General features: G+C 74.0%; 100 protein-coding genes (1 of these 100 only partly in view). 33 read left to right on the top strand and 67 right to left on the bottom strand.

Going from position 1 to position 114,393, the window contains the following annotated elements:
• The 3 genes in view from OCU29_RS11050 to OCU29_RS11040 are tightly spaced (each overlapping or abutting the next) and all read left to right on the top strand, a layout consistent with a single transcriptional unit that may run on beyond the window.
• On the top strand, window positions 1–352 hold the 3' end of the coding sequence (locus OCU29_RS11050; protein ID WP_261819963.1) for a DUF2877 domain-containing protein. The gene continues 368 nt to the left of window position 1, outside the view; only the last 352 of its 720 coding nucleotides appear in the window; its start codon lies beyond the left edge, outside the window; its stop codon occupies window positions 350–352.
• A complete protein-coding gene (locus OCU29_RS11045; protein ID WP_261819962.1) occupies window positions 349–1,761 on the top strand; it encodes an FdrA family protein in 1,413 nt (470 codons plus the stop codon). Before OCU29_RS11050 ends, OCU29_RS11045 begins: the two co-directional genes overlap by 4 nt.
• On the top strand, window positions 1,758–3,164 hold the full coding sequence (locus OCU29_RS11040; protein ID WP_261819961.1) for a DUF1116 domain-containing protein: 1,407 nt from the start codon (window positions 1,758–1,760) through the stop codon (window positions 3,162–3,164). The genes OCU29_RS11045 and OCU29_RS11040 overlap by 4 nt, the downstream gene beginning before the upstream one ends.
• Here OCU29_RS11040 and OCU29_RS11035 read toward each other — a convergent pair.
• The 4 genes from OCU29_RS11035 to moeZ all read right to left on the bottom strand — a co-directional run bounded on the left by OCU29_RS11035 (window position 3,136) and on the right by moeZ (window position 6,672).
• Window positions 3,136–3,459 carry an MGMT family protein gene (locus OCU29_RS11035; RefSeq protein ID WP_179613879.1) on the bottom strand — a complete coding sequence of 108 codons (324 nt, stop codon included), beginning with the start codon at window positions 3,457–3,459 and terminating at the stop codon, window positions 3,136–3,138. The two genes, OCU29_RS11040 and OCU29_RS11035, sit on opposite strands and share 29 nt — an antisense overlap.
• A gap of 21 nt (window positions 3,460–3,480) precedes the next feature.
• Window positions 3,481–4,362, bottom strand: coding sequence for a hypothetical protein (locus OCU29_RS11030; RefSeq protein ID WP_261819960.1), 882 nt, complete (start codon window positions 4,360–4,362; stop codon window positions 3,481–3,483).
• A gap of 69 nt (window positions 4,363–4,431) precedes the next feature.
• Window positions 4,432–5,322: a hypothetical protein gene (locus OCU29_RS11025; RefSeq protein ID WP_261819959.1), complete on the bottom strand. Its 891-nt coding sequence runs from the start codon at window positions 5,320–5,322 to the stop codon at window positions 4,432–4,434.
• Between the two features lie 150 nt (window positions 5,323–5,472).
• Window positions 5,473–6,672 carry an adenylyltransferase/sulfurtransferase MoeZ gene (gene moeZ / locus OCU29_RS11020; RefSeq protein WP_261819958.1) on the bottom strand — a complete coding sequence of 400 codons (1,200 nt, stop codon included), beginning with the start codon at window positions 6,670–6,672 and terminating at the stop codon, window positions 5,473–5,475.
• A gap of 278 nt (window positions 6,673–6,950) precedes the next feature.
• Between moeZ and OCU29_RS11015 the strand changes: the two genes are divergently transcribed.
• Together OCU29_RS11015 and OCU29_RS11010 are read left to right on the top strand one after the other, a co-directional pair.
• Window positions 6,951–7,538: a TetR/AcrR family transcriptional regulator gene (locus OCU29_RS11015; protein WP_179617124.1), complete on the top strand. Its 588-nt coding sequence runs from the start codon at window positions 6,951–6,953 to the stop codon at window positions 7,536–7,538.
• 31 nt (window positions 7,539–7,569) lie between these two features.
• Window positions 7,570–7,791 carry a DUF3107 domain-containing protein gene (locus tag OCU29_RS11010; protein WP_179613883.1) on the top strand — a complete coding sequence of 74 codons (222 nt, stop codon included), beginning with the start codon at window positions 7,570–7,572 and terminating at the stop codon, window positions 7,789–7,791.
• A gap of 28 nt (window positions 7,792–7,819) precedes the next feature.
• Here the strand turns inward: OCU29_RS11010 and OCU29_RS11005 are convergent, their stop codons facing one another.
• Window positions 7,820–8,545 (bottom strand): ferritin-like fold-containing protein, encoded by a 726-nt coding sequence (locus OCU29_RS11005; RefSeq protein WP_179613884.1) that lies wholly within the window; start codon window positions 8,543–8,545, stop codon window positions 7,820–7,822.
• Between the two features lie 101 nt (window positions 8,546–8,646).
• On the opposite strand from OCU29_RS11005, the gene OCU29_RS11000 reads away from it, so the two are divergent.
• Complete coding sequence (locus tag OCU29_RS11000) at window positions 8,647–10,257, top strand: DEAD/DEAH box helicase (protein WP_179613885.1); 1,611 nt, start codon at window positions 8,647–8,649, stop codon at window positions 10,255–10,257.
• Between the two features lie 89 nt (window positions 10,258–10,346).
• Here OCU29_RS11000 and OCU29_RS10995 read toward each other — a convergent pair whose 3' ends face one another.
• Complete coding sequence (locus OCU29_RS10995) at window positions 10,347–11,111, bottom strand: ParA family protein (RefSeq protein ID WP_179613886.1); 765 nt, start codon at window positions 11,109–11,111, stop codon at window positions 10,347–10,349.
• 62 nt (window positions 11,112–11,173) lie between these two features.
• Here OCU29_RS10995 and OCU29_RS10990 point away from each other — a divergent pair, with 62 nt between their 5' ends.
• A complete protein-coding gene (locus OCU29_RS10990; RefSeq protein WP_261819957.1) occupies window positions 11,174–11,932 on the top strand; it encodes an SDR family oxidoreductase in 759 nt (252 codons plus the stop codon).
• Between the two features lies 1 nt (window position 11,933).
• Here the strand turns inward: OCU29_RS10990 and OCU29_RS10985 are convergent, their stop codons facing one another.
• Both OCU29_RS10985 and OCU29_RS10980 read right to left on the bottom strand, forming a co-directional pair.
• The gene (locus OCU29_RS10985) at window positions 11,934–12,806 is read right to left on the bottom strand and encodes a PHP domain-containing protein (RefSeq protein WP_261819956.1); all 873 of its coding nucleotides are present in this window, start codon (window positions 12,804–12,806) and stop codon (window positions 11,934–11,936) included.
• A 9-nt stretch (window positions 12,807–12,815) separates the two neighbouring features.
• On the bottom strand, window positions 12,816–13,457 hold the full coding sequence (locus OCU29_RS10980) for a DUF6758 family protein (RefSeq protein ID WP_261819955.1): 642 nt from the start codon (window positions 13,455–13,457) through the stop codon (window positions 12,816–12,818).
• 123 nt (window positions 13,458–13,580) lie between these two features.
• On the opposite strand from OCU29_RS10980, the gene OCU29_RS10975 reads away from it, so the two are divergent.
• From OCU29_RS10975 to OCU29_RS10960, 4 genes are all read left to right on the top strand, one after another.
• Window positions 13,581–14,264, top strand: a complete 684-nt coding sequence (locus OCU29_RS10975; protein ID WP_261819954.1) for an ANTAR domain-containing protein — start codon at window positions 13,581–13,583, stop codon at window positions 14,262–14,264.
• A gap of 182 nt (window positions 14,265–14,446) precedes the next feature.
• Window positions 14,447–15,448, top strand: a complete 1,002-nt coding sequence (locus tag OCU29_RS10970) for a sensor histidine kinase KdpD (RefSeq protein WP_261819953.1) — start codon at window positions 14,447–14,449, stop codon at window positions 15,446–15,448.
• Window positions 15,427–16,110: a LuxR C-terminal-related transcriptional regulator gene (locus tag OCU29_RS10965; RefSeq protein WP_261819952.1), complete on the top strand. Its 684-nt coding sequence runs from the start codon at window positions 15,427–15,429 to the stop codon at window positions 16,108–16,110. Before OCU29_RS10970 ends, OCU29_RS10965 begins: the two co-directional genes overlap by 22 nt.
• Before the next feature lie 133 nt (window positions 16,111–16,243).
• Window positions 16,244–17,644: a sugar transferase gene (locus tag OCU29_RS10960; RefSeq protein WP_261819951.1), complete on the top strand. Its 1,401-nt coding sequence runs from the start codon at window positions 16,244–16,246 to the stop codon at window positions 17,642–17,644.
• Between the two features lie 87 nt (window positions 17,645–17,731).
• On the opposite strand, the gene OCU29_RS10955 is transcribed toward OCU29_RS10960, so the two are convergent.
• On the bottom strand, window positions 17,732–18,463 hold the full coding sequence (locus OCU29_RS10955; protein ID WP_261819950.1) for a LuxR C-terminal-related transcriptional regulator: 732 nt from the start codon (window positions 18,461–18,463) through the stop codon (window positions 17,732–17,734).
• 54 nt (window positions 18,464–18,517) lie between these two features.
• A complete protein-coding gene (locus OCU29_RS10950; RefSeq protein ID WP_261819949.1) occupies window positions 18,518–19,897 on the bottom strand; it encodes a DUF4910 domain-containing protein in 1,380 nt (459 codons plus the stop codon).
• A 121-nt stretch (window positions 19,898–20,018) separates the two neighbouring features.
• Between OCU29_RS10950 and rfbG the strand changes: the two genes are divergently transcribed.
• On the top strand, window positions 20,019–21,083 hold the full coding sequence (gene rfbG, locus OCU29_RS10945) for a CDP-glucose 4,6-dehydratase (protein ID WP_261819948.1): 1,065 nt from the start codon (window positions 20,019–20,021) through the stop codon (window positions 21,081–21,083).
• 22 nt (window positions 21,084–21,105) lie between these two features.
• Here rfbG and OCU29_RS10940 read toward each other — a convergent pair whose 3' ends face one another.
• Together OCU29_RS10940 and OCU29_RS10935 are read right to left on the bottom strand one after the other, a co-directional pair.
• Window positions 21,106–22,443 (bottom strand): glutamate-1-semialdehyde 2,1-aminomutase, encoded by a 1,338-nt coding sequence (locus OCU29_RS10940; RefSeq protein ID WP_261819947.1) that lies wholly within the window; start codon window positions 22,441–22,443, stop codon window positions 21,106–21,108.
• Window positions 22,440–23,099: a PIG-L deacetylase family protein gene (locus OCU29_RS10935; protein ID WP_261819946.1), complete on the bottom strand. Its 660-nt coding sequence runs from the start codon at window positions 23,097–23,099 to the stop codon at window positions 22,440–22,442. Before OCU29_RS10935 ends, OCU29_RS10940 begins: the two co-directional genes overlap by 4 nt.
• A gap of 163 nt (window positions 23,100–23,262) precedes the next feature.
• On the opposite strand from OCU29_RS10935, the gene OCU29_RS10930 reads away from it, so the two are divergent.
• Window positions 23,263–24,846, top strand: coding sequence for a right-handed parallel beta-helix repeat-containing protein (locus tag OCU29_RS10930; protein ID WP_261819945.1), 1,584 nt, complete (start codon window positions 23,263–23,265; stop codon window positions 24,844–24,846).
• A gap of 229 nt (window positions 24,847–25,075) precedes the next feature.
• Here the strand turns inward: OCU29_RS10930 and OCU29_RS10925 are convergent, their stop codons facing one another.
• The gene (locus OCU29_RS10925) at window positions 25,076–25,894 is read right to left on the bottom strand and encodes a sugar phosphate nucleotidyltransferase (RefSeq protein ID WP_261819944.1); all 819 of its coding nucleotides are present in this window, start codon (window positions 25,892–25,894) and stop codon (window positions 25,076–25,078) included.
• A 15-nt stretch (window positions 25,895–25,909) separates the two neighbouring features.
• Window positions 25,910–27,154 (bottom strand): class I SAM-dependent methyltransferase, encoded by a 1,245-nt coding sequence (locus OCU29_RS10920; protein WP_261819943.1) that lies wholly within the window; start codon window positions 27,152–27,154, stop codon window positions 25,910–25,912.
• A 137-nt stretch (window positions 27,155–27,291) separates the two neighbouring features.
• Between OCU29_RS10920 and rfbC the strand changes: the two genes are divergently transcribed.
• Complete coding sequence (gene rfbC / locus OCU29_RS10915; RefSeq protein WP_258017065.1) at window positions 27,292–27,855, top strand: dTDP-4-dehydrorhamnose 3,5-epimerase; 564 nt, start codon at window positions 27,292–27,294, stop codon at window positions 27,853–27,855.
• Here rfbC and OCU29_RS10910 read toward each other — a convergent pair.
• The 13 genes from OCU29_RS10910 to OCU29_RS10850 are packed head-to-tail and all read right to left on the bottom strand — an operon-like array spanning window position 27,809 to window position 46,834.
• The gene (locus OCU29_RS10910) at window positions 27,809–29,023 is read right to left on the bottom strand and encodes a glycosyltransferase family 4 protein (protein ID WP_261819942.1); all 1,215 of its coding nucleotides are present in this window, start codon (window positions 29,021–29,023) and stop codon (window positions 27,809–27,811) included. The two genes, rfbC and OCU29_RS10910, sit on opposite strands and share 47 nt — an antisense overlap.
• On the bottom strand, window positions 29,013–30,344 hold the full coding sequence (locus OCU29_RS10905) for a hypothetical protein (RefSeq protein ID WP_261819941.1): 1,332 nt from the start codon (window positions 30,342–30,344) through the stop codon (window positions 29,013–29,015). Before OCU29_RS10905 ends, OCU29_RS10910 begins: the two co-directional genes overlap by 11 nt.
• Window positions 30,341–31,516 (bottom strand): polysaccharide pyruvyl transferase family protein, encoded by a 1,176-nt coding sequence (locus OCU29_RS10900; protein ID WP_261819940.1) that lies wholly within the window; start codon window positions 31,514–31,516, stop codon window positions 30,341–30,343. The genes OCU29_RS10905 and OCU29_RS10900 overlap by 4 nt, the downstream gene beginning before the upstream one ends.
• Window positions 31,513–32,472 carry a glycosyltransferase family 2 protein gene (locus tag OCU29_RS10895; RefSeq protein WP_261819939.1) on the bottom strand — a complete coding sequence of 320 codons (960 nt, stop codon included), beginning with the start codon at window positions 32,470–32,472 and terminating at the stop codon, window positions 31,513–31,515. The genes OCU29_RS10900 and OCU29_RS10895 overlap by 4 nt, the downstream gene beginning before the upstream one ends.
• 18 nt (window positions 32,473–32,490) lie before the next feature.
• Entirely contained in the window at window positions 32,491–33,750 is a 1,260-nt protein-coding gene (locus OCU29_RS10890) for a glycosyltransferase (RefSeq protein WP_261819938.1), read from the bottom strand.
• Complete coding sequence (locus OCU29_RS10885; protein WP_261819937.1) at window positions 33,747–34,955, bottom strand: hypothetical protein; 1,209 nt, start codon at window positions 34,953–34,955, stop codon at window positions 33,747–33,749. The genes OCU29_RS10890 and OCU29_RS10885 overlap by 4 nt, the downstream gene beginning before the upstream one ends.
• The gene (locus tag OCU29_RS10880) at window positions 34,952–36,544 is read right to left on the bottom strand and encodes a Wzz/FepE/Etk N-terminal domain-containing protein (protein ID WP_261819936.1); all 1,593 of its coding nucleotides are present in this window, start codon (window positions 36,542–36,544) and stop codon (window positions 34,952–34,954) included. Before OCU29_RS10880 ends, OCU29_RS10885 begins: the two co-directional genes overlap by 4 nt.
• The gene (locus tag OCU29_RS10875; protein WP_261819935.1) at window positions 36,541–38,172 is read right to left on the bottom strand and encodes a Wzz/FepE/Etk N-terminal domain-containing protein; all 1,632 of its coding nucleotides are present in this window, start codon (window positions 38,170–38,172) and stop codon (window positions 36,541–36,543) included. Before OCU29_RS10875 ends, OCU29_RS10880 begins: the two co-directional genes overlap by 4 nt.
• Window positions 38,165–40,183 (bottom strand): alginate lyase family protein, encoded by a 2,019-nt coding sequence (locus OCU29_RS10870; protein WP_179613907.1) that lies wholly within the window; start codon window positions 40,181–40,183, stop codon window positions 38,165–38,167. Before OCU29_RS10870 ends, OCU29_RS10875 begins: the two co-directional genes overlap by 8 nt.
• A complete protein-coding gene (locus OCU29_RS10865; RefSeq protein ID WP_261819934.1) occupies window positions 40,180–42,318 on the bottom strand; it encodes a bi-domain-containing oxidoreductase in 2,139 nt (712 codons plus the stop codon). The genes OCU29_RS10870 and OCU29_RS10865 overlap by 4 nt, the downstream gene beginning before the upstream one ends.
• A gap of 23 nt (window positions 42,319–42,341) precedes the next feature.
• A complete protein-coding gene (asnB, locus tag OCU29_RS10860; RefSeq protein ID WP_261819933.1) occupies window positions 42,342–44,258 on the bottom strand; it encodes an asparagine synthase (glutamine-hydrolyzing) in 1,917 nt (638 codons plus the stop codon).
• Window positions 44,259–44,261: 3 nt separating this feature from the next.
• Window positions 44,262–45,518, bottom strand: a complete 1,257-nt coding sequence (locus tag OCU29_RS10855; protein WP_261819932.1) for a glycosyltransferase family 4 protein — start codon at window positions 45,516–45,518, stop codon at window positions 44,262–44,264.
• Window positions 45,515–46,834 (bottom strand): nucleotide sugar dehydrogenase, encoded by a 1,320-nt coding sequence (locus tag OCU29_RS10850; RefSeq protein ID WP_261819931.1) that lies wholly within the window; start codon window positions 46,832–46,834, stop codon window positions 45,515–45,517. Before OCU29_RS10850 ends, OCU29_RS10855 begins: the two co-directional genes overlap by 4 nt.
• Window positions 46,835–47,231: 397 nt before the next feature.
• Between OCU29_RS10850 and OCU29_RS10845 the strand changes: the two genes are divergently transcribed.
• Window positions 47,232–47,945 carry a BTAD domain-containing putative transcriptional regulator gene (locus OCU29_RS10845; protein ID WP_179613912.1) on the top strand — a complete coding sequence of 238 codons (714 nt, stop codon included), beginning with the start codon at window positions 47,232–47,234 and terminating at the stop codon, window positions 47,943–47,945.
• A gap of 15 nt (window positions 47,946–47,960) precedes the next feature.
• Here OCU29_RS10845 and OCU29_RS10840 read toward each other — a convergent pair whose 3' ends face one another.
• Window positions 47,961–48,497 carry a MaoC family dehydratase gene (locus tag OCU29_RS10840; protein ID WP_179613913.1) on the bottom strand — a complete coding sequence of 179 codons (537 nt, stop codon included), beginning with the start codon at window positions 48,495–48,497 and terminating at the stop codon, window positions 47,961–47,963.
• A 173-nt stretch (window positions 48,498–48,670) separates the two neighbouring features.
• On the opposite strand from OCU29_RS10840, the gene OCU29_RS10835 reads away from it, so the two are divergent.
• Entirely contained in the window at window positions 48,671–49,189 is a 519-nt protein-coding gene (locus OCU29_RS10835; RefSeq protein WP_261819930.1) for a DUF6174 domain-containing protein, read from the top strand.
• Window positions 49,190–49,241: 52 nt separating this feature from the next.
• Window positions 49,242–50,300, top strand: coding sequence for a hypothetical protein (locus OCU29_RS10830; RefSeq protein ID WP_179613915.1), 1,059 nt, complete (start codon window positions 49,242–49,244; stop codon window positions 50,298–50,300).
• A 25-nt stretch (window positions 50,301–50,325) separates the two neighbouring features.
• Here the strand turns inward: OCU29_RS10830 and OCU29_RS10825 are convergent, their stop codons facing one another.
• Genes OCU29_RS10825 through OCU29_RS10800 form a run of 6 tightly spaced genes read right to left on the bottom strand, consistent with a single transcriptional unit; the run spans window position 50,326 to window position 56,937 of the window.
• Window positions 50,326–51,522, bottom strand: coding sequence for an acyl-CoA dehydrogenase family protein (locus OCU29_RS10825; protein ID WP_179613916.1), 1,197 nt, complete (start codon window positions 51,520–51,522; stop codon window positions 50,326–50,328).
• A gap of 3 nt (window positions 51,523–51,525) precedes the next feature.
• Window positions 51,526–52,899, bottom strand: a complete 1,374-nt coding sequence (locus OCU29_RS10820) for a phospholipase D-like domain-containing protein (protein ID WP_261819929.1) — start codon at window positions 52,897–52,899, stop codon at window positions 51,526–51,528.
• A 15-nt stretch (window positions 52,900–52,914) separates the two neighbouring features.
• The gene (locus OCU29_RS10815; RefSeq protein ID WP_261819928.1) at window positions 52,915–54,012 is read right to left on the bottom strand and encodes a hypothetical protein; all 1,098 of its coding nucleotides are present in this window, start codon (window positions 54,010–54,012) and stop codon (window positions 52,915–52,917) included.
• Window positions 54,009–54,242, bottom strand: a complete 234-nt coding sequence (locus OCU29_RS10810) for a DUF6752 domain-containing protein (protein WP_179613919.1) — start codon at window positions 54,240–54,242, stop codon at window positions 54,009–54,011. The genes OCU29_RS10815 and OCU29_RS10810 overlap by 4 nt, the downstream gene beginning before the upstream one ends.
• Window positions 54,239–55,813: a methyltransferase domain-containing protein gene (locus OCU29_RS10805; RefSeq protein WP_261819927.1), complete on the bottom strand. Its 1,575-nt coding sequence runs from the start codon at window positions 55,811–55,813 to the stop codon at window positions 54,239–54,241. The genes OCU29_RS10810 and OCU29_RS10805 overlap by 4 nt, the downstream gene beginning before the upstream one ends.
• A complete protein-coding gene (locus tag OCU29_RS10800; RefSeq protein ID WP_261819926.1) occupies window positions 55,810–56,937 on the bottom strand; it encodes a hypothetical protein in 1,128 nt (375 codons plus the stop codon). The genes OCU29_RS10805 and OCU29_RS10800 overlap by 4 nt, the downstream gene beginning before the upstream one ends.
• A 192-nt stretch (window positions 56,938–57,129) precedes the next feature.
• On the opposite strand from OCU29_RS10800, the gene OCU29_RS10795 reads away from it, so the two are divergent.
• Together OCU29_RS10795 and OCU29_RS10790 are read left to right on the top strand one after the other, a co-directional pair.
• On the top strand, window positions 57,130–59,001 hold the full coding sequence (locus OCU29_RS10795) for an alkaline phosphatase family protein (protein ID WP_261819925.1): 1,872 nt from the start codon (window positions 57,130–57,132) through the stop codon (window positions 58,999–59,001).
• Window positions 59,002–59,050: 49 nt separating this feature from the next.
• Window positions 59,051–60,655, top strand: a complete 1,605-nt coding sequence (locus OCU29_RS10790; RefSeq protein WP_261819924.1) for a sulfatase — start codon at window positions 59,051–59,053, stop codon at window positions 60,653–60,655.
• Between the two features lie 16 nt (window positions 60,656–60,671).
• On the opposite strand, the gene OCU29_RS10785 is transcribed toward OCU29_RS10790, so the two are convergent.
• Window positions 60,672–61,757: an endonuclease/exonuclease/phosphatase family protein gene (locus tag OCU29_RS10785; protein WP_261819923.1), complete on the bottom strand. Its 1,086-nt coding sequence runs from the start codon at window positions 61,755–61,757 to the stop codon at window positions 60,672–60,674.
• A 73-nt stretch (window positions 61,758–61,830) separates the two neighbouring features.
• Complete coding sequence (locus OCU29_RS10780; protein WP_261819922.1) at window positions 61,831–62,946, bottom strand: hypothetical protein; 1,116 nt, start codon at window positions 62,944–62,946, stop codon at window positions 61,831–61,833.
• A gap of 53 nt (window positions 62,947–62,999) precedes the next feature.
• Here OCU29_RS10780 and OCU29_RS10775 point away from each other — a divergent pair, with 53 nt between their 5' ends.
• From OCU29_RS10775 to OCU29_RS10760, 4 genes are all read left to right on the top strand, one after another.
• Window positions 63,000–64,280, top strand: coding sequence for a magnesium transporter MgtE N-terminal domain-containing protein (locus OCU29_RS10775; RefSeq protein WP_261819921.1), 1,281 nt, complete (start codon window positions 63,000–63,002; stop codon window positions 64,278–64,280).
• Window positions 64,273–64,800 carry a DUF1003 domain-containing protein gene (locus tag OCU29_RS10770; RefSeq protein ID WP_179613927.1) on the top strand — a complete coding sequence of 176 codons (528 nt, stop codon included), beginning with the start codon at window positions 64,273–64,275 and terminating at the stop codon, window positions 64,798–64,800. The genes OCU29_RS10775 and OCU29_RS10770 overlap by 8 nt, the downstream gene beginning before the upstream one ends.
• Before the next feature lie 96 nt (window positions 64,801–64,896).
• Window positions 64,897–66,060: an Mrp/NBP35 family ATP-binding protein gene (locus OCU29_RS10765; protein ID WP_261819920.1), complete on the top strand. Its 1,164-nt coding sequence runs from the start codon at window positions 64,897–64,899 to the stop codon at window positions 66,058–66,060.
• Between the two features lie 24 nt (window positions 66,061–66,084).
• Window positions 66,085–66,423 (top strand): sec-independent translocase, encoded by a 339-nt coding sequence (locus OCU29_RS10760; protein WP_179613929.1) that lies wholly within the window; start codon window positions 66,085–66,087, stop codon window positions 66,421–66,423.
• Between the two features lie 7 nt (window positions 66,424–66,430).
• Here the strand turns inward: OCU29_RS10760 and OCU29_RS10755 are convergent, their stop codons facing one another.
• Window positions 66,431–66,970, bottom strand: coding sequence for a hypothetical protein (locus OCU29_RS10755; protein ID WP_261819919.1), 540 nt, complete (start codon window positions 66,968–66,970; stop codon window positions 66,431–66,433).
• Window positions 66,971–67,082: 112 nt separating this feature from the next.
• On the opposite strand from OCU29_RS10755, the gene OCU29_RS10750 reads away from it, so the two are divergent.
• Both OCU29_RS10750 and OCU29_RS10745 read left to right on the top strand, forming a co-directional pair.
• The gene (locus OCU29_RS10750; RefSeq protein ID WP_261819918.1) at window positions 67,083–67,736 is read left to right on the top strand and encodes a hypothetical protein; all 654 of its coding nucleotides are present in this window, start codon (window positions 67,083–67,085) and stop codon (window positions 67,734–67,736) included.
• 24 nt (window positions 67,737–67,760) lie between these two features.
• Window positions 67,761–68,303 carry an Rv3235 family protein gene (locus OCU29_RS10745; RefSeq protein WP_261819917.1) on the top strand — a complete coding sequence of 181 codons (543 nt, stop codon included), beginning with the start codon at window positions 67,761–67,763 and terminating at the stop codon, window positions 68,301–68,303.
• A 24-nt stretch (window positions 68,304–68,327) separates the two neighbouring features.
• On the opposite strand, the gene secA is transcribed toward OCU29_RS10745, so the two are convergent.
• From secA to OCU29_RS10670, 15 genes are all read right to left on the bottom strand, one after another.
• Window positions 68,328–71,153: a preprotein translocase subunit SecA gene (gene secA, locus OCU29_RS10740; RefSeq protein WP_261819916.1), complete on the bottom strand. Its 2,826-nt coding sequence runs from the start codon at window positions 71,151–71,153 to the stop codon at window positions 68,328–68,330.
• A 59-nt stretch (window positions 71,154–71,212) separates the two neighbouring features.
• Window positions 71,213–72,457, bottom strand: a complete 1,245-nt coding sequence (locus OCU29_RS10735; RefSeq protein WP_261819915.1) for a winged helix-turn-helix domain-containing protein — start codon at window positions 72,455–72,457, stop codon at window positions 71,213–71,215.
• Between the two features lie 6 nt (window positions 72,458–72,463).
• Window positions 72,464–73,102, bottom strand: a complete 639-nt coding sequence (locus OCU29_RS10730) for a response regulator transcription factor (protein WP_179617131.1) — start codon at window positions 73,100–73,102, stop codon at window positions 72,464–72,466.
• Window positions 73,103–73,253: 151 nt separating this feature from the next.
• Entirely contained in the window at window positions 73,254–73,880 is a 627-nt protein-coding gene (gene hpf, locus OCU29_RS10725; protein WP_261819914.1) for a ribosome hibernation-promoting factor, HPF/YfiA family, read from the bottom strand.
• A 486-nt stretch (window positions 73,881–74,366) separates the two neighbouring features.
• Window positions 74,367–75,089 (bottom strand): ComF family protein, encoded by a 723-nt coding sequence (locus OCU29_RS10720; RefSeq protein ID WP_261819913.1) that lies wholly within the window; start codon window positions 75,087–75,089, stop codon window positions 74,367–74,369.
• Window positions 75,090–75,161: 72 nt separating this feature from the next.
• Window positions 75,162–76,892: an LpqB family beta-propeller domain-containing protein gene (locus OCU29_RS10715; protein ID WP_179613935.1), complete on the bottom strand. Its 1,731-nt coding sequence runs from the start codon at window positions 76,890–76,892 to the stop codon at window positions 75,162–75,164.
• Window positions 76,889–78,490, bottom strand: coding sequence for an MtrAB system histidine kinase MtrB (gene mtrB, locus OCU29_RS10710; protein ID WP_261819912.1), 1,602 nt, complete (start codon window positions 78,488–78,490; stop codon window positions 76,889–76,891). The genes OCU29_RS10715 and mtrB overlap by 4 nt, the downstream gene beginning before the upstream one ends.
• Window positions 78,491–78,497: 7 nt before the next feature.
• Complete coding sequence (gene mtrA / locus OCU29_RS10705; RefSeq protein WP_179613937.1) at window positions 78,498–79,211, bottom strand: MtrAB system response regulator MtrA; 714 nt, start codon at window positions 79,209–79,211, stop codon at window positions 78,498–78,500.
• Window positions 79,212–79,296: 85 nt separating this feature from the next.
• A complete protein-coding gene (gene ahcY, locus OCU29_RS10700; protein ID WP_306799019.1) occupies window positions 79,297–80,787 on the bottom strand; it encodes an adenosylhomocysteinase in 1,491 nt (496 codons plus the stop codon).
• Window positions 80,788–80,846: 59 nt separating this feature from the next.
• Window positions 80,847–81,800: a DUF808 domain-containing protein gene (locus OCU29_RS10695; RefSeq protein WP_179613938.1), complete on the bottom strand. Its 954-nt coding sequence runs from the start codon at window positions 81,798–81,800 to the stop codon at window positions 80,847–80,849.
• Between the two features lie 51 nt (window positions 81,801–81,851).
• Window positions 81,852–82,943, bottom strand: coding sequence for an acyltransferase family protein (locus OCU29_RS10690; RefSeq protein ID WP_261819911.1), 1,092 nt, complete (start codon window positions 82,941–82,943; stop codon window positions 81,852–81,854).
• Window positions 82,944–83,002: 59 nt separating this feature from the next.
• Window positions 83,003–84,031 carry an SIS domain-containing protein gene (locus OCU29_RS10685; protein WP_179613940.1) on the bottom strand — a complete coding sequence of 343 codons (1,029 nt, stop codon included), beginning with the start codon at window positions 84,029–84,031 and terminating at the stop codon, window positions 83,003–83,005.
• Window positions 84,028–84,213: a Trm112 family protein gene (locus OCU29_RS10680; RefSeq protein ID WP_179613941.1), complete on the bottom strand. Its 186-nt coding sequence runs from the start codon at window positions 84,211–84,213 to the stop codon at window positions 84,028–84,030. Before OCU29_RS10680 ends, OCU29_RS10685 begins: the two co-directional genes overlap by 4 nt.
• On the bottom strand, window positions 84,210–85,586 hold the full coding sequence (locus OCU29_RS10675) for a phosphomannomutase/phosphoglucomutase (protein ID WP_261819910.1): 1,377 nt from the start codon (window positions 85,584–85,586) through the stop codon (window positions 84,210–84,212). Before OCU29_RS10675 ends, OCU29_RS10680 begins: the two co-directional genes overlap by 4 nt.
• Before the next feature lie 10 nt (window positions 85,587–85,596).
• The gene (locus OCU29_RS10670; RefSeq protein ID WP_179613943.1) at window positions 85,597–85,956 is read right to left on the bottom strand and encodes a DUF3499 domain-containing protein; all 360 of its coding nucleotides are present in this window, start codon (window positions 85,954–85,956) and stop codon (window positions 85,597–85,599) included.
• Between the two features lie 49 nt (window positions 85,957–86,005).
• On the opposite strand from OCU29_RS10670, the gene OCU29_RS10665 reads away from it, so the two are divergent.
• Entirely contained in the window at window positions 86,006–86,443 is a 438-nt protein-coding gene (locus OCU29_RS10665; RefSeq protein WP_179613944.1) for a metallopeptidase family protein, read from the top strand.
• A 25-nt stretch (window positions 86,444–86,468) separates the two neighbouring features.
• Here the strand turns inward: OCU29_RS10665 and OCU29_RS10660 are convergent, their stop codons facing one another.
• From OCU29_RS10660 to OCU29_RS10650, 3 genes are all read right to left on the bottom strand, one after another.
• Window positions 86,469–87,872 (bottom strand): DUF5719 family protein, encoded by a 1,404-nt coding sequence (locus OCU29_RS10660; protein WP_261819909.1) that lies wholly within the window; start codon window positions 87,870–87,872, stop codon window positions 86,469–86,471.
• On the bottom strand, window positions 87,869–90,733 hold the full coding sequence (locus OCU29_RS10655; protein ID WP_261819908.1) for a glycosyltransferase family 2 protein: 2,865 nt from the start codon (window positions 90,731–90,733) through the stop codon (window positions 87,869–87,871). Before OCU29_RS10655 ends, OCU29_RS10660 begins: the two co-directional genes overlap by 4 nt.
• 101 nt (window positions 90,734–90,834) lie before the next feature.
• Window positions 90,835–91,089: a WhiB family transcriptional regulator gene (locus OCU29_RS10650; RefSeq protein WP_179613947.1), complete on the bottom strand. Its 255-nt coding sequence runs from the start codon at window positions 91,087–91,089 to the stop codon at window positions 90,835–90,837.
• Between the two features lie 167 nt (window positions 91,090–91,256).
• On the opposite strand from OCU29_RS10650, the gene cofD reads away from it, so the two are divergent.
• The 4 genes from cofD to OCU29_RS10630 all read left to right on the top strand — a co-directional run bounded on the left by cofD (window position 91,257) and on the right by OCU29_RS10630 (window position 95,786).
• On the top strand, window positions 91,257–92,270 hold the full coding sequence (gene cofD / locus OCU29_RS10645; RefSeq protein WP_179613948.1) for a 2-phospho-L-lactate transferase: 1,014 nt from the start codon (window positions 91,257–91,259) through the stop codon (window positions 92,268–92,270).
• Complete coding sequence (gene cofE, locus OCU29_RS10640; RefSeq protein ID WP_261819907.1) at window positions 92,267–93,268, top strand: coenzyme F420-0:L-glutamate ligase; 1,002 nt, start codon at window positions 92,267–92,269, stop codon at window positions 93,266–93,268. The genes cofD and cofE overlap by 4 nt, the downstream gene beginning before the upstream one ends.
• A gap of 61 nt (window positions 93,269–93,329) precedes the next feature.
• Window positions 93,330–94,076: a DUF3105 domain-containing protein gene (locus tag OCU29_RS10635; protein WP_261819906.1), complete on the top strand. Its 747-nt coding sequence runs from the start codon at window positions 93,330–93,332 to the stop codon at window positions 94,074–94,076.
• A gap of 183 nt (window positions 94,077–94,259) precedes the next feature.
• Entirely contained in the window at window positions 94,260–95,786 is a 1,527-nt protein-coding gene (locus OCU29_RS10630; protein WP_261820288.1) for a CocE/NonD family hydrolase, read from the top strand.
• Window positions 95,787–95,826: 40 nt separating this feature from the next.
• Here the strand turns inward: OCU29_RS10630 and OCU29_RS10625 are convergent, their stop codons facing one another.
• Window positions 95,827–96,909: a mannose-1-phosphate guanylyltransferase gene (locus OCU29_RS10625; RefSeq protein ID WP_179613952.1), complete on the bottom strand. Its 1,083-nt coding sequence runs from the start codon at window positions 96,907–96,909 to the stop codon at window positions 95,827–95,829.
• Between the two features lie 24 nt (window positions 96,910–96,933).
• On the opposite strand from OCU29_RS10625, the gene OCU29_RS10620 reads away from it, so the two are divergent.
• A complete protein-coding gene (locus OCU29_RS10620) occupies window positions 96,934–97,674 on the top strand; it encodes a TIGR03089 family protein (protein WP_261819905.1) in 741 nt (246 codons plus the stop codon).
• Here the strand turns inward: OCU29_RS10620 and OCU29_RS10615 are convergent.
• From OCU29_RS10615 to OCU29_RS10565, 11 genes are all read right to left on the bottom strand, one after another.
• Window positions 97,656–100,481 carry an FG-GAP-like repeat-containing protein gene (locus OCU29_RS10615; RefSeq protein WP_261819904.1) on the bottom strand — a complete coding sequence of 942 codons (2,826 nt, stop codon included), beginning with the start codon at window positions 100,479–100,481 and terminating at the stop codon, window positions 97,656–97,658. The genes OCU29_RS10620 and OCU29_RS10615 overlap by 19 nt on opposite strands.
• Window positions 100,482–100,695: 214 nt before the next feature.
• Window positions 100,696–101,475, bottom strand: coding sequence for an ABC transporter ATP-binding protein (locus OCU29_RS10610; RefSeq protein ID WP_261819903.1), 780 nt, complete (start codon window positions 101,473–101,475; stop codon window positions 100,696–100,698).
• On the bottom strand, window positions 101,472–102,368 hold the full coding sequence (locus tag OCU29_RS10605; protein ID WP_261819902.1) for an ABC transporter permease: 897 nt from the start codon (window positions 102,366–102,368) through the stop codon (window positions 101,472–101,474). Before OCU29_RS10605 ends, OCU29_RS10610 begins: the two co-directional genes overlap by 4 nt.
• Window positions 102,361–104,370: a glycosyltransferase gene (locus tag OCU29_RS10600; RefSeq protein WP_261819901.1), complete on the bottom strand. Its 2,010-nt coding sequence runs from the start codon at window positions 104,368–104,370 to the stop codon at window positions 102,361–102,363. The genes OCU29_RS10605 and OCU29_RS10600 overlap by 8 nt, the downstream gene beginning before the upstream one ends.
• A complete protein-coding gene (glf, locus tag OCU29_RS10595) occupies window positions 104,367–105,581 on the bottom strand; it encodes a UDP-galactopyranose mutase (RefSeq protein ID WP_179613957.1) in 1,215 nt (404 codons plus the stop codon). The genes OCU29_RS10600 and glf overlap by 4 nt, the downstream gene beginning before the upstream one ends.
• 6 nt (window positions 105,582–105,587) lie before the next feature.
• Window positions 105,588–106,499, bottom strand: a complete 912-nt coding sequence (locus tag OCU29_RS10590; RefSeq protein ID WP_261819900.1) for a glycosyltransferase family 2 protein — start codon at window positions 106,497–106,499, stop codon at window positions 105,588–105,590.
• The gene (locus OCU29_RS10585) at window positions 106,496–107,431 is read right to left on the bottom strand and encodes a glycosyltransferase family 2 protein (RefSeq protein ID WP_261819899.1); all 936 of its coding nucleotides are present in this window, start codon (window positions 107,429–107,431) and stop codon (window positions 106,496–106,498) included. Before OCU29_RS10585 ends, OCU29_RS10590 begins: the two co-directional genes overlap by 4 nt.
• 206 nt (window positions 107,432–107,637) lie before the next feature.
• Entirely contained in the window at window positions 107,638–108,828 is a 1,191-nt protein-coding gene (locus tag OCU29_RS10580) for an HNH endonuclease signature motif containing protein (protein WP_261819898.1), read from the bottom strand.
• A 250-nt stretch (window positions 108,829–109,078) separates the two neighbouring features.
• The gene (locus OCU29_RS10575; protein WP_261819897.1) at window positions 109,079–110,140 is read right to left on the bottom strand and encodes a 5'-3' exonuclease H3TH domain-containing protein; all 1,062 of its coding nucleotides are present in this window, start codon (window positions 110,138–110,140) and stop codon (window positions 109,079–109,081) included.
• Between the two features lie 35 nt (window positions 110,141–110,175).
• Window positions 110,176–111,672: an LCP family protein gene (locus OCU29_RS10570; protein WP_261819896.1), complete on the bottom strand. Its 1,497-nt coding sequence runs from the start codon at window positions 111,670–111,672 to the stop codon at window positions 110,176–110,178.
• Window positions 111,673–111,704: 32 nt separating this feature from the next.
• Entirely contained in the window at window positions 111,705–112,211 is a 507-nt protein-coding gene (locus OCU29_RS10565) for an acyl-CoA thioesterase (protein WP_261819895.1), read from the bottom strand.
• Between the two features lie 23 nt (window positions 112,212–112,234).
• Between OCU29_RS10565 and OCU29_RS10560 the strand changes: the two genes are divergently transcribed.
• Complete coding sequence (locus OCU29_RS10560) at window positions 112,235–113,434, top strand: LCP family protein (protein WP_261819894.1); 1,200 nt, start codon at window positions 112,235–112,237, stop codon at window positions 113,432–113,434.
• Window positions 113,431–114,315, top strand: a complete 885-nt coding sequence (locus OCU29_RS10555) for a crotonase/enoyl-CoA hydratase family protein (protein WP_261819893.1) — start codon at window positions 113,431–113,433, stop codon at window positions 114,313–114,315. Before OCU29_RS10560 ends, OCU29_RS10555 begins: the two co-directional genes overlap by 4 nt.
• Window positions 114,316–114,393 lie beyond the last annotated feature (78 nt).

Raw genomic sequence — 114,393 nt, 5'->3', positions numbered from 1 at the left:
GGGTGGCGGACTGACCCCCGAGGGCGACGACCTGCTGTGCGGCTGGCTGGCCGCCCACCGCGCCACCGCGACCCCCACCCCGCGCACCGACGCGTCCGTGCGCGCCCACCTGCACCGCACCAGCCTGCTCTCCGCGACGCTGCTCGAGGCGGCCCTGCTCGGCGAGGTCCTGCCCGAGCTGGCGGACTGGCTGCGGGCCCGCGGCGGCCCCGACGAGGCCCGCCGGGCCGCAGCGCTGACCGCGGTCGGCCACACCTCCGGCGTCGCCCTGCTGCGCGGCGCCGCCTGCGCGCTCGAGCGGCTCCCCCCGACCCTGCCCCCGACCCTGCGCCCCGAAGGAGCAGCCGCATGACCCGGCCCCCGCACCAGCACGTCGAGGTGCGCAGCGCCTACGCCGACTCCGTCGCCCTGCTCCAGGTCAGCCGCACGGTCGCGGCACTGCCCGGCGTCGCGGCCGCCCAGGTCGCGATGGCCACCCCGCTCAACCTCGACGTGCTCGCCGGGATGAGCTTCGAGGTGCCGGACGACGCCGGGCCCAACGACATGGTGGTCGCGCTGCGCCTGGTCGACGGCGACCCGACGACCCTCGAGGCCGCTGTGGCCGGGGTCGACGCCGCGCTGCGGGCGCTGCGCAGCGCCCGCCCGGCCGCCGCCGGCGCCCAGGCCCCGCCGCGCACCACCGCCTCGGCGCTGCGCGGCGCCGACCCCGGCGACCCGGTGCTGGTCTCGGTGCCCGGCGCCTCGGCCGCCGTCGAGGCCGCCGACGCGCTCGCCGCGGGCCACGACGTGATGATCTTCAGCGACAACGTGCCGCTCGAGCACGAGGTCGCGCTGAAGCGGGCCGCCGCCGAGCGGGGGCTGCTGGTGATGGGCCCCGACTGCGGCACGGCCGTGCTCGACGGGGTCGGCCTCGGCTTCGCCAACGTCACCCGCCCCGGGCCGGTGGGCGTCGTGGCGGCCTCCGGCACCGGGTGCCAGCAGCTGCTGGCGCTGCTCGACCACGCCGGCGTGGGCGTCTCGTGGGCGCTCGGCGTCGGCGGGCGCGACCTGGGCCGCGCCGTGGGCGGCCTGGCCACCCGCGAGGCCCTGCGCCGCCTCGACGCCGACCCCGGGGTCGAGCGGATCGTGCTGGTCTCCAAGCCGCCCGACGACGAGGTCGCCGCCGCCCTCGCGTCGTACGCCGCCACGCTGGGCACGCCGGTGCAGCTGGCCCTGCTGGGGCCCGGGCTCCCCGACCTCACCGCGGTCGCCGAGCAGGTGCTGGCCGACCTCGGGGTGCCGGTGCCGCAGTGGCCGGTCGCCGGCGAGGTCCACCGCGAGGTGCGCGGCGAGCTGCTCGTCGGGCTCTTCGCCGGCGGCACCCTGGCCCAGGAGACCGAGCTGCTGTGCCGGCAGGCGGGGGTGCCCCACGAGGTCGTCGACCTCGGCGACGACGAGCTGACCCACGGCCGGGCGCACCCGATGATCGACCCGACCCTGCGCCTCGAGCGGCTCGTCCGGGCCCTGGAGCACCCGCACACCGGGGTGGTGCAGGTCGACGTGGTGCTCGGCCACGGCGCCGACCCCGACCCGGCCGCCACGCTGGTGCCGGCGCTCGCCGGGGCCGCCCGTCCCGTGGTGGTGAGCCTCGTGGGCACCGCGGCCGACCCGCAGGACCTCCTGGCCCAGCGCACCGCCCTGGCCCGGGTCGCCGAGGTGCACCTGTCCAACGCCGGCGCGACGCGACGCGCGATCGGCCTGCTCACCGGAGGAGCGCGATGAGAGCCGTCACCGTCGGCGCCGACCTGCTCGGCGACGCCCTCGAGGCCCAGGCGGTGGGGGTGCAGCGGGTCGACTGGCGCCCGCCGATGCCCGGCACCGAGGACGACCTGGCCACCGTCGTCCTCGACCCGTTGCGCGCCGACGCCGACGCTCGCGCGGTGCAGGCCGTGCTCGACACCACCGCCGTCCTCGTCGACGTGCTGCCGGCCGCCGAGGCGATCGGCCTGGAGCGCGGGCAGTTCCTGCACGCCGGGCCCCCGCTGACCTGGGAGCGGGCCTCCGGTCCGATGCGCGGCGCCCTGATGGGGGCGGCGGCCCTGGAGGGCCTGGTCGACGACCCCGACGACGCCCCGGCCCTCTTCGAGTCCGGGGCCGCGACGCTCGAGCCCTGCCACCACCACGCCGCGGTCGGCCCGATGGCCGGCGTCGTGGCGCCGAGCATGTGGATGTTCGTGCTCGAGGACCCCGCGACCGGTCGCCGCACCCACTGCACCCTCAACGAGGGGCTGGGCAAGGTGCTGCGCTACGGCGCCTACTCCCCCGAGGTGCTCGCCCGGCTGCGCTGGATGGGCGACGTGCTCGGCCCGCTGCTGCAGGGCGCGGTGCGGGCGGTGCGCGACGGGCAGGGGCCGGTCGACGTCAGCGGCGTGCTGACCCAGATGCTGCAGATGGGCGACGAGGCCCACAACCGCAACCGCGCCGGCACCCTGATGCTCCTGCGCGACCTGGCCCCCGCCCTGGTGGCCGGCACCGAGCACGGCAGCAGCGCCGCGGACGTCGCCGAGGTGCTGCGCTTCGTCGGCGGCAACGACCACTTCTTCCTCAACCTCGCCATGCCCGCCTGCAAGCTCGCCCTCGACGCCGCCCGCGGCACCGAGGGCTCGGCGATGGTGGTCGCGATGGCGCGCAACGGCACCGACTTCGGCATCCAGGTCGCCGGCACCGGCGACGAGTGGTTCACCGGGCCCGCGCAGGTCGCCGACGGGCTGTTCCTCGGCGACTACGGCCCCGACGACGCCAACCCCGACATCGGCGACTCCGCCATCACCGAGACCGCCGGCATCGGCGGCTTCGCGATGGCCACCGCGCCCGCCATCGTGCGCCTGGTCGGCGGCACCGTGCCCGACGCCCTGGCCACCACCCGCCGGATGCACGAGATCACCCTGGCCGAGCACCCGCGCTGGGCGGTGCCGGTGCTCGACTTCCAGGGCACCCCGACCGGCATCGACGTGACCCGGGTGTGCCGCACCGGCGTGCTCCCCCAGATCAACACCGGCATGGCGGGCCGGGTCGCCGGCACCGGCCAGGTCGGCGCCGGGCTGGTCACCCCGCCCGCCGAGGTGTTCCCCGCCGCGCTGGCCCGGCTGGCCCGGCTCAGCCGCGAGCGGGCGAGCGGGGCATGAAGAAGGCCGTCGGCAGGTCGACCCGACCGGAGGCACGCAGCGCGGTGCCCTCGGCCAGGTAGGCCTGGCGGGCCTCGTCGTCGTGGCTCGGCGGCAACGAGCCGTCGGCGCGCACAACCCGCCACCACGCCACCGCGGCGCCGTGCCCCGCCATCACGTTGCCGACCCGGCGCGGGCCGTAGCGGCCCACGGCCTCGGCGATCGCGCCGTACGTCGTCACCCGGCCCGGCGGCACCTGCTCGACGCACGAGAGCACGTCCTCGACGTACCGGTCGGGGTCCTCGGGGTGCCGCACGCCGGCGAGCCTACCGGCGGCTCAGCCCAGCGGGAGCGCCGAGAAGGGCTCGGTGCCCGCGGCCAGGCGCAGGCCCTTGATGCCCGAGTGCCGGCGGGCGAAGTCGAGCTCGGAGGCCAGGTCGCCGACGCCGTTGCTCAGCGGCAGCGGGGCGATGGCCACCGTCGAGAGCGTGCCGAACGCGGCCCCGTCGGCGTCGAGCAGGCCCGACCCGGAGTCACCGGGCACGCCCGGGGTGAGGGTGTAGACGTCCCAGCTCCACTCGCCGAAGGCGCCGAGCGAGACGCCGAGCTTGGGCGAGAGCAGGGTGGTGGGGCGCAGGCTGGACTGGCCGTAGCTGTAGACCTGCGAGCCGGCGGGGGCGCCCTCGCTCGACAGCCCGGTCGGGCCGCCGAAGAACGGGACGCTGGGGTTCACCGCCCCGAGGAAGCGCTTCTGCACCCGCACCAGCGCGAAGTCGTTGTAGTCACAGGTGTCGGCGTCGGTGGTGCCCAGGCGCTGCATGGTCTCCCACGAGGAGTAGGCCAGCCGACCGCGGCCCACCGTGGTGCCGCCGGAGACCAGGTTGCCGCCCTGCGCGAAGCGGACCTTGGTGCCGGTGGGCAGGCTCGGGGTGTCGCAGCCGCTGGTGTCGGTGGCCTCCCCCAGCCCGGCGCAGTGCGCGGCGTAGCCGACGTAGACCCGCCCGCGCCTGTCGGTGTAGACGAAGTTGGCGGTGCACTGCGCACCGTCGGTGTACATCTGCACGCCCGGGGTGATGGTGGCCTCCGAGGCCGGGGCCCAGTCCTGGAACCGGCGGGCGGGCGCCGCCCCGGCGCTGGCGGGCAGCAGCAGCGGGGCGACCAGGAGCGCCAGCAGGGCGAGGACGACGGAGGTGCGAGCGGTCGCGGGTCGGGTGCGCATGCCCCTCCAACGAGCGATGCCCCCGCTCGGCTACGCGAGCGGGGGCATCGGTGAGAGGTCGGTGCCGGATCAGAGCAGCGGCGAGAAGGGCTCGGTGCCCAGGGCCAGCTCGAGACCGGCGATGCCGGAGTGCTGCCGGGCGAACTCGAGCTCGCGCTGCAGGTCGCCGATGTTGTTCGACAGCGGCAGCGGCGCCAGGCCGAGGGTCGACAGGGTGCCGATCGCCTCGCCGCTCTCGCTCACGAACGCCGAGCCCGAGTCGCCGGGGACACCCGGGGTCACGGTGTAGAGCGGGTGGCTCCAGCCCTCGTCGCCGGCGCTGTCACCGAGGCTGGTGCCGGTCTTGGGCGAGAGCGCCTCGAGGCCGAAGCGCAGGCTGGAGTTGCCGTAGCTGTAGACCCGGTCGCCGGCGGCGGTGCCGTCGGTGTCGATGCCGGTCGGGCCGCCCCAGAACGGGATGCTCGGGTTGACCTTGGACACGTCGGCCGCGTCCACCTTGACCAGCGCGAAGTCGTTGTAGGCGCAGGCGTTCTCGTCGGTGGTGCCGATGTCGCGCATCGTGCGCCACGAGGAGTAGGCCAGCTCGCCGCTGCCGAGCTGGGTGCCGGAGCTGATCAGGCTGCCGCCCTTGCGGAAGGTGACCTCGGTGCCCAGCGGGACCGAGTCGTTGAGGCAGCCGTTGGTGTCGGTCGCCGCCCCCATGCCGGCGCAGTGCGCGGCGTAGCCGAGGTAGACGTTGGCGGAGGCGTCGGTGAAGACGAAGTTCGAGGTGCACTGCGAGCCGTCGGTGTACATCTGCGTGCCGGGCGTGATGGTCGCCTGGTCGGCAGGTGCCCAGGTCGGCGCGGCGACGGCGGGGGCCGAGGTCGCGGCAGCGGCGCCGAGTCCGGTCGCGGCGAGCACGGCGAGGGCGCCGGTGGCGCGGCGCACGGTCGAGGCAGTGGTGCTGGCGGTCTTCATCGAGAAAGGTCCTCCCAGTAGTGGACGGTGGCCGACCCCGAGACGGGGACCACCTGGAACGCACAACGACGCACCTCCACAAGAGTTACGCCCGGGTAGTCGGAGATGACTACCCGGGCGTGACCCGATGTGACTACCTGAGCGTGGCTCTCAGTACGACGGCTGGCTGGGGTCGACCTGGTTCACCCAGGCCACCACGCCGCCGCCGACGTGCACGCTGTCGTCGAAGCCGGCGCCCTTGAGCACCGCGAGCGCCTCGGCCGAGCGCACGCCCGACTTGCAGTGCAGCACCACCTGCTTGTCCGAGGGCAGCTCGCCCAGGGCGTTGCCGTTGAGGAACTCGCCCTTGGGGATCAGCACCGAGCCGGGGATCCGGTTGATCTCGTACTCGTTGGGCTCGCGCACGTCGACCAGCACGAAGTCGCGCTCGCCCTTCTCGCGCTCGGCCAGCATCGTCTCGAGCTGGGTGACCGAGATCGTCGAGCCGGCCGCGGCGTCGGCGGCGTCCTCGGAGATCGCGCCGCAGAAGGCGTCGTAGTCGATGAGCCCGGTGACGTCGGCGTCCGGGCCGCACAGGCGGCAGGCCGGGTCCTTGCGCACCTTGAGCTTGCGCCACTCCAGCTCGAGGGCGTCGTAGATCACGAGCTTGCCGATCGCCGGGTCGCCGGCGCCGGTGAGCAGCTTGATGGCCTCGTTGACCTGGATCGAGCCGATCGAGGCGCACAGCACGCCCAGCACGCCACCCTCGGCGCAGCTGGGCACCATGCCCGGCGGCGGCGGCTCGGGGTAGAGGCAGCGGTAGCAGGGGGCGTCCTCGGCCAGCGACGGCGCGAAGACCGAGGCCTGGCCGTCGAAGCGGTAGATCGAGCCCCACACGTAGGGGATCCCGAGGAAGTACGCCGCGTCGTTGACCATGTAGCGGGTCGCGAAGTTGTCGGTGCCGTCGACGATGAGGTCGTAGCCGCGGAAGACGTCCATCACGTTGTCGTTGTCGAGGCGCTCCTCGTGCAGCACCACGTCGACGTACGGGTTGGCCTCGGCGATGGACTCCTTGGCCGAGACGGCCTTGGACTTCCCGATGTCGGACTGGGTGTGGATGATCTGGCGCTGCAGGTTCGACTCGTCGACCTCGTCGAACTCGGCGATGCCGAGGGTGCCGACGCCGGCGGCGGCCAGGTAGAGCAGGGCGGGGCTGCCGAGGCCGCCCGCCCCGATGACGAGCACCTTGGCGTTCTTCAGCCGCTTCTGACCGGTCATCCCGACGTCGGGGATGATCAGGTGCCGGCTGTAGCGGCGGACCTCGTCGACGGTCAGCTCGGCTGCCGGCTCCACGAGTGCTGGGTAGGTCACTGCTGGGCTCCTCGATCGGTTCGCGGGGTGCTGCGATGGTCTCGCTGGACGCAACAGCCTGTCATCGCGTCCTGTTCCCTCGGCGCTGTCCATCGTGCTCCCGACCCGTCCGGCACCCCGCGCCGTCCCGTCATCCGGACCGTCGCTACCGCGGGGTAGGCTCGCGCCGCACGTGCAGGACACCACCACCGCACCCCTCGAGGAGGGCAGTCGTGCCAGCTGGTCAGTACGACGTCGACGCCGGCGCCGAGGCGCCTTCCCGGCAGCGCGGGGCCCGCATGCCGCGCCGCGAGCGACGCGCCCAGCTGCTCGACTCCGCGCTCGGGGTCTTCGTGGCCTCGGGCTACCACGCCGCCGCGATGGACGACATCGCCGAGCGGGCCGGGGTCTCCAAGCCGGTGCTCTACCAGCACTTCCCCGGCAAGATGGACCTCTACCTAGCGCTGCTCGACATCGCGTGCGACCAGGTCATCGAGAACTGCCGCGCCGCGCTGGCCTCGACCCCCGACAACAAGCAGCGCGTGGCCGCGACCATCGACGCCTTCTACGACTACGTCGCCGACGACAACGGCGCCTTCCGGCTGGTCTTCGAGTCCGACCTGACCAACGAGGCGGCCGTGCGCCAGCTCGTCGACCGGGTCACCACCGAGTGCGCGGCGATGATCGCCGAGGTGATCCGCGACGACACCGGCCTGCCCGACGAGGCCTCGCGGCTGCTGGCCGTCTCCCTGGTGGGAATGGCTCAGGTCAGCGCACGGTTCTGGCTCAACGACACCGCGGGCATCGACCGCGCCGACGCCACCGCGCTCATCACGGGCCTGGCCTGGCGGGGCATCCGCGGCTACCCCAAGACCGACGAGCACTGAGATCCAGCAGCACCCAACAGGAGGAGGACCCGTGGAGGTCAAGATCGGCATCCAGCAGGCCCAGCGCGAGCTGAGCGTCGAGACCGACGAGACGGCCGAGCAGGTGCAGCAGCAGGTCGCCGCCGCCGTCGAGTCCGGTGGCGTCGTGACCCTGACCGACACCAAGGGCCGCACCGTGCTGGTGCCCGCCGCCAAGCTCGCCTACGTCGAGATCGGCACCGCGACCGTCGGGACGGTCGGCTTCCGCAGCTGAGCAGGAGGCGGACCGGGCGGGTCCGGGCTCAGGCGTCGAGCCCGAGCTCGGACATCCGCTCGGTGTGCCGCTCGGTGAGCCGGGCGAACATCCGCCCCAGCGCTGCCAGGTCCAGGCCCGGGCGGTCCACCCCGCCGGCGAGCAGCGCCGAGAGCGCCTCGCGCTCGGCGGCCACGCTCTGCGCCTGGATCAGCGCCTCCCCCATCAGCCGGCGCCCCCACAGGGCCAGCCGGCCGCCCAGGCGGTGGTCGCGCGCGATCGCCGCCCGCACCCGGTCGACCACGAAGGCGGCGTGCGGGCCCTCCTCCAGCGAGGAGAGCACCAGCTCGCGGGTGCCCGCGTCGAGGTACGCCGCGATCTCGCGGTAGAAGTCGTCGGCCAGCCCGTCGCCGACGAAGGCCTTGACCAGGCCCTCGTACCAGTCCGAGGGCGCGGTGTGCTCGTGGAACTGGTCGATGGCCGCACCGAAGGGCGCCATCGCCACGAACGGGTCGGCACCCAGCTCGCGCAGGCGCCCGTGCAGGCGCTCGACGCGCCCCAGCTCGCCGGCCGCCATCTGCGCGATGGCCACCTTGTCCTCCAGCGTGGGCGCGAGCTTGGCGTCCTCGGCCAGCCGCTCGAAGGCCGAGATCTCGCCGTACGAGAGCACGCCCAGCAGGTCGACGACCGCCTCGCGGTAGGCGGGGTCGGCGAGCGCCAGCTCGGCCTCGCGCGCCCGGGAGACGGGCGTGTCGCCGGCCTGGGATTCAGTCATGCGCGCACCCTACCGATACCCTGGGCCCATCGAGCGCTGCGCCGGTGCCGCCACGAGCGGGCACCCGGGCACGGCGCCGAGGCGGGAAACCACCCGCCAGCATGTGCGCGGCAGACGCGCCAGCGAGCTTTCCGAGTCCGCCGGGTCCGCCGCTCCGAGCCACCCGGCCCACCGCGGCTGACGACGAAAGCAGACATACCGACGTGACCACCTTCCGTGACCTGGGGGTCCTCCCCAAGATCTGTGACGCGCTCGAGCGCGCCGGCATCACCACCCCCTTCGCCATCCAGGAGATGACGCTCTCGGTCGCCCTCAGCGGCACCGACCTGATCGGCCAGGCCCGCACGGGCACCGGCAAGACCCTCGCCTTCGGCATCCCGGTCCTGCAGCGCAGCACCCCCGTCGACGACCCGGCGTACGCCGACCTGCCGCAGGGCAAGCCGCAGGCGCTGATCGTGGCCCCGACCCGCGAGCTGGCGCTGCAGGTCTCGAGCGACCTGGCCCTGGCCAGCAAGGACCTCGGGCTGCGCGTGCTGACCGTCTACGGCGGCGTGGGCTACGAGCCCCAGCTCGAGGCGCTCGAGGCCGGCGTCGACGTCGTCGTCGGCACCCCGGGACGCCTCATCGACCTGGCACACCGCAAGGTGCTCGACCTGGGCCACGTGCACGCGCTGGTGCTCGACGAGGCCGACGAGATGCTCGACCTGGGCTTCCTGCCCGACGTGGAGCGCCTGCTGAAGATGACCCCCGAGAGCCGCCAGACGATGCTGTTCTCGGCCACCATGCCCTCGGCGATCGTCGCCCTGGCGCGCACCCACATGCGCCACCCGATGAACATCCGCGCGGAGTCGTCGTACGAGAACGCGACCGTGCCGGCCACCGCGCAGTTCATCTACCAGGCCCACGACCTCGACAAGCCCGAGATCATCGGGCGCATCCTGCAGGCCCCCGACGCCGAGAAGATCATCGTCTTCACCCGCACCAAGCGGCAGAGCCAGCGCGTCGCCGACGACCTCACCGAGCGCGGCTTCGCGGCCAGCCCGCTGCACGGCGACATGGCCCAGGTGGCGCGCGAGAAGGCGCTGACCAAGTTCCGCGAGGACAAGATCCGGGTGCTGGTGGCCACCGACGTCGCCGCCCGCGGCATCGACGTGCGCGGCGTCTCGCACGTCATCAACTACACCTGCCCCGAGGACGACAAGACCTACGTGCACCGCATCGGGCGCACCGGTCGCGCCGGCGCCTCGGGCATCGCGATCACCTTCGTGGACTGGGCCGACCTGCACCGCTGGAAGATGATCAACAAGACCCTCGACCTGCCCTTCGACGAGCCGCAGGAGACCTACTCGACCTCGCCGCACCTGGCCACCGACCAGGGCATCCCCGAGGGCACCAAGGGCCGCGTCGTGCCGGAGGCACCCCGCGAGCCCCGCGCCCCGCGCGAGGGTGGCCGTGATCGTGGCCGAGAGGGCGGGGGACGCGAGGGCGGGCAGCGCGCCCCGCGCAACCGCGACCGCACCCGCAGCCGCAGCCGCGGCGGCGAGGTCGTCGCCGAGGTCTCGACCAACGCCTCCGGCGAGAAGGTCGAGAAGCCCGTGGAGGGCTCGGGCTCCGGCAGCCGCAACCGTCGCCGTCGCCGCTCGCGCGGCGGCCAGGGTGGGGGTCAGGGCAGCCAGGGCGGCCAGAGCACCGAGGCCGCACCCCAGGCCTGAGCCGACCCGGCCCATATCTCTCACTGACCCGGCCCGAACCTCCCCTCACGGGGAAGTTCGGGCCGGGTCAGTGAGATATTCGGGCCGGGTCAGCGCTGCGAGCGGGTGACCAGGTTGGCGGCCGCCTCGCGGTAGGCCTTGGCGCCCTTGCTGGTGCGGCTGGTGGCCAGGATCGAGCGGCCGGCGGCGGGCGCCTCGGCGAACTTGATCGTCTTGGGGATCGGCGGCTCGACGACCTCGAGGTCGTAGGTCTCCGAGATCGTGTCGAGCACGGTGCGCGCGTGGTTGGTGCGCCCGTCGTACAGCGTCGGCAGCACGCCCCAGACCTCCAGGCCGCGGTTGGTGAAGCGGCGCACGTCGTGGACGGTGTCGAGCAGCTGGCCCACGCCGCGGTGCGAGAGCGTCTCGCACTGCAGCGGCACCAGCACGCCGTCGGCGGCGGTGAGCGCGGCGACGGTGAGCACGCCCAGCGAGGGCGGGCAGTCCAGGAGCACCCAGTCGTAGGCGCCGTCGAGGTCCTCGATGACGCCGCGGACGACGTGCTCGCGCCCGGTGCGGGTCAGCAGGTCGGCCTCGGCGCGGGCCAGCTCGATGGTCGCCGGCAGCAGGGCGACGCCGTCGTCGGTCTCGATGATCACCTCGCTCGCGTCGACGCCGCGGGTCAGCACGTGGTGCACCGACGTCTCGAGGTCCTCGGGGTCGATGCCCAGCGAGAAGGTCAGGCAGGCCTGGGGGTCGAGGTCGACCAGCAGGACCCGGTGGCCCAGCTCGGCGAGCGCGGCGCCCAGGGAGGCCACGGACGTCGTCTTGGCGACGCCGCCCTTCTGGTTGGCGACGGCGAGTGTGGTGGTCATCGGGCCACATCATGCCCGATCCGGGCCTGCCACCGCGGGGACACACCTGTTCTACTGCTCCCATGCCCCGCGCCCTGGTCACCGGCCCCACCGCCGGCATCGGTCACAGCTTCGCCGTGCAGCTCGCCGGGCGCGGGCACGACCTGGTGCTGGTCGCCCGCGACCAGCAGCGCCTCGAGGCGGTCGCCGGCGACCTGCGCGAGCGCTGCGGGGTCGCGGTGGAGGTGCTGGTCGCCGACCTCGCCGACCGCGACCAGCTCGTGCGGGTGGAGCAGCGCCTGGCCGACCGCTCCTCCCCCGTCGACGTGCTCGTCAACAACGCGGGCTTCGGCCTCAAGGGCCGCTTCCTCGACAACGACGTGGCCGCCGAGACCGCCATGCTCGACGTGCTGGTCACCGCGGTGATGCGGCTGATGCACGCGGCGCTCGGCCCGATGGTCGAGCGCGGGCACGGGCAGGTGCTCAACGTCTCGAGCGTGGCCTCGTTCCTGCCGCGCGGCTCCTACTCCGCGGCCAAGGCCTACGTCAACAAGCTCGGCGAGTGGGCGGCCGCGGAGTACGCCCCGCACGGCGTCACCGTGACCACGCTGTGCCCCGGCTTCGTGCGCACCGAGTTCCACGAGCGGATGGACGTCGGCCAGGACTCCGCACCCGACTTCCTGTGGCTCGACGCCGACGACCTGGTGCGCACCGCACTCGCCGACTTGGAGAAGGGCAAGGTCTACTCGATCCCGAGCGCGCGCTACAAGGCGATCGCCGGCGCCGCCCGCGTGGTCCCGCGCGGGGTGCTCCAGCGCTTCCAGTCGCTGGGTCGCAAGTAGCTCAGACGACCTCGGGGACAGCCCGGCCCGAGGCCGCGGCGGCCGCGGCGGCCAGGTCGAGCAGCCGCTCGAGCTCCTCGGGTGCGGTGGTGTGGCAGCCCAGGTCGTGGTCGACCTTGCCCTCGCCGTGGTGGTCGCTGGACCCGGTGACGACCAGGTCGAGCTCGCGCGCGATCGCGCGCAGCCGCTCCCGGGCCGCGGGCGCGTGGTCCTGGTGGTCGACCTCGATGCCGGCCAGGCCGAGCCCGGCCAGCTCGGCGAAGGCCTGCGCGTCGGGGCGCTCGTCGCGGCGCCGGCCCCACGCGTGGGCCACCACCGAGACCCCGCCGGCCTCACCGACCAGCCGGATCGTCTCGCGCAGCGGGGCGGCGTAGCGGTCGACGTACCCGGGGCGCCCGGGGCTGAGGTAGCGGTCGAAGGCCTCGGTGCGGTCGCCCACCACGCCGGCGGCGACCAGGGCGTCGGCCACGTGGGGCCGGCCGCTGGCGGCGCTGTGGCCCGAGACCCGGGCCACGTCGGCCTCGCTCAGGTCGACGCCCGCACCGCGCAGCGCCTCGAGCATGCCGGGCACCCGCGAGCGTCGCCCCTCGAGGATCCGCTCGAGCTCGGCCGCGAGCGGTGGGTACGTCGCGTCGGGCAGGTAGGCCAGCAGGTGCACGCCCTGCCCCTCGTGGCGGGTGCTGATCTCCATGCCCCGCACCAGCCGCAGGCCGGTCGCGTCGGCCGCGGCCGCGGCCTCGGCCCACCCCTCGGCGCTGTCGTGGTCGGTCAGCGCCAGCACGTCGAGCCCGGCCCGCACCGCGGCGTGCACGAGCTCGGTCGGCGACTGGGTGCCGTCGCTGGCCCGCGAGTGGGTGTGGAGGTCGATGCGCACCCCTGGAGCCTAGGTCCAGCCGGGCGCCGGTCCGCTGAAGGGCAGCTCGAGCACGGCCGGTCCCACGCCCGAGACGTCGCGCAGGATCCACTCGTCGCGCAGCAGCAGCACGGCCGAGGCCGGGCGCACCACCATCCACAACCACCGTCCCTGGGCCTCGCCGACCAGCACGGACCGGTCCCACTCCCCCGGGCTGGCGCTGGTCGAGACCGTCCACAGCGACACCGGCTGGCGCTCCAGGCGCACCCGCACGTCGGCGGGGCCGTGCCCGACCTCGGGGCCGGGGTCGGTCCGGTCGCTCCCGGCGACCCGGGCCGCGAACCCGGTGCCGGGCTCCTCGGCGACCACGTGCACGTCGACGGGGCCGTCGAGGCTGCTGGTGCCGCTGACGCAGGTCATCGTGGCCACCGTGTCCTCGCCCTCCCCGACCGCCGCGAAGTCGGTGACGCCCCACCCGGGGCTCATCGGCCAGGGCAGCAGGGTGGGGAAGAGCGCCGCACGCCGCAGGTGCTCGGCGAACCCGTCGTACGATGCCTCCTCGGCGCGCCACAGCGGCGGCACCGGGCCGTGCTCGGGGCACGACCACAGCGACGACCCGTCGCCCAGCCGGGCGACCGGCGCGGGGCAGCGGGGGCAGGCGGCGCTGGGCACGGGTCCACGGTGCTCAGTCGGTGGCGCCACGTCAAGCAAGACGCTGTCGGCGACGGGGCCGATGTGCGATTCTGCAAGGCACGGCGCATCGTCCTCGATCCGCCCAGAAAATCGGGGGGCACCGTGACGAGCGACGTGGTGGGCGACCTGCTGGACGCGCTGGACGGCCCGCACAGCCTGGAGTCGGCGTGCGACGGGCTGCTCGGGAGGTCCCGGTCGATGCTGGGCGCCGACGTGGCCGGCCTGGTCGCCTGGGACGCGCGCGGGCGCGTCGAGCAGCTGGCCAGCACCGACCCGGAGGCCACGGCGGCGCTGTGCGAGCTGCGCGGCGGGCCGCTGTGCCCCCCGGCGGCCGCGCTGCCGGACGACGCGGTGCTGGCCGTCGGGGACACCTGGGCGGAGGACCGGTGGCCCGGCTGGGCCTCGCGGGTCGCCGCCCTGGGGCACCGGTCGGTGCTGCTGGTGAACCTGCCGAGCCTGTCGCACCGGCCGCTGGCCCTGCACGCGTGGGCGGCCCGCCCGCACGCCTTCGGGGACGCCGTCCCGCCGCACACCGTCGACTTCGTGCGGCTGGCCGGCCTGATGGTCGCGCAGGCCGAGCGCGTCGAGAACCTGGTCGAGGCGCTGCACTCGCGCAGCCTCATCGCCCAGGCCCAGGGGATCGTCATGGAGCGCTTCTCCGTGGGCGCGGACGAGGCGATGGCCTACCTGCGCCGGGTCTCGCAGGACCAGCAGCTGCGGGTGCGCGACCTCGCCGCGACCCTCGTCGAGGGACGCAACGTGCCCAGGCCCGCCCCACGCACCTGAGGCGGGATTTGACGCTCGTGTGACGGATTGTTGGCCGACTCGTACCAGATTGGGGTCACGGGACGGGGGAACCGATGACGAGTGCACCACAGCCACACGGGGCTGAGCAGCCACCGGCACGCGGTCGGGCCGAGGGACAGTCGGCGGCGACCGGGCCGGGGAGGACGGACGGGACGCAGGAGATGCTGCGCCCGTGCGCCGTGCTGGTCGCCGTCGGGGTCCTCGCGGTCGTGAGCGCCACCGTCGCCCTGCACGGCCTCTCCGCCGATCCCGCCACCGCGTCCGCCTGGGTGGCGGCCGCGGCGCTGCTGGCGCTGCTGGGGGCCTGGGAGCGCGCCCGCGTCTCCTGCCGCCGGGCGCAGCGCGAGCTCGAGGAGGTCAGCGTGCGCGTCGGGGAGACCGAGCGGCTGCTGGGCGAGGACGAGGACACGCTCCACGAGGCCCGCACGGCCCTGGCCGGGCTGGTGCTCAGCGACCGGCTGCTGGCCGAGCACGACGAGCTCCTCGACGAGGAGACCCGGGCCCGGCTGCTCCACCTGCGCGGGCGCGACCTCGACCGGATCCAGCACCTGCTCTCCGGCGGGCTGCGCCACGTGCCACCGCCGACCGAGGCCGACGGGGCCGACGAGCCCGACGAGACCGGCTCGGCGACGTACGAGGACGTCCCGATCGGGCCACTCGTGGCCGACGCGCTCGCCGCCGCCCAGCTGCGCGGCGAGCCCGTGCACCGCACGACGCCCGAGGGGCCGGGCGAGACGGTGCGCGCCGACCCCCACGACGTGGCCGAGGTCCTCGACATCCTGCTGCGCAACGCCGCCCGGCACGCCCCGGGGGCCCGCGTGGACGTCGAGGTGCACCGCGCCGGTGCCCGTGTGGTCGTCCGGGTCGCCGACCAGGGCCCCGGGGTGCCGCCCGGCCTGCGCGCCACCCTCTTCACCCGCGGCGCCCGCGGACCGTCCTCCCCCGGCTCGGGCCTCGGCCTGGCCATGGCCCGCCGCCTCACCGACCGCAACGACGGGGACCTGGTGCTCGAGGAGAGCACCCCCCGCGGGACCGTCTTCGCCCTCGTCCTGCCAGCCGCCGGCCCTGCCGGCACCACGCACACCACCACTGGGGAGACCACCATGACCACCACCACCGAACGGCTCGTCGCCGTCCCGTCATGCCACGCGCACTCGGCCTGACCCGCGTCGCGGTGGTCGAGGACCACCTGCTGTTCGCCGAGTCGCTGGAGGTCGCACTGACCCTCGAGGGCCACGACGTGCACCGCATCGAGGTGCCCGAGGGCACCCCGCCCGCCGGGTGGCTGCTCACCGCGCTGCTGCGGGTCCGACCGCGCGTCGTCCTGCTCGACCTCGACCTGGGCCCCGGTGGCCCGGGCACCCGCCTGATCGAGCCGCTGGTGCGCACCCGGGCGGCCGTCGTGGTGATCACCGGCGAGTCGCGCGAGGCGGTGTGGGGCGAGTGCCTGCGCCGCGGCGCCCGCGCGGTGCTCGAGAAGACCGCCTCGCTCAACACCATCTTGGCCACGATCCGCCTCATCGGCGACGGACGTCCGGTGATGAGCCGCGAGGAGCGCGAGCGCCTCATGCTCGTCTACCACCAGGAGAAGCAGGAGCTCGCCGCCGTGCGGGCCCGGCTCGACCGGCTCACCCCGCGCGAGCGCGAGGTGCTCGGCTGCCTGATGCAGGGCACGACCGTGCGCGAGATCGCCAAGTCGTCCTTCGTCTCCGAGGCGACCGTGCGCACGCAGGTCAAGTCGATCCTCGCCAAGCTCGAGGTCTGCTCGCAGCTCGCCGCCGTGGGCATGGCCCACCGGGCGCAGAGCCGCCTCGTCGCGCACTGACGCGCGCCCAACCCCGCTCCACCGGCACGACCCCCCTCACCGGGCGATACCGCATTCGCGGCATGCCAGCACCGTGAGCGGCTCCTAGATTGACAGCACGGGGCCGACAGACGGTGCGAGGTGAGGGGGGTCCATGAGCGCCTACGCCGACCAGGGCCCGCGCGTCGCCCACCGCAGCGTGGAGGGCCTCGCGCGGCCCGGCCAGCGCCGCACGCGGTGGTACTGGATGGCGGCCACCGACGGTCTCGCGGCCGTCGTGGTGGCCATCGTGCTGCTGCCGCCCGACCTGGTGCCCGGGCCTGCGCTCGCGGTCGCCTTCGGGCTCGCCTGGGTGGTGCTGCTGGGCCTGGCCCGCACCTACGACCCGGGCCCGGTGCCGCGTCGCTCCGACCTGCTGCGCATCGGGCTCTCGGGCCTGCACCTGGTCGCCCTCGGCGCCCTGCTCAGCGCACTGACCGGCATCCTGGTGCCGGTCGAGGAGCTGGTCGCCGCGGCCGGCGCGGCCAGCGCGACGAGCGGCGGGATGCGCCTGCTCTCCTCCCTGCGCCGGCCCCCACGCACCCGGGTGGTGCTGGTGGGCCACCGCCGCCAGGTCCGCCGCCTGGCCGAGGAGCTGCGCGAGAGCACCGACGTCGAGGTGGTGGGGGTCTGCGTGGCGGGCCCCAAGGGCTGCGCGGGCATCGACCTGCCGACCGCCTCGGGCTTCGCGTCGGTGCCCGACCTGGTGCGCGAGCAGCGCGGCGAGTGCGTGGTCGCGCTCCCCTGCCGCCACCTCGACGCCACCTCGCTGCGTCGCCTGGGCTGGCTGCTCGAGCGTGACCACGTCGACCTGCTCATCGGCCCCGGCCTGCACGACGTGGACTCCGGTCGCGCCGTGCTGCGCCGCACCGGCGGCCTCTCGCTGCTGCACGTGCGCCACGCCGACCTGACCGGCCCCAGGCGGGCCCTGAAGACCGCCTGGGAGCGTGGCGCCTGCGCCGTGGCGCTGGTGGTCCTCACCCCCCTGATGCTGGCCCTGATGGCGCTCGTGCGCCTCGACTCCCCCGGCCCGGCGCTCTTCCGGCAGCAGCGCGTGGGCCGCGACGGCGAGGTCTTCTCGATCCTCAAGCTGCGCACCATGCACGTCGACGCCGAGGCACGCCTCGAGGACCTGCGCGAGCACAACGAGAGCGACGGGGCGCTGTTCAAGATGCGCCAGGACCCCCGGGTCACCCGTGCCGGGCGCTGGCTGCGCCGGCTGTCGCTCGACGAGCTGCCCCAGCTGGTCAACGTGGTGCGGGGAGACATGGCCCTGGTCGGCCCGCGGCCGCCGCTGCCCGGCGAGGTGACGGCGTACGACGAGGACGCGCTGCGGCGCCTGGCCGTGCGGCCCGGCATCACCGGGCTCTGGCAGGTCTCGGGCCGCTCGGACCTGCCCTGGGCGATGACGGTGCGGCTCGACTCGCGCTACGTCGACAACTGGAGCCTGCGCCTCGACGCCTGGATCCTGGCCCGCACCGTGCGCGCCGTGCTCGGCCACCACGGCGCCTACTGACCGCGAGCCGGCGCTACTTCCTCGCCGAGTCGGCGCCAGTTCCGGGAAGTGGCGCCGACTCGGCGAGGAACTGGCGCCGGGTCGCGGTCAGGGCCGGTCGGCGGGCGGGGCCCAGCGGTCGTACAGCGCGACCGCGGCGAGCTGGGAGCTCACGCCGAGCTTGCGCAGCACCGCCTTGACCTGGCTGCGCACGGTGCCCTCGCGCACGCCGGTCAGCTCGGCGACCTCGCGCACCGACAGCCCGTCGTGCAGCAGCGCCAGCACCGAGCGCTCGCGGGGGCTCAGGGAGCTCATCCGCTGCTGCTCCTGCTCCTGCTCCTCGCGGCGGCGTCGCCACTCCTCCTCCAGCTCCTCGCGCCCCGGCCAGGCCAGGGGGCGCCCGAGGGCGAGGTCGTCGAGGATGCGCACCAGCTCGTCGAGACCGATCGAGCTCGGCACCACGGTGCTGGCGCCGGAGGCCACCAGGTCGGTCCACCGGGGGTCGGCCGGCTCCTCGACGAGCAGCAGCCACGGCAGCGCCAGGCGCGGCAGGCCGCGCACCGCCTCGCGCTGGGCATCGGTGAGGAAGTCGCCCACGACCAGCGCGGCGCCCACCCGCCAGCCGGCGAGCCGGTGGCGGGAGAAGGGTTCGACGCTGTCCTCGCCGTCGGCGTCGGTGGCGGGCGGCGAGACCATCTCGAGCCCGCGGCTCTCCAGGGCGACGCGGATGGCGTCGCCGACCAGGTGCCTGCCGGACACGAACAGGACGCGGGAACCGGTGGCCGAGCGGGCCGACGACGAGGTCGGCTCGTTGCTCTCCGGGCGGGCGGCCAGGTCCACGCAGCCCACCCCCTCCCCGCCGTCGAGCGGGTCCTCCCGACCCGTGGCCGCAGCCTAGGAAGGCGGCTGGGCCGCGCACGCGGCTCGCGCCGAAGATGCCCAATACTGGTGAGCGTCCACCGGGGCCTGCTCGCGGGCGAGCAGCCCGGCCGACTCCAGGTCGCGTGCCGCGGTGTGCAGCACCGCCACCGGCACCCCTGCGAGCGCCGCCACCTCCACCAGCGAGGTGGCCCCGTCGGAGGCCGCCAGCAGCCACAGCATCGCCATCACGGCGTCGGTGGCGTTCTTCCCCCCGGTGGTCGGGTAGAGGCCGCGGCGCCCCAGCTGCGGCTCGCCGTACGGGCTCAGGTTGCGGTAGGTGACGTCGGCCTGCAGGGCCTCGACCACCTCCAGCACCGCGTCGTACGACGCCGCCAGCTGGTCGTCGGTGACGAAGGCCAGGTCGTCGGCCGAGGTGTGGTACTCGGGGTACTCGCCGTGCGGGGTGCGCGAGATCCGTCCGACCGGCAGGTCGAAGCCCAGGGCGTTGAACTGGCGCTCGTCGTAGCCGTAGGGCGAGTAGTCGCGCACCTGCCCGCCGTGGGCGCGCACCACGAGCTCGGCCGCGCGGTCGACGGGACGGTCGGCGCGCCGGGTGCGCTTGTAGACCAGCGGCCCCGGGCCGCCCAGGCCGGTGAGCACCAGCCCGTGCCGCACCTGCGGGAGGTGCTCGCCGTTGCGGGCCAGCCAGGTGATCGAGCCGATCGTGCCCGGCGCCAGCAGCAGCCGGACCCCCAGCCTGCGCGGACGCCCGGCCAGCTCGCGCACCAGCTCGGAGGCCACGCTGAGGCCCGAGAGGTTGTCGTTGGCCAGCGAGGGGTGGCACAGGTGCGCGGTCAGCAGGATCTCGCCGGGCTCGTCGCCGGGCAGCACCACCTCGGCGTACGTCAGCGACCCGGGCCCGACCGTGGTGTCGACGACGACCTCGAAGGGGCCGAGGCGGGCCGCCTCCTCGAGGACGGCGAGGTCGCGGTGGGCCAGGCAGAAGCCCCAGGTGCGCTCGTAGTAGGTCGTGCGGTAGGGGATCCAGTCCGGCCGGTCGGGCATCGTGTGCAGGTGCGGGCGCAGCTCCTCGAGGCTCATCGAGGCGCGCACGGGCACGCTGTAGCCGACCAGGTGCAGGGTGTGGCGGGCCAGGTCGACCAGGCGCCGGCCGGTCGCGTCGGCGATCCAGGCGGCACGGGCGTTCCACTCGTCGTTGACGACCCAGTCGTGCACCCGGGTGCCGGAGGGCACCTCGTGGCGCTGCATCGCGACCCCGGGGGGCAGGTCCTCCTCGAGCACGTCGAGGGTGGCCCGCACCCCGTCGCCGGTGATGCTGCGGCACAGGGGGTAGAGGCGCTGCATGCGCGCGCGGACCCGCTGCCTGCGGCCCGCTGCCTCGTCGTCGCCCACCGCGCCACCCTCCCCGGTCACCGGCCGGGACGGGGCGCGAGCGGCCGGGGCTCCCCACAACTGGGTACGCCCGGCCCGCAGCGGCCCGGACGACCCGGTCGCGCCACTAGCCTCACCGGCCATGGACCCAGCCCACTGGAGGGACCGGGACGTGCTCGTCACCGGCCACACCGGCTTCAAGGGCGCCTGGCTCAGCCGCCTGCTGCACCGCATGGGTGCGCGGGTGCACGGCTACGCGCTGGCGACGCCCGAGCACTTCCTGCACACCCGCGCGCGCTGCGCCGAGGACCTCGCCTCCGAGCACGTCGGCGACATCCGCGACACCGCCGCCCTCACCGCCGCCCTGGAGGCCTCCGGAGCCGGGACCGTGCTGCACCTGGCCGCCCAGTCGGTGGTGCGCGAGTCCTACCGCGACCCGCGCGAGACGTTCTCCAGCAACGTCGAGGGAACCCTGTCGGTCCTGGAGGCCGTGCTGGCGGTGCCCCGGGTGCGCAGCTGCGTCGTGGTCACCACCGACAAGGTCTACCGCAACAACGAGTGGCACTGGGGCTACCGCGAGGTCGAGCCGCTCGGCGGCGACGACCCCTACAGCGCCAGCAAGGCCTGCGCCGAGCTGCTGACCCACTCCATGGTCGCCTCCTTCCCCCGCGACGGGCTGGGCGTGGCCACCGCGCGCGCCGGCAACGTGGTGGGCGGGGGTGACGCCACCCCCGACGCCCTGGTGCCCGAGCTGGTCGCACGGTTCGCGGCCGGCGAGCCGGCCCGGCTGCGGCGGCCGGACGCCGTACGGCCGTGGCAGCACGTGCTCGAGCCGCTCAGCGGCTACCTCACCGTCGCCGAGCACCTCCCCGGCCGCGCGCACGACCGCGGCTGGAACTTCGGACCGTCGTCGGCCGACACGCTCAGCGTCGCCGACGTCGCCGACCTGATGGCACGCCAGTGGGGCGGCGGGGCGAGCTGGAGCGCGACCGGCGACCCGGGCCCGCACGAGGCCGGCCTGCTCGCCCTCGACTCCACGCTGGCACGCACCGAGCTGGGCTGGCGCCCGGTGCTGCGCGCCCAGGAGGCCGTCGCCCTCACCGTCGACTGGGAGCAGTCGGTGGCCCGCGGCGAGGCGCCCCGCGAGGCCCTGGACCGCCAGGTCGAGTGCTACCTCGAGCGGCACGCCGAGACCCAGCGGCGCTGAGCCCCGGCGCCGCTCCCGCCGCTCAGCCGAGCCGGCGCGGGGCCGCGAGCGGACGCAGCGCCGGCGCCACCGGCCGTCCGTCGAGCAGGCCGTCGACGCCCCCCTGCTCCAGGGCCCGGGCGTAGACCGGCAGCGCGTGGCGCACCGCCCCGGCCGTGAGGTCGAGGTCGTCGTCGGTGTGCGCCGCCGAGACCACGAACGACTGGGCCAGCACGCCGTGGCGCAGCAGCTCCTGCAGGAACAGGGTGCGCATCGCCTGGCAGGGCCGCCCCTGGGCGTCGAGGGTGGCGAAGACCATCGAGGCGGGCCTGCCGTGCAGCACCAGGTGCTCACCCAGGCCCGCCTCGGCCACCTCCTGGCGCACCGCTGCAGCCAGGCGGCTGCCCCGCTCGACCATCTCGCCCACCACGTCGCGGCGGGCGTACTCGTCGTCGACGGCCAGGTACGCCGCCAGCCCGCCGGTCTCGGCGCCGTGCGTGGTCGAGACCAGGAAGACCCGCTCGGCGTCGGTGCGCAGGCCGCCGAGCTCCATCAGCTCGCGGCGCCCGGCCAGGGCCGCGACCGGGAAGCCGTTGCCCAGCGCCTTGCCCCAGCACGACAGGTCGGGGCGCACGCCGTACACGTCCTGCGCCCCGTGGCGCGACCAGCGCATGCCGCAGATGATCTCGTCGAAGACCAGCACGAACCCGTCGTCGTCGGCCAGGCGTCGTACGCCCTCGAGGAAGCCGGGCTCGGGCTCGGCGGTCGCGGAGCCCGGCTCCATCACCACGCAAGCGACCCGGCCCGGGTGCTCGTCGAGCAGCGCACGCAGCGAGTCGAGGTCGTTGTAGTCGAAGCCGACGGTCTCCTCGCGGTGGGCCGGGAGCACGCCGTGGGGCATCGCGGTCGAGCCGATGAACCAGTCGTCGGTGGAGAAGAAGGGCTGGGTGCGGCAGACCGCCACCAGCGGGCGGCCGGTGGCCGCGCGGGCCAGGCGCACCGCCGCGGTGGTGACGTCGGAGCCGTTCTTGGCGAACTTCACCATGTCGGCGCCGGGCACCTGCTCGAGGAAGCGCTCCGCGGCCCGCAGCTCCCAGATCGAGGGCCGGGTGAAGCTGACCCCGTCGCGCACGGCCCGGCACACCGCGTCGACCACGGGGCGGAAGCCGTGGCCCAGGGTGACCGAGCGCAGGCCCATGCCGAACTCCACGAAGACGTTGCCGTCGAGGTCCTCGACCCGGGCACCGGACCCGCGCGCGATCACCGGCGTCATCCGCTCGGGGTACTGGTCGCTGCCCCGGGCGTAGGTGTGCGCACCACCGGGCACCAGCTCGTGCAGGCGGGCCTGGGCGCGCAACGACCGGCTGAAGTCGCGGGTCACGAGGCGGCCTCCCGGGCGGGTGCCCCGAGACCGACCAGCACCTTCGCCGCGTGGAAGCCCTCGGCGTACCGGGCCCGGCACTCCACGCCGCGCAGCCGCATCAGGCCCAGGAAGGTCTCCTCGTCCCACCAGTCGCGACCGTGCTGGCTGGGGAAGCAGCTGTCCAGCACCTCGAACTTGCGCCGGGCGGTCGCCTCGTCGAGGGGCACGTAGTGGGTGGGCGGTCGCAGGTCGGCGTCCCACTTGGGGATCTCGTAGTGCAGCACCAGCGCGTCGCGCCACACCGTGCTCACCAGCTGCCCCAGCAGCCGGTGGTCCTGGTGGGCGTCGTCGGCCCGGGGCGCCAGCACCACGTGCGGGCTCCGCTCGTCGGCGAGGTCCTCGAGGGCCTGCTTGACCTCGCCCCAGTGCTCGGGGAGCCGCCCGTCGGGCAGGCCCGCGCAGGCCGGCCGGGTGCCCGGGCACAGCTGCTCCAGCGCCTTCTCCGACTCGCGCACCCGGTCGGGCGTGCCGGTGAGCACGAGCGCGTCGACCGTGGTGCCCGGGCGCTGGGCCAGGCGCAGCAGCGTCCCCCCGCACCCGATCTCGATGTCGTCGGGGTGCGCACCGAGGCACACCACCTCCAGCGCTCCTGCGCCGATGTCCAGCTCCAGCACGTCGCTCCCCCTCCCCGTCGGCCCCGCCTCGCGCACGCCGCCGTCCCCGCGATCCTGCGATCCCCGACGGCCCGACGGGACGGTCCGGGGCGTGGGTCCCCGATATGCGGTAGACCGACCGCGACCGCCCCGCCGCGCGGCGGCACCGACCTACCGTGGCCGGGTGCCCCCAGGTCTGCGACTCTCCCGCCCCGGTCTGCCGATGCTGGGCTGGGTCGGGCTCGTCCTCGTGCTGGTCGCCGCGCTGGCGGCGGTGCGCACCGCACCCGCCGGCTCCGGCGCCGACGACACCGGCCCGACCGGAGGGCCCGGAGCGGCGCCGACGGCGCGCGCCGAGGCACCGCTCGAGCCGCCGGCCCCCGTGTGCGGGTCGGACGCCCTCGACGGGCCCGCCGAGCCGCCGGACGGCGCCGTGGTCGTCGAGCCCGACGACGACCTGCCCCTGGTGGTCAGCGAGTCACCGCCGGGCACCACGTTCTGGCTGGCCCCGGGGCGCCACCGCCTCGGCGAGACGGCGTACGACTCGGTGCGCCCGCACGACGGCGACACCTTCATCGGTGCACCCGGCGCGGTCCTCGACGGCGCGGAGACCAACCTCTACGCCTTCACCGGCGCCGCCGCCGACGTCCGCGTCGCGCACCTCACCGTCGAGGGGTTCGGCGGGCGGCTCGACAACCGCAACCAGGGCGTCGTCAACCACGACAGCGCCCCGGGCTGGGTCGTCGAGCACAGCACCCTGCGCCGCAACGGCGGGGCCGGGGTGTTCCTCGGCAGCGGCGCCGTGGTGCGCCACAACTGCCTGACCGAGAACGGTCAGTACGGCTTCAGCGCCTTCTCGCCCGAGGGCCCGCGCGACGTGGTCCTGCACCACAACGAGATCAGCCACAACAACACCGCCGACTGGGAGCGCCGCATCCCGACCTGCGGGTGCACCGGCGGCGGGAAGTTCTGGGCCACCACGCAGGCGGTGATCACCGACAACTGGGTGCACCACAACACCGGCCCCGGGCTGTGGGCCGACAACAACAACACCGGCTTCACCATCGAGGGCAACCTCGTCGAGCACAACGACGCCGAGGGCCTGGTCTACGAGACCAGCTACAACGCCTCGATCGTGGCCAACACCTTCGTCGGCAACGGCACCGTCAAGGGGCCGCGCAACCCCGGCTTCCCGACACCCGCGATCTACGTCTCGGAGTCGGGCGCCGACCCGCGCGCGGGCCGGCTGCACGGCGAGGCCCTGGTGATCAGCGGCAACCGCTTCACCGACAACTGGGGCGGGGTGGCGGTCTGGGAGAACGCCGACCGGTACGCCGGCTCGCCGGCCAACCCGACCCAGGACGGCACCCTGGTCAACCCCGAGGTCGCGACCTTCGAGACCTGCGCCGACCCCGACCTGATCGGCGAGGACCCCTACTACGACGACTGCCGCTGGAAGTCCCAGCACGTCCACGTGCACGACAACCTCTTCGAGCTCGACCCCACGGCCCTGGGGCCGCAGTGCACGCCGGAGAAGATCTGCGGGGTCAACGGCGCCTTCTCCAACTTCGGCACCTATCCCCCGCACTCGCCCTTCCAGGGCACCGTCATCGAGACCGCCGTGACCCTCGAGCAGGACAACCGCTGGTGGGACAACACCTACCGCGGCCCGTGGCTCTTCATGGCCATGGAGGCCGGCACCTTCGTGACCTGGGCGCAGTGGCGCAGCGAGCCCTACCTCCAGGACGCCGGCAGCAGCACCGAGTAGCCGACCCGGCCCGAATCTCGCGCCCACCCGGCCCGAACTTCGCGCTGACCCGGCCCAGATCTCACCCCCGGTGCCGGGCACAGCTCGGTCCTCGACCTCTGCGAGGTCGAGGACCGAGCTGTGCCGGTGACCTGCTCCCGGGTCGGAGCAGGTTTGCGCCGGGTCAGCGCGAGATCTGGGCCGGGTCAGCGCGAGATCTGCGCCGGGTCGGGGGGAGGTTTGCGCCGGGTCAGAGGGCGACGGGGGTGACCGGGTGCCCGGGCTGGACGGGGCGGTCGCGCCACAGCGCCCAGGGGCTGATCCCGTGGCGGTACTTCTCCTCCAGGGCGGTGCGCTCCTTGAGGGTGTCCATGGGCGCCCAGAAGCCGTCGTAGCGCACCGCGCGCACCTTGCCGTCGCGAGCAGCGCGCACGCACCCGTCCATGACCAGGTCGTCGCCCTCCTCGAGGTAGTCGAAGATGCCCTGGCTCAGCACGAAGTAGCCGCCGTTGATGCACAGCGACATGTCGGCGACCGGCACCAGGCCGGAGACCTGGCCGGCGCCGTCGACGTCGACGACGTGGAAGGAGTCCTGGGGCTTGACCGCGAGCATCTGGGCCACGGCGTCGCTGGCCTCGAACTGGGCGACCAGCTCGTCCATCGGGGCGTCGGTCAGCACGTCGCCGTAGTTGGCCAGGAAGACGCCGTCACCCTCGAGGTGCGGGCGCACCCGGCGCAGCCGCTCACCGATGGCGGTGTCCATGCCGGTGTCGATGAAGCGGATCGTCCAGTCGCTGATGTCGGTGCCGAGCATCTCGACGTGCGCCCCGCCCTTGGTGAGCATGAAGTCGTTGGAGGCGGTCTCCTGGTAGTTCAGGAAGTAGTCCTTCACCGCCTGGGCGCCGTGCCCCAGGCACAGCACGAAGTCGGTGTGGCCGAAGTAGGCGTAGTAGCGCATCACGTGCCACAGCACCGGCCTGCTCCCGATGGGCATCATCGGCTTGGGCAGCGACTGGTTGTCGGCGCGCATGCGCATGCCGAGCCCGCCGCAGAACAGGACCACCTTCATGTCGTACTCCTCTCGTCAGGCCGGTCCGGCCTGGAAGACCTCGAGGTGCGGCAGGGCCACGACCAGCTGGCCGCCCCACTCGCGCACGTAGCCGAGCTGGGCCGTGATCTCCTTGCGGAGGTTCCACGGCATGATCACCACGTAGTCGGGGCGGGCCTCGGCCAGCGCCTCGACCGGCAGCACCGGGATGTGGGTGCCCGGCAGGAACCTGCCGTGCTTGTGCGGGTTGCGGTCGACCGCGAAGGACAGCAGGTCGGCCCGGACGCCGCAGTGGTTGAGCAGCGTGTTGCCCTTGCCGGGGGCGCCGTACGCCGCCACGGTGCGCCCGCGTCGGCGGCAGTCGATGAGGAACTCCACGAAGTCGTCGCGCACCTCGGCGACCGAGGCCGCGAAGCCGGCGTGCCCCTCGAGCGTGTGCAGCCCGGCACGGGCCTCCTCGGCCAGCACCCGGGCCACCGCCTCGGACGGGTCCGGCGCGGTCTCGGTGCGCGCCGACCAGGTGCGCAGCGACCCGCCGTGGGTGGGCAGCTCCTCGACGTCGACGACGGTGAGCCCGGCCGCGGCGAGCACCCGCTGCGTCGTCAGCAGCGAGAGGTAGGAGTAGTGCTCGTGGTAGATCGTGTCGAACTCGCGGCCCTCGACCAGGCGCAGCAGGTGCGGGATCTCGATGCTCACCCGGCCGTCGTCGGCCACCAGCTCGCGCATGCCGCGGCTGAAGTCGACGATGTCGGGCACGTGGGCGAAGACGTTGTTGGCCACGACGAGGTCGGCGCGACCGTGCACGTCGGCGATCTTGCGACCGGTCTCCTCGCCCAGGAAGAGCACCTCGGTGGGCACGCCGCGCTCCTCGGCGGCCACGGCCACGTTGGCGGCCGGCTCGATGCCCAGCGAGCGGATGCCGCGCGCGATGCTGTGCTGCAGCAGGTAGCCGTCGTTGCTGGCGACCTCGACCACGAACGAGTCGCCGTCGAGCCCGAGCCGCTCCACCGCGGTCTCCACGAACCGCTCGCAGTGGCGCACCCAGGAGTCGGAGTACGACGAGAAGTAGGCGTAGTCGCTGAAGATGTCCTCGGCCGGGATGTAGGCCGGCAGCTGGACCAGCAGGCACTCGTCGCAGACCCGCACGTGCAGCGGGTGGAAGACCTCCGCCCGGTCCAGGTCCTCCTCGGCCAGGTAGCTCTCGCACGGCGGTGACATCCCGAGGTCCACGAAGGTGGTCCTCAGGTCCGCACCGCAGAGCCGGCAGCTGCGTGGTCCCATGCTCGTCCTCCTCGTCGCTGGAGCCACCAGACTGCGGCCCCTCCGGGGGCTCGGCCGCGGCGAGCGGACCGATTACCTCAATTTCGTGAGGTCGGGCCGCGGCCCGCACGCGAGGCTCGGACCAGGAGGTGGTCGGCGTGCAGGTGACACGGTCCCGGATCGCGGGGGTGCTGGTGATGGAGTCCGAGCCGGTGCTCGACGAGCGCGGCTGGTTCGTGCGCACCTTCGACGCCGACGTGGCGCGCGAGCACGGCGTGCGCGCCGAGGACTTCGTGCAGGACAGCGTCTCGCGCTCGCACCGCGGCGTGGTGCGCGGCCTGCACGTGCGCACCGGTCGCGGCGAGGCCAAGCTGGTGCGCTGCTCGCGCGGTGCGCTGCTCGACGTGGTGGTCGACCTGCGCCCCGGCTCGCCGACGTACGGCGAGTGGGAGGGCTTCGAGCTCACCGAGGAGTCGCAGCGCTCGGTCTACATCCCGGCCGGCTGCGCCCACGGGTTCCAGTCGCTGCGCGAGCCGTCGGACACTTCCTACCGCATCGACCGCCCCCACGACCCGGCCGAGTCGCTGGCGATCGCGCACGACGACCCCGACCTGGCGGTCGCCTGGCCGCTGCCGGTCACCTGCCTGTCGGCGGGCGACCGGGCGGCCCGGCCGCTCAGCGAGGTCCGCCACCTGCTGGGGCCGGCGCTCCCCGCGCGCTGAGCGAGGCCAGGAACCCCAGCAGCCGGGGGCACACCACGTCGGCGCCGAGCACGTCCGCGGCCCGCTGCGACCCCGCCCGACCCATCCGTCGGCGGGCGTCGTCGTCGTCGAGCAGCCCGAGCAGCAGGTCGGTGGCGGTGGCGACGTCGTCGAGCGGCCAGTGCCGCCCCTCCACGCCGTCGCGCACCACCTCGGGGATGCCGCCGACCGCGCCGGCGAGCACGGGCAGGCCGGCGCGCATCGCCTCGGCCAGCACGATGCCGAACGACTCGGTCAGCGCGGTGTGGCAGTAGACGCGGTGCCGACCCAGCCAGGCGGGCACGTCGCTGCGGTGCCCGACGAGCTCCACGTCGTCCTCGACGCCCAGGGCCACGGCGCGGCGCTCGAGCTCGCGCCGCTGCGGCCCGTCGCCGACCACGGTCAGCGAGCAGGGCCGGCCGCGCCGGCGGGCCTCGGCGACGACCTCGAGCAGGTAGCCCTGGTTCTTGCGCGGCTCCAGCGACCCGACCGTGACCAGGTCGCGCAGCGGCCCCGCTGACGGGGACGGCGCCCCGGCGGGCACGGCGTTGGGCACCACCACCGAGGGCACCGCGGCCGCCGCCGGCACCCGCGCCAGGCAGTCGCGACGGGCCGCCTCGGAGACGAAGACGAGCCCGTCGAGCCGCGGCAGCACCCGGGCCTCCAGGTCGCGGATGGCGCGGAAGAGCCGTCCGCCGGGCCGGATCTCGCCCTTCCCGGCCCACTCGTCGGCCTCCGAGACGTTGAAGTGGGCCGCCATCACCACCGGCGCCCGACCGCCCGACGAAGCACCCAGCCGGTCGCGCACCTCGAGCGCCGCCAGCGCCGAGCCCGGGCACTGGGCGTAGACCACCGGCGGGACCGCGGCAGCCTCGCGCGCCGCGGCCAGGGCGGGGCCCAGCGCTGCACGCAGGAAGACGGTGTGCCAGTGCCGGTACCACCACACGCCGGCGGCCCCCGAGACGGGCTGCAGCGCCAGGCGCACCGCGAAGACGGGTCGCACGAGCGGCGACCCGGCCTCGAACGGGCTCACCACGCGCACCGGCGACCCCGCCGCCTCCAGGTGCTCGACCAGGGTGCGCACGTGGGTCTGCACCCCGCTGCCGCCCTCGCGACGCATCACCGTGGCGACCAGCACCTCAGGCGACACGGCCGTCCAGCTCCTCGGCCGGCACGAGCGCGGTGGCCGGCGGCAGCGGCAGCGCCGCGCGCGCGGCCCGGTCGAGCGCCGTCCACCACACCACGGCGCCCAGGCAGGACGCGGCGGCGGTGCCCCACACCATGCCCCCGGCGCCGGCGTACGCCGCGCCGGCGGTGCCGAGCACGGCGTACATCGTGGTCACGAGCGCCTGCATGCGCAGCGTCAGGTCGGCCCGGCCCAGGGCGCGCAGCCCGGCCGACGGGCCGACGTGCAGGCAGCCCGCCGTGGCACCGACGACCACGGCCGGCAAGAGCGCGTGCGCGTCCTGCCAGACCTCCCCGAGCAGCCGGTCGCCCAGCCCGTAGGGCAGCACCACGAAGACCAGGACACCCCACAGCAGCGCGACGGCGGCCAGCCCGCCGCTGAGGGCGCGGCACAGCCGCTCGAGCGCCGTACGACCCCGGGCGCGGGCGCGCACGGCCTCGGGCACCGCCACCTGGGAGATCCCCATCAGCAGGCTCGCCACCGGCCCGATCAGCATCTCCGCCCCGCGGACGGCGCCCAGCGCCCCGAGCCCGGCGACGGCGGCGACGACCAGGACGGTGACCTGCTGGCCCACGCCCAGCGTCATGTTCTCGCCCAGGAAGCGGGAGCCCAGGTCGCGGTGCTCGCGCCACCACCAGACCACCCGCCGGGGGTCGGGCAGGGTCCGGGCCTGCCAGGCTGCGAACAGGGCGGAGAGACCGGCACCGGCGCCGAAGGCCACGACCGCCCAGGCGATGCCGTCGAGGCCCAGGGGCGCACCCAGGGGCAGCAGCAGCACCAGCGAGACGGCCCACACCATGTCGGTGGCACAGGCAGCGCCCCCGCGTCCCGCGGCGAAGAAGGCGTAGCGGTAGCTGTCCTGGAGCGCCAGCACCGGCAGGCAGGGCGCCAGGGCGGTGAACGCCGCTCCGCCCTCGCCGCTGACCCAGCGGGTCAGCACGGCCCCGCCGGCGAGGCAGACCGCGCCGGCCACCACGCCCACGACGGTCGCCATGGCCGTGGCGGCGGCGCTCGAGGAGCGCCAGGTCCGCGGCTCGGTCCCGGTGTAGCGCACCATCAGCGGGTCGGTGGCCAGGCCGCGCGCCGCCTGCAGCACGATCGCGTAGGTCACCAGCACCAGGCCGAGCGCGCCGAGGCTCTGGGCTCCCAGCGTCGTGGCCACGAAGACACCCAGGACGAAGTTCTTGGCGCTGGAGACCCCCTGGTCGGCCACCCCCCACCCCAGGCGCCCCGCGGTGCGCAGCAGCGCGGAGCGGCGTGCGGTCAGCCCGGCCGGCCCGGTCATGCCGGGACCTCCGGGGCGGCGAGCAGGACGCGGCCGGCCACCGCGTCGAGGTGCTCCTCGAGCACCGGGCGGACCTCCTCGAGCCGGCGCACCAGCCCGGCCCGGACCGCCTGGCGCCGCGCGTGCACGTCCTCGACCTGCTCGACCAGGCGCCCCGCCTCGAGGCCACGCAGGTCGTGGCAGAGCTCCCCGACCCCCATCATGTCCATCACTGCGTGGTGCTTGGGGGCGTAGCACAGGGCCACGACCGGGGTCGCGCAGCGCAGCGCGCCCACGACGTTGTGGTAGCGGGTGGCCACCACGACCTCGACCGACCCGACCGCCTCGACCAGCTCGGCCGGGGTGGTCGGCAGCACCAGCGTGACCCGGTCCTCGCCGACCGCGGCGGCCACCTGCCTGGCCACGGGCACGTCGTCGTCGTCACCGACCAGCAGGCTCACCGCGAAGCCGCGCTCGAGCAGCAGGGTCACGACGCGACCCATCTCGACGACGTACGCCGCCGCCAGCTCGGCAGCGCGCCCGCGCTCGCCGTTGGAGCCCGACCACGCCATCACGCCGACGCCCACGCTGCGCGCCGGTGGCGCGGGCCGCTCGGGCACGGCCAGGGCCAGCACCACGTCGGGCACGACCGGGTCGCGGCTGCGCAGGCCCATGCGTCGCATCTCTTCGCGCGACTGCTCGTCGCGGAAGGAGCGGAAGCCCGCCATCCGCGCCGCCGCGACCAGGAGCCGGCGCTGGACGGGCTCGGGCACGGCCCCGGCCCCGACGGCCACGAGGGCGACCCGCGTGCGCCACAGCCGTCCGCTGAGCGTCATCACGAAGAGCGTCCAGGGCATCTGCCAGGCACGCTCGTGCAACGTCGACTCCAGGGTGCCCATGCCGGGCACGATGACGACGTCCTGGCGCCGCACCCAGGCGCTGATGCGCACGGTGTCGACGACGACCCCGACGAGCACCCGCCACGCCGCCGGGCCGTGGCCGGCCGCGTGGTGCAGGGCGACGGCGGGCACGGCGTGGCGCTCGGCGACCACCCGGGGCCCCGAGCACATCACCCCCACCCGGGCGTCGGGCCGTCGGCGGCGCACCAGGTCCAGCACCACCTCGAGGCTCGCGTCGTTGCCCAGGTTGCCCGACCCGAGCCGGCCCAGGAGACCGATCCGGGGGCCGCTCACGGGTGCGCCGCCTGGCCGGCCACCACCCGGGCCGCCAGGTCGCGACGCTGCGGCGCGACGTCGTACTCCTCGGCGGGGACGCCCGGGTCGCCGCCCCCGAGCCGGCGCGCGGCGCGCGAGGCGCCCCACTGCGCCAGGGCGCGCAGGCAGGCGCGCTTCTCGGCGGCGTCCAGCGGCGAGCGCTGCACCGCGCCGACGTAGCCGGTGACCATCTCGCCGACCAGCCGCGCGGTGGGGTGGCGCAGCCGGTCCTCGCGCCGCGGGTCGAGGGAGGCGCACCACGAGCGCACCGTCGCCTCGTCGTGGGAGAGACGGCCGCCGTGGTGGCGTCGGAAGTACAGCCAGTCGGGCACCTGCACGAAGCGGCCGTGCAGCACCAGCTCGCTGACGAACACGTGGTCGGCGCGGTAGAAGCTGTCGTGCGGACGCACCCGCCGCAGCACGTCGGCACGCACCAGGCCGTAGAAGTCGTCCGAGCGCAGGGCGCCGGGCATGTGGTCGCCGTCGAGGAGCATGCTGCGGAAGCGGCGCGAGGCCTGCCGGGAGTTGGTGAGCAGCGGGTACTCGTGGGCCTGGACCACCGTGCCGGCCTCGTCGACCGCCGCCGTCCACGAGTGCGCCAGCACCGCGTCGGGGTGCTCGGCGAGCAGCCGCACGCACTGCTCGACGAGGTCGGCGGCGTAGAGGTCGTCGGCCGAGGCCCACTTGAAGAGCTCGCCGCGCGCGCGGCGCAGCACGACGTCGTGGTTGGCCGCCGCGCCCACGTTGCGCGGCAGCCGCTCGACCCTCACCCGCGGGTCGCGGGCGGCGTACTCGTGCAGCAGCTCGTCGGTGCCGTCGTCCGAGGCGTTGCTGGAGACCACGACCTCGAGGTCCTCGTAGGTCTGCCCGAGCAGGGCGTCGAGGGACTGGGCCAGGTAGTCGGCGCCGTTGTAGACCGGCAGCCCGATGCTCACCCGTGGGGTCCTCACGACTCAGCCCTCCGTTGCGGGTGCCGGGCTGACGGCGCGGTCGGTGTGGGGACGAGGAGCATGGGACGTCCTTCCTGCGGGGTGGGCGATGGCGTAGCGGTAGACCGCGAGCAGCTGGTCGAGGTTGCGCTCGGGCGAGAACCGGCGGCGGCTGGTGGCCCGGGCGCGCGCGCCCAGGGCCAGGTGGTGCTCGGGGTCGCGGTCGGCCTGGCCGAGCACCCGTGCGAGGGCGGCGGCGCTGCCGGGCTCGAAGAGGACCCCGTCCCAGCCGTCGCGCACCAGCTCGGGGAAGGAGCCGCGGGCCGGTGCCACCGGCACCGCCCCGTGGGCCATGGCCTCGACGGCCACCAGGCCGAAGACCTCCTCCCACGCCGAGGGCACGACGGCCAGCAGCGCGCGGTCGAGCAGCTCGCCGACCGCCGCCGGCTCGAGCGTGCCGACGAACCGGACGTGGCTGCGCCGGGACGCCCACTCGCGCACGAGGTCCTCGAGCGGTCCGCCGCCGGCGATCACCAGCCGCAGCCGCGAGCCCGGGGCGCTGCGCTCGTGCTGCTCCCAGGCGGCCATCGTGAGCCGGACGCCCTTGGCCTCGTCGAGGCGGCCCAGGTGGGCCACGAGGTGCTCGCGCGGGGTGCCCGCGGCCTCCGCGCGGTCCACGAAGTTCGGCTTGACGAAGACCCGCTCCTCGGGCAGCGCCAGGCCCCTCAGGAGCTGGCGCTGCGAGTCGCTGATCAGCAGGTACGCCGACACCAGCTGCTGCCAGATCCGCCGGTTCAGCACCAGCCCGGCCGCCACCGGCACGGTCGCGACGTGGGAGGCGCGGTAGCAGCCGTGCCGCAGCGCCGGCCCGACCCGGCCGTCGGCGCACTCGTGGCACGGCGAGCCGTCGCGGTAGAAGTCGCCGCTGGCGCACAGCAGCTTGTAGTTGTGCACCGTGGCGACCGCCGGCACGCGTGCGTCGTGGCAGGCCAGCAGCACCGAGGCGCTGAGCAGCGGGAAGGTGTTGTGCACGTGCACCACGTCGGGCCGCTCGCGCTCCAGGTACGCGGCCAGGTCGCCGCGCACCGGCCCGTTGCGCACGCTGTGCAGCGGCAGCATCGCCCGGCGCCGCGCCGGCCAGTCGCCGATGTCGTCGCTGTGCCGCTCGTAGGTCTGCACGTCGTGACCGGCGTCCAGGAGCATCCGCACCTCCTGGTCCACGACCCGGTTCTCACCGCTCGGCGCGACCGAGCGGTAGCGACCGTGCACCACGACGACCTTCACGGCTGCCTCGCCCGCCAGCCGGGCACCAGCAGCGAGGCGGCGACCGTCAGGTCGAGCAGGTAGACCGACGGGGCGCCCAGCCCGGTCTCGGTGATCGAGGCGACGATGCAGTAGACGACCAGGAACAGCGCCACGGCCCGCTCGGGGCCGGGCCGGTGGACGACCGCCAGCATCAGCAGGAGCAGCAGCACCGCGGTCTGCACGCCGACACCGAGCCAGCCCTGGTCGACGTACGTGGCCACCCAGCTGCTGTCGATCGGCAGGCCGTTGAAGGACTGGTCGGAGAGGCCCCAGCCGAAGAGGTCCTCCACCCAGGGCCGCTCGAGGTCGGCGACCGCGCTCCACACGTCGGTGCGCCCGGTCAGCCTGTTGGCCTCGTCGGCCGACTGCCCGCGCAGCAGCCACACGGTGAGCGGCGAGACGAACAGGGCGGCGAGGACCGCGCCGCCGCCGCCCGCGACCACCAGGGTGCGCCGCACCCGCACGTGGCCCACGACCAGGCTCAGGGAGGCGACCAGCATCGCGACCACCACCCCGATCACGGCGGTGCGGGTGTGCGTCGCGACGAGCGGCAGCAGCGAGAGCAGCACCATCAGCCCGGCCCGCACCCCGGCCACCAGCCGGCACATCCACAGCAGCAGCGACGTGCCGAGCAGGACGGCCGCGTAGTGCGCCACCTGGGTGGGCGGGATCGGCCACAGCACCCCGGCCAGCCGGTCCTGGAAGGCGAAGGCGAGCCCCGGGGCGACCAGCGCCCCGACGTACACGGTGCCCATCACCACCGCCAGGGTGAGGCGGTGCATCCGCAGCAGGAGCATGTCGCGGCGCCCGAAGCAGGTGCTGAGCAGCCACAGGACGACCACGAAGAGCACCATCCGGCCGGCCCGGTAGGTCGCGGAGAGCAGGAACTCGGAGTAGAGGCTGGCCGCTGTGGCGCCGATCGCCAGCACCGTGAGCAGCAGCAGGAAGAGCTGCGGGCGCACCACCGCCCCGGGGTTGGCCAGCAGCGCGAGCAGCAGCGCCACCAGCACCGCGCCCTGGGTCAGCGCCGAGCCGACCAGCTGGGGCAGCGGGACGATCGTGGCGGTCTCGGCGTACGTCAGCACGTTGAGGACCAGCGCCCCCCAGGCGAAGCCGACCAGGGCCCGTTCCCGCCGGCCGCCGAGGAGGTCGGGGTCCGGCGTGCGCGCCAGCGCCGTGCTCACCGGCCCCACCGGCCCGGCAGCAGCGTGCGGCCCGAGCGGGCGCCGGCCCCGTCGGCCTCGTCGGCGTCCACCGGTGCCAGCCCCAGGCTGTCGTCGAGCGGGTCGGCGCCCACCAGCGCGGCCCCGGCGAGCTCGAGCCCCGCCGCGCGCACCAGCTCGGCCGTGGTGCGCAGGCGCTCGGCGGTCGAGCCGCCCGCGCTGGCCACGACCACCAGGCGCTCGGCGCGCACGGCCACGTGGTCGAGCCCCACCGCGGGGTCGATGTCGACCACCACGAGCACCAGGTCGGCGGCCGACTCGGCCTCCGTCACCGTCGAGGGCGCCAGCTCGGTGCCCGGGACCGGACCCACGGTGCGCAGCGGGACCCCCGAGGGCCGCAGCACCACCGGTCGGGTGCCCGGTCCGGTCCACAGTCGCGCGACCGCCCGCCCGACCCGGCCACGCTCGGTCAGGTCGACCACCAGGACCCGCCGCCCCGCCCGGGACCGGTCGACGGCCAGCGCCGCGGCGACCACGGTCGTCTCGGGAGCGTTCTGCACCGACCCGACGGCCCACCGCACCGGCCCGGCGTCGGTGGCCACGTCGGGGGCCACCATGCCGGCCAGGCAGTCGACGACCCGCTCGAGCGCGCGTCGGCGACGACCGGGGCGGATGCCGCCCCGGGGGACGTGGGCCGGGACCCGGCCCACGCTGCACCGCACGGTGGTGCCGAGCGCCAGGGCGATCTCGTCGCGCCGCCGCACGCGTTGGGACAGCAGTGCGCCGAGCAGGACCCAGCCGACCCCCACGGAGCCGCCGACCACGAGCCCCGCGGTCGTGTCGAGGGCCAGGCCGCGGGCCAGCGACCGCCCGTCCAGGGTGGTCGTGGGATCGAGCACGTGGCTCGCCCCGGCGACCGCTCCCTCGACGATGCGGGTGCGCTCGATCTCCTGCTCCAGCTCGCTGATCTGCGCGTCCACCTGGGCCCGCCGGGTCAGGACCTCGGCGGCCTCGGCCCGGCCGCGCCGCCCGCTGTCGCTGAGCACGTCGTACTGCGAGCTGAGCGTGCGGGCCTCGTTCTGCAGCGCCTCGACCCGGATGCGGTAGCGGTCGGTCCGGGCCTCGGTCTGCACCGCCATGGTCTCGTTGCGGAAGTCGAGGAAGGTCCGCGCGACCGCCTCGGTGCGGCGCTGCGCCTCGGCGGGGTCGGGTCCGTCCACCTCGAGCAGCAGCACCGTGGTCGTCTCGACCGTGACCGTGAGCGCGTCCTGGAGCTCGTCGGGCTCCAGGTCGAGCCCCAGCTCCCCCACGACCCGCTCGGCCACGGTGCGGGTGCGCAGCAGGCTGACGTCGGTGTTCATCGCCATGGACGGGTCGGCGCCGTCGGGGTGCGCCAGCAGCAGCGTCACGCTGGCGGCGCTGCGCGGTGGCAGGGCGAGCGCGATCGCCGCGCCCAGCAGCACCCCGGCCAGGGCGCACCCGGCCCACGTGCGCCAGCGGCGGCGCAGCGCGCGACGCAGGAAGTGCAGGCTCACCAGGGCCGGCGCCACCTCCTCGAGCTCGGGGTCCTCGACCGGCTCCGCGTCGCTCGACCAGGCTGACGTCCTCACAGCGCACCTCCGTCGTGTCCGTTCGAGCGGCCGGCTGCCCCGAGACGGCTGCGGCCGCGCCGCTCGGCGGGCAGCGTGCCGGTCAGGCGCACCGGCAGCTGCGGCTCGCGCAGCCGGTCGGGCTGGAGCCGGCGCCCCGTCGTCCGGTCGAGGCGGTCGGGGTCCAGCACGACCACGCCCTGCACGTCGACCCCGGCCTCGTCGACGGCGACGGCCACCCGGGCCAGGTCCGCGGCGGTCGCCGCACCGGCGCCGACGGCCACGACCCCGATGCAGCCGTGGGGCAGCTCGGGCCGCTCCGGGCGCACCCGGTCGAGCACGACCATCAGCACCCGCAGGTCCTCGGGCGAACCCTCGTGGAGCGGACGGTTGACCCACAGGTGCCCGCGCAGCTCGTGCTCGGGGTGCACGCGGGCGCAGGCCGCCCACAGCCCTGCCGCCGAGCCGTGGCCGTGGTGCGGCACCAGGCGGGTGCGCAGCCCCACGGACGCGGCGTACGTCGCGAGCTGGGGGCCCAGCGCCAGTGCGGCGGGGTCGTCGGAGAGGGTCACGACCACCACGTCGGCGCTCGTGCCGCCGGGGCCGCCAGCGCCTCCCGGGCCCCCTGGGCCCTCCGTCCCGGCGCCGTGGATCCGGGCCAGCGTCCCGGCGGGCAGCACCTGGCGCAGGACCTGGCGCAGCGACCACGCGTCGACCGGGCCGGGGACGTAGCGCCCGAGCATGGTGCGCCAGCCGGCCACGTTGCGGGCGGGGCGCGAGGAGAGGGAGGCCACCACGGTGCTGCCCAGCGCGTCGGCGATCTCGTCGCGGAAGCGCAGGCGCCGGTCGCGCCGTGCCGAGACCAGCAGCGCGAGCATCGCCAGCAGGAGCAGGGCGGCGGCTCCGGCGAGGCCGTGCAGGACCCGCTGCAGCACCAGTCCGGGGCGGGTCGCCGGCGAGGCCGCCTCGATCAGCGAGGCGGTGTCGCGGCCCACGTCGGCCGAGGCCGCCTCGGCGACCTGGTCGGCCTGCAGCACCAGCGACGCCTGCTGGGCGGTGAGCTGGGCGAGGGCCGCGGTGAGGGCCTTCTCGGCGACCGAGCCGAAGACCTCGGCGTCGCGGCGCTCGGTGGTGGCGCGGATGTCGCGGTCGACGGTGCGCAGGGTGGCGCGCAGGGTCTGCAGGCGGGTCTCGCGTCCGGAGCGGGCGGCGTCGCGCAGCCGGGCGGCGGCGCTGGAGATGTAGCGCAGCTCGGCCGCGGCAGCGGCGTCGGCCAGCTCGCGCGCCTCCTCGGGGCCGTCGGCGTGCGCGGTGAAGCGGAGCACGTCGGGGGTCGTCGCACTCACCTCGACCGCTTCCTGCACCTCGTGGAGGTCCAGCGGCGGCACGACCCGGCGGCCGGCCTGGCCGAGCACCAGGTCGCTGGTGGCCACGCGCACCTGCGTGCCGGAGTCGCGCTCGGCGGCGCCCACCCCCGACTCCGAGGACGGTGGCAGCAGGACCACGCTGGTGCTCGTCCACTGGGGCGGGCGGTACACCGCCAGCGCGACCCCCGCGACGGCGCCGACCACGAGCACCAGCAGGAGCAGCCGGAGGTGACGGCGCAGCGTGGCCCAGACCGCGCCCAGGTCGAGGTTCTGCTCAGACATGCTGCGGCCCTCCCTCGACGTCGAGGAGCAGCAGGGTGCGCAGCTGCACCCGGTGGTGCAGCTCACCGCGGCCGACCAGCGTGGTGCTGGGCCGGCGACGGCCCAGCCCCTCCGACCACCACCCCAGGGGCGGGTCCTCCTCGCCCCGGTGCCAGGTCCACTCCAGCTCGGGGGGCAGGTGCAGCAGCGCCACGACCTGCTCGTCGAGGCCCGGCCGGGTCCAGCCGAGCCGGGCCAGCGACCCGTGCAGCGCGGCCTCGACCTCGGGACCCAGGTGGTAGGACATACGGATCGCGTGGGTGCGCGAGGCGGTCAGCTCGTCGAGGACCTGCAGCGCGCCCGAGCGCCGGTCCAGGCGCACGGCGCGGTCGTGGCGCAGCGCCGGGTCGAGCCGGGCGTAGCCGGTGTGGTGCGCCGACCAGACCTGCACGTCGAGGTCACCGACCTCGACGTGGTCGACCTGGGACCGGGCGTGCTGGGTCCACAGGAAGGGCCCCCCGGGCGTCGACTGGTCGAGGCCGTCGACCTCGATGGTGTTGTGGGCGGCGGTGGAGCGGAAGTAGCCGCGCCAGCCCGGCTCCCCGTGGTAGCAGTAGGTGCCCGGGTCGGCGAGCACGTCGACCCCGTCGTGGCGCACCTCCAGCGACAGCGCGTCGGCGTGCGCGTGGGCGGCCAGCGACCCAAAGCCGTGCGGGCCGCCGTCGACGCGGCACCAGATCTCGGGCCGGACCCCCGCCGGGGTGCGCAGCAGGGCGAGCCCGGCGCCCTCGAAGACGTCGGGACGCGTCGCCGGGCGCTCCCCCGCACCGGCTGCCGCCGGGCCCAGGAGAGCCGCGACCAGCACCGAGACCACACCGCCGCGACGGCGCGGCCACCAGGGCTGGGGCCCGACGAGCGCCTGGCCGAGCCCGAGCAGCTGCTCCCACGGGTCCTCGGCGGGGTCGGCCAGCAGCAGCGCGCGGCCCTCGTCGCCGTCACCGTGGCGCGGTGGGCGCCCGCTGCGGTCCAGCAGCGCCGCGGCCGCGTCGAGGCCCGCGGTCACGAGGTCGGCGTCGGGGCCGTCCCCGGGGTGCCCGGCGGCGCGGGCCTCGACCAGCGCCAACGCTGCCAGCTCGCACACGAAGCGGTGGTAGTCGCCGGCCTGCTCACGGTTGAGCCCGTCGGCGAAGGTGTTGCTCCGCAGGTCGCGGCGCAGCTGGCGCCCGGCCTCGACCCGCCACCGCTCGCTCTCCTCGAACCACGGGAAGGCGCAGGCGGCGACCAGGCGGCCGCAGCTCTCGGCGACCGCGTGGTTGTTGGCCGAGCTCCCACGGCTGGGGAAGCTGCGCAGGTGCTCCTGGTGCCAGCGCAGCTGGGCCAGGGCGCCGTCGTCGTCCTCGAAGAGGTCGCGCACGCCCGACCACCCGTCGAGCAGCCGACGGGTCCAGGCCCACGAGACCAGCCGCAGCCCGAGCTCGATGCCGCTGGTCCAGTGCACCCCGCGCAGCACCGGGTTGGCCGCCCACCACGAGCGCAGCTGGTGGGCGGCGGCCTCGGCGTACTCGTCCTCGCCGGTGAGCCAGTAGGCGCCGGCGAGCACCGTCACGTGCTGGTGGCGCGAGAGCTCCCAGACCTGCTTGACGTCACCGGTCACCCCCGGGTCGCGGTGGTCGATGCGGAAGGCCAGGACGTCCTGGGGCGCCCGGGTGCCCGAGAAGGGGTCGAGGAACCAGTCGGGGTCGCGCAGGTCGGTGCGCTCGCGGCCCAGCACGCTCCAGCGCCCGGCCAGCAGCCGGTCGGCCGCCGAGGTGAGCGCCGCGACGTCGTGCGGGAGCACCAGCTCGACCGACGCGTCGGGCACCGGTGAGGCGAAGCGGCGCGGCTCCAGCAGCCCGGGCACGGGTGCGCCGGCCCGCTGCGGCAGCGTGTGCACCACCACGGCGCGGCGTGCCTCGTCGCCCACGCGCAGCGCGACCTCGCGGGTCGACATCCGCGTCAGCCGGCGCGCGTACCAGGACAGGGGTGTGCTCATCGTGCCGCCTCCAGCGTCGTCCGGGTGGTGGTCACCAGCGAGGCCGGGTCGATCGGCATCGGGCCGCCGGTGCGCACCGCGGTCACGAAGGCCGCGACCGCGGCGCGGTGCCCCTTGTCGGGGCCGGTGCGGGAGCGGCGCACGTCGCGGCCGCGCTCGCTCCACACCGTGGTGCGCGCGAAGTTGTCGAGCAGCGCGCTGCGCCCGCCCCCGAGCACGTCGAGGCTCTCCTTGCCGCAGCGCCGGGAGCCGCCGGTCGCGTAGGTGATCGTGCCCAGCGAGCCCCCCGCGAAGCGCAGCAGGACGCTCACGTCCTCCCCGTCGCCCGGGCGCTGGGCGCAGACGTCGACCGGGTCCTCCCCCGTCCAGGCGCTCAGCAGGTCGATGAAGTGCCCGCCCTCGCCCACGAAGCGGGAGCCCTCCGCCCGGTCGAGGTACCAGCTGCTCGCGCCCAGGCGTCCGGCGTTGACCAGGTAGCGCAGCGACACCGGCTCGCCCTCGCCGCCGAAGCGCCGCCGCAGGTCGAGGAAGGAGGGCGCGAAGCGGCGGTTGAAGCCGACCATGAGCCGCTCGTTGCCGGTGCGCGCCATCGTCTCCTCGACGCGGCCCAGCTCCTCCTCGGAGAGCGCCAGGGGCTTCTCCACGTAGACCGCCTTGCCGCTCTCGAGCGCGGCGCAGACCAGGTCGGCGTGGGTGCGGTGCCGGGTTGCGACCAGCACGGCGTCGAGGGTGTCGTCCTCGACGACGGCCTGCGCGTCGGTGCCCGCGGAGGCGAAGCCGAAGGCCCGCTGGGCGTTGATGCTCGACAGCGAGGTCGCGGTGGCCACCCGCACGAGGTCGACGTCCCCGGCGGCCGCCAGGCCCGGCAGCAGCATCGACGAGGCGTGGCTGCCGGCGCCGATGACGCCCAGGCGCACGGCCCCGCTGCGCGGGCGGACCGTGGGCCGGGTCGCGCGTCGGACCGGGCGCACCGGCGCCTCGGCGTACGCCGGGCCCTCGCCGTCGCGCGCGGGGTAGGACAGCAGGTGCCCCACGCCGGTGACCCCGCCCGAGCGCAGCTCGTCGTAGACCGCCGGCGCGTCGGTGACCGGGTGGTTGCTGGAGACGAGCCCGCTGATGTCCAGCGAGCCGTCGGCGAGCAGCGCGAGGAAGCAGGCGATGTTGCGCTCCTCGGTCCAGCGCACGTAGCCGAGCGGGTAGTCGATGCCGTCGATCTCGTAGCGGTCGTCGTAGCGCCCGGGCCCGTAGGAGCGCGAGAAGCGGACGTCGAGCTCCTTCTCGTAGTAGGCGTTCCAGGGCAGGTCGAGGCGGGTCTTGCCGATGTCGACGACGCAGGCGCGGTCGCGCGCCAGCCGGGCCGCCAGCTCGACGGGCCCGTTGCTGGTCCCGCCCGCGGCGAGGAAGACGTGGTCGGCGCCGCCGGGGGCGCCGGCGCGCAGGAGCGTCTCGAGGCGGGCCACCCCGGTGGGGTCGGGCCCGGCGCAGCCGATCGCCCCGCCCTCCTCGGCGGTGCGGCAGCGCTCCTCGAGGGTGTCGACGCCCACCACGCGCACGCCGGCGTTGACCAGCAGCCGCACCAGCAGCTGGCCGACCAGCCCCAGGCCGACCACGCACGCGGTCTCGCCGAGCTGCACCTCGGCGCGGCGCAGCGCCTGCATCGCGATCGCGCCCACGGTGGCGAACGCCGCGTGCTCGGCGAGCACCCCCTCGGGCACCCGCACGCACAGGTTGCGCGGCACCCAGTTGACCTCGGCGTGCAGCGCGAACTCGTTGCCGGCCGCGGCGACCAGGTCGCCCACCTCCAGGCCCTGCACCCCGTGGCCGACCTCGACGACCACGCCGCACAGCGAGTAGCCCAGCGGGGTCCAGCTGTCGAGGCGCTGGCGGGTCTTGCGGTAGGTCGCCACCGCCCCGTTGGCCGCCACCGCGTCGAGGACCTGGCGGACCTGGTCGGGGCGGTGGCGGGCCTTGGCCAGCAGCGACATCCGCGCCTCGGAGACCTTCATCAGCTCGGTGCCGGTCGAGATCAGCGAGTACGACGTGCGCACCAGCACGCCGCCGGGCCGGCAGGAGGGCACGGGCGCGTCGAGCACCGCGAGCTCACCGGAGCTGTAGTTCTGGGCCACGTGCCACATGCGCGTCTCCTCGTCGGGTCTTCTCATCGCGCGACACCGACCCCGGCGTCGCGGGCGTTGCGGAACCACAGCTCCAGGCTGAGCAGCTGCCACAGCTGCTGGGAGCGGTCGCGGCGTCCGCTGCGCTGGTCGTGCACCAGCGCGGTCAGGGGCCCGGGGCGCAGGAACCCGGAGCCGACCAGCTCCCCGTGCAGGAGCAGGTCGTCGATCATGGGTCGCAGGTCGTGGGTGGTCCAGGCCCGCAGCGGTGCCCCGAAGGACGCCTTGGGCCGGTCGATGACCTCGTCGGGCAGCCAGGCCCGGGCGATCCGCTTCAGCCCGGCCTTCTGCACCCGTCCGTCGATCTTGGGCACGGCCTGCGGCGCGAAGGCCGCGCGCAGCACCTCGATGTCGACGAACGGCACCCGGACCTCGGTGGAGGCGGCCATCGAGGCGCGGTCGGTGTAGGTCAGGTTCAGCCCCGGCAGGAACATCCGCGCGTCGGCCAGGCACATCCGGTCGAGGTGGTCCTCGAAGGAGGTGTCCTCGTAGGTGGCGCGGTGCTGGTCCACCAGGTCGTCGACGAGCCCGCCCAGGTCGGGGTCGAGCAGCGCCCGCAGCCCCTCCGGGTCGTGCAGGGTGTAGCTGCGGCGGAACGCCTCCTCCTCGGGCAGGCCGGCGAAGGCGACGAAGCGCTGCGCCCAGCGCACCGGTCGCACCCCCCGCCCGGCCAGCGCGACCGGCAGCCGCTCGACCGCGGGCCCCAGCACCCGCGAGCGCAGCGGCGCGGGCAGGCGGCGGTAGCGGGCGGCCAGCAGGTTGGCCAGGTGCTTGCGGTAGCCCCCGAAGAGCTCGTCGGCGCCGGTGCCCGACAGCAGCACCTCCACGCCCGCGCCGCGGGCGGCCTCGCACATCAGGAAGGTGTTGAGCGCGGCCGGGTCCCCGACCGGCTCGTCGAGCACGTCGACCATCCGCGGCAGCATCGAGACCACGTCGGGCCCGATCTCGATCTCGTGCAGCCGCACCCCCAGCTGCCGGGCGAGCCGGCGCGCGTACGCCGCGTCGTCGGGCATCGCCTCCATCCGCCGGTCCACCGCGCGGAAGCCGATCGTCCAGGCCTCCACGTCGGGGTCGTGGCGGTGCGCCAGCGCGGTGATGATGCTGGAGTCGAGCCCTCCGCTGAGGAAGGTCGCGACCGGGACGTCGGCGACCAGGTGGGCGCGCACCGAGTCCTCGACGGTGGCGGCCAGGTCGACCGGCGGGCCGGCCGCCGCCGCGGCGGCCTCCTCGGCGATGCTGCAGAAGACCCCGGTGCGCGTGCTGCCGTCGGGGCGGTGCTCCGACCAGGTGCCGGGCTCGAGCTTGCGCACGCCGCGCACCGCGTCGCACTCGGTGGGCAGCCAGTAGTAGAGCGTGGAGGCGACCATGCCGGCCGGGTCGACCCCCAGCTCGGGGCCCAGCGCCTCGACGACGGCCTTGAGCTCGGAGGCGAACACGATGCCGGCGCCCCGGCGCAGCACGAAGAGCGGCTTGATGCCGAACGGGTCGCGGGCCAGGGTCAGGCAGCCGGTGCGCTCGTCGTGCAGCGCCAGCGCGAACATCCCGCGCAGCCGGGCCAGGCCGGCGTTGCCCCAGGCCCGCCAGGCCTCCAGGACGACCTCGGTGTCCGAGGCCGTCGCGAAGCGCACCCCGTGCCCCTCGAGCTCGCGGCGCAGCTCGCGGTAGTTGTAGACCTCGCCGTTGTAGACCAGGCGGAGGCCGTCCTTGACCAGCGGCTGGTCGGAGGCCGTGACCGGGTCGATGATGGACAGGCGCCGGTGCCCCAGCACGACCGAGGTCGTGGGGTCGACCAGCTCCACGACCCCCCGCGCGTCGGGCCCGCGGTGCTCGAGCCGGTCGGTCATCGTCGTGACGAGGACCTTGCCGTCGTCCTGCTGGTAGGCGCCCGCGATCCCGCACACCGCTCAGCCCTGCGCTTCCTGCAGGTCCCGGACCCGCCCGGCCAGCTCCTCGACCACGGCGAGGTAGCCCTGCTCCTGGTGCACCCAGGCCAGCTCCTCCTCCACCCGCGCCCGTCCCGTGCGCGACATCTGCTCACGCCGCTCCGGGTCGTCGAGCAGCTCCAGGAGGGCTCGCGCGTAGTCCTCGGCCCCCGCCCCACGGGGGACGAACCGGGCCGCGTCGGCCGCCGAGACCCGCGTCTCGGGCAGGTCGAAGGCCAGCACCGGCAGGCCCAGGGCCATGTACTCCATGGTCTTGTTCATCGTCGAGACGTCGTTGAGCGGGTTGCTGGGGTCGGGCGAGAGCCCCACGTCGGCGGTGGAGAGCACCGCGAGCATGTGCTCGTCGCTGACCCGTCCGGGCATCTCGACCGCGTCCTGCAGGCCCAGCCGGTCGCGCTCGGCGACGAGCTCGGCGTGGCAGTCGCCGCCGCCCATCACCGCGAAGGCGACGTCGTCGCGCCCCCACCGGTTGACCACGACGTCGGCCGCGGCGACGACCAGGTCGACGCCGTCCTGGGGGCCCATCACCCCCAGGTAGGCCACCAGGTGCCGCCGGCCGCGGCGCAGCGCCGGGTCGGGCTCCACCGCCCGCAGCCGCTCGAGGTCGGGGCCGGTGCGCACCACCCGCACGTGCTCGGGTGCCTTGCCGCCCCGCTCGACCGCCACGGCGGCGTACGACGTGTTGGTCGAGACCACCCGGTCGGCCGTGCGGAAGGTGGCGCGCTCGAGGGCCAGCAGCCCGCGGTGGGCCAGGCGCGAGCCCTCGGGGAAGCGCGACTCGTAGAGCTCGGGGCACAGGTCGTGGTGGTCGAAGAGGAAGCGGGTGCCGTCGCGCAGGCGCAGCCAGCGCGCGAGCGGCCAGAAGATGTCGGGCGGGTTGCAGGCCTGCATGACGTCGAAGCGGCCGCCGCGCCGGGCCCGCAGCACCAGCCAGGCGGTGGCCAGGAAGGACCAGACGTACTCGGTCAGGTAGCCCAGCGCACCGCCGCCCGGCGCGTAGGGCCGGTAGGCGTGGATGCTCACGCCGTCGACGACCTGGTGCCGCCCGGTGCCGCTGCCGCGCGGGCACACGACGGTGACGTCGTGCCCGGCCCGCCGCAGCGTGCGGCACTCCAGCCACACCCGCCGGTCGAAGGGGACCGGCAGGTTCTGCACCACGACCAGCACCCGGGCCGCCCCGGGCCGGCCGGTGGCGCCGGGGGTGGTGTGCCGCGTCACCACCCGGTCCCCCGGTAGCCCGCCAGCGCCTCGACCTCGGGGCCCAGCGCCCCGTGCAGGTCGAGCACGACGGACGGGTCGGCGGCCAGCAGCGCCTCGAGCGCGGGAGCCGCGGCGCTGGAGACCAGGGCGACGTCCGCCCCGGCCAGCGCGGCCTCGGGGGTCGGCGCCAGCAGCCGGCTCAGGTGCGGCAGGCGGGAGGCGAGGTGGGCGCGGTTCTCCCCCACCAGGTCCTCGGGCACCAGCACGGGGTCGTAGATGCGCACGTCGTAGCCCTTGCCGACCAGCCGTTCGGCCAGGTCGACGCTGGGGCTCTCGCGGACGTCGTCGGTGTCGGCCTTGAAGCTCAGCCCCAGCATCCCCACCCGGCAGCGGCCGGTGGCCACGACGCGGTCGACGACCTCGCGCACCACCAGCTCGTTGCTGGTCAGGGTGGCGAACATCAGCGGCACGTCGACGTCGCTCTCGCGGGCCATGTGGTGCAGGGAGCGCAGGTCCTTGGGCAGGCAGGAGCCGCCGAAGGCGAACCCCGGGCGCAGGTAGGCCGCGGCGATGTTGAGCTTGTGGTCCTCGCAGAAGATCTCCATCACCCGGCGCGCGTCGACCCCGTAGGAGCGGAAGACCCGCGCCACCTCGTTGGCGAAGACGACCTTGGTCGCGTGGAAGGCGTTGCAGGCGTACTTCAGCGCCTCGGCCGTGCGCACGTCGACGTGGTGCGCGGGCATGTCGAGGAAGGCGAAGAGCTGCTCGAGCTGCGCACGGGTGCCGGGGTGGTCGGTGCCGACCACGAGGAACGGCGGCTCGTAGAAGTCGGCCACGCCGCAGCCCTCGCGCAGGAACTCCGGGCACATGGCGGTGCCGACCTGCCAGCCGTCGGCGGCCGCGTCGTCGAAGACGGGCGTGACGACCTGGTCGCCCGTGCCGGGCGGCACCGTCGAGCGCACGACCACCGAGAGCAGGCCGCCCTCGGGCGGCGTGGCCTCGCGCAGCGCCTCGCGCACCTCGCCGAGGGCCCGCTCGATGTGGCCCAGGTCGGTCTCGCCGTGCGCGCCGGAGGGCGTCCCGACGCAGATCAGGCACACCTCGGTCTGCTCGAGCGCCTCGGCCACCCGGGTCGTCGCCCGCAGCCGGCCCGAGGCCACGCCCGCACCGATCAGCTCGACCAGCCCCGGCTCCACGACGGGGCTGCGCCCGGCCGACAGCTGGGCCACCTTGGACCCGTCGACGTCGACGCCCACCACCTCGTGGCCGCGTGCGGCCAGTCCTGCGGCGGTGACCGCCCCGACGTACCCCAGCCCGATGACTGCTGCTCTCATGGCCCCTCCAGCACTCGCACGACGGCGTCGGGAGGTCACCACGGCGCCGGGCGACCATCGTGCGACCGCTCCGGAGGCGGCCCGCGGGGCCGACGGGCCAATACCCCGATGTTGGGTACCCCCGCCTGAGGGGGGTCCGCAGCGACGGCGACGAGCCGTCCCCTATCTGGGGGATGCGCCCTTTACACCATCAGGGGAAAGGTGAGGAGTCCTCTGAGTTGAAGATCACACCAAGAGGAGAGAGACTCGTGGAGCGGTCATACCGGTGCTGCACTCGGGACCTGCTCACGAGGCGGGTCAGCTGGGGGGAACGCGGATGAGAAGTACGCCACCTGTAGGAATCACCAGGATCCGTCTGCTCGACGACCTCTTCGTCGTCCGGGCCGACGGGACACCGGTGCACCCGTCCGACTGGCGCACGGGCAAGACGATGGACCTGCTGCGCATGCTGGCGCTGCACGTCGAGCGTCCGGTGCGGGTCGAGACCATCATCGAGCGGCTCTGGCCCGACGCCAGCCGGGAGCGCGGGCGCGGCAGCCTGCGCACCGCGGTGAGCGAGGTGCGACGGCTCCTGGGCGACAAGGACTCGGTCGTGCGCATCCACGACAGCCTGGTGCTAACCGGGGTCTGGGTCGACGTGGCCGCCTTCGAGCAGATCGCCGCACGGGTGCGGGTGATGCGCGAGCAGGGCCGGCCCAGCGAGGGGGCGATGGCGGCGCTGGATGCCCGCGACCTCTACCGCGACGACCTGCACGCCTACGACGACGACCACAGCTGGGTCCGCAGCGAGCGCGAGCGGCTGCGCCTGGTGCGCCAGGACCTGCTCACCGACGCGGCGGAGTGCGCCGTGGCCATCGGCTGCCACCGCGAGGCGGCGACGCTGGCCAAGGCGGCGCTGCACTTCGAGCCGACCTCCGAGATCGCCGTGCGCACGCTGATGACGGCGCTCTCGGGCCTCGGCGACGTGGCGCACGCGCTGCGGGTCTACGCCGACTTCCGTGCCTGCCTGGTCGACGACCTCGGTGTCGAGCCCTCCCACCAGACCCGCGGGCTGCACCTGCGGCTGCTGCGCGGGGAGAGCCCGCTCGAACCCCACCTCGAGGAGGCGTAGCGGCTCAGCCCGGGCTCATGCCTCGGCGTCGGGCCCCGGCCAGTTCTTGTCCGGCTGGGGCACCGGCCGTCCGGGCTGCTCGCCACCGCGCTGCTCGAGGTAGTTGTCCTTGGGGACCATCACCTTGCGCCGGAAGATGCACACGATCTTCCCGTCCTGGTTGTAGCCGATGGTCTCGACGTGGACCACGCCACGGTCGTCCTTGGAGGTGCTCTCCCACTTGTCGAGCACCCGCGTCTCGCCGTAGAGCGTGTCGCCGTGGAAGGTCGGGGCGACGTGGCGCAGCGACTCGATCTCGAGGTTGGCGATCGCCTTGCCGGAGATGTCGGGCACCGACATGCCGAGCAGGATCGAGTAGACGTAGTTGCCCACCACGACGTTCTTGGCGAACTGCGTGGTCTCCTCGGCGTAGTTGCTGTCGAGGTGCAGCGGGTGGTGGTTCATGGTGAGCAGGCAGAACATGTGGTCGTCGAACTCGGTGACCGTCTTGCCGGGCCAGTGCTTGTAGGTCGCGCCGACCTCGAACTCCTCGTAGCTGCGACCGAACTGCACGGCTGGCTCCTCCTGATCGGGTGGGGCCGCGGCGGTGGCCGCGGCCGGACGGGCCCATCGTGTCGGACCCGTGCCGGGACGTCAGCCCCCGGCGGGGTGGCCTTCGTCACGGCGGCGGGGTGGCGCAGGATGGGCCCGTGCAACCGCGACCGCCCCGCAGCCGTCCAACGGCCATGACCCCCGCCCGTGCCGCCCGTGCCGCCCTGCCCGTGCTCGCCCTGCTGCTCGCCGGCTGCGGCGACAGCGACCCCGGTCTCGCCGAGGACCCCGCCGCGAGCGGCTCGCCCAGCCAGGAGCCCACCTCGGAGCCCACCTCGGAGCCCACCGAGGACCCGGACGGCTTCGGGCCCACCGACTACTCCTACACACTGACCCTGACCTGCTACTGCCCCGACGCCGGGGTGCCGATCCGGGTCACGGTGGCCGACGACGAGGTCGTCTCGGCGGTGTACGCACGCAGCGGCGGGCGGGGCGGGGCCCAGGCCGGCGAGGACGTCCCGCTGGCCAGGGTCCTGACCATCGACGAGGTCATCGAGGCCGCCGACGACCCCGACGCCCACCGCGTCGAGGTGGACTGGCCCGAGGACCAGGACTACCCGTCCTCGGTCGCGATCGACCGCTCGGAGCAGGTGGTCGACGAGGAGATCGGCTACCGCCTGCGCGACGTCGAGGTGGCCGAGCCCGCCAGCTGAGCCGTCGTGCGAGGATGTCGCCGGCGGAGCGAGGTCGAGGGAGAGGCGGACGATGGCGGAGCGGGTGCTGCTGCACGTCGGACTGATGAAGTCGGGCACGACCTTCATCCAGGGACGGCTCAACGTCAACCGGGAGCGCCTGGCCGAGCAGGGGGTGCTGTTCCCGGGCCCCACCTGGGCCCGGCACGCCCGCGCGGTCTCCGACCTGATCGGCTCCAAGCACGCCGAGGACGGCGCCTGGGCCTCGCTGGCCGAGGAGCTGCGGGCCCACCCCGGCACCGCGATCGTCTCGATGGAGTACCTCGGCCCGATCTCGGCCGAGCGCATCCGCCAGGTCCGCGACGACCTCGCCGGCTCCCCCGTCGACGTGGTGGTGACGGTGCGCGACCTGGGCCGCAGCGTGCCGGCCATGTGGCAGGAGACCCTCAAGAACCGTCAGTCCTGGGGCTGGAGCGAGTACCTCGCCGCCCTGCAGGACGGCGGCGACGCCGGACGCCGCTTCTGGCGTCAGCAGGCGGCTGACCGGGTCGTGGGCCGCTGGGCCGAGGTGCTGGGCCCCGAGCACGTCACGGTGGTGACGGTGCCACCGCCCGGCGCGCCCGGGGAGCTGCTGTGGGAGCGCTTCTGCGAGGTCGCGGGCATCACCGGCTCGCAGTGGGACGAGGCGCCGCGCGCCAACGAGTCCCTGGGCGTGGCCTCCGCGCTGCTGATGGGCCGCATCAACGAGCACGTCGGCGACCTGGCGCTGCCGGAGTACAACAAGAAGATCAAGGCGCTGGGCAAGCACGTCCTGGTGCACCGCCGGCGCGACGAGGAGCCGATCGGCTTCGCGGTGCCGCGCTGGCTGCGCAAGCGCTCGCAGGCCATGGTGGCGGCCATCGAGGACAGCGGCGTGCGCGTCGTGGGCGATCTCGGCGAGCTCGAGCCGCTCGACGTGCCCGGGGCCGACCCGGCCGCGGTGGGCGTCGAGGACCAGCTCGACGCCGCCGTGGCCGCGCTGGTGCACGTGCTGCGCGACGGCGGCGTCAAGCGTCCCGGCCAGGGCAAGGGCGGCAACAAGGGCGGCAAGAAGAACCGGCGCCGCGGCCAGGGCCGCGACGCCGGTTCCTGAGCCCCAGCGGGCTCGACGACCGGGCTCAGGTGAGCTTGTAGTCCTTGAGCAGGCTGCGGCCGATGATCATCTTCTGGATCTCGGCGGTGCCCTCACCGATGAGCAGGAACGCGGCCTCGCGGTAGAGGCGCTCGATCTCGTACTCCTTGGAGTAGCCGTAGCCGCCGTGGATGCGGAAGGAGGCCTCGACGACCTCGTTGCAGTACTCCGCGGCCAGGTACTTGGCCATGCCGGCCTCGACGTCGTTGCGCTGGCCCTTGTCCTTGAGCCGGGCGGCCTTGACCATCATCGCGTGGGCGGCCTCGACCTTGACGGCCATCTCGGCGAGCTTGAACTGGATGGCCTGGTGCTGGGCGATCGGCTTGCCGAAGGTCTCGCGCTGCTGGGCGTAGGCGATGGCCAGCTCGAAGGCCCGGTTGGACACGCCGCAGGCGCGGGCCGCGACGTTGACGCGGCCGACCTCGACGCCGTCCATCATCTGGTAGAAGCCCTTGCCCGACTCCCCGCCGAGCACCTGGTCGGCCGAGATCCGGTGGCCCTCGAGGACCAGCTCGGTCGTGTCGACGCCCTTGTAGCCCATCTTGTCGATCTTGCCGGGCACGGTGACGCCCTGGGCGGTCTCGCCGAAGCCCGGCTCCTTCTCGACCAGGAACGTCGTCATGCTCTTGTAGACGCTGTCGGAGCCCTCGTCGGTCTTGACCAGCACCGCGACGAGGTTGGAGGAGCCACCGTTGGTCAGCCACATCTTCTGGCCGTCGATCGTGTAGCCGCCGTCGTCGTTCCTGGTCGCCTTGGTCTTGATCGCCGAGACGTCGGAGCCCAGGCCGGGCTCGGACATCGAGAACGAGCCGCGGACCTCGCCGGTGGCCATCCGGGGCAGGTACTTCTGCTTCTGCTCCTCGGTGCCGTGCTGCATCAGCATGTAGGCGACGATGAAGTGGGTGTTGATGACGCCGGAGACGCTCATCCAGCCGCGGGCGATCTCCTCCACGCACAGCGCGTAGGTCAGCAGCGACTCGCCCAGGCCGCCGTACTCCTCGGGGATCATCAGCCCGAAGACACCGAGCTCCTTGAGCCCCTCGACGATCTCGGTGGGGTACTCGTCGGCGTGCTCGAGCTCGGTGGCCACCGGCAGGATCGCCTTCTCGACGAATCCGCGCACGGCCTTGAGGATCTCCTGCTGGTCCTCGCCGAGGCCCTCGGTCTCACACAGTCGCGCCATGGGTCACTGGTCCTTCCACTCGGGACTGTCGGTCCCGAGCCCGTCGTCGTAGATGCGCTGCTCGGAGGTGGCCGCACCGTCGAGGCCGCGCCCGCTGACGCTCTTCTGGTAAGGCACCGCCCGGGTGCGGTTCTTCCACATCCAGTCGAAGTGGGCGAGGTACTGCTTGGTGGCCTTGGTCTGGTCGAACATGCGGAACAGCAGCTCGTCGCCCCGCAGGCCGCTGTCCTGGTAGTTGCTCGACCCGGTGACCACGACCCGCTTGGAGGTGTCGTTGCCGTAGTTGCCCGAGATGACCAGCAGCTTCATGTGGCTGTAGAGGTCGATCTCGCCGTCGGCGTTGGTGTCCATGCCGCTGCTGCGCACGGGCACGTAGCCGCGCGGGGTCCGCACCCCGAGCTCCTTGCGGACCCGGGCGCCGGCGTAGCCGTACTGCAGCCGCACGTCGCAGCCCAGCGCGTAGAGCTTGCGCAGCCGCCGGGCCAGGTAGGTGCCGCGGTCGCCGTCCCAGGCGTGCATGTTGACGCGGATGCGCGTGCGCCCCTGGTTGCCGGTGCCGCCGGTCGCGCCCTTGCACCGCACCGGGTCGAGGATCGTGTCGATCGGGTCGTTGTCGGGCCCGTTGCCGTGGAAGGGCGTGGCGTGCAGCTGGAAGTTCTTGCCGATGTTCTGCACCCAGTAGCTGGGCCGGGCGACCTTGTCGCGCGCCATCTGCTCGTGCAGGGCGTCGAAGGCCTGGTAGACCTTCGGGACGTTGTTGCGGGTCCACAGGTCGTTGAACTGGTTCTTCGCGCCGTTCATCTTCATGTTGACCGAGCCGGTCATCACGACGTTCTTGGCGATCCCGGTGTGGGAGAACAGGAAGTACTTGTCGTGGTTGTTCTCGCCGGAGGAGCGGCACCCGTTGGTGCACTGGTAGATGTAACTGCGCTTGGCGCGGTTCGCGCCGATCACGCTGCGCAGCTTCTTCTGCGCGCCCGGCACCTCGTGGTTGTTCATCAGGACCTGCACGTCGACACCGCGACGGTGGGCCTGGATCAGCGCGTCGGCCACCGGGTAGCGGTCGAAGGAGAAGAGCGAGATCCGGATCATCGAGCCCTTCTTGGCGTGCCGGATCGCTCCCAGCACCTGGGCCTCGAGACGGAACTGGGTGCCCGGCTCGGAGCGCGGCACGTTGAACTTGGCGCCGGCGACCGGCTTCCAGCCGGTCTTCTTCTCGGCCGCCGCCAGGGCGCGCGTGGACGTCTCGGCCGAGGCGCTCACCGCGGGCGCGGCGGCGCTGGGACCGGCCGTGGCGGCGTACGACGACCCCAGGCCGCTCAGGACGACAACGGTCGCGGTGGCCAGCGCGGTCGCCAGTCTCCTGTCGCGTGTCACGTGCTTCCCCTCTCGCTACCCCGTGCGGGGCCCGCGACCGCGAACGCTAACACGCAGCCATGACAGTCTCGGTGGTCGTGACGGGGCCCGGGACAGGGCGTCGCGCTCGCGCGTGAGCGATCTCACGTCGCCGGTGAGCCGGGCCATCGCCTCGGTGGCGCAGCCCAGCAGCTCGGCGTCGGAGACCTCGTCGGGGTGCCGGCGCCCGGCGAGGTCGCCGGGCTCGAGCAGCGCGGGGTCGCCGACCACGTCGAAGCCCTCCTCGGCGAGCATCCGCACCGACCGCTCCCCACGCGCCACCAGGTCGGCGAGCGTGGCCTCGGAGGGCCGGAACTTCTCCCGCGAGGACGGCAGCACCCCGCCCTCGCCGAGGTAGCCGCGGATCCAGGTGCCCCGGTCGACGGCGGAGCGGAAGTCCCCGAGGTGGGCGTTGACCCGCCGCAGCAGCTCGACCTCGACCAGGCCCAGCGAGGCGTTCGCGGCCGACTCCGGCACCTCGAGCCCCTCGTCGTCGAGCCCGAGCACCCCCAGGAAGCGGCGCAGCAGCTCGCCGGGCTCCGAGCGGCCCGGGGCCATCGGCAGCACGTGCACGTGCTGGTGGGGCAGCACGGCGCCCCACCGCTCCAGCACGATGCCGAGGTCGAAGCTGGGCCAGCCCCACTCCCCCGTGTCGGCGCGGGGACCGTCGGGCGGGTAGGCGTCGATCCGGCCGCGGGCCCCGTTCTTGACCCACTCCTGCCAGCGCGAGATGAACAGGTCGGGCATCGAGCGAGCGGTCACCAGCACGTGCACCTCGGCGGGCGCCAGGTCGGCGACCACGCGGCGCACCTGCTCGACCGAGGCGGCGGCGAAGAACTCGTGGGTCACCAGCACGTCGCCCGACCACGACCGCGCCTCCTCGACCAGGTCCTGCCACGGGTGCGCGGTGTCGCCGGGGCGGCGCGCCAGGCCCGGGTCCTCGCGCACGTCGAGCGAGGCCAGCAGGTGGCGGCGCCGCGCGCCGGGCAGCAGCAGGCCCCGCCGGCGCAGGCGCTCCTTGTTGGCCCACAGGGCGTCCTGGAGGTAGGTGGTGCCGGTCTTGGGCAGCCCGACGTGCAGGAACACCCTGCTCATCGCGAGGAGGGCCCCGCGGGGTCGCTGACGCCGGCGCGGTAGCGCTCGAGGATCTCCACGACCCGGGGGTCGTCGCTGCCGGCCAGGGGCACCAGGAGCTCGGCGACCAGGTCGGTGAGCTCGGCGACCCGCAGGTTCAGCGAGCGGCACTCCTGGACCTCGGCCTCGAGCTCGGCGACCCGGCGGGCGAGGCCGGCCTGGTCGCGGTACTGACGGAGGACGTTCTTCACTGAGGCCACTGGACCACCAATCTGCAGAGGTACGGGGTCGCACCGGGGTCGGTCGAGCCGGGGCGCTCCCCGGCCAGGTCGTGCCGGGCCACGACGGTGCCGCCCGAGGCCTCCACCTGGGCGACGAGCGCGTCCACGTCGATCGGGTGCACGCCCACCGGGTTGCCACCGGGGGCCGGGGCGCTGAGCACCTGGAGGTAGAGCCGGCCCTGGCCGCCCAACACCATCCGCGCCAGGCGCAGCAGGTTGGCGCGCCCGTCGGCGTTGGTCGCGTCGGCGACGTGGCGGGCCAGCACCACCTTGGGCCCGGGCTCGCGCGAGAGCAGGGCACCGGTGACCAGGGTCGAGCGGACCTCGGTCAGGTTCGCCCAGCGGAAGGTCGCCGGCAGCTCGCGACGGGCCAGCTTGCGCTGCTTGCGCGCGAACGCGCGGCGGCAGTAGTCGAGCCCGACGGCGTTGACGCCGTGCCGGGCCAGGAAGGCCACGTCGGCGCCGGTGCCGCACCCGACGTCGACGGCGCTCACCGCGCGACGCTCGCGGCGACGGACCCAGCGCACGAAGTCGCTGGGCCGGTCCTGGCCCGAGCCGCGCTGGCGCGCGTAGTAGGGGTCCCAGACCTCCTCGCGCTGCACGCGGGTGCCGCGGAACCAGCCGTTGAGCCGGCGCCGGGTGCCGGCCGGGGTCTCGAACTGGTAGGCCGGGTCGGGCACCCGCCACGACTCGCCGTACATCGCGACCAGGAGGTGCTCGGGCTGCGCCGGCACCGGCAGCTCACGGCCCTCGAGGCTGGCGGTGCCCAGCGGCCAGATCCACTCGCGCTCGAAGGGGTGGCCCACCTCGCCCATCAGGTAGAGCACGCCGTCGCGCAGGAAGCCGCCGAAGACGTCGAGGCCCCGACGGGTGCCGTCGGACTCCTGCACGAAGATCTTGAACGCCAGGCCCGAGTAGCGGGTCACCGGGTAGCCCATCTCGACGAGCGCGCGCTGGAGCCGGAAGGACTCGCGGACCACGTCGGCGGGGTGCTCGTGGGCGCTGACGTAGCCGAGGTCGGCGTCGGAGTCGTGACCGATGAAGCCGCCCTGGCGCACCGCGCCCAGCAGGGTGCCGTAGGCGATGAAGGCCTCGACGCCGCCGCTGCGCAGGGCCGCGAGGACGTCCTCGATGGAGTCGAGCAGCGGGTCGAGGTGCTCGGCGGAGCGGTCGGCGAAGAGCCGCATCAGGCGCATGCTCTTGTCGAGGCCCAGCGGGTTGCCCTGGGCGTCGGCGACCACGATGCGCTGCTGGGTGTCCTCGGGCTCCCCCAGCACGACCTCGGCCGCGTGCAGCTCGGTGGAGCTGGCGTGGTCGACGAGCGCCACCCGGGCGCGACCGACCAGGTGGCTGCGCAGCGGCGCGGGCCAGGCCCAGAAGCGCTGGCCGTCGCGCTCGACGGTGTCGCGCTCGAGCCAGAACGAGCCGACGCGCTGCTCGTCGAAGACGAGGTCGACGGGACGGTCCTGCGAGCCGCGGGGCAGGCGCACGTGCACGCCCTCGTCGTCGACGTGGGCCTCGAGGCCGGGCGCGGCGCTCACCGGCCCTCCTCGCTGGCGCGGCGCAGGTGAGCGACCGCGTCGCGCACCAGCTCGTCGACGTCCTCGTGGTCGCCGGGGTCGCCGGGGTCGGTGCGCGCTCCGCTCGCGCCACCGCTCAGCGCCACGGCGTGCTCGTGCACGACCCGGGCGCAGCGCAGCACCTGGTCGGCCGGCGGCGGCGGTGCCTGGTCGGGGTAGGCGGAGAGGTCGTCGGGCACGGGCAGGTCGTCGAGGTCACCGACCAGCGAGACCCGGCCCGAGGTCGCCAGGGCGCGCAGCTCCTCGTTGCGGGCGCGCGCCCACGCGGCCGCCCGCGCGTCCAGCCGCGGGCGGTCCTGCTCGTCGCGCAGCGGGGCCAGCACCCCGCGGGCCAGCGGGCGCACCAGGCGGCGGTAGCTGCGCGGCGCCAGGTCGTCGAGGTGGGGGTTCGCTCGGCGCAGCCAGTCGCACGAGGCGTAGCCCAGTGACTCGTTGTCCTTGACCTCACCGAGGTCGGCGACGTCCGGGCGGACCCCGGCGGCGCGGGCGAAGCGGCGCCAGAGCTCGTCACGCGGGGCCGAGGACGGCGGCACGGTGACCACGTCGATGCCCTGCACGGCCGGCACCGACCAGCGCTCGACGATGGTCGCGACGTCCTGGGCACGGTGGAAGGTGCGGTGCGCACGTGAGGGGCCGCGCCGCCCGGGCGCCTTCTCGATGGCGCGCAGGTAGGTCGACCAGTCGTCGGTGCCGAGGTTGCGCGTGTAGGTCTGCCACTGGGCCGGCACCACCCGGAACTGGTCGCGCACCGTGAGCAGCACGCGCACGTCGAGCCCCTCCAGCGGCGCGAGGAAGGCCTCGACGTGGCGGGGGGCGGCGAAGCTGAGGAACTCCATCGAGACGATGCCGGTGTGCCCGTCCATCTCGTGGGCGGCCCGCGCGATCCGCTCCCAGCGGCGCCGGTTGCGGCGATCGTCCTTGGGCAGCCGCAGCACGTCGCGCACGGCCTTGGTCTGGCGGGCGAAGCCACCGAGGAACTCGACCCCGGTGCCGGCGATCTCGTCCTTGTTGCCGCCCAGCACCGACTGGACGTAGCTGGTGCCCGTCTTCATGGCACCGATGTGCAGCACGACGCGGCGACCCATCACTCTCCCTGCTCCTCGTGCTGCTCCTCGCGGCTCCCACCGGCCGCGGCCGCACACACGCTACGCCACCTCGAGCGTCCCGAGCACGAGACGAAACACGGTTCGTCACAGTAGCATCACCAGCACCGCTGGCCCCGCAGGCAACGCCGGGCGGGGCCTTCCCGCCAGCGAGCACGTCAGGACGTCGTACCCATGAGGCTCAACCAGATCGCTCCCCCCCGGTCCGGTCACCGGCTCACGACCGCACTCCTCACCACCACGGTGGCGCTCTCCGCGCTCACCGCGCTCGTCCCGGGCGCCTCGGCCGCGCCCGACGCGCGCACGGTGCTCGCCGAGCAGCCCGCGGGGCCGCTGACCTTCCAGGTGGCCTCCTTCAACCTGCTCGGCGCCGGGCACACCGACGGCTCCAACCCGCGCAAGGGCTTCGACAAGAGCGGCCCGCGGCTCAAGCGCGCCATCGAGATCCTCGACCGCGAGAGCATCGACGTCGTCGGCTTCCAGGAGATGCACCAGGCCCAGTACGACAAGTTCACCGAGTGGGAGAGCGAGCGCTTCGGGCTCTACCCGGGCGCCCAGCTCGGGACCGCGCCGATGCACAACTCGATCGCCTGGCGCACCGACCAGTGGCAGGCGCTGCGCACCGAGTCGATCAAGATCCCCTACTTCAAGGGCAACGAGATCAAGATGCCCTACGTGCTGCTCGAGCACCTCGAGACCGGGCAGCAGGCGTGGTTCCTCAACGTGCACAACCCGGCCGACGCCCGCGGCCCCGCCCAGAAGTGGCGCGACGAGGCGGTGCGGCGCGAGGCCAACCTGGTCAACCAGCTGCGCGCGGACCACCCGGGCGTGCCGGTCTTCCTGACCGGTGACATGAACGACCGCGACGAGTTCTTCTGCCCGGTGGTCGCGCGCACCGAGCTCGAGGCCGCCAACGGCGGCGGCTCCGACGAGAGCGGGTGCCAGACGCCGCCCGCGATGAAGGTCGACTGGCTGCTGGGCACCGCACCCACCGTCTTCACCGGGTACGCCGCCCTGACCGACCCGCTGGTCAAGGCGACCACCGACCACCCGGTGATCGTCGCCGACGCCGTCGTGCCCACCCCCGTCGTGCAGGCCTCGCCCATCGACCGGGTCGTGGTGCTCGGCGTCGAGGGCCTGCGCTCCTCGGCGATCGACCTGACCGCCGGCGGCTGGTCCCGGCTGGCGCGCGAGGGGGCCATCACCCTCAACGCCCGCACGACCCTCGAGTCGACCGCCCCCCTGCCCAACGTGCTCTCCATGCTCACCGGTCGGCGCGTCGACGCCGCCGCCCTGGGCCACGGCGTCACCTACAACAACGACCGGGGCGAGGTCGTGCGCTCCACGGCCGGACGCTACGTGTCGAGCATCTTCGACCTGGTGCACAACCGGGGCGGGCGGACCTACCTGGCCGCCAACCGCAACCGCATCGACATGGTCGACCGCTCGTGGGACGGCGCCAACGGCGGGCGCGACCCCTACGGCTTCGACGACGGCACCGACAAGGTCGACCGCTACTTCCGCGGCGGCAACGACTACCGCCTCGTCGAGGACCTGCGCACCAAGCTCGAGAAGCGGCCCGCCGCCTTCACCTACGCCGAGCTGTCCAGCCTCGACAAGGTGGGCCGCAAGGCCGGCTTCGACTCCGAGCGCTACCACAAGTTCGTGGGCAAGATCGGCCGCATGGTCGGGCGCACCCTCGGCAGCATCGAGGCGTCGAGGAAGCTCGCGGGGCGCACCCTGCTCGTGGTCGCCGGCACCAACGGCGGCGTCGACGGCGCCGCGCGCGACAGCGAGCGCACCGGCAACTACACGGTGCCGCTGATGGTGTGGGGCCCCGGGGTGGTGCAGGGGGCCGACCTCTACGACCTCAACCCGGCGTGGTCGGACCCCGGCAACGCGCAGGACGGCTACGAGACCCCCGCCCCGATCCACACCGGCGTGGTCGCCAACCTGGCGCTCTCGGTGCTGGGCCTGCCGGCCCTCCCCGGGAGCCTGATGAACAACGACCAGCGCCTCAACGTGCTGAGCGTCCCGCTGGGCTGAGCACCTACACTCGGCGGCGCCCGTCCGCCACCGTCAGGAGCACTCGCGCATGTCCCGCAGCATCGGCACCCGGCGGCTGGGTGCCGCCGCGGTCGTGGCCGCCCTGGCCCTGGCCGGGTGCACGTCGACGGACCCCTCCGCCGACGAGACGGACCCGGCGCCGCAGACCGGCCAGCCGCCGCGCAACGACGCCGAGCCCGGGCGCACGAGCCTGCGCGACCCCCGCCCCGGCGACCGGGTCCTGCCGGTCGGCGGGGCCGGGCTCGCCGAGCCCGTGCCGGTCGAGTCCCCCGAGCAGCCGAACCTGCTGATGATCACCCTCGACGACGCCGCCTGGGGTGACATGGTGCACATGCCGAGGCTCCAGGAGCTGTTCGTGCAGGAGGGCGTGACCCTGCGCGGCGCGCTGGCCCCCAACCCGATCTGCGTGCCCGCGCGCAGCTCGCTGATGACCGGGCAGCACTCCCACAACCACGGCAGCTGGAACACCACCTCGGACGCCGGGCACGGCCTGGAGGCCCTCGACGAGGAGAACACCCTCGCGGTCTGGCTGCAGGAGGCCGGCTACGACACCTTCTTCCTGGGCAAGTACCCCAACGGCTACACCGACGGCACCGTCGTGCCCCCGGGCTGGACCGGATGGCGCGCGCTCGTGGACCCCACGACCTACAACTTCGTGCGCCCCACGGTGAGCATGGACGGCGTCGAGGAGAAGTTCGAGACCTACTCCACGACGCTGCTCTCCGAGCAGAGCGACGAGCTGCTGCGCGAGCCGGGGCGAGCCGAGGACCCCTGGTACATGTGGCTCAACTACGTCGCGCCCCACCACGGCGGACCGGACGCGCCCGACGACCCGGCCGTGCTCTACCCCGACGACCCCGACCCGGTGAAGACCACCACGCCCGAGGACCGCGACGTCGACACCTTCGCCGACCTCGCGCTGACCGACACCCCCAACATGTTCGAGGACGACGTCACCGACAAGGTGCTGGTGCGCGGCACCCAGCGCACCGTGACCGAGCAGCGCCGGGCCCAGCTGACCGAGGCCCACCAGCAGCGCATCGAGTCGTTGCAGTCGGTCGACCGGGCGCTGGCGAGCACCCTGGAGACCCTCGAGGAGACCGGGCAGCTCGACGACACCTACGTCGTGCTGACCTCCGACAACGGCTACACGCTCGGAGCCCACAACCTCGAGGGCAAGCTCTGGTACTTCCGCGAGATGACCAGCGTGCCCATGTACGTGCGCGGCCCGGGGCTCGAGCCGGGCACCGTCAGCGAGGCCCCCGTCACCAACGTCGACTGGGCACCCACCTTCGCCGCCCTCGCCGGCGCCCGGCCCACGCTCGAGGTCGACGGCGTCGACGTGCTGCCCTGGATCGGCAGCGAGGCCGACCGCCGGGTCGTGCCCATCGAGGCCTACCCGGTCAAGAAGGGCAGCAAGCGCCTCTACCGCGGCGTCGTGGTGGGCCCCTGGACCTACGTGCAGGGCCGCTCGGGCCAGGCGGAGGTCTACTACCGCGACGTCGACCGCTGGGAGCTGCAGAACCTCGCCGGCGACCCGCGCTACAGCGACCAGGTCGACGAGCTCAAGCAGCTGGTGCGCAGCACCAGCACCTGCGCCGGCGACGAGTGCCCCTCGGCGTACTACCGCTGAGAGCCTCCGCTGGGGGCTACTCCTCGGAGCCGCCGATGGTGGCCGTCGCCACGATGACCGGGTGGTCGGTGGTGCGGTTGACCAGCTCGGTCTCCAACGCCGCGAACTGCGAGAACGCGATGTCCGGCGAGCCGAGGATCCAGTCGACGTTCATCCGCGCCGGGGGCGCGCAGGCGCTGCCGGTCGAGCCGCCGTTGGCGGCGCGCAGCGGGGTGGAGCGGGTGATCGGGCAGAAGAACTCGGCGCGGTCGTTGAAGTCGCCGGTCATCACCAGCGGCGTGCCGTCGGCGGTGAGCCGGTTGGCCAGCTGGGCCTCGATGGCCACGGCGGCGTTGCGCCACTTCTGGGCCGGGCCGTGGGCGTCGGCGGGGTTGTGGAAGTTCGCGAACCAGACCTGCTGGCCGGTCTGGTTGTGCTGCAGCAGCACGTAGGGCATCGGCACCCGGCGTCCCCCGAAGTAGGGGATCGGGACGGTGGCGGCCTGCACCCGGGTCCACACGTCGCTGCGCCAGACCACCGAGTTGGCCATCGGGCCCGGGCCCAGGCCGGGGCCCGGGTAGACCTGCCACACCGGTGCCGTCGCGCGCAGGGTGTTGTACTGCGGCGCCTGCAGCTCCTGCAGACCGGCGACCGTGACGCCCTGGCCGGCCAGGATCTGCAGCGCCCAGCGCATCCGGGTCACGCCGTCGGTGAAGCGCGCGTGCCGACCACCGGGCTTGGTGTGGTTGGCGCCCAGCACGTTGAAGGAGCTGACCCGGAAGGTCGTCGCTGCCTGGGTCTCCTTCGCCGCGGCCCGCTCCACGGCCCGGGCGAGCCGACCACCGCCGCGGATCTTCTGCGGCGCGGGGGTGCGGGTCTCACCGGGCTCCCCGAGCCACTCCTCGGGCTGCAGCACCACGCCGGTCACGATGCTGCGCGGACCGGCCTGGTTCGCCTCCGGCAGCGGCTCGCCGTCGGCGCCGAGCGTCACGGTCGCACCGCCGTCGCGGGAGAGCACCAGGAGCACGGCCACGGCACCGATGACGAGGCTCAGCAGGCCGGCCAGCAGGCCCTGGACGAGCGGGCCCCCGGGGCCGGCGGGGGCACCGGCGTGCTTGGTCATGCGAGATCCCCTCGGTGGCTGCGGCGCGCTGCGGTGGTGCGCCCACGAGGGTACCGGACGTCACACGGGGCCCTCACCGTCCCGACGGACCGCCCCGGCCGCGCCACGGGCGCCACGAGCGGCTCGGACCGGACGTGCCGACCAGGTCGCGGGCGACGGCCACGGGGTCCTCCCCCGCCGGCGGTGCCACGTCGGGACCGGGCTCGCCGGGCCCCGCGAGCACGGGGTCGAGGTCGCCCGGGTCCCCGTGGACGCCGTGCCCCTGGGCGACCACCTCCTCGAGCCAGCGCCGCGCCGGTGGGCCCAGCACGTCGGCGAGGCCGGCCGGTGCCCGCGCGGGCCGCCCGGGCCGGGCGGCGAGGACGCCCTCGGCGTACCCGCGCTTGACCAGGCGGTGGCGCTGCGCCGCGTCGAGCCCCCGGCCCCGGGCCCCCAGCCGCTCCACCTCCCGGTTGACCGCCCTGAGCAGCGCCACCTGCTCGGCGCCCAGCGAGGGGTTGGCAGCGACCTCGGCGCCGGGGTCCACCAGGGCGGGGTCGATGCCGCAGGCCTGGGCGAAGCGCTGCCACAGCAGCTCTCGCGCCGCCCCCGGCGGCGGGGCCAGCACGAGGTGGCCGCGGCCCTCGGGCAGCGGGTCGGTCCAGCGCCGCAGCGCGTCGGCGAAGTCCTGGGCGTGCCAGAAGTGCGGTCGCCGGCCGCCCTCGTCGGGCCCCGCGTCGCGCCCGCTGTCGCAGCGCAGCTGGCTGTGCTCCAGCTCGGCGAAGGAGACGCTCGAGCCGAGCTTGACCTCCTCCTGCCAGTGCGCCACCGCCTGCCTGCCCAGGTCGCGCGCGGTGACCACGACGTGCACCTCGAGCCCGGCCAGCGGAGCCAGGGCCCGGCGCACCTGGTCGGGAGTGGCGCCGGCCAGCACCTCGTGGCTCAGCAGCGCGGTCGAGCCGCCCTCCTGCTCGAGGAAGGTGCGCGCCCGGTCGCAGACCGCCTGCCAGGTGCCCTGCACGCGCGCGGGGTCGAGACCGAACTTCGCCGCGCTGCCGCGCACCTCGACGGCTCCCTCGAACATCGCCCCGGGTCGCACGAAGGGGTAGACCACCCCGCCCGAGCGCAGCGACTCGCGCTGGCCCGCGAGCAGGGCCTGGAGGTAGGTGGTGCCCGTCTTGGGCAGACCCACGTGGAGGACGACGCGCACCCGCCCATCGTGCCATCGCAGCGCGGACGGGGTGCGGACGCTAGTTTGGGGCCGTGAGCTCCAGCCCGTCCCGCGTCTACGCCGCACGACTGGTCGGGCTGCCCATCTTCGACCCGCGCGGCGACCAGGTCGGCAAGGTGCGCGACCTCGTGGTCGCCGTGCGCTCCGAGGTCAGCCAGCCCCGCGTGCTCGGGCTCGTGGCCGAGGTCTTCGGCCGGCGCCGGATCTTCGTGCCGATGACCCGGGTGACCAACATCGACAGCGGGCAGGTCTACACCACGGGCCTGCTCAACATGCGCCGCTTCGAGCAGCGCTCGACCGAGACCCTGGTGATCGGCCAGATGCTCGACCGCACCGTCACGATCCGCGGCAACGGCGACCGCGACGCGGTCACCGGCGTCGTCTACGACGTGGCCATGGAGCAGGCGCGCAACCGCGACTGGGTGCTGAGCCGGGTCGCGGTCCAGGAGCCCGCCAAGGGCCTGCGGCGGCGCGGGCAGACCCACGTCGCCGAGTGGCGCGACGTCGAGGGGCTGACCCGCCGCGAGGAGACCCAGGGCGCCACCCACCTGGTGCACGCCCTCAACGAGATGCGCCCGGCCGACGCGGCGACGATGATCCACGACCTCCCGCCCGAGCGGCGCACCGCCGTGGTCGGCGCCCTTGACGACGAGCGGCTCGCCGACGTGCTCGAGGAGCTGCCCGACGAGGACCAGGTCGAGATCCTCAGCCACCTCGCCGACGAGCGCGCCGCCGACGTCCTGGAGGAGATGTCGGCCGACGACGCCGCCGACCTGATCGCCGAGCTGCCGCCCGAGACCGCCGCGACGCTGCTGGCCCTGATGGAGCCCGACGAGGCCGAGGACGTGCGCCGGCTGATGTCCTACGTCGAGGACACCGCGGGCGCGATGATGACGCCCGAGCCGGTGATCCTGGGCCCCGACGCCACCATCGCCGACGCCCTGGCCCACGTGCGCAACCCCGACCTGACGCCCTCGCTGGCCTCGCAGGTCTACATCTGCCGCCAGCCCCTGGAGACCCCCACCGGCAAGTTCCTGGGCGTAGGGCACATCCAGCGGCTGCTGCGCGAGCCGCCCTCGACGCTGGTCGCCGGCGCGCTCGACGACAGCATGGAGACCCTGCGCGCCGAGGCGAGCATGGACGAGGTCGCGGCCCACCTGGCGACCTACAACCTGGTCGCGGCCCCCGTGGTCGACGAGGACGGCCACCTGCTCGGGGCCGTCACCGTCGACGACCTGCTCGACCACATGCTGCCCGAGGGCTGGCGCGACCGCCGCCCCCGCAAGCCGACCCCGGGGGTGCCGCGTGGCTGAGCAGCGTCGTACCCGGCTCGACACCCCGCGCGAGGCCCGCCGCCAGCTGGTGCGGCGCCCCTCCTACGACTCCGAGACCTTCGGGGTCTTCGCCGAGCAGTTCGCCCGCTTCATGGGCACCGCGAGCTTCCTGTTCTACATGACGATGTTCGTGGCCTTCTGGCTCGCCTTCAACGTCCTGGCCCCCGGCGGCATCGCCTTCGACGACTACCCCTTCATCTTCCTCACGCTGATGCTGAGCCTGCAGGCCTCGTACGCCGCGCCGCTGATCCTGCTGGCCCAGAACCGCCAGGAGCAGCGCGACAAGGTGATCGCCGAGCAGGACCGCCAGGCCAACAGCCGCGCCCACGCCGACATGGAGTTCCTGGCCCGCGAGGTCGCCTCGCTGCGGATGTCGGTCGGCGAGGTCGCCACCCGCGACTTCGTGCGCAGCGAGCTGCGCTCGCTGCTGGCCGAGCTCGACGAGCGCGACGGGCGCGTGGACCCCGACGACCGTCCCGAGCCGCCGCGCGGCCGCTGAGACCCCGCCCGAGTCCCCGCCTGAGACCCTGCCTGAGACCCAGCGCACCCCCGCCGACGCCCGGCCCCGGCCAGGCACCACCTAGACTCGGGGATCATGAGCAGTCCCTCCCTCGAGCAGGTCCAGGCAGCGCTGGCGACGGTCAACGACCCGGAGATCAAGCGGCCGATCACCGACCTCGGCATGGTCGACACCGTCGAGATCTCCGAGACCGGCGTGGTGACCCTCACCGTCCTGCTCACCGTGGCCGGCTGCCCCCTCAAGGACACCATCACCCGCGACGTGACGGCCGCCGTCGGCAAGGTCCCCGGCGTCACCGACGTGGCCCTGACCCTGGGCGTGATGAGCGACGAGCAGCGCGCCGGGCTCAAGGAGACCCTCAGCGGCGGGAAGGCCCAGCGCGAGATCCCCTTCGCGCAGCCGGGCTCGCTGACGAAGGTCTTCGCGATCGCCAGCGGCAAGGGCGGGGTCGGCAAGTCGTCGGTCACCGTCAACCTGGCGCTCGCGATGGCCAAGAGCGGGCTCAAGGTCGGCATCGTCGACGCCGACATCTACGGCCACTCCGTGCCGGCCATGCTCGGCGTGGCCGACGCCCGCCCCACCCAGGTCGAGGACCTGATCATGCCGGTGCCGACCTCGTCGGGCGTCTCGGTCATCTCGATCGGCATGCTCAAGCCGCGACGCGACCAGGTGGTCGCGTGGCGCGGCCCGATGCTCGACCGCGCCCTGGTGCAGATGCTCGCCGACGTCTACTGGGGCGACCTCGACGTGCTCCTGCTCGACCTGCCCCCGGGCACCGGCGACGTGGCCATCTCGCTGGGCCAGCACCTGCCCGGCGCCGAGGTCGTGGTCGTGACGACGCCGCAGGAGGCGGCGGCCGAGGTCGCCGAGCGCGCCGGCACGATGGCCTCGATGATGCACCAGCGCGTCGTGGGCGTCGTCGAGAACATGAGCTTCCTGCCCTGCCCGCACTGCGCCGCCGAGGGCACCGAGCACCGCCTCGAGATCTTCGGCAGCGGTGGCGGGGCGCGCGTCGCCTCGACGCTGTCGGGCCGCTTCGGCTACGACGTGCCGGTGCTGGGCGAGATCCCGCTCGACACCTCGCTGCGCGAGGGCGGCGACGTCGGCAAGCCGATCGTCGACGCCGACCCCACCGCGCCGGCCGCGCAGGTGCTCTCGTCGGTCGCCGAGCGGCTCGCCGGGCGTGGGCGCGGGCTGGCCGGCATGCAGCTCGGGTTGACGCCGACCAGCAAGTTCTGAGCCCGGCCCCCTAGGCTGACGACCGTGTTCGGTATCGGGCTGGCGGAGCTGGCGGTCATCGCGTTGGTCGCCATCGTGGTCTTCGGCCCCGACAAGGTCCCCGACCTGGCCCGCCAGGCCGGGCAGTGGCTGAAGATGGCCAAGAAGTTCGCCAACAACGCCCGTGACGAGCTGCGCGAGGAGCTCGGGCCCGAGTACGCCGACCTCGAGCTGCGCGACCTCGACCCGCGCACGATCGTGCGCAAGCACATCATCGAGGCGATGGAGGACGCCGACGACGAGGAGGAGCGCGAGCAGCGCCGCCCCGGCGCCCGCCCCCTCGACGACGGCGAGCTGCCGCCGTACGACCTCGAGGCGACCTGAGCCGAGGCTAGCCCTCGTCGCGGCTCTGCACCGCGGCCAGCGCCTCGAGCGCGACCAGCACGACCCGCTCGCCGGCTGCGCGCACCTCGACGAAGTCGTCGCCCACGCGCGCCGGCACCCCGTCGTGGCGTGAGCCGTCGACCAGGTGCAGCACGCACCGCTCACCGCTGTCGGCGAGGCGGCGCAGCGCGGAGCCGACCCCGAGCCGGGCGGTGGCCGGCCACGCCACCTCGGGCACCGAGCGCTCCGGGAGGTCGTGCGCGGCGCTGAGCGCGTCGGTGCGCACCACCCAGTCCTGCGCGGGCCCCCGCAGCAGCAGCCAGCCCTGGCCCACGCGCTCCAGCGACCCGGCGAGCGCCCCGACCCCGCGCACCTCCAGGCGCACCTGGGACCCGGTCGCCGCCATCAGCCGGCTGGCCAGGCTCACCTCCGCGTACGCCGCCCGCGCACGGTCGGCGAGCTCGAGGCTCCGCTCGGCGCCGTAGAGCGCCTCGGCCTGCTGCTCGAGGTCGTCGAGCACGTCGAAGAGCCGCTCCTCCCAGGTCATGCGCCAGACCCTCTCACGCCACCGGCCTGTGGAGGAACGGTTGACGACGCCACCAAGCGAGCGTTGAATGACGCAAACAGACGCAAACGCAATGATCGGCAAGGATCTCGGGATGATCGACCTCGTGCGCGCCTCGCGGCAGCGCTGCCTGCTCGTGTGGGCCGGAGCCACCGCCGCCGCAGCGCTCGCGCTCGCGGTGCTCGTGCCGGCCGCGGTCGCACCCTCCGCGGGCGCGGCCGGGTTCGACGACCTGCTGGTGCGCGCCTGCACCGCGGCGCTGGCGCTGTGCACCGCGTGGGGGTGGCTGAGCACCACGGTGGTGGTGCGCGAGGCCCGGGCGGGCCGCGTCGACGCTGCGGCGCGCCGGGGCGTCCCCCAGGGGCTGCGCCGCCTGGTCCTGCGGGCCTGCGGGCTGGCCCTGGCCGGCGCCACCGTGGTGTCCACGGCGCCCACCGCCACGGCCACCCCCGACCACCTCCAGCAGGGCACCGCCGCCAATGCGAGCCTGACCGACCCGCTCGTGGGCCTGCCGCTGCCCGAGCGCGCCGTCGGCCCCGCGACCGGCCCCTCCGGGCCGGTGCGGGTCGAGCCCGGCGACACCCTCTGGGGCCTGTGCGCCGAGCGGCTCGTCCGCGACGGCCACGCCCCCACCGACGCCGCGGTCGCGGCGTACTGGCCGCGCGTGCACGCGGCCAACCGCGACCTGCTCGGGGACGACCCCGACCTGCTGCACCCCGGCCAGGCCCTCCGCCTGCCACCGACCTGACACCCGAGCGCGAAGGAGCACCCGATGACCACCACCGTCCCGATCACCCGTCCCCGAGCCCCCGAGACCGTGCCGCTGGCGGCGGTCCAGGGCACCCTGGCCCTCGACCTGCAGCCGCGCACCGCCCCACCGCGGCCCTACGTGCCCGGGCCGGGCACCACCGGCCAGGTGCTGCCGATCGACCAGCGCGCCCGGCGAGAGGGCGAGCAGTGGGCCGGCACGTTCGCCCAGGCGGTCGTCGAGGTGGTCGGCGGGGACCGGCCGGCCTCCCAGCTGGTCCGCTGGACCAGCCGCGGCGTGCACGAGGACCTGACCCGTCGGGCGCTGCTGGTGGCGCGCGCCGGCGCCCACTTCCCCGGGGAGGCCCGGGTCCAGCCGGTGCGGCCCCAGGTGCTCAGCGTGCACACCTGCTTCCCGTGCCGCGACGTCCTCGAGACGAGCGTGCACGTGCGCTACGGCCACCGCTCACGCGCGATCGCAGCCCGGTTCGAGCGGCGGGCGAGCGGCGGCGCGGCGCGCTCGCGGACCGGAGAGCGGTGGCTGTGCACCGCCCTCCAGTTCGCGTGAGCCGCCGGTCGCCCGGCTGGTCGACTAGCCCTGGGCGCGGGCGGTGGTGCCGGTCGGCCCACCCGCAGCGCCGTGGCACTGCTTGAACTTCTTGCCCGAGCCGCAGGGGCACGTGGCGTTGCGGCTGACCCCGGCGTAGGGGTCCTCCGCCGTCGCGACGTCGGCGCGGACCTCGGCCTCACCGTCCTCCGCGGGCGCGGAGTAGGTCAGGTTCTGCGGCGAGCTCGGGGCGTCCAGGCCCTTGGCGTGGATGTGCGGGGCCTCGCCCTGCTGTCCACCCGCCTGGCCCATCACCGGGGCCCGCAGGCCCGGCGCCACGGTCAGGACCTGCTGCTCGTCCTTTTCCTGCTGCTCGTCGACGGTGACCTCGAGGTTGAAGAGGAACCCGACGGTCTCCTCCTTGATGCCGTCCATCATCGCCGCGAACATGTCGAAGCCCTCGCGCTGGTACTCCACGAGCGGGTCGCGCTGGGAGTAGGCACGCAGGTAGATGCCCTCGCGCAGGTAGTCCATCTCGTAGAGGTGCTCGCGCCACTTGCGGTCGAGCACCGAGAGGATCACGCGGCGCTCGAGCTCGCGGGCGACCTCCTGGCCCATCTCCTCCACGCGCGCGTCGTACGCCGACTGCGCGTCGGCGCGCAGGCGCTCGATGACCTTCTCGCGGTCGAGGTTGGCCTTGTCGCCGGCCTCGGCGACCAGCGCGTCGAGGTCGACCCCGACGGGGTAGATCTGCTGCAGGTCCGTCCAGGCCTGCTCGAGGTCCCACTCCTCCGGCAGCCCCTGCGTGGCGCCGGTGACGTAGCCGCGCACGACGTCGTCGATGAAGGTGCGGATCTGCTCCTCGATGTCGGCGCCCTCGAGCACCTCGCGGCGCTCGGCGTAGATCACCTTGCGCTGGCGGTCCATCACGTCGTCGTACTTCAGGACGTTCTTGCGCGACTCGAAGTTCTGCGACTCCACCTGGCCCTGCGCGTTGGCGATGGCGTTGGTGACGCGCTTGTTCTCGATCGGGACGTCGTCGGGGATCTTGAGGACCTGGAGCACCCGGTCGACCCAGTCGGACTTGAACAGGCGCATCAGCTCGTCCTGCAGGGACAGGTAGAAGCGCGACTCGCCCGGGTCGCCCTGGCGGCCGGACCGTCCGCGCAGCTGGTTGTCGATGCGGCGCGACTCGTGGCGCTCGGTGCCCACGACGTAGAGGCCGCCGAGCTCCTTGACCTCGTCGTGGTCGGCCTGGACCTGGGCCTTGACCCGCTCCACGGTCGCGGGCCACGCCGCCTCGTACTCCTCGGCGGTCTCGCCGGCGGGCTCGAGGCCCTTGGCGCGCAGCTCGGCGTCGGCGAGGAACTCCACCGCGCCGCCGAGCATGATGTCGGTGCCTCGACCGGCCATGTTGGTGGCCACGGTGACCGCGCCCTTGTGCCCGGCCATCGCGACGATCTTCGCCTCGTCGGCGTGCATCTTGGCGTTCAGGACGTTGTGCGGGATGCCCTTCTTCTTCAGCAGGGCCCCGAGGTACTCCGACTTCTCGACCGAGACCGTGCCCACCAGCACCGGCTGGCCCTTGGCGTGCCGCTCGGCGATGTCGGCGGCGACGGCCTCGTACTTGGCCTCCTCGGTGCGGTAGACCAGGTCGGGCTGGTCGATGCGCGCCATCGGGCGGTTGGTCGGGATCGGCACGACGCCGAGCTTGTAGATCTTGTCGAACTCCGAGGCCTCGGTCATCGCCGTGCCCGTCATGCCCGAGAGCGTCTCGTAGAGGCGGAAGTAGTTCTGCAGGGTGACGTTGGCCAGCGTCTGGTACTCCTCGCGGACCTGCACCCCCTCCTTGGCCTCGATCGCCTGGTGCAGGCCGTCGTTGTAGCGGCGCCCGGCCAGCATCCGGCCGGTGTGCTCGTCGACGATGAGCACCTCGCCGTCCATGACGACGTACTCCTTGTCGTTGCGGAACAGCTCCTTGGCCTTGATGGAGTTGTTCAGGAACGAGATGAGCGGGGTGTTCGCCGACTCGTAGAGGTTCTCGATGCCCAGGTGGTCCTCGACCTTGGTGATGCCGGGCTCGAGGACGGAGATGGTGCGCTTCTTCTCGTCGACCTCGTAGTCGACGTCCTTCTCCAGGCGGCGCGCGATCTTGGCGAACTCGCCGTACCACTTGACCTCGTCCTGGGTCGGGCCGCTGATGATCAGCGGGGTCCGGGCCTCGTCGATGAGGATCGAGTCGACCTCGTCGACCACGGCGAAGTTGTGGCCGCGCTGCACGCAGTCCTCGATCGAGGAGGCCATGTTGTCGCGCAGGTAGTCGAAGCCCAGCTCGTTGTTGGTGGCGTAGGTGATGTCGCAGGCGTACTGCTCGCGCCGCGCGTCGGGGCGCAGGTCGGGGGTGATGACCCCGACGGTCAGGCCGAGGAAGTGGTGCACGCGGCCCATCTGCTCGGCCTGGTACTTGGCCAGGTAGTCGTTGACCGTGACGACGTGCACGCCCTTGCCCGACAGGGCGTTGAGGTAGGAGGGCAGCACCGCGACCAGCGTCTTGCCCTCACCGGTCTTCATCTCGGCGATGTTGCCCAGGTGCAGCGCCGCGCCGCCCTGGACCTGCACGTCGAAGGGGCGCATGCCCAGCACGCGCTTGGCGGCCTCGCGCACCGTCGCGAACGCCTCGGGCATCAGGTCGTCGAGGCTCTCGCCGGCCTCGTGACGCTGGCGCAGCTCGCCGGTCATCGCCTGCAGCTCCTCGTCGCTCATCGCGACGAAGTCGTCCTCGATGGCGTTGACGGCCTTCGAGATGCCCTCGAGCTGCCGCAGGATCTTGCCCTCGCCGATGCGGAGGAGTTTGTCGAGAATCACGGGCACGGCGTAGCTGCTCCTTGCTGTGGACGACCGACGACGGCTCACGCCTCGGCGCCTTCACTCTACCCAGCGCCGTGGAGAGCCCCTAACTCCGGCACCAGGTCGCCGCGCTGCTCGAACCGGAGCCCGGCCAGCCCCAGCCAGCCGGCCATCCGCCGCAGCTCGGCGAGCAGCTCGGGGCCGGTCTCGTCCGGCGCCCCCGGCTCGGCGAACGCGCCGCGCACGACCAGCTCGCCGCCGGGGACGCGCCGGTCGGCCTTGAGGTCGACCCGCGCCACCAGGCGCTCGCCGAGCAGGAACGGCAGCACGTAGTAGCCGTGCACCCGCTGGGCCGCGGGGGTGTAGATCTCGATGCGGTAGCGGAACCCGAAGATCCGCTCGGTGCGCTCGCGCTCCCACACCACCGGGTCGAAGGGACTCAGCAGCGTGCGGGCCCGCACCCGGCGCGGCAGCCGCGCGTCGCGGTGCAGGTACGCCGGCCGCGACCACCCCTCGACCCCGACCGGCTCGAGCTCACCGGCCTCCACCAGGGTCGCGACGGCCTCGCGGGCGCTGGCCAGGCCGGGGGCCGGCTGGGCCCGCATCCGGTAGTAGTCGGCCAGGCAGCGCTCGGTGGCCACCCCGTGCGAGCGGGCCGCGCGCCGGACCAGCTCGACGGCGGCCTCGGCCACGTCGGGCACCGGCGCCGCCAGCACCTCGGCCGGCAGCACCCGCTCGGGGAGGTCGTAGCGGATCTCGAACTGGGGGTTGCGCGAGGCGATGGCGACGTCGCCGACGGTGAACAGGTAGTCGAGGACCCGCCGGGTCGAGGACCAGTTCCAGCCCCAGTGCTCCTTCGAGGACGACGCCCCCTCCCCCAGGTACGTCGCCACCTCGCGGGCCGTCGCGGCCCCCAGGTCCTCGACGGCGGCGAGCACCCGGGCCTCGAGGGCCGGGTCGGCCTCCAGCACCCGCCACTTGCCGCGCCGGGCCCGGTGGTCAGCCATCCGGTGCTGCATCACCGGCCACAGGTCGACGGGCATGAAGGCCTGCACGTGCGCCCAGTACTCCACCATCCGGCGCGGCGCGCGCTCCGCGGCACGGTGCAGCAGGTCGGTGTCGTAGGGGCCCATCCGGGAGTAGAGCGGCACGTAGTGCGCGCGCTGGAGCACGTTGACCGAGTCCACCTGCAGCACCCCGGTGCGCGAGAGCGCACGCTCGAGGGTGCGCATCGTGGGGCTGGCGTGCGGGGGGTCGCAGAAGCCCTGGGCCGCAAGAGCGGTGCGGCGGGCCTGGGACCTGCTCAGCGTCTGGGTGGACGGGGGCACGGCGGCCTACGGCAGGTCGAGCAGCTTCTCGCGCACGGCGTACATGACCGCCTCCATCCGCGAGTGCAGCTGCAGCTTCTCGAGGATGTTGCGCACGTGGTTCTTCACGGTGTTCTCGGAGATGAACAGCTGCTTGGCGATCTCGCGGTTGTTCATGCCCTTGGCCACCAGGCGCAGGACCTCGAGCTCGCGCTCGGTCAGCCGCAGCCCCGGCACGTGCTCGCGCTCGGGCTTGCTCATCTGCTTGAACTCGTCGATCAGCTTGACCGCCATCGACGGGCTGATCAGCGACTGGCCGTCGGCCACGACGCGCACCGCCTGGGCCACCTCCTCGATCGAGGAGTCCTTGAGGAGGTAGCCGGCCGCGCCGCTCTTGACCGCCTCGTAGAGGTCGGCCTCCTCGTCGGAGACGGTGAGCATGATGATCTTGGCCGAGGGCACGGCCTCCTTGATCGAGCGGCAGGCCTCGATGCCGGTGCGCTTGGGCATCCGGATGTCGAGCAGCACCACGTCGGGTGCCACCCCGGCGGCCAGCGTCGTGCCCTCGATGCCGTCGCCGGCCTCGCCGACGACCTCGATGCCGTCCTCGACGCCCAGGAGCATCGTCAGACCGCGACGGAAGAGCTCCTGGTCGTCCACGACCATCACGCGGATGGGTTCGGTGCCCGTGCCCGAGGGGCCCGTCGTCTCATCTGCCACGGAGCGCATCATGGCACGGACATGGCCCGATCGGATGGTCGCACCACCCGATCGGGCCAGGTCCGTCTGCTCGGTCGGCCTGCTCAGTGCCGGTTGCTCACTGCTGGCCCAGGTCCAGCGACAGCACTCCGTAGTCGTAGCCGCGGCGCCGGTAGACGACCGAGGGCCGCTCGCTCTCCTTGTCGACGAACAGGTAGAAGTCGTGACCCACGAGCTCCATCTCGTAGAGCGCCTGGTCGAGCGTCATCGGGCTCGCCGGGTGGGTCTTCTCGCGCACGATCATCGGGCCGTCGCCGTCCATGGCCACGGGTCCGACCTCGCGCTCGGTCTCGGTCTCGCCGGAGTCGCCGCTGACGAGGTCCTCGACCATCGGGGTGCCCGAGAGCGCCTCGCCCACCGAGACCGGCGTCTTGCGGCCGCGGTGCACGCGGCGGCGGTCGGCGGCGCGCTGCATCTGGCGCGCCATCTTGTCGAGGGCCAGGTCGAGGGCGGCCATCTTGTCGTCGGCCGCCGCCTCGGCCCGGATGACCGGTCCCTTGGAGAAGGCGGTCAGCTCCACGTGCACGGCCCGGTCGTGCTGCCGGGGGTTGGGTTCGCAGTCGACCTCCACGTGGACCCGCATGATCCGGTGGTCGTGCTTCTCGAGCTTCGCCAGCTTCTCCGAGCAGTGGGCGCGGAAGCCCTCCTTGATCTCGCAGTGCCGTCCGGTGACCACAACTTCCATGTGAACCTCCTCGTGCGCACCAGGTGCGCGATGGGTGATCTCTCAGGCTCCTGGCACGCCTCCCGTGCGCGCGGTGCGCGCCGAGGCGGGACAGGCCGACGACCGGGCGCGGTGCGCCCGGTGGTGGGAATGGGATGGAGCCCGCCCGGCCGACCTGGTCTTCGACCCCACAATCGCCTGCTGAGGCTCTCGCAGCTTCTCTGCCACTACCCGCCTTCTCCCGGGGTGGGCCACATCTGGTGACCGGACCGGGGCAGGACTTACGTCTAAGCCGCACCGTGATCGTCGCGCCCACGGGACCTGGGCCCCGTGCACCGACTTACGTGGACCGCTTCGCCTGCGACTGGCATCGGCTTGCCGCGGGGACGTCCGGGCTGGCCGGCGCGTCCCGACGACGCAACCACGGACCCGGACGGACTCCATGACGAGACGATAGGCGAGGCGGGGTCGCGACGAAAGGGAGACCCCCACCTTTCACCCGGCTCCTCACCCCTCACCGGCGGCCGGTGGCCTGCGCCGCCGGGTGGCCGCGACGACGACGGCGCCGAGGACCGGCAGCCCGACGGCCTCCAGGGCGCGCTGCGCCTCGCGCAGGGTGGAGCCCGTGGTGACGACGTCGTCGCAGACGACCGCGCCGGCCAGCGGCCCGGCCGCGGCCAGGCGCCGCAGCGGCGGCGACGGACAGGTCATCGAGCCCGCCAGGTTGGCCGCCCGGCCGGCGGTGTCGAGCCCCGCCTGGTCGAGCACGCCGGGGCGCAGCCGCAGCAGCCGCGCCGCGCCCACCGGGTGGCCGGCGCGGGTCGCCGCGGTCGCCGCCAGGCGCGTCATGGTCCAGGTGGGGTCGTGGCCGCGCGTGCGCACCGTGGCCGCCCGCGAGGGCACCGGCACCAGCACCAGCCCGCCACGCGCGCCGCGCGGGAGGGGCGCCAGCAGGGGGCCGAGCGCCACCCCCAGCAACCAGGCCAGCGGCACCCGCAGGGGGTGCAGACCGCGCTCCTTGTGGCCCAGGACGAGGGCGCGGAGCACGCCCTCGTAGCCGCCCGCCGCGGACACGTCGACCAGTCCCGGCGGGCAGGGGTCGGGCTGCGCCGGGACCGCGGAGGTCGGCAGCCCGGCGCCGCACGCGGCGCACAGCAGCCGGCCCGGCGCGCCGCAGCCCACGCAGGCGCTGCCCAGCAGCAGGTCGAGGGCGGCGTCGCGCAGCAGCACGCCTCGATGCCACCAGGCGCCGGCCCCCGGCTCAAGGGCCGCCGCGGCGCCTGTGGAGGAGGAGCAGCCGCCTCAGCCGACGTAGCCGACGTAGGTGACGCCCGCGTCGAGCACCTGCGGCCCCCGCACCGCCACCGACAGGTCGATCAGCCCGCTGCCGGTGATCGCGTAGACCACCTGCTCCGGCACCGGCGACCCGGCCAGCGACGTCGCCCCGCCGAGGGTGGTGGTGATGCCCTCGAGGCCGGTCGGGGCGCCGTCGACGCCGATCGTGCTGACCTTGCCGCTGGCGGGGCTGAGCCGGTTGAGCACCGCGATGGTGGTGGTGGTGCGCCAGGCGATGTCGACGATGCGGCCCGGCGCCTCCTCCGGGGAGAGCGCCCGGGCCCGCGAGGCCCCGACCACCCGGCCCCGCTGGTCCTGGTGCAGGCGGGCGACGCGCACCTCGTCGGCGCGGCCCAGGCGCACCACGGCGACCACGCGGCTGCCGTCGCGCGAGACCAGGAAGCTCTTGACCTCCTCGCCGGTGATCCCGGGGACCTCGACCACCGAGCCGCGATCCCCCCGCAGCCAGCGGACCTGGGCGCCGTCCGCGGTGCGGTCGAGCAGCCAGAGCCGGTCGCGGTGGTCCCAGGCCGGGGTGGCCAGGTCGGTGGCGTCCTGGAGGGTCGTGGTGACGTCCTGGTCGGCGCCGCGCACCGGCGCCGTCCACAGCGTCGTGCCGTCGGCCGAGACCTCCGCGGCCTGCTCGCCGCGCAGGTCGACCGCGACGCTGCGCGCGCCCAGGTCGGTGCGGCCGAACGGCCCGTCGACCGGGTCGAGCGAGCCGGGGGTGCCGGAGACCAGCAGCCCCTCGCGCAGCCCGTAGAGCAGCGAGCTGGCCTGGTAGCCGCTGGGATCCAGGCGCACACCGGCGTCGACGGGGATGCGGTCCTCGCCGTCGGCGAGGCGGATGCGCTGTCCCCCGATGCTGAGCGTGAAGGCCTCGATGTCGGGGTCCTGGCGCAGCGTCCAGGCGAGCTGGGCCAGCATCTGGGCGTTCTCGGTGGGCGTCAGCGAGGCGGCCTCGCCCGTGAGCTCGATGGCGGCGGTGCCGTCGGGCGTGACCGGCACCGACAGCTCCAGCGCGAGGTCGGGCGGGACCAGGGAGCGCGCGACCCGGTCGTCGCGCGGGCCCTCGATGAGCCCCTCGATGAGGGTGCTGGCCAGCTTGTCGTCGTCGGCGACGAAGACCGGCTCGGGCACCAGCACCTCCCCGCCGGGGGCCAGGAAGTAGAGCGCGAGCTGGTCGTAGCGGGCCTCGAACCAGGTCTGCGGCACCACCAGGTCGCTCGGCGGGTTGGTGATGCGCAGCTGCCCGTCCTCGGTGGTGAGCGAGAGCTGGAGGATCGACTCGTACGCCGACAGGGCCCCCTCGTAGGCACCACGGGCGTCGAAGCGGTCGGCGCCGCCCAGGCGCAGCGAGACCCGCGAGCTCGACGTGCTCTGCGGCTGGGCCTCGACGTAGGTGACGAGCCCGTCGGGGTTCCAGGCCGCGGCGGCGTCGGAGGCGAGGTACTCCTTGGCGGTGGTCAGCTCCCGGGGCCAGGCCTGCATCGCGTCGAGGAAGCCGCGCACCACCTCGGTGGCGCTCTGGCCCTCCTGCGGGGCCCGGGCGTCGATGGCCGGCACCCCGCCCATGTCGGCATCGACCCCGTCGCCCACGCCGGCGCCCACGACCGGCCCGGACTCGGGCATGCTCACGCAGCCGCCGGCCAGCAGCAGCAGCGGCAGCAGCAGGGCGACCAGCCCCCGGCGGCTCACACCGCCTCCACGGCGTCGTCGGGGATCAGCGTGATCGGGCTGCGCCGCAGCGGCTCGCCGGCCCGGCGGGGCAGGGTGAGCCGGAACTGGGCACCCTCGCCGGGGCGGCCCCAGGCCTGGAGCCAGCCGCCGTGCAGGTGGGTGTCCTCCAGGGAGATCGCGAGACCGAGCCCGGTGCCGCCGGAGGTGCGGGCGCGGGCCGGGTCGGCGCGCCAGAAGCGGTTGAAGACCATCGCCGACTCCCCCGGCGCCAGGCCCACCCCGTGGTCGCGCACCGCGATCGCGGCCGAGTGCTGGTCCCCGGCCACGTGCACGACCACCTCGGTGCTGCCGCCGGGCTCCGCGGGGCCCGCGTGGTCGATGGCGTTGGTGACCAGGTTGCGCACGATGCGCTCGACGCGCCGCACGTCGGCCTCGGCCAGGCAGGGGTGGTCGTCGGGGGCGCGCACGACCAGCTGCACGCCGCGCTGGGCGGCGAGGGGCAGGGTGCTGTCGACGACCCGGTGGGCGACGTCGGTGAGGTTGACGTCGTCGACCTCGAGGACCGCGGCGCCCGCGTCGAACCGGCTGATCTCCAGCAGGTCCGAGAGCAGCGTCTCGAAGCGGTCGAGCTCGACCTGCAGCAGCTCGGCCGCGCGCGCCGAGACCGGGTCGAAGTCGGCGCGCGCGTCGTGCAGCACGTCACCGGCCATCCGGACCGTCGTCAGCGGGGTGCGCAGCTCGTGGGAGACGTCGGAGACGAAGCGGCGCTGCACCCGGCTGAGCTCCTCGAGCTGGCGGATCTGGCGCTGCAGGTTGGAGGCCATCTGGTTGAACGAGGTGGCCAGGCGCGCCAGGTCGTCCTCCCCCTTGACCTCGAGCCGCTCGCGCAGCCGCCCGGCGGCGAGCCGCTCGGCGACCCGGCGGGCCATCCGCACCGGGGTGACCACCTGGCGCGTGACGAGGAAGGCGACACCGGCCACCAGCACCAGCAGCAGCGACCCCGCCGTCAGCAGCGCCCGGCTGACCAGGTCGAGGGTGCGCTCCTCCCCGGAGAGCGGGAAGAGCAGGTAGAGGGTGTAGGTGCGTCCGTCGGCCGGCAGGGTGACCTGCGAGCCCACGACGACGCCCGGCTCGACGAGCCGGGTGCCGTCGGGCCCCTCCCGGCGGATCCGGGTGTAGGTCCAGGCGGGCTCGGCCACCTCGGCGAAGTGCTCGACGAGGCTCGGGGGCACCGAGGTGCGGTCCAGCCCCCGGGTGTACGTCGCCCCGCCCTCGCTCAGGTCCCCGGCCCCGGTCGGCCCGGCCAGCACGACCGCGAAGTCACGGCTCGCGCCGCGCGCGATGATGGGCTCGACCAGCGCCCGCTGCTGCTGGGCGGCGTCGACGTCGCTGAAGGGCGTGGACTGCAGGCGCGCCCGCGCGTCGTCGGTCTCGTTGCCGGCCTCGGCCACCACCGCCTCGACGCGCTGGTCGAGCAGGCCGTCGCGGGTCTGCTGCAGCAGCAGCCAGCCGACGACCCCGACGACGACCGCCGAGAGCAGCACGGTGCTGGCCACCACGCGCGCCTGGATGGAGCGACGCCAGAACGTCAGCGCCCCGTGAGCCCCCGTGGCCATCGGGCCCTCAGGCGTTCCCGGCCTTGTAGCCGACGCCGCGCACCGTCACCACGACCTCCGGGTTCTCGGGGTCGTGCTCGATCTTCGAGCGCAGCCGCTGCACGTGGACGTTGACCAGGCGGGTGTCGGCGGCGTGGCGGTAGCCCCAGACCTGCTCGAGCAGCACCTCGCGGGTGAAGACCTGCCAGGGCTTGCGGGCCAGGCACACGAGCAGGTCGAACTCGAGCGGGGTCAGGCTGAGCGCCTGCCCGCCGCGGGAGACCTGGTGGCCGGCCACGTCGATCGACAGGTCGGCGATGGTGAGCGTCTCGGCCTGCGAGGTGGTGTCGTTGCGGCGCACGCGGGCGCGGATGCGCGCCACGAGCTCCTTGGGCTTGAAGGGCTTGACGACGTAGTCGTCGGCGCCCGACTCGAGGCCGACCACGACGTCGACGGTGTCGCCCTTGGCGGTGAGCATCACGATCGGCACCCCGGACTCGGCGCGGATCTCCTTGCACACGTCGATGCCGTCCTTGCCGGGCAGCATCAGGTCGAGCAGCACCACGTCGGGCCGGTAGTCGCGGAAGACCTCGAGCGCGAGGTCGCCGCGGGTCACCATGCGGCTGTCGAAGCCCTCCTGGCGCAGCACGATGGTGAGCATCTCGGCGAGCGAGGCGTCGTCGTCGACGACGAGCACGCGCCCCTTGGTGGCGTACTCGTTCTGGCTGGCTGCCTCGCTCATGCTCCCCATCCTGCACCCCGGCACCACGCCGGCGCGGGAGCCGGTCGTGGTGCCAGGGAGAGTCGTGCGTCGGTGTCTGGTGTCCTCAGTAGCGGTACTGGTCGGACTTGTAGGGACCGGCCACGTCCACCCCGAGGTAGGCGGCCTGGTCGCCGGAGAGCTCGGTGAGCTTCACGCCGAGCGCCCCGAGGTGCAGCCGGGCGACCTCCTCGTCGAGGTGCTTGGGCAGCACGTAGACGCCGACCGGGTACTCCTCGGGCTTGGTGAAGATCTCGATCTGGGCCAGCACCTGGTTGGTGAAGGAGTTCGACATCACGAACGAGGGGTGACCGGTCGCGTTGCCCAGGTTCATCAGGCGGCCCTCGGACAGCACGATGATCGAGGACTCGTCGCGCTCGTCGGTGGCCGGGAAGGTCCACACGTCGACCTGCGGCTTGACGTTCTTGCGCTGCACGCCGGGGAACGACTCGAGGCCGGCCATGTCGATCTCGTTGTCGAAGTGGCCGATGTTGCCCAGGATCGCGTTGTGCTTCATCCGGCGCATCTGGTCGACGGAGACGACGTCCTTGTTGCCGGTCGCGGTGATGATGATGTCGGCGACGTCGAGGACGTCGTCGAGCGTCGTGACCTGGTAGCCGTCCATCGCGGCCTGCAGCGCGCAGATGGGGTCGATCTCGGTGACGATGACGCGGGCGCCCTGGCCGCGCAGCGAGTCGGCGCTGCCCTTGCCCACGTCGCCGTAGCCGCACACGACCGCGACCTTGCCGCCGATGAGGACGTCGGTGGCGCGGTTGATGCCGTCGACGAGGCTGTGGCGGCAGCCGTACTTGTTGTCGAACTTGGACTTGGTGACCGAGTCGTTGACGTTGATCGCCGGGAAGAGCAGCGAGCCCTCGCGCATCATGTCGTAGAGGCGCAGCACACCGGTGGTGGTCTCCTCGGTGACGCCGCGGATCTCGTTGCCGATCTTGGTGAAGCGCTCGTCGCTCCTGGCCAGCGAGGACTGCAGGACCTCGAAGACGACCTTCTGCTCGTGGCTCTTGGCGGTGGCCGGGTCGGGCGCCTGGCCCGACTTCTCGGCCTCGGTGCCCAGGTGCACCAGCAGCGTGGCGTCGCCGCCGTCGTCGAGGATCATGTTCGCGTAGGTGTCCGCGGGCCAGTCGAGGATCTGCTGGGTGCACCACCAGTACTCCTCGAGGCTCTCGCCCTTCCAGGCGAAGACCGGGACGCCCTGGGGGTCCTCGGGGGTGCCCTCGGGGCCCACGACGACCGCCGCAGCGGCGTGGTCCTGGGTGGAGAAGATGTTGCACGAGGCCCAGCGGACCTCGGCGCCCAGCGCCACGAGGGTCTCGATGAGCACCGCGGTCTGGATGGTCATATGCAGCGAACCGGCGATCCGGGCACCCGCCAGCGGCTTGTCCGCGCCGTAGCGCTCGCGCATCGCCATCAGGCCGGGCATCTCGTGCTCGGCCAGGGTGATCTCGGTGCGGCCGTAGTCGGCCAGGGACAGGTCGGCGACCTTGAAGTCCATCTTGTTGTCTCCTCGAAGCGTCTGGAGCAGGTCTGCGTCGCGCATCTGCGCATCGTCGGGATCTCCCACGCGGACCCCACCAGCGTAGGTCGGCCCCGGAGGGATCAGGAATTCGTGGGAGCGCCCCGGCGCGGGCGCAGGTGCAGCACCGCGACGACCGCCGCACCGACCACGAGGCCCAGCAGCGCGGAGGCAGCGGTGTTGACCAGCCAGGCCGCGACGGCGCCGGCGGCGCCGAGCGCGTCGTGGACGGCCTCCTCGAGGTGGTGGACCAGGTCGTAGAGCGCGTGCCAGCCCAGCTCGTCGACGCCCACCAGCAGGATGTGCCCGCCGACCCACAGCATGGCGGCGGTGCCGACGGCACCGATCACGGCCAGCAGGCGCGGCATCGCCGCCACCATCGCGTGCCCGACCCGCTGGGCGGTGGCCGAGCTGCGCTGGGCCAGGCCCAGCCCGATGTCGTCGATCTTCACGATGACCGCCACGACGCCGTACACCAGTGCGGTGATGCCGACACCGACCACGGCCAGGATGACGGCGCGCGACCAGAACGGCTCGTCGGCGACCTCGTTGAGGCTGATCACCATGATCTCGGCCGAGAGGATCAGGTCGGTGCGGATCGCCCCCGAGACCATCTTCTTCTCCGCCGCCGCCGGGTCGAGGACCTCGCCGGCGTCCGCGGCCGGCTCCTCGGGGTGGTGCCCGCTCACCTTCTCCCAGATCTTCTCGGCGCCCTCGTAGCACAGGAAGGCGCCGCCGAGCATCAGGATCGGGGTGAGCAGCCAGGGCAGGAACTGCGAGAGCAGCAGCGCCGCCGGCAGGATGATGAGCATCTTGTTGCGCAGCGAGCCGACCGCGATCTTGCGGATCATCGGGAGCTCGCGCTCCGCTGCGACGCCCTGCACGTACTGCGGCGTGACGGCCGTGTCGTCGACCACGACGCCGGCGGCCTTCATGCTGGCCCGGCCCGCGGCCGCCCCCACGTCGTCGACGGACGCGGCGGCCAGCCGGGCCAGCGCGGCGACGTCGTCGAGCAGGGCGAAGAGACCGCCGCTCATCGCGGGGCTCCGGGACGGGCACTCACCTGGGAGGTCTGCACGAGCAGGAGCCTACCCACGCGGGGACGTGACGTGCCCCTGCGCGGCGACCTGCGCGGCCACCTCCTCGGCGTGGTCGTCGACGCGCTGCGAGGCGACCGCGACGTCGGCGGCCTGGCCGACCTTGTGCCCGGCGAAGCCGAGCGGGTCGACGACGTGGGTCAGCACCCTGGCCACCGGGGGGCTGGCCAGCAGCAGGGACAGCCCGACGGCCGCCACGCTGGTCACGACCAGGGCGAGGGCCTGGTGCTGCTCGGCGAAGCCGCCCCAGCCGGCGTACCCGGCGCCCTTCACCGCGAAGCCGTGGAAGAGGTAGACCACGAGGGTGGCGGCGCCCATCCGGGTGAACCAGCCCTGCACGCGCGGCACCAGCGCGAGGAACGCCCATGCGCCCAGGGTGCCCAGCACCAGCAGGCTCGCGCGGGTCAGGAACGCGCGGGAGTCGCTCACGTCGAGCTCGTCGTAGCGGGCGCGGTAGTAGAGCCACTCGGTCGCCGCCCACTGGTCGGTGCGCGCGGTGAGCAGCCAGATGCCGACCAGCACCACCACCGAGACCACCTTCACCCACGGCGCCCGCAGCAGCTCCAGCCGCTCGGGGGTGGCCTTGAGCCCCATCACGAAGAACGGCAGCAGGCCCAGGATGCGGGCCACGTCGAGGGTGTCCCCGGCGTACAGGCCGGCGACCAGGCTGACGACGACCGCCACCGCCAGACCGCCCCACAGGTCGCGGAGGACGGGGGTCAGCAGCCGCCAGAAGAACAGGGCGGAGAGGAACCACATCGGCCAGTGCGGGTCGCGCCAGAGGTCCTCGAGCTGCTCGCCCCCCACGTGGATGCGGAACAGCGCGATGCCGGCCTCGAAGAGCACGTAGGGCACCGCGACGGTGCGCACCAGCCCCCACATCCGGGCCCGGGTGTAGGTGAAGGAGCGGGACAGGTAGCCGGTCACCAGGACGAACGCCGGCACGTGCCAGGCGTAGAGGAAGTCGTAGAGGTGCTCCACCAGCACGGTGTCGGGCAGCAGCACCCAGGAGTGACCCAGGACGACCAGCGTCACCAGGGCCATCTTGGCGTTGTCGAACCACGGGTCTCGTCGGGAGGCCATCCCTGGTTCCTACCCGCTGCTCGTCGGCGGGCAAACCTCAGCGGGGTGTCGCGCTGCTCTCAGTCGTCGACGAGGCCCAGGCGCAGGTACTCGGCCGCGTAGGTGCCGCTGAGCAGCAGGGAGGCGTAGCGGGCGACCTCGTCGCCCTCCTCGCAGGTCAGCGTCTCGACCCGCACCCCCCGCTCCGCGGCCGCGGACTCCAGCTGCTGGCGCTGCTCGTGCACGAGGGGGTCGTCGACCCCGTCGTCGAGCACGACCAGGACCGGACGCAGGTCGCCGCTGGTCTCGGCGAACGGGTCGTCGAAGACGTCGCGCGGCCGGGTGGCCTCGAGCACCGGCAACAGCTGGTCGACCTCGCCGGCGATGGCGGCGCGGCCGCTGGAGCGCCGGACCGACTCCGCCACGCGGCGGGCCGCGCGGGCGGCCAGGACGCTGCCGCCCCACACGAGGGGGTTGGAGTCGGCCAGCGCGATGGCCAGGGTCTTGGCGGGGTTGACCGCCAGGTCGCGCCGTGGGGCGCAGGCCAGGGCGACCTGGTCGAGCGCGTCGGCGACGGTGCCGGGGTCGGCGCTCGGGCCGAGGCGCACCTGCTCGAGGTAGCTGAGCATCACCACGGCCGTGGCGAGCGGGTCGCGGGTGGTGGTCGGCAGGATCGCGCTCCACCGGCCCTCGGCGTGCTCGGCGACCATCGAGCCGGGCGGGCAGGCCACCACGACCTGGCAGCCGCGGCGCAACGCCTCGGCGACGGCCGAGGCCGTGCCGGGGTCGCCGCCGTCGGGCGCGAGCACCGCGACCAGGTCGAGGCTGCCGGCCCAGCCGGGCAGGGCGTGGCCGGGCCAGGCCACGAACGGCACCGGGCACCAGGGCTCCAGCACCGCGCGCAGCAGGCGCGAGTCGGGACCCGCGGCGATCACCGCACGCGGCCGCGGCAGGTCACGGGCGCGCTCGACCGCGTCGGCCATCGCCGACGCCGCGTCACCGGCCTCGCGGCGCACCCGGGAGCCGGACTCGGCCAGGGTGCGCAGCCGCAGGTCGATGCGCTCGAGCGCCGACTCGTCGTCGAGGCGGGACTCGTCGAACCAGGTCACGGGCGGCGGGCCTCGTCGACGAGCAGCACCGGGATCTGGTCGCGCACCGGGTAGGCCAGGCCGCAGGCCGCGCAGACCAGCTCGGGGCCGGCGCCAACACCCGGGCCCTCCCCCAGCTCGCCGTGGCAGTCGGGGCACACGATGATCTCGAGCAGGGCCGGGTCGAGCCCGAGCCCGCTCACCGCGCACCCCGGATCATGCTGAGCACCTCGTCGCGTACCGTCGTCATGGTCGGCAGGTCCTTCCCCTCGGCGTTGAGCCGCAGCAGCGGCTCCGTGTTGGAGCCGCGCACGTTGAAGGCCCAGTCTGCGTGCAGCACGCTGAGCCCGTCGAGCCGGTCGGTGCTGACGCCGTCGCGACCGGCGTACGCCGCCTCGATCGCGGCGATCACCTCACCCTGGTCGGCGACGGTGGAGTTGATCTCGCCGCTGAGCGGGTAGCGCTCGTACTGCGCGAGCAGCTCGGAGAGCGGCACGTCGGTCTCGGCGAGGGCAGCGAGCGCGTGCAGCGCGGCGAGCATGCCGGAGTCGGCGCGCCAGAAGTCGCGGAAGTAGAAGTGGCCCGAGTGCTCGCCGCCGAAGACGGCGTCGGTCTCGGCCATCGTGGCCTTGATGTAGGAGTGGCCCACGCGGGTGCGCACCGGGTGGCCGCCCAGCTCCTCGACCACCTGGGGCACCGCCCGGCTGGTGATCAGGTTGTGGATCACCGTCGAGCCGGGGTGCTTGGCGAGCTCGCGGGCCGCGATCAGCGCCGTGAGCGTCGAGGGCGAGACCGCCACGCCGCGCTCGTCGACGAGGAAGCAGCGGTCGGCGTCGCCGTCGAAGGCCAGACCGACGTCGGCGCCCTCGGCCAGCACGCGCGCCTGCAGGTCGACCAGGGTCTCGGGGTCGATCGGGTTCGCGTCGTGGTGCGGGAACGTGCCGTCGAGGTCGAAGTACATCGGCACGACCTCGACCGCCTCGTCGCCCAGGCGCCCGAACACCGCGGGCGCGGTGTGCCCGGCCATCCCGCTGCCGGCGTCGACGACGACCTTGAGGCGGCGCCCCGCCACGGGGGCCAGGGTGAGCAGGTGCGCGGCGTACGCCTCGAGGACGTCGTGGCTGCTGATCGAGCCGGTGCGCGCGCCGCCGGCCTCGGGACCGGCCACCACCAGGTCGCGGATCTCGGCGAGCCCGCTGTCGGTGCCGACCGGCACCGCGTGGGCACGGCACATCTTGATGCCGTTGTACTGCGCCGGGTTGTGGCTGGCGGTGAACATGACGCCGGCCTGGCCCAGGAAGCCCGAGGCGAAGTAGAGCTGGTCGGTGGAGGCGAGCCCGATCATCACGACGTCGGCGCCGGCCTCGGTCGCGCCCTCGGCGAACGCCCCGGCCAGGCCCGGCGAGCTGGGGCGCATGTCGTGGCCCACCACCACCGAGTCGACGCCCAGGACCTGCACGTAGGCACGGCCGGTGGCACGGGCCAGCGTCTCGTCGATCTGGTCGGGGGCGATCCCGCGCACGTCGTAGGCCTTGAAGACCGCGTGGACGTTGTCGGCACTCAGGGTGTCGGCCATGGCCCGAACACTAGTGGTCGGAGCTGAGCACCCGCAGATGGCCCCGTCGCGTGGTCTCGCGGCCGGTCTCGGCCTCGGGCAGCGAGCGCTGCACCGGCGCCGGCCGGCCGGCCTCGCGCACCGCGTCGGCGAGCGCGAGCAGGTCGTCGTTGGTGGGCCCCGGCGGCGCCGGCTGGGCCAGGCGCAGCACCTCCCAGCCGCGCGGCGCGGAGAGCCGCTCGCTGTGGGTCTCGCACAGGTCGTAGGCGTGCGGTTCGGCGTAGGTGGCCAGGGGACCGAGCACAGCCGTCTGGTCGGCGTAGACGTAGGTCAACGTCATCACCGCAGGCCGGCCGCACGCGGTGCGGGAGCAGCGGCGGGCGGGACTCACGGCGCAGACGCTACCTCCCCCGGTGGCCACCGACGACTAGGCTCGCGGCATGCCCGACGCCGCCGTTCCCCGCCGGCGCACCCGCGACCGACGCGGCCGGGGGCCGCGCGGGCCCGGGGTGCTGCCCGCGGAGCCCGGCACGGTCGCGGTGCGCACCCGGCGCCAGCGCTTCGACGACCTGGTCCTGGACCTGGTCACCGAGCTCGAGGACCGCTGGTCCGACCGGCTCGGGCTGGTCGAGTTCGCCGTCGAGGACACCCCTCTGGTGCCCGACGACTGGAGCCCCGACAGCGTCCCCCTGGCCTCGTTGGTGCGGGGCTCCGGCGGGCGGCCCAGCCGCCTGGTGGTCTTCCGGCGGCCGATCGAGCACCGCTGCGAGACCCGCTCGGAGCTGCACGCGCTGGTGCTGACGGTGCTGGTGGAGCAGGTCGCCGAGCTCCTGGGCTGCGACCCGGCCGACGTCGACCCGCGCTACGACGCCGACTGACCCGGTCCTCTGGACTGTTGCCTGCTCAGGGCAGCCCGGGCCGCACCGCGGGCACCAGGTCGGTCAGCACCAGCGGCCGCAGCGGCAGCACGACCGACCCGCTGCCGGTCTCGACCAGGACGGAGCCCACGAGGTCGAGGTCACCGGTGCGCACCTCGACCAGGGCCGCGTCGGCCGGCAGCGGCACCGACAGCCCGACCTCGGGCGTGAGGTCGTAGGTCCGCCGCTGCAGCCGCTCCCCGTCGGCGCTGCGCGCCTCGACGCGCACCGCCCCCACGCCGTCGGCGTCGGCCAGCAGCAGCTGCTTGGCCCCGGCGGGCACCGGGACCAGGGTCGTGCCCTGCACCCGTCCGCCGGGCACCGACTGCACCAGGTCGGCGCCGGTGCGCGCCCGGAAGGTGGCGGTGACCGGCCGGCTGCTGACCACGCGCAGCCCCAGCGCGTCGGCGGCGGCGTCGCTGCCCAGCAGCCCGGCGATCGAGAGGCGCCTGACGCTGCCCGGCTCGACGGTGACCTCCTCCACCTCGGCGGGGGCGAAGACGGAGCGGGGGGTGACCAGCTCCAGCCGGACCCGCGCGACGTCGTCGCCGCCGTTGGCCACGACCACCGCGCGCTCGCCGGCCCCGGCGGGCAGGCCCATCAGCACGTTGACCTCGGCGGGCGCCTCCTGGCCGGGCAGGTACTCCTTGGTGGGGACGCCGCGCCCGATCGGCACGAACGCGTCGACCACCACGGCCGCGACCCGGCCGCGCCCGGTGCTGACGCGCAGCGCCAGCTCCTCGCGCTTGGGGACCTCGGCGCCCAGCCGCAGCCGGACGGTCTCGCCGCCCGGCACCGAGACACCGCGCAGCCCGTCGGCGGCCACCGGCCCGGACTGGCCGTGCACCTCGACGTCGACGGTGGCCGGGCCGGCGTCGGGGTTGGTCAGCTCGAGCACCGAGGTGTGCTCCGCGCCGGCCCCGACCCCGGTGAACCACTGCTCGGAGCTGGTGGCGTGGCAGGCCACCGCGCGCAGCCCCGGCCCGGCAGTGCGCAGCGCCACCAGCCCGGGGGCCAGCTCGCCGGCGCCCGTGACCACCGCGACGTCGTCGGTGTCGACGGCACCGGCGCCGCGCCGGCCCAGCTCCAGCTCCTGGGGGTCGTCGCCCGCGACACCGACGGTCACGTCGCCGCGCGCACCCGTGCCGCTGGCCACGACGACCCGGCCGTCGCTGGTCGCCGCGGGGCAGACCGCGGTGGCGCGGTCGAGGTCGGCCTCGCGCGGCGGCTGCTCGACCGGACGGGGCTCGACCCCGGTGTCGGCGAGCAGGGCGGCCGCCACGGTCAGCGCCGGCACCACGACCGCGGCCACGAGGACGCGGTCGAGGCGCCCGCCACGACTGCGGGGCTGGTCACCGGCGCGGCGGCCGGGGGCGGGAGTGCTGGTCATCCACGCCTCCGTCGCTCGCGGGTGGGGGCGCAGAGCACCAGCACCGTCACCAGCGCGATCCCCTGGACGACCAGCAGCGAGACGTGCAGCGCGGAGGTGCCGCCCTCGAGGGCCTGCGTCGACAGCGGCCGGTCGACCTGCCAGGCGCGGGTGCCCGGGTCGGCCGCGCTGGCCTGCACCAGTCCCCCGGCGGCGTCGAGCCCGGCGGCCACGTCGCCGTCGGCGGGGGCCGGCAGCACGACGTGCTCGATGCCCAGCTCGCCCAGGCGCGTCACCGTCTCGCTGGTGGGCGCCGAGACGAGCTCGCGCACGGTGGCGGTCAGGTCGGCGTCCTCGCCGCTGAGCGCCAGCACCTCGTCCTCGCCCAGGGTGGTGCCGTCGCCGCGGCGCACGGTGTGCTCGAGACCTCCGGCGACGTCGCCGCGCAGCACCAGGATGCCGTGCTCGGGGCCGAGCTCGGAGCGCTGCACCATGTAGGCGGGGATGCCCGAGTCGGGTGCGTCGGCCAGCCGGTCGTCGGCGACGACGGCCCAGCCCAGGCCCAGGACGGGCACGACGGCTGCCACCGCGACCACCCCGGCGAGGACCGGTCGGGCCACCGAGCCGCGGGCACCGACGGCGCCGAGCACCGCGGCCGTGACCAGGGCGCCGACCAGGACCGCCAGCGGGGCACCCACACCGGGTGCGGCCGTGCCGACCGACAGGTCGAGGGTGGTCCACGAGAGCCCCAGCGCCACGAGCGCGGCCACCAGGGCCACCACCCACACCAGCAGGACGGCGGCGCGCGTGGCGCGCGGGAGCAGCGCCAGCAGGGCGAGCACCACGAGCAGCGCCCCGAGCCACCACGGGGCGCCCGTCTCGGCCAGGCGCCCGGTCAGCAGCTCGAGCCCCGTGGGCTCGGCCGCGGGCAGCCGGCCGGGGTCGAGCAGCAGCGCCTCGGCGGCCCCGCGCCGCAGCGAGCCGACCCACCACGGGGCGAGCAGCGCCAGGGGCACCAGCACCGCGGTGAGCTGTGGGCCCCACGTCGAGCGGTCGCCCCGGGCCCCCGGCAGGACGACGAGGACCGCGGTGACCACGACCACGGCGAGCGTGGTGGCGACCAGCCAGGCCGTGGGCGTGAACGCGGTGAGCAGGCCCAGCAGCAGGCCCAGGCGCCAGCCGGCGCGCCAGCGCCGGTCGGCGACCGGGTCGGCGAAGCCGAGCGCGGCGTGCGCGGCCCAGGGCAGCAGCGCGGCGCTCACGACGGGGCCGAGCCGGCCGTCGCCCCAGGCGCCGCTGGTCAACGGGACGAGCGCGTAGGTGACCGAGCCCCACAGCAGCAGCCAGCGGGGGGCGCCGCGCACCGAGACCAGGCGCCCGGCCACCCGCAGGAAGCGCCAGGTGCCCCACAGCGCCAGGGGTGCCGCGAGCAGCAGCACCGCGGAGACGGCGGCGGCGGGGCTGCCGCCGAGGACCGTGGCCAGCAGTGCCAGCGGGAGCAGGAGGGCCGGCGCGGGCACCGCGGTGCCCTGGCCCAGCGCGTGCCAGGACTCCAGGTGCAGCCCCCACCAGGCGCCGACCGTGTCGGGGACCGGCGCCAGCGCCGCACCGACGGCCTGGCCGAAGCCGGCCCGGGTGGCCACCAGCAGGGCCAGGACCACCAGGGACAGCGTCACGGCGACCGGGTCGGTCAGGAAGCGCGCCACCAGCGAGCTGTCGTCGGGCACGTCCTCGTCGTCGTCCTCGGCGACGGCCCGTCGGGCACCGGCCTGGGCGGCGTACGCCGCGGGGTCGCGCTCGGCGGCCGCGGCCCGGCGGCGCTCGGCGACGTCGGCAGCCTGGTCGGTGAGCGCGGAGACGAGGTCGCCCACGGCGTCGAGGCCGTGGCGGTAGGGCAGCCACGCGGGCGCCAGCAGCCCGCGCACCTCCTCGGGTGGCGCGGTGGCCCGGGCCCGGCGCTCGCGCCGGGCGCGGCGCACGTCGCCGGCGCTACCGGCCAGGGAGAGCAGGGCGGCCAGCTCGTCGAGGGCCTCCCCGACCGAGCGCACCAGCAGGAAGCCGAGCACCCGCAGCAGCGTGCCCAGCACCAGGCGCACGACCTGGAGGGGCAGGGCCCGCGAGCGCACGTTGACCAGCAGCGTGAACAGGGCGGCCCGGCGCTCCTGGAAGTGCGTGTGGCGCCCGGTCAGCGCGGTGCGCCGCAGCCCGCGGTGGGCGGCCTCGGCGTGGAAGACGACGGCCTGGGGCACCACGAGCGTGGTGTGCCCGGCGGCCGCGGCGCGCCAGCCGAAGTCGAGGTCGTTGCCGAAGACGGGGAGGTGGTCGTCGAACCCGCCGAGGTCCTCGAGCACGCGGCGCCGCACGAGCATCCCGGCGGTGTTGACCGCCAGCACCCGGCGCACCTCGTCGTGCTGGCCCTGGTCGTACTCGCCGCGCTCGAGACCGCTCTCGCGCCGTCCGGTGCCGGAGATGGTCACCCCGACCTCGAGCAGCCGGCGCAGCGAGGGCCACTCGCGCAGCTTGGGGCCCAGCACGTCGGCCCCGGGGTGCTCCTCGGCCGCCGCCAGCAGCTCCTCGAGCGCCGAGGCGTCGGGGGTCGAGTCGTCGTGCAGCAGCCAGACCCACTCGACCTCGGGCCCGAGCTCGGCCAGGCCGCGGCGCACCGCCTCCGGGTAGCCGGTGCCGGCCGGGGCGGGCACCACGGGCCCGAAGGCGGCCTCGAGCAGGTCGGGGCTCTCGTCGCGGCTGCCGGTGTCGACGGCCACCACGCGGTCGGGGGCCCTGGTCTGGGCGCGCAGCGCCTCGATCACCACGGGCAGCCAGCGCGCACCGTCGTGACTGACCACGAGGGCGGCGACCGCCGCCGGAGCTGTCCCGGACACGATCGGCAAGGGTACGTGGCGCCGGTGGCAGGCTCAGAAATCGAAGGGGCCCCGGTCGCGGACGACCGGGGCTGACCCTCGACAGGGTGCGGGGGGCACCCTCAGACTGCGCGCTTCTTCAGCTTGCGGCGCTCCCGCTCGGAGAGACCGCCCCAGATGCCGAAGCGCTCGTCGTTCATCAGCGCGGACTCGAGGCACTCGTCGCGCACCTCGCAGGTCAGGCAGACCTTCTTGGCCTCCCTGGTGGAACCACCCTTTTCAGGGAAGAACGCCTCGGGGTCGGTCTGTGCGCACAGGGCGCGATCCTGCCAGCCCGCCTCGGTGGCGTCCGATTCGAGGAGAAACAGCTCTCTCACGGCGTACGCCCTTTCGACCCAGTGGAAATCCCGAAGAACACTGTGGGAATTACATGCCTGTCGTACACCGGAAGTCAAGCGAAAGTCTGGTATTACCCGACCGGGTCACGTGCCCGTCGGCGGGGTCGCCGGACGACCGGGACGAGGCGCTGCGGCACAGTAGCCCCATGCGTTCCATCACCGTCCTCTCCGGGGGCATCGGCGGCGCCCGCTTCCTGCAGGGCCTGCTGCACGCCCTCGACACCGGTCGGCTGCCCGGCGTCGAGCGCGACGCGGTCGTCACGGTCGTCACCAACACCGCCGACGACCTGTGGGTGCACGGGCTCAAGGTCTGCCCCGACCTCGACACGGTGATGTACACCCTCGGCGACGGGATCGACCCCGAGCGCGGGTGGGGCCGGCGCGAGGAGACCTGGAGCGTGCGCGAGGAGCTGGCGGCGTACGGCGTCGAGCCGACGTGGTTCGGCCTCGGCGACCGCGACGTGGCCACGCACCTGGTGCGCACCCAGATGCTCGAGGCGGGCTACCCGCTCTCCGCGGTGACCACGGCCCTGTGCCGCCGCTGGCTCGAGCCGGTGCACGGCGACCGGGTGCGCCTGCTGCCGATGACCGACGACCGGGTCGAGACCCACGTGGCGGTCGCCGACCCCGACTCCCCCAGCGGCACCCGCGTCGTGCACTTCCAGGAGTACTGGATCCGGATGCGCGCCGAGGTCCCCGCCGAGACGGTCGTGTGCGTGGGCCTCGACCAGTCCTCGCCCGCCCCCGGCGTCGTCGAGGCGCTCACCGACGCCGACCTGGTGCTGGTGCCGCCCTCCAACCCGGTCGTCTCGATCGGCACGGTCCTGGGCGTGCCCGGGGTGCGCGAGGCGCTCCGGGCCACCGCGGCCCCCGTGGTCGGGCTCTCGCCCATCGTGGGCGGGCAGCACGTGCGCGGCATGGCCCGCCAGCTGCTCACGTCGATCGGCGTCGAGGTCAGTGCCGCCGGTGTCGGGCTGCACTACGGAGCGCGGTCGCAGGGCGGCCTGCTCGACGGCTGGCTCGTCGACTCGGGCGACGCCGATGCCGTGCCCGCGCTCGAGGCGGCCGGGCTGCGCGCCGCCGCCGTCCCGCTGATGATGACCTCGCCCGGGGCGACGGCCGACATGGCGGCGGCCGCGCTCGACCTGGTCGCCCCGTGACGGACCTGCAGGTCCACGCCCCCGACGGCGTGCCCGAGGTCGTCCCGGGCACCGACCTGGCGCAGGCGCTCCTCACCGCCCTGGGCCACGGCGCCGGCGGCCACGACCTCGCCGACGGCGACGTCGTGGTGGTGACCAGCAAGGTGGTCAGCAAGTCGGAGGGCCGGGTCCGCACCGGCGACCGGGCGCAGGCGCTGGCCGACGAGACCGCGCGGGTGGTGGCCCGCCGCGGCCCGACCACCATCGTGCGCACCCTCCACGGCCTGACCATGGCGGCCGCCGGCATCGACGCCTCCAACGTGGCGCTCGGCTCGATCGTGCTGCTGCCGCTGGACCCCGACGCCTCCGCGCGCGCCCTGCGCGCGCGGCTGCACGAGCTCAGCGGGCGCGTCGTCGGGGTGGTCGTCACCGACACCGCCGGCCGGGCCTGGCGCGAGGGGCAGACCGACATCGCCATCGGGGCCGCCGGCCTCAGCGTGGCCGAGAGCTTCGCCGGCCGCGTCGACGCCCACGGCAACGAGCTGGCCGTGACCGCGCCCGCGGTCGCCGACGAGGTGGCCGGCGCCGCCGAGCTGGCGCAGGGCAAGCTCGGGGGCCGTCCCTTCGCCGTCGTGCGGGGCCGGGCCGACCTGGTCACCGCCCTCGACGACCCGGGACCGGGCGCGGTCGCGCTGGTGCGCGCCGAGGGCGCCGACCTCTTCGGGTACGGCGCCCGCGAGGCCGTCGTGCGCGCCCTCACCGGCGACCCCGCCGACCAGGCGCCCTTCGGGGCCCCCGCCCCGCCCGAGGAGCTGGCCGAGGCCGTCGACCGGGTCGCGCACGGCGCGGCGAGCACGCGGCTCGACGGCGGCACGCTCCTGGTCAGCGTGGCCCACCCTGCGTCGCCCCGCCTGACGGCGCTGCTGGAGCCGCTCGCCTTCGCCCACGGGTGGCGCTGCGAGGCCGCGACCGACGCCGGATCCACCGTCGTTGCCCGGTTGCGACCGCGCACTCCGTAGAATCCCCGCCAGCCCCGCCCACCCGCACCAGACCGCCCCCGACCTCGAGGACAGCCGAACCGTGGCCAAGCCCGCCAAGTCCGACCGCCAGGCCAAGATCGACGCGATCCGCAAGCAGCAGAAGGGCGCCGACAAGCGCCGCGGCTACGCCATCGTCGCCGTCTGCGGCGTCATCGCCGCCGCCATCATCGCGGTGCCGCTGTACGGGATCATCAGCGACGAGGTGGAGAGCAGCCAGTACAGCTCGCTGGCCCTCGACGAGATCGGGGCCTCGGCCGACGTGTGCGGCGAGATCACCACCGAGCCGGCCGCCGACAGCGGCACCCACGTGCCGCAGGAGCAGCAGGTCACCTACGACACCGCTCCCCCGGCGTTCGGACCCCACTGGAACATCGCCGGCGTGGCCCCCGTCTCCGGCGCCCGCGAGTTCTACACCGTCGAGGACCGTCCCGAGCTCGAGGCGCTGGTGCACAACCTCGAGCACGGCTTCACCGTGCTCTGGTACGACGAGGACCTCGACGACGAGGCGGTGGCCGACCTGCGCGGCATCGCCGACAAGTTCTCCGACGACTCCAACCGTCGCAACGCCTTCATCGCCGCGCCCTGGACCTCCGAGGACGGCGAGGCCTTCCCCGACGACCAGGACATCGCGCTGACCCACTGGTCGGCCGGTGGCGCCGGCGAGAGCGACACGTCGCTGCAGGTCGGTGTGTGGCAGTACTGCTCCGAGCCCAGCGGTGCCGCGGTCGAGGCGTTCATGACCGAGTACCCCCAGCAGGACTCGCCGGAGCCCAACACCGCGCTGTAGTGACCCGGGGGCGTGCGCGTCGTTGACACGGTCATGCCCCGCCACCGCACGACCGCCCTGGCCACGCTCGCCCTGGCCCTCGCGTCCCCCGCCCTGCTCGTCGTCCCTGCGCCCGCGTAGGCCGGGGAGCGCGAGGACGCCGACTGGACCGAGGTCTACCTCGAGGCCGACGACGGCACCGTCCTGCACGCCGACGTGCTGCGCCCCGCGGGGATGCCGGCCGACGAGCGGACGCCGGTGGTGCTCACCGTCAGCCCCTACACCAGCCACTCGGGCGGCGCGGCGGCCCCGGACCCGACCGGTGAACCGCCGAGCGACCGGTTCGACGACTTCCTCGACCTCACCGGTGCGCTCGACGAGGGCTACACCTACGTCATGGTCGACCTGCCCGGCACGGGCGGCAGCGGCGGGTGCAACGACTGGGGCGGCCCCGCCGAGCAGGGCGCCGTGGAGTCGGCGGTCGAGTGGGCCGCCGCGCAGCCCTGGTCGACCGGCAGGGTCGCGCTGCTGGGCAAGTCCTACGACGGCTGGACCGGCCTGATGGGCACGGCGCGGCGCCCGGACGGGCTGGCGGCGGTCGTCTCGATGGAACCGGTCTACTCCGGCTACTCCTACCTCTACAACCGCGGCGTCCGCTTCGCGAACTCGGTCGGCACCCCCGTGGTCTTCCAGGCCAACGACCTGTTCCCCGGCTCCCTGGCCGACCCGCTCGACTACCACCTCAACGGCGCCCCGCTCACGCCCTGCCACGGGCTCAACATCGTCCAGCAGCAGGACGACGCCGAGGACAGCGCCTTCTGGGCCGCGCGCGACCTCGTCCCGGCGGCCGCGGGCTCCCGCGTCCCGGTCTTCCTGACCCAGGGCTTCCTGGAGACCAACACCAAGCCCGACCGCGCCTTCGACTACTGGAACGGCCTGGGCGGGGCCGCCCACAAGGCGTGGTTCGGCCAGTTCGACCACGTGCGCGGCTGGGACACCGACACCGAGGGCCGCACCGAGACCGGCCGCCCCCGGGCCGCGTTCGTCCGCCAGGTCGCGGCCTTCCTCGACCGGCACCTCGAGGGCGAGCGGTCACGGGCCGCCCGCCCCGGCGTGCAGGTGCAGGACAGCCGGGGCCGCTGGCGCACCGAGTCGAGCTGGCCCCCCGCCGACGTGCGGGTGCGGCGCACGACGCTCGCCGGCGGCGCGTACGCCGACGACGGGCGCACCAGCGCCACCGGGGCCGACGCCGGCTCGGGCGCCTGGACCGTCTCGACGCCGCTGCGGCGCACCGCCTGGATGTCGGGCGAGCCGGTGCTCGACGTGACGGTCTCGACCAGCCTGCCCCGGGCCAACCTGGTCGGCCTGGTCTACGACGTGGCCCCCGACGGGACCGCCCGCGTGGTCTCGCGCGGCACGCAGCTGGTGCGCGGGGCCGGCGCCTCGACGTACACCCTGCCGCTCTACGGCCAGGACTGGGTCTTCGCCCGCGGGCACCGGATCGGGGTGCTGGTCACCGGCGCCGACTCCGACTGGTGGGTGCACGTGCCGACGGGCCAGGAGGTCACCGTCGACGAGGCCCGGATCCGGCTGCCGTTCCTCACCCGGAAGCGGACCCGCTTCCTCGACGGCGGCGCCAGCCCGCGGCTCGAGGAGCACCTGGGCCAGACGCTCATCCTCGACACCGCGGCCGTGGAGGAGCGCCGGTTCCGGGTCGCCCGGCTGCGCTGAGGCTGCGCAGGGCTCCCCTGGGCCTCCCCTGCGGGCCGGCTCAGGTGAGCTCGGTGCGGCCGCTCTCCTTGAGGGCGGCGACGACGGCCTTGACGTCCTGGGCACGCTCGCGCGTGGTGACCAGGAGGGCGTCGGGGGTGTCGACGACCACGACGTCGTCGAGGCCGACCACGGCCACCGTCCGGCCCCCGGTCACGACCAGGCCGCTGGCGTCGACGACGCGCACGTCGTCCTCGCCGAGCACGGTCAGCGGGACGCCGTCGCGGGCCAGCAGCGCGGCCAGCGAGTCGAAGTCGCCCACGTCCTCCCAGTCGAAGGCGGCCGGCACGGTCGCGACCCGGCCGGCGGCGGCGGCCGGCTCGGCGACCGCGTGGTCGACCGCGATGCGCGGCAGCCGCGGCCAGATCTCCTCCATCCGCGAGCCGTCGGCGGCCAGCGCACGCAGGTCGGCGGCGAAGCCGGGGTCGCTGTCGGCCAGCAGGTCCAGCAGCACCGTGGGCCGGGCCACGAACATGCCCGCGTTCCAGCGGTAGCCGCCCTCGGCGAGGTAGCCCCGGGCCACCTCCACCGACGGCTTCTCGACGAACTCCTCGACCCTCGCGGCACCGGGGTGCTCGGCGAGGGCGTCACCGGAGCGGATGTAGCCGAAGGCCGAGGAGGCGAAGGTCGGCTCGACGCCCAGCGTGACCAGCCAGCCGTCGCGCGCGACCTCGACGGCGGTGCGCACGGCGCCGGCGAAGCCGTCGACGTCGGTGATGACGTGGTCGGCGGCGAAGGATCCCATCACCGCGTCGGGGTCGGCCCGCTCGACGAGCGCGGCCGCGAGCCCGATGGCGGCCATCGAGTCGCGGGCCGACGGCTCGGCCAGGATCGCCTCGGGGGCCAGCTCGTCGAGCTGGCCGGCGACCGCGTCGCGGTGCGCGGCGCCGGTGACGACCAGCACCCGGCCAGGGGCGAGCGGGCCCAGCCGGTCGTGGGTCTCCTGGATCAGGGTGCGCCCGCTGCCGCGCAGGTCGTGCAGGAACTTGGGCGCCGTGGCCCGGCTCAGCGGCCACAGGCGCGTGCCGGCGCCGCCGGCGGGCACCACGGCCCAGAAGGAGTCGATGGGCGCGTGGCTCGTCATGGGCGACACCCTAGTGTCGAGCCCGTGACGACCTTCTCCGACCTGCTGCGCCGCGAGCTGGCCCGCGACCCGGGCCGCCCGCTGGTGACCTTCTACGACCACGCCTCGGGCGAGCGCACCGAGCTCTCGGTGACGACGTACGCCAACTGGGTGGCCAAGGCCGCCTCCCTGCTGGTCGAGGAGCACGACCTCGAGCGCGGCGGCGCGCTGTGCGTCGACCTGCCCGCCCACTGGCTGGGCCCGGTGCTGCTCGGGGCGGCGTGGAGCGCGGGGCTCGTCGTGGTGGGGCCCGAGGAGGCGGGCACCGCCGACGCCGTGGTCTGCGGGCCCGCGACCCTGCCGGCGCACGCCGCGCGAGCCGACGACGTCCCGGTGCTGGCCTGTGCGCTGCTGCCGATGGGGGTCCGCTTCGCCGAGCCGCTGCCCGAGGGCGTCCACGACGTCGGCGTGGAGATCTGGGGCCAGCCCGACGCGTTCACTGCGTGGGACCCGCCGGCGGCGGACGACCCGGCCCTGCGCGGCCCGGGGCTGGACCGGACCCAGGCGGAGCTGTGGAGCGCGGCCGCCGCCGGGACTCTCGTCACCGACGGCGGCCGTCTCCTCTCGGCGGCGAACCCGGCTTCCCCACCGGAGATCGCCACCTTCACCGAGCCGCTCGCACGCGGCGGCTCGCTGGTCCTGGTCGCGCACCCTGACCCGGCGCGTCTCGAGTCGACCTCGGCCGACGAGCGCGTCACGGACAGGGATCAGTCCACCAGGTCGTAGACCCCCGCCCCGTCGGCGAGGAAGCGGCGCGACTTGAAGCCCGACGCCTTGCCCTCGAGGAGCCAGAGGTAGCCGGTGGCGCTCTCGCGCACCACCAGGTCGGCCCGCGTCTTGAGGTTGGCGTCGCCGATCCCGGTCACGACGTCGTAGCCCCGCAGGTCCAGGTCGACCCGGGCGGCGTCGGTGAGCCCGCCGGGCCCGTTGCCCGGGTAGGCCACGAGGGCGTCGCCCTGGCGGAACATGCTGTCGGGCGCGCCGTCGCGGTCCCACAGGCCCACGCCGACCTGGCGGCTGGCGCTGATGGCGCTGTGCGCGACGTACGGCGTGCCGAGGGCGGCCGCACCGCGGCCGGGGTAGATCATCATCGAGCCGCCGACCGGCTGGCCCATCAGGTCCGGCCAGCCGTCGCCGGTGACGTCGCCGACCGCCTCCAGCAGCCGGACGTCGCCCATGGCCCGCCCGAGCCGCACCGCCTTGCCGAAGGAGCCCGCGCCGTCGCCGGGACGCATCTTGAGCACGCCGTTGCGCTGCTTGCGCAGCACCAGGTCGCCGAACCCGTCGCCGTCCCAGTCCCCCACGTTGAGCAGCAGGTCGACCGAGCGGATGCGGGCGCCGGTGTCGACGGGGGCCCGCGTCTCGACCTTGCCGGTCCCGACGATCCGCATCAGGGTCTCGCCCTTGAGGAAGACCAGGTCGGGGACGCCGTCGCCGCTGAGGTCGGCGCCGCCGGTCAGGCCCGGACGGCCCTTGAGCCGCTTGATCGGCCCCAGGGGGTGCCCGACGCTGCCGTCGCCCCGCCCGGGCAGCACGTAGCCGTGGCCACCGGTGCGGCGCACGAAGAGGTCGTCGTGCCCGTCGCCGTTCCAGTCGCCGAGCCCGCTGACCACGTCCCAGCCCGAGCCGGAGCCCGCGCCGGCCAGCGGCTGCGCGGCCCCGAAGCCGGAGGCCGACCCGCGGTGCCACAGCATGGTGCCGTCGGCGCGCCGGGCGACCAGGTCGGCGTACCCGTCGCCGTCGAGGTCGCTGCCGGCCAGGGCGTCGTAGCCGGCCCAGCCGGTGGTCGACGAGGCCGCGCGGAAGCGTCCGTCGCCACGGCTCGAGAGGATCTCGAGCCGGTCGCCGTCGCGACCCACGAGGTCGGCCAGGCCGTCGCCGTCGACGTCGCCGACGGCGGTGACCAGGTCGTGGCCCTCGGTGGCGGTCGCGGTGCGGGTGGTCTCCCCGAAGCCGTCCTCGCGGCCGGGGCGCACGTCGACGGCGCCGGAGGCGGTGACGCCCAGGGCGTCGGGCAGGCCGTCGCCCGTCACGTCGTCGGAGAGCAGCACCGAGTCGTAGCCCGACCAGCCGGTCGAGACCGCCGAGGGCTTGCGGACCCGGCTGAGGCCGCCGGTGGGGATGACGAAGACGCGGCCGTCGGAGGCCCTGCGCGCCAGCAGGTCGGGGTGCGGGGTGTCGACCAGGTCGGCCGGCAGCTGGCGCCCGCTGAAGTCGGCCTGGGCCGCGTCGGCGAGCGCGCGGATGTCACCGAGCCGCTGGTAGAGGTAGGCGCCCGGGCAGGCGGTCGAGCCGGCGTCGCGGTGGCCGTTGACCGCCGGGAAGGAGCGGCTGCCGACCCGCTGCGAGCCCGAGGCGGCGTCGACGCCGTGCAGCGAGAGCTTCCAGGCGAAGAGGGCGCCGTAGGCCTGCACCACCGCCTCGGAGGGCCGCACCTGCTCGAAGTTGCCGATCGCCGACATCGCGAAGGAGTACTCGTTGTAGCCGAGGGTGTGGGCGCCCACCACCGGTCGGTCGATGCCGCCCGCGCGGCCCTCCCAGATCCGGCCGAAGCGGTCGACGAGGTAGTTGTAGCCGACGTCGGACCAGCCCCGCGACTTCGTGTGGTACGCGTAGATGCTCCGCAGCATCGCGGGCACCTGGTCCTTGGTGTAGTCGTTGGCGTTGACCGTGTGGTGCACGAAGCCCGCGTGCACCTCGTGGTAGCTCGGCGAGCCGCTGCGCAGCCGCTCGTCGGCGCCCCACTGCTCGCGGGAGTAGATCACCGGCTTCGGCGTCACCTCGGCCGACTGCAGGGTCAGCACGTCGGTGTCCTCGCCCGCCTGCGCCGGGACCTCGAGGGCCGTCACGGAGCCGGTGCCGTCGGCGCCGTCGAGCGTGGCCGTGTCGAGCGCGGCGCGCTCCTGCGCGGTCGCCTCGGGGGTGCCCGGGTCGATCACCGCCATCCGCATGTCGCCGGGCAGGGCGCCCGCACGCTCGGTGCTGCGCACCTGCACGTCGTCGACCTCGCCGACCATCATCGGCTCGGTGCCCGGGCGCGCGGAGGCGCCCTCCTCGGTGGTGGGGTCGGGGGCGTGCTCGTCGTGGTACTCGAGCTCGGCCCACTCGCTCCACACGCCGTCGGTGCGGGTGCGCACCTCGAAGGCGATGTCGTCCTCGTCGAGGTCGGCCCCCGGCTCCCAGGTCACGCCCACCGCGCCGTAGCCGGTGACCGGCTCCGGGCGGCTGGTCAGCACCGTGGCCCGCTCCTGCGCCAGCGCCCGCGCCGAGGTGGTCGCCTCGCCGCCGGGCGCGGTCAGCACGTGCTCCTCCACGACCGCCTCGACCGGGCCGGTCGGCACGGTCGCGGTCTTCTGCGCCGAGCGGACGTACGCCGCGAGCGCGCCGTCGTAGCCGGGGGCGGTGGCCGCGCCGGGCCGCTGGACGACCTCGAGGGTGATCACGCTCGCGGCGGGCGCGAGCACGGCGACGGTGGCACCGAGCACCAGCAGCTGCTGGCAGCCGGAGACGAAGCGAGACCTGCTGGGGGGCATACGAGGGTCCTTCACAGTGCGCGGGGAAGTTCACACGGTGCGCAACTTTCACATGAGTCACATGCGACACGGAAGGGAAGCTGAGTAACTACAATCGTGTAATTTCCAGTCGACACGCCGACGACCTCGAGAAAAGTCAATTCGTCGGGGGTCCTGGAGACAGAGAAACGCCGACCCGGCTCGTTCGAACGAGCCGGGTCGGCGTCAGGGTCGATCAGATGTCGGCGCCGAGCTCCTCGTCGTCCTGGTCCTCGTCGTCGGAGTCGTACTTGACGTACTTGATGCCCGCGTCGACGTCGCCGTCGAAGCCCAGGCGGCCGTCCTCGAGCACCAGCACGCGGTCGCACATGCGCCGCACGGAGCCGGCGGCGTGGCTGACGTAGAAGACGGTGGTCCCCGAGTCGCGGACCTCCTCCATCTTCTCCAGGCACTTGCGCTTGAAGGGCTTGTCCCCCACCGCGAGCGCCTCGTCGGCCAGGAAGATGTCGCAGTCGACGTTGATGGCCACCGCGAAGCCCAGGCGGGCGTACATGCCCGAGGAGTAGTTGCCCACGGGCGAGTCGAGGTGCTTGCCGATGCTGGCGAACTCGATGATCTCGTCGAGCTTGCGGTTGGTCTCGCGCTCGCTCATCCCGAAGACGGCGGCGTTGAGGTAGACGTTCTCGCGCCCGGTGAGCTGGGGGTGGAAGCCGGCGCCGGTCGCGATCAGCCCGGCGATGCGGCCACGGGTCAGGACCCGGCCGGAGTCGGGCTTCATGATGCCGTTGACCAGCTTGAGCAGCGTCGACTTGCCGGAGCCGTTGAGCCCCATCAGGCCGATCGACTCGCCCTGCTCGACGGTGAAGGAGACGTCGTCGAGCGCCTTGAAGGTGTCACTGATCTGCTGGCCGCGCATCTTCGCCACCGTCACCTCCTTGAAGGTGCGGTGGTAGCGCAGCGTGAAGGCCTTCGTGGCGTTCTCCACCACGATCGAGGTCGAGGGTGAGTAGCTCAATTCAACCGCTCCGGGATCTTGTCCTCCAGCGAGCGGAACACCAGCTGGGCGACCACCAGCACCAGGGCCGAGATCGCGAGCATCACCAGGCCGCGGGTGAAGAGGTGGTCGGGCAGCTCGGTGGCCGCAGTGGCCGCCGGGTCGTTCGTCGTGCCCACCCAGAAGGCGCGCTGGACCAGCAGCACCGCCTCGGCGAGCGGGTTGTAGAGGTAGTACTGCGCGAGGCCCTTGAAGCGCTCCTCGACCAGCGTGAACGGGTAGATCATCGGCACGCTGAAGCGCACGAAGTTGGTCAGGATGCCCACGGCGCTGGCGAAGTCGCGGAAGTAGACGTTGGCGACGCTGAAGAGCAGCGCGAGCGCCGTGCCCAGCGTCATGATGATGCCCAGGGCCAGCAGCAGCGCCAGCATGCCGAGCACGTCGGGCGTCCAGCCGTACGGCACGCACGCGACCACGAGGATCACCAGCTGCGGCGCCACGTGGTAGAGCGAGACCAGCATCGACGCGACCGGGAACATCTCCTTGGGCAGCGACATCTTCCGGATCAGCGCCTTGTTGCGCACGATCGAGCGGGTGCCGGCGTTGAAGGTCTCGGTGAAGAAGTGCACGACGATCAGGCCGGTGAAGATGTGGATCGCGAAGTTCTCGGTGCGGTCGCGGCCCAGCAGCAGCGTGAAGATGAAGACGTAGATCAGGAACTGGCTCAGCGGGTTGATGTAGGACCAGATCAGGCCCAGGAACGACCCGGAGTAGCGCGCGCTGATCTCGCGCCTGACCAGCAGCTTGAGCAGGTAGCGGTGCCGGAAGACCTCGAGCAGCCCCTGGGTGGCGGCCGGCGAGGTCAGGGGCGCGTCGACGACGTGGCCCGCCGGCGGGCGGGTCGACTCAGCCATCCGCGTCCGTCCGACCCTCGGTCCAGGGACGGAAGGTCTCCTCCCACGCCTCGGGCGAGGTGATGTGGCCCAGCTCGGAGCGGTACTCCTCGACCAGCCGCGGCCACTCGCGCTTGAGGCGCTCGTGGATCTGCACGGTCTTGGTCATCAGCTCGCGGAACATCTCGGGGTCGCGCTGGTAGAGCGCGGCCGAGGTGCCGTCGTTCATCGACACGATCGCGGAGTCGTAGCGCGCGAGGCGGTACCACTTGGCGTCCATCGCGCGGATCTCCGCCTCGGGGTGCGTGCGCGAGAGCGCGCGCGGCTTCTTCAGCTGCCGGATCGGCTGCAGACCGGCGCTGACCAGGGTCGCGAGGCGCCCGGGGACGGCGGAGTCGTCCTTGCCCTTGCGCGGCGGCTTGCTGCGGCGCACCGGTGCGAAGGCGTCGGGGTCGACCTGCAGCTGGGCGTCGGTGAACTGCTTGCGGGTCGCGTTGACCTCGGCCAGCTTGGTGGGCAGCTGGCGGTGCAGCGCCCGCGGGCCCTCGAGCACGTCGAGCAGCGCCTGGTGGCGGATCTCGACGGTCGAGTACTGCATCGCGACCAGGTGGGCGATCTGGTGGTTGCGGCTCTCGCGGATCATCCGCCCGCCGTGCGGGTACGGCGAGTGCAGCAGCGCCGCGACGAACCGGTTGCGCACGTGGAAGTAGGCCTGCCAGTCGAGCGCGTCGTTCTTGTCGGTCCACGGCACGTGCCACACGGCCGCACCGGGGAAGGTGACGGTCGGGTAGCCGGCCGCCTTGGCGCGCAGGCCGAACTCCGAGTCGTCCCACTTGATGAAGACCGGCAGCGAGAGCCCGATGTCCTCGAGCACGCGGCGCGGGATCAGGCACATGAACCAGCCGTTGAAGTCGACGTCGATGCGCTGGTGCAGCCAGCGGGTCGAGCGCAGGTTGCGCGAGGCGAAGTCCCAGTCGCCGAAGACGCCGGGCGCCGACTGCCACCAGAACCGCCAGGGCTGCACGACCTCGCCGAAGCTGTGCAGGCGGCTGCGGGAGTAGAGGTTGAACATGTGCCCGCCCACGATCGTGGGGCGCCGGGCCAGGTCGCCGAAGGTGACGGCGCGGATGATGCCCTCGGGCTCGCAGACGACGTCGTCGTCCATCATCATCGCGTAGGTCGCGGTGCCCTTCTTGACCGACTCGAGCTGGCCGCGGGCGTAGCCGCCCGAGCCACCGAGGTTCCCCTGCTCCATGATGCGCAGCAGGTCGCCGAGCGACTCGCGCGCCGCCGGCATCTCCGGGGAGTCGACCACCTTGTCGGTGCCCTGCTCCATCACCATCACGGAGTCGAGGTAGGGGCGCAGCGCCTCGTCGTCACCGACCTGCTGGAGCAGCTTGGCGCAGAAGTCGGGGCGGTTCATCGTGGTGATGACCAGGTCGACGGTGCCGTGGGCGGCCCGGTCCTCGGGCACCTCCGCGGTCCACTCGGCCGACTCCACGACGACCTCGTCGTCACCGGCCACGACGTCGTACCAGTACCAGCCGCCGTCGACGAACGGCTTGAGGGACAGCTCGAAGGTGAAGGTGCCCGAGGTCTCGCCGCCGGTGGTGGCGGTGTCGACGCGCTGGCTGTTGCCGCGCGCCATCGACTTGTAGACGATCACCGTGGCGCCGCGCCCGGTGACGGTGAGGGTCAGCGTCACCGCGTCGACGACGCTCCAGCGCCGCCAGTAGCTGGCGGGGAAGGCGTTGAAGTAGGTGCCGAACGAGAGCCGGTCGCCCGACGGGATGCTCATCGCGGTGCGCGAGACGATCTGGTCGGGGTGCAGCTGGGCGCCGGTGGTCACGCCCTTGCGCATCGTGGCCACGTTGAGCTCTTGGGCCTGGCGGTTGGAGCCGACCTCGTACTTGTCGGCGTCGAGCACGGCCGGCTCGGGGTCGACGTACAGCGGCAGCACGTCGAGGTCGCGGTCGACGGGCAGGACCTGGCGCTGCAGGAGCCGGGTGGTGGTGGTGCTCATGCGTCGACTCCTCCGCTGGTCAGGGTCTCGCCGTCGCGGAAGTGCGGCGCGAGCTTGTTGTCGAACATCGACAGCGCCGAGCCGATCGCCATGTGCATGTCGAGGTACTTGTAGGTGCCCAGGCGGCCGCCGAAGAGCACCATCGGCTCGGCCTTGGCCAGCTCGCGGTACCTCAGCAGCTTCTCGCGGTCCTCGGCGGTGTTGATCGGGTAGTACGGCTCGTCGCCCTCCTCGGCGAAGCGCGAGTACTCGTGGACCACGATCGTCTTGCCGGGCAGGTAGGTGCGCTCGGGGTGCAGGTGCTTGAACTCCAGCACCCGGGTGTGCGGCACGTCCTGGTCGTTGGCGTTGACCACGCCGGTGCCCTGGAAGTCGTCGACGTCGAGGGTCTCGGCCTCCAGGTCGATGGTGCGCCACGACAGGCGGCCCTCGGAGTTGCCGAAGTACTCGTCGACGGGGCCGGTGTAGACGATCGGCACGACGCCCTTGTACTGCTCGGCGACGTCGAAGAAGTCGGTGGAGGTGCGCACCTCGATGTTGGGATGGTCGGCCATCCGGGTCAGCCACGCGGTGTAGCCGTCGACCGGCAGGCCCTCGTAGGTGTCGTTGAAGTAGCGGTTGTCGAAGGTGTAGCGCACCGGCAGCCGCGTGATGATGTCGGCGCTGAGCTCCTTCGGGTCGGTCTGCCACTGCTTGGCGGTGTAGCCCTTGACGAACGCCTCGTACAGCGGGCGGCCGATGAGGCTGATCGCCTTCTCCTCGAGGTTCGTGGCGTCCTCGGTGGCGATCTCGCTGGCCTGCTCGGCGATCAGCGCGCGGGCCTCGTCGGGGGTGTGCGCCTTGCCGAAGAACTGGTTGATCAGGCCCAGGTTCATCGGGAAGGAGTAGACCTGCCCCTGGTACTTGGCGAAGACGCGGTGCTGGTAGCCGGTGAAGTCGGTGAACCGGTTGACGTACTCCCACACCCGCTTGTTGGAGGTGTGGAAGAGGTGGGTGCCGTACTTGTGCACCTCGATGCCGGTCTCGGGGTCGATCTCGCTGTAGGCGTTGCCACCGAGGTGGTCGCGGCGCTCGAGCACCAGGACCTTGAGCCCCAGCTCGTTCGCGCAGCGCTCCGCGACGGTGAGCCCGAAGAAGCCGGATCCCACGACGACGAGGTCGGGGCGCGACTGGTCGGTGGCCTGGGCAGGATCAGTGTGAGGTGCTGGCACGGTCGGTCAGTCTACGGACGATGGCGGCAGCCGGCGCATCCCACGCGCTGCGCGCATGGCCCGGATCACGTTGCCGGCCTCGGCGCGCCCTCCGCGCAGCGGGCTGAGCGCCACCACGGCCAGCGCGATCAGCCACGGCTTGGCCCGCACGAGCGCGTTCTCGCCGTAGCGCAGGTGCACCACGAAGAGGTTGCGGTACATGAAGAAGCCCTTCCAGCCCGCCAGGTCGTGCTGCTGGTCGAAGTCGAGCTGGCGCACCAGCACGGCGTCGCGCAGCGCCCAGATCCGGAAGCCGGCCCGCCGGGCGCGGACCGCGAAGTCGACGTCGTCGTAGAAGATGAAGTACGTCGGGTCGGGCAGCCCGACGGCCTCGAGCACCCGGCGGCGCACCATGAACCCCTCGAAGGCGACGTTCTCGAGCTCGACCCGCTCGGGCATCGCGTCGCGGGTCACCCAGTCGGTCTCGACCATGGCCTTCTTGGGCTTGATCGCCAACGGGTTGGCCAGGTCGAAGCGGGTGGCGGCCTTCTCGCACAGCCGCCCGTGGGAGTCCTCGCGCACCGCCATCAGGCAGTCCTCGTCGGCGGCCAGCAGCACGCCCAGGCAGTCGGTGGCGGGCAGCACGTCGTCGTCCATCAGCCAGATCCGGTCGACGCCGGCGTCGTACGCCGTCCGGGTGCCGAGGTGGAAGCCGCCCGCGCCGCCGAGGTTCTCGGCGGTGCGCACGACCTGCAGGCCCGGCAGCGTGCAGGCGGCCAGCACGTCGGGGGTGTGGTCGGTGCTGGCGTTGTCGACGACCACGACCAGCTCGGGCGCGGGGTCGAGGGCGCCCAGGCCCTCGAGCATCCGCTCCAGCAGGTCGGCGCGGTTGAAGGTGACGACGACGACGCCGGTGGTCTCCCGGGTGGTCTCGCTCATCGCAGGAACCTCTCGTGGCCGGTGAAGTCGCCGCGCAGCCCGGCCAGGGCGGCGCGGGCGCTGAGCACGACGCGGCCCGGGTCGCGGCGGGTGAGCAGGTAGAACCAGACCGTCTTGGCCCAGAACATCGCCACGTGCGCCCAGCCGCGGTAGTCGCGCAGGTTGACGGTGTTGTTGCGGGCCATGCAGTAGGCCTTGAGCTCGCTGGGGCTGTGGTTGTAGGTGGTGCGCCCGCCCATCATCGGGGTGCCGAGCTCGCCGACCGAGGGGTGGTGGACGCGGGCGCCGGTGACGGTGGCGATGCGGGCCCCGGCCTTCTCGGCGCGCAGGCGGTACTCGTGGTCGTCGCCCCAGATGAAGAACTCCGAGCGCGGCAGCCCGATCCGCTCGACCAGCTCGCGGGTCACCAGCACCCCGTTGAAGGGGATCACGATGTCGTCGAGGCGCCCCCGCGCTCCCCCGGCGCGCTCGACGTCGGCCAGGCGGTGCACCACGCGGGTGCCGCCGGGCAGCCGGATCGGGAAGACCAACCGGTCGGTGTCGGCCTCGTCGACGACCAGCGGACCCCAGAAGTCGAGCCCGTCCTCGGCCAGCAGCCGGGCCAGGCAGTCGTGCTCGGGCAGGCCGTCATCGTCCATCAGCCAGACCAGGTCGGCGTCGCGCTCGACGGCCCACCCCAGCCCGTCGTGGAAGCCGCCTGCTCCCCCGACGTTGCGCTCGAGCGTGCGGGCCAGCAGCGGCGTACCGGCACCGCCCGCCGCCTCGGCCAGCCAGGCGCCGGTGCCGTCGGAGGAGGCGTTGTCGACGACGAGCACCTCGTCGACCTCCGGCACCTCGCGCAGCCGCGCCACCAGCCGCTGCAGCAGCCCCAACCGGTTGAAGGTCACGACCACCGCGACCACGCGTCGAGGGTCGGGGCTGGGGCTCGGCACGGCCCACACCCTACGGCCCCCCACCGCTCGCCGAGCAGCAAGGAGCGCCAGCGACGCGCGTCGTCGAGACCCTGCAAGGACCGCGCCCGCCGTGCGCCGTGGGACGTCACCGTCAGCGGTACGCCGAGTCGGCGCCAGTTCCTGTCGTACGCCGAGTGGGCGCCAGTTCACGGCGTACGGCGTCTTGTTGCTGCAGGGGGTGTCTTCTAGGTGCGCCGGTGGAAGCTGACCTGGTTGTCCCCGCCGATCTCGGTCTCGTACTCCGGGTCGTGGATGCGTCGGTGGTGGTAGGGGCACAGCAACCGCCCCCGCTCCACCTTGGTGTGACCGTCCCGGCACCAGAAGTCCTCGTGGTGGGCGTGGCACATCGCAGGCGGGGCGTCGCACCCCTTCGCGGTGCACCCGCCGTCACGCACACCCAGAGCAAGCCGCTGCGGGACCGTGAACAGCCGCTGGCTGCGCCCCACGTCGAGAGGCTCGCTCCGGCCGCCCAGCACCACCGGCACGATCCCGGCCTCACACGCCAGCCGCCGCGCAGTCGCAGCACTCACCCGCCCACCGGTGTCGAGCGTGGCCGCGGCCAACCCACCCTGCAGCGACTCCAGCGTCATCGTCACCACCACCGTGGCGTTCACACCACCGGCCCGCGGAAGCCCAGCCGCATCGAGGCGCTCGACCAGCTCCACGAACGCAGCCCCCAGGCGCTGCGCGGTCGGACGACGTACGGGCACCGCCGCCTCCTCCGAACCGCCCTGGCCGCGCTGGTCGTCACCGGCGACACGGGTGGCGACCTGGTGCTTGGGGGCCGCGAAGGCCAGCAGCGCCCGCTCGAGCATCTGCCCCACGAGCAGCGGCACCGTGAAGGACCCCCTGATCCGGCCCTGGCCGTCCTCACGCATCCGGAACACCGAGCTCTTCTCCGCCTCGCGCTCCTCACGATCGAGCAGCTCGGCCTCCCACGCCTCCCCCACCTCCGGGGCGACCACGTCAAGCACCCGGCGACCCAGCACCCTGAGCGCCTTCGCGTCGTGCACCTGCGCGAACTCGACCAGCGCTGTCGTGGCCTCTCGGAGGACCGCCGGGTCGAGGTCGTCGGGCAGCGCATCCAACGACGTACAGATCACCGACGCCTGCTCCGCGACCAGATCCCCACGACCCAACGCCTCGCGCACCAGCACGTGACGCGCCAGTCCCTCGGCCAGGCGTACCTGACGGAACGACTCCCGCTTGGTCGACCGGGTGACGTTCGAGTGCCACACCGCCAACGACGGCGAGGCGTTGCGCTCCTGCACCGCCACCGCATCGGCGTGCTCCAGCAGCCGCGAGCGCACCTCGACCCATCGCGCCTCAAGCCGAGCGACCTCCGCCAGCACCTCGGCGGCCTCGCCCTGGCTCATCGCCCATGCCGACACCTCAGCGACCTCGTCCAGCACTGCGTGAGCCCGCGCGACAGCACTCCCAATGGGGTGCGCGGCGGTGGTCGACATGAGTGAAGTATCTCAGCCGCCACCGACAAAGCACCAGGTCAAACCCCGTTTTCCACAGGTAGATCGAAAATTTTTTCGACCCTGGATCGCGAGGCGCGGAAGTGACCGGTCGAGGGTTCAGAACTGACCGGTCGGAGGTTCAAAAGTGACTGCTCGGCCGTCAGAAGAGGGTGTCCTGGGAGAAGACGGGGGCGGCGGGGGCGGCGGGGGCGAGGCGGGGCGGGCTGGGGGTGGGGGCGGCGCGCCAGCGCGGGTCGGCGTACGTCGTGCGGTCGCGCTCGGGCGCGCCGGGGGTGGGCTCGGCGAGGGTCAGGGCCCGCACGGCGCCGTTGACGAAGAGGTCGTGGCGCCCGAAGACCGAGCGCACGGCCGACTCGTCGAGCGGCAGCCGCCCCGGCGGCTCGGAGCCCGGGGCGAGCCCGACGTCGACGGTGCGCGCCATGGCCATCACCTCGCGGTTGAGCCAGAACCGCTCGCGGGCCTCGTCGGTGGCCAGCGTGCGGGCGCGGGCCGGGCCCACCGCGGCGCGGCACCGCTCGCCCCCGGCGGCGGCGTCGGCGAGGGCGTCGGCGCCGGTGCCGAGCTCGGCGAGCAGCTTGGCGGCGGTCTTGGCGCCGAAGCCGGCGACGCCGGGCAGGTTGTCGGAGGCGTCGCCGCGCAGGGCGGCGAGATCGAGGTACTGCTCGGGGTGCACGCCGGTGACCAGCGCGAGGCGGGCGGGGTCGAGCAGGGGCGAGGCGTCGACGCCGCCGTTGAGGATGCGCAGCACCCGCGTGTGCTCGTCGACGAGGGCGAAGCTGTCGCGGTCGGAGGTGGCCAGCACGGTGCGCCACCCCAGCCCGGACGCCTGGGCGGCCACGCTGGCCAGCACGTCGTCGGCCTCGAGCCCGGGCGGGACCACCACGCCCACGCCCAGCTCGCGCAGCACCTCGCCCACCGAGCCCAGCTGCTCGACCAGGGTGTCGGGCTTGGGGGTGCGGTGCGCCTTGTAGGTGGGCCACCGCTCGCGGCGCACGCTCGAGGCGGGGTCGTCGAACCCGACGACCACCGCGTCGGCCATCGCCCGGTCGACGGCCGCGACCAGCTGCGAGAGCAGGCCGCGCACCGCCCACGCGGGTCGGCCCGCCGCGTCACGGAACCCGCTGCGCGCCGAGGCGTGGTAGGCGCGGTGCAGCAGGGAGTTGCCGTCGACGACGAGCACGGTGCGCGGTTCGGAGGACATCGCCCCCAGGCTAGGCGCCGGCGCCGACCGCCGGCTCAGCAGGCGTTGGACAGGTCGCCGGCCTGGTTGGCGGCGTAGCCCTCCGACAGCGAGCCCACCGACCCGCCGGTCACCGGCTGGGTGCCGGCGGCCGGCTCCTTCTTCGCCTTCGTCGTGGTCGCGGCGGTGCCCTCGGCCTTGTCGATGGCCGCGGCGACCTTGCGCTGCACGAGGTCGATGTCGGGGTCGGCGGTGTTGATCATCGGCGGCACCAGCGAGAGCGTCGACATCTTCTGCTCCTTCGCCTTCATCGCCAGGCCCATGAACCGGTCGAGCTCGGAGGCGGGCAAGTTGGTCGAGATCATCTCCGAGGACGCCTGCGCGATCTTCTCGAAGTTCTGCAGCGCCGACTGGGGGCTGACCTGCTGGAGCATCGCGTTCATCACGCACTTCTGCCGCGCCATGCGCGAGTAGTCGTCGGAGCCCTCGCGGGCCCGGGCGTACCAGAGCGTCTCGAAGCCGGTCAGCGTGCGGGTGCCGGGCTCGATGTAGTCGTAGACGTCGGAGCCCAGGCCGCCGACGGGGATCGGCTGGCGCACGGTGAGGGTCACCCCGCCCACGGCGTCGACGAGGTCCTTGAAGCCCTGGAGGTTGACCATCGCCCAGTAGCTGACCTCGAGGCCGGTGATGCCCTCGACGGCCGAGACGGTGGCCTCGATGCCGGGGTCGGTGTCGTCCTCGTCGCCCTCGAAGAGCTCCGCGTGGTCCTGGGCCCAGGTGCTGACGCCGTTGAGGTAGTCGGCGTCGAAGCCGTCGGGGAACTGCTCGGCCATCACCGACCCCTCGGCGAAGGGGAAGTCCTGCATGTTGCGCGGCAGCGAGACCAGCACCGTGCGGCCGGTGGTGGCGTCGATCGAGGCGACGGTCAGGGAGTCGGGGCGCAGGCCCCAGCGCCCGGCGCCGGAGTCACCACCCATGAGCAGCACGTTGAAGCGCCCGTCGGCGGAGCCGGCCACCTCGCTGGAGCCGAACATCGTCACGATCAGGTCGCGCTGGACGCCCACCAGGTGGGCGCCGAAGAGCAGGGCGCCGGCGACGCTCAGCGAGAGCACGCCGTTGACGCCGACGGCGGCGCGCCGGTGCGCCAGCCCGAGGCTCAGCGGCTGGCCCAGGCGCCAGGCGTCCATGAAGAGCACCGCCCAGCCCACGGCCCCGGCCAGCAGCGCGGTGCGCAGCACCAGCAGCAGCCACGCCTCCGAGCCCAGGCTCACGGCCCGGGACGGGTCGAGCAGCACCACGAACCCGGTGAGCAGGGTGACGGCCACGACGACCAGCCAGACCCGCAGCGCCAGTCGGCCGACGCGGCGGTTGCCGGCGACGAGCTGCGCCGAGCCGGGGGCGACCAGCGTCATCGCCATCAACGACAGGGCGCGCCTGAACCGCACCCGAGCAGCGCGGTCGGCGGCGCTGGTGCGTGCCGGGGCCTCCTGGCCGTCGAGCACCCGGGGGGAAGAGACGGGTGGCATCGAGATGCCTTCCTGCTGGCGGATCATGTACGTCCCAGCAGTATCACCAGTCCCAGCCGTCACGACGGTGCGCCGCGCCGACCCTCCTCGATCTCGCTCCGTCGGGCGAGGCGGTGCGCGCGCCGGATCTCGGCCTCGCGCAGCCGGCGCTCGTCCTCGGCGTCCTCGGGCAGCAGCCCCGGCACCGGCCGGGAGGCGCCGTCGGCGTCGACGGCCACGAAGACGAAGTACGCCGACGCGACGTGCAGCGACCCGACCGACGGGTCGTTCCAGGGCTGGGTCTCGACCCGCACCCCGATCTCCATCGACGAGCGGCCCGCCCAGTTGACCTGGCCCAGGGTGCGCACGATGTCGCCCACGTGCACCGGGCGCAGGAAGACCATCTCGTCGAGGGCCGCGGTGACCGCCGGTCCCCCGCTGTGGCGCTGGGCGACCGCGCCCGCCGTGGAGTCGGCCAGCTTGACCACCTCGCCGCCGTGGATGTTGCCCAGCAGGTTGGCCTGGCCCCTGGAGGTCATCACCGCGAGCGAGACGCGGGCGAAGGACGAGGCGCGGGGTGCGGTCATGGCGGCACGGTAGCCTCCCGCGCATGGCACAGCGGCCCGGAAGCGGGGACAGCGACGAAGAGCGCTTCAACTGGTTGTACGGCGGCCCCGGCAGCCCCGGCAGCGAGCCCGAGCCCGACGCCACCCGCCGGATGCCGGTGCAGCCGCGTCCGCAGCCGGCCTCCCGGCCCGCACCCCAGCCGGCCCAGCGACCCGCACCCCAGCCGGTCCAGCCCCCGGCCCAGCCCCCCACCCAGCACGGCCGAGGCGGGCGCTCCTGGCGCCCGCGCCCGCGGCTGCGACACCTGGTGCTGCTGCTGGTGGCCTGGATCGTCTTCCTCGTCGCCGTGCCGATCTACGCCTGGACCCGCGTCGACGACGTCGCCTTCGCGCCCGGCGGGGAGCGCCCCGACGAGCAGCCGGGCACGACGTACCTGCTGGTCGGCAGCGACTCGCGCGAGGGCCTGACGCCCGAGCAGCGCAAGGAGTTCGGCACCGGCAACGCCGCGGGCCAGCGCACCGACACGATCATGCTGCTGCACACCGGCTCGGGCCCCAACCTGCTGATGTCGATCCCGCGCGACTCGCTGGTCGAGGTGCCCGACCGGGGCACCACCAAGATCAACGCGGCCTACGCCTTCGGCGGTCCCAAGCTGCTGGTCAAGACGATCGAGCAGAACACCGGCATCCACATCGACGAGTACGTCGAGATCGGCATCGGCGGCTTCGTCGGCCTGGTCGACGCCGTGGGCGGGGTCGAGATCTGCCCCGAGAAGGCGATGCAGGACCCGCTGGCCAACCTCGACGTGAAGGCCGGCTGCCAGGAGGCCGACGGCGTCACGGCGCTCGGCTACGCCCGCTCGCGCAAGACCTACACCGCCCTGGGCGACGTGCAGCGCGCCCAGGCCCAGCGCGAGGTCGTCTCCTCGGTCGGCGACGAGGTGCTCTCGCCCTGGTCGGTGCTCAACCCGGTGCGCTACTGGCGCCTCAACATGGCCGCCACCGACACCGTCGAGTTCGGCAAGGGCATGACGCCGTGGCGGGCCGGGATGTGGGCGATGGCGATGACCCGCGTCAACGGCGAGAACGGCCTGACCTGTGGCGTGCCGATCCAGGACCTGGCGGTCAACTGGGACCCCGATCGAGCGCCCCAGATGTTCCAGGCCATCATCGACGACGACACCGACCGGATCGGCCAGGGCCTCTGCTCCCCGTCCGGACTGCCGAAGGGGACCACCGGATGAGCCAGACCAGCCACGACACGCTCGACATCACCACGGACGCCGACGGCGTCGCCACCTTGACCCTGAGCCGTCCCGACGCGCTCAACGCCTTCGACCTGACCATGGCGCGCGAGCTCGAGTCGGTCTTCCGCACCGAGCTGCGCAGTGACGACGTGCGCGCCGTCGTCGTCACCGGCGCCGGCCGCGCCTTCTGCGCAGGGATGGACCTCTCGGCCGAGGGCAACGTCTTCGGGCTCGACGAGTCGCTGCGCCCCACCCCCGAGGAGTTCCGCGCCGCCTACGACGAGGCGCCGTACGACAAGGGCGTGCGCGACACCGGCGGCAAGGTGACGCTGGCGATCCACGCGCTGCCCAAGCCCGTCATCGCCGCCGTCAACGGCCCCGCGGTCGGCATCGGCGCCACGATGACGCTGGCGATGGACCTGCGCCTGGCCTCCACCAAGGCAAAGATCGGCTTCGTCTTCGGGCGCCTGGGCATCGTGCCCGAGGCCGCCTCGAGCTGGTTCCTGCCGCGCATCGTCGGCATCCAGCAGGCCCTGGAGTGGGTCTACTCCGCCGACGTGCTCAGCGCCGAGCAGGCGCTCGAGGGGCGGCTGCTGCGCTCGGTCCACGAGCCCGACGAGCTGCTGCCCGCCGCCCAGGAGCTGGCCCGCTCCTTCGTGCGCGACCGCTCCCCGGTGGCGCTGGGCCTGGCCAAGCAGATGCTCTACCGCAACAGCGCGCTGGCGCACCCGCTCGAGGCGCACCTCTCGGACTCGCTGGCGATGTACTGGACCTCGCTGGGCGACGGCAAGGAGGGCGTGGCCGCCTTCCGCGAGAAGCGCACCCCGCAGTTCAAGGGCAAGTCCTCGGCGCTGCCGCGGATCCACCCCCGGGGCTAGGTGTGATGACCAGGCACGTTGGTCGAGATCGTGTGACGACACGATCTGATGTGTAGATGGGTGAAGACCTCCCGGTGT

It is taken from the genome of Nocardioides sp. OK12 (assembly GCF_024341885.1).
Classification (GTDB): Bacteria; Actinomycetota; Actinomycetes; order Propionibacteriales; family Nocardioidaceae; genus Nocardioides; species Nocardioides marinisabuli.
This window is presented reverse-complemented; position numbering and strand designations above follow the sequence as displayed.

What these genes read in the sequence shown, in the direction of transcription:
- OCU29_RS10815 (WP_261819928.1), bottom strand. Translation starts at nt 54,012, where the DNA reads ATGAGCAGGGTGTTCCTGCACGTCGGGCTGCCCAAGACCGGCACCACC.
- OCU29_RS10555 (WP_261819893.1), top strand. Translation starts at nt 113,431, where the DNA reads ATGAGCCAGACCAGCCACGACACGCTCGACATCACCACGGACGCCGAC.
- OCU29_RS10750 (WP_261819918.1), top strand. Translation starts at nt 67,083, where the DNA reads ATGATCGACCTCGTGCGCGCCTCGCGGCAGCGCTGCCTGCTCGTGTGG.
- OCU29_RS10690 (WP_261819911.1), bottom strand. Translation starts at nt 82,943, where the DNA reads ATGGCCTCCCGACGAGACCCGTGGTTCGACAACGCCAAGATGGCCCTG.
- OCU29_RS10580 (WP_261819898.1), bottom strand. Translation starts at nt 108,828, where the DNA reads ATGAGCCAGGGCGAGGCCGCCGAGGTGCTGGCGGAGGTCGCTCGGCTT.
- OCU29_RS10830 (WP_179613915.1), top strand. Translation starts at nt 49,242, where the DNA reads ATGGCGGAGCGGGTGCTGCTGCACGTCGGACTGATGAAGTCGGGCACG.
- OCU29_RS10785 (WP_261819923.1), bottom strand. Translation starts at nt 61,757, where the DNA reads ATGACCAAGCACGCCGGTGCCCCCGCCGGCCCCGGGGGCCCGCTCGTC.
- OCU29_RS10790 (WP_261819924.1), top strand. Translation starts at nt 59,051, where the DNA reads ATGTCCCGCAGCATCGGCACCCGGCGGCTGGGTGCCGCCGCGGTCGTG.
- OCU29_RS10560 (WP_261819894.1), top strand. Translation starts at nt 112,235, where the DNA reads ATGGCACAGCGGCCCGGAAGCGGGGACAGCGACGAAGAGCGCTTCAAC.
- OCU29_RS10850 (WP_261819931.1), bottom strand. Translation starts at nt 46,834, where the DNA reads ATGAGAGCAGCAGTCATCGGGCTGGGGTACGTCGGGGCGGTCACCGCC.
- OCU29_RS10965 (WP_261819952.1), top strand. Translation starts at nt 15,427, where the DNA reads ATGCCACGCGCACTCGGCCTGACCCGCGTCGCGGTGGTCGAGGACCAC.
- OCU29_RS10970 (WP_261819953.1), top strand. Translation starts at nt 14,447, where the DNA reads ATGCTGCGCCCGTGCGCCGTGCTGGTCGCCGTCGGGGTCCTCGCGGTC.
- OCU29_RS10660 (WP_261819909.1), bottom strand. Translation starts at nt 87,872, where the DNA reads ATGACCAGCACTCCCGCCCCCGGCCGCCGCGCCGGTGACCAGCCCCGC.
- OCU29_RS11025 (WP_261819959.1), bottom strand. Translation starts at nt 5,322, where the DNA reads ATGAAGACCGCCAGCACCACTGCCTCGACCGTGCGCCGCGCCACCGGC.
- hpf (WP_261819914.1), bottom strand. Translation starts at nt 73,880, where the DNA reads ATGGAAGTTGTGGTCACCGGACGGCACTGCGAGATCAAGGAGGGCTTC.
- OCU29_RS10730 (WP_179617131.1), bottom strand. Translation starts at nt 73,102, where the DNA reads ATGGTCGTGGACGACCAGGAGCTCTTCCGTCGCGGTCTGACGATGCTC.
- OCU29_RS11040 (WP_261819961.1), top strand. Translation starts at nt 1,758, where the DNA reads ATGAGAGCCGTCACCGTCGGCGCCGACCTGCTCGGCGACGCCCTCGAG.
- OCU29_RS11000 (WP_179613885.1), top strand. Translation starts at nt 8,647, where the DNA reads ATGTGCGCGGCAGACGCGCCAGCGAGCTTTCCGAGTCCGCCGGGTCCG.
- OCU29_RS11005 (WP_179613884.1), bottom strand. Translation starts at nt 8,545, where the DNA reads ATGACTGAATCCCAGGCCGGCGACACGCCCGTCTCCCGGGCGCGCGAG.
- rfbG (WP_261819948.1), top strand. Translation starts at nt 20,019, where the DNA reads ATGGACCCAGCCCACTGGAGGGACCGGGACGTGCTCGTCACCGGCCAC.
- OCU29_RS10905 (WP_261819941.1), bottom strand. Translation starts at nt 30,344, where the DNA reads ATGACCGGGCCGGCCGGGCTGACCGCACGCCGCTCCGCGCTGCTGCGC.
- OCU29_RS10865 (WP_261819934.1), bottom strand. Translation starts at nt 42,318, where the DNA reads ATGTGGCACGTGGCCCAGAACTACAGCTCCGGTGAGCTCGCGGTGCTC.
- OCU29_RS10745 (WP_261819917.1), top strand. Translation starts at nt 67,761, where the DNA reads ATGACCACCACCGTCCCGATCACCCGTCCCCGAGCCCCCGAGACCGTG.
- OCU29_RS10570 (WP_261819896.1), bottom strand. Translation starts at nt 111,672, where the DNA reads ATGATCCGCCAGCAGGAAGGCATCTCGATGCCACCCGTCTCTTCCCCC.
- OCU29_RS10665 (WP_179613944.1), top strand. Translation starts at nt 86,006, where the DNA reads ATGCCCGACGCCGCCGTTCCCCGCCGGCGCACCCGCGACCGACGCGGC.
- mtrB (WP_261819912.1), bottom strand. Translation starts at nt 78,490, where the DNA reads ATGGCCACGGGGGCTCACGGGGCGCTGACGTTCTGGCGTCGCTCCATC.
- OCU29_RS10590 (WP_261819900.1), bottom strand. Translation starts at nt 106,499, where the DNA reads ATGAGCGAGACCACCCGGGAGACCACCGGCGTCGTCGTCGTCACCTTC.
- OCU29_RS10755 (WP_261819919.1), bottom strand. Translation starts at nt 66,970, where the DNA reads ATGACCTGGGAGGAGCGGCTCTTCGACGTGCTCGACGACCTCGAGCAG.
- OCU29_RS10990 (WP_261819957.1), top strand. Translation starts at nt 11,174, where the DNA reads ATGCCCCGCGCCCTGGTCACCGGCCCCACCGCCGGCATCGGTCACAGC.
- OCU29_RS10575 (WP_261819897.1), bottom strand. Translation starts at nt 110,140, where the DNA reads ATGTCCTCCGAACCGCGCACCGTGCTCGTCGTCGACGGCAACTCCCTG.
- OCU29_RS11015 (WP_179617124.1), top strand. Translation starts at nt 6,951, where the DNA reads ATGCCGCGCCGCGAGCGACGCGCCCAGCTGCTCGACTCCGCGCTCGGG.
- OCU29_RS10835 (WP_261819930.1), top strand. Translation starts at nt 48,671, where the DNA reads ATGACCCCCGCCCGTGCCGCCCGTGCCGCCCTGCCCGTGCTCGCCCTG.
- OCU29_RS11045 (WP_261819962.1), top strand. Translation starts at nt 349, where the DNA reads ATGACCCGGCCCCCGCACCAGCACGTCGAGGTGCGCAGCGCCTACGCC.
- OCU29_RS10675 (WP_261819910.1), bottom strand. Translation starts at nt 85,586, where the DNA reads ATGGCCGACACCCTGAGTGCCGACAACGTCCACGCGGTCTTCAAGGCC.
- OCU29_RS10600 (WP_261819901.1), bottom strand. Translation starts at nt 104,370, where the DNA reads ATGAGCACCACCACCACCCGGCTCCTGCAGCGCCAGGTCCTGCCCGTC.
- OCU29_RS10870 (WP_179613907.1), bottom strand. Translation starts at nt 40,183, where the DNA reads ATGAGCACACCCCTGTCCTGGTACGCGCGCCGGCTGACGCGGATGTCG.
- mtrA (WP_179613937.1), bottom strand. Translation starts at nt 79,211, where the DNA reads ATGAGCGAGGCAGCCAGCCAGAACGAGTACGCCACCAAGGGGCGCGTG.
- OCU29_RS10920 (WP_261819943.1), bottom strand. Translation starts at nt 27,154, where the DNA reads ATGGGACCACGCAGCTGCCGGCTCTGCGGTGCGGACCTGAGGACCACC.
- OCU29_RS10565 (WP_261819895.1), bottom strand. Translation starts at nt 112,211, where the DNA reads ATGACCGCACCCCGCGCCTCGTCCTTCGCCCGCGTCTCGCTCGCGGTG.
- OCU29_RS10795 (WP_261819925.1), top strand. Translation starts at nt 57,130, where the DNA reads ATGAGGCTCAACCAGATCGCTCCCCCCCGGTCCGGTCACCGGCTCACG.
- cofD (WP_179613948.1), top strand. Translation starts at nt 91,257, where the DNA reads ATGCGTTCCATCACCGTCCTCTCCGGGGGCATCGGCGGCGCCCGCTTC.
- OCU29_RS10765 (WP_261819920.1), top strand. Translation starts at nt 64,897, where the DNA reads ATGAGCAGTCCCTCCCTCGAGCAGGTCCAGGCAGCGCTGGCGACGGTC.
- OCU29_RS11030 (WP_261819960.1), bottom strand. Translation starts at nt 4,362, where the DNA reads ATGCGCACCCGACCCGCGACCGCTCGCACCTCCGTCGTCCTCGCCCTG.
- OCU29_RS10925 (WP_261819944.1), bottom strand. Translation starts at nt 25,894, where the DNA reads ATGAAGGTGGTCCTGTTCTGCGGCGGGCTCGGCATGCGCATGCGCGCC.
- OCU29_RS10605 (WP_261819902.1), bottom strand. Translation starts at nt 102,368, where the DNA reads ATGGCTGAGTCGACCCGCCCGCCGGCGGGCCACGTCGTCGACGCGCCC.
- OCU29_RS10960 (WP_261819951.1), top strand. Translation starts at nt 16,244, where the DNA reads ATGAGCGCCTACGCCGACCAGGGCCCGCGCGTCGCCCACCGCAGCGTG.
- ahcY (WP_306799019.1), bottom strand. Translation starts at nt 80,787, where the DNA reads ATGCGCGACGCAGACCTGCTCCAGACGCTTCGAGGAGACAACAAGATG.
- OCU29_RS10995 (WP_179613886.1), bottom strand. Translation starts at nt 11,111, where the DNA reads ATGACCACCACACTCGCCGTCGCCAACCAGAAGGGCGGCGTCGCCAAG.
- OCU29_RS10875 (WP_261819935.1), bottom strand. Translation starts at nt 38,172, where the DNA reads ATGTCTGAGCAGAACCTCGACCTGGGCGCGGTCTGGGCCACGCTGCGC.
- OCU29_RS10615 (WP_261819904.1), bottom strand. Translation starts at nt 100,481, where the DNA reads ATGCCCCCCAGCAGGTCTCGCTTCGTCTCCGGCTGCCAGCAGCTGCTG.
- OCU29_RS10695 (WP_179613938.1), bottom strand. Translation starts at nt 81,800, where the DNA reads ATGAGCGGCGGTCTCTTCGCCCTGCTCGACGACGTCGCCGCGCTGGCC.
- OCU29_RS10825 (WP_179613916.1), bottom strand. Translation starts at nt 51,522, where the DNA reads ATGGCGCGACTGTGTGAGACCGAGGGCCTCGGCGAGGACCAGCAGGAG.
- OCU29_RS10800 (WP_261819926.1), bottom strand. Translation starts at nt 56,937, where the DNA reads ATGGGTCGCCGCGTCGTGCTGCACATCGGTGCCATGAAGACGGGCACC.
- OCU29_RS10625 (WP_179613952.1), bottom strand. Translation starts at nt 96,909, where the DNA reads ATGACGAGCCACGCGCCCATCGACTCCTTCTGGGCCGTGGTGCCCGCC.